The sequence below is a fragment of the Vibrio artabrorum genome (assembly GCF_024347295.1).
GTDB classification, from domain to species: domain Bacteria; phylum Pseudomonadota; class Gammaproteobacteria; order Enterobacterales; family Vibrionaceae; genus Vibrio; species Vibrio artabrorum.
The window spans coordinates 171,961-287,303 of record NZ_AP025458.1; the positions used below are offsets into that span (position 1 = coordinate 171,961).

Sequence of the window (115,343 nt, forward strand, 5' to 3'; positions counted from 1 at the left end):
TGTAATACCGAAATGTTCTTTCCAACGCTGACCAAAACGTGGTTTTCCGGGCTTGTTCTTATAAAGCCCATACAGAAGCAGCGGTGAGGCTAGTGACAATATAAGAGTGTATATAAGTCGTATAAGCATAAGAACAGTGACACCAGAAGGTAAAATCAGTATTGAGAAGAGTATTTTCTTCAATCTCGAAAGTAAAGAGCGTTATAATTAAATACTTAGTTGTACTTTCAAACGGAAATGGTGAATTTTATCTCATCGCTTATGCAAACCGATCAACCTTATCGTTTCTTGCTCTATGTCGAGCAAAATTACTCATTTGCTATTCTTCGCCCATTTTATAACTACGCGAGGCAACTTGGTCATGACGTTAAATGGTTGCTAGTCGGTGAGGATGCTTCGGAACATCTTTTATTAGAGCAAGAGCAGCGTGTTTCTTTGACTGAAGCTGTCGCCTATAATCCTTCTGCTGTTTTAGTTCCTGGTGATCGCGTTCCTGCTTTTATCCCAGGTTTGAAGGTGCAAGTATTTCACGGTTTGAATGAAAGCAAACGAGGGAACTTATACCCTGAGCGTGGTCTATTTGATTTGTATTGCACAGAAGGCCATGAAAGAACGAACTCATTGGAACTGCTCGCTAAGCAGCGCGGCTATTTTCAAGTTAAAGAGACCGGATGGTTGAAGCTGGATAGCTTGTTTAATTACCAAGCGAGTAAGAAGCTTTTTGAAAGACCTCAAATTCTATTCGCTTCCACTTTTTCGCCAAGCTTATCGTGTGCTGAATTGGTTTATGAAGAGCTTAAGCGCCTAAGCCAACTGAGCCAGTGGCAATGGTTAGTGACATTGCACCCTAAAATGAAGCAAGAGACACGAGCAAAATATCAGGCGTTAGAATGCGATAATCTTCTGTTCTTTGACAATGATCGAGTGATTGAAATGCAGCACCGAGCTGATGTGATGGTGTGTGATAACTCTTCGATATTTCAGGAGTTTTTGTTGCTTAATAAGCCGGTTGTCACGGTTAATAATCGAGATCCTCAAGCAAGCTTTATTAATATAACTCAAGCTGAGCTGTTAGAATCAGCAATTAGGCAAGCGATGCTACCGGATGAAGACAGAGATAACGCTATCGCTAATTACGGCCCGTCAATAACACCATATTTGGATGGGCAATCCTCAGCGAGAGTTCTGAGCGCTATTAGCGATGTATTAGAAAGTGGTTGGCAAGATAATAAGCCAAAAAATTGGATTCGTAACTTTAAAATCCGTAAATCATTAAACTATTGGAAATTCTAGGGCTGAATAATGAGAAAACATACCCTGTCTGTCATTGTTATTACCAAGAATGAAGAAGACCGAATTGAAACTTGCCTTAAATCTGTCGTTGATATTGCTGATGAGCTGATTGTTTTAGACAGTGGCTCAACGGACACAACCGTTGAAATATGCCAAAAATACACAGATAACGTAACTATCACCGATTGGCCTGGCTTTGGTAAGCAAAAGCAGAGAGCGCTAGATAAAGCGACATGTGATTGGGTGTTATCAATCGATGCTGATGAAGCGTTAGATGAAGAGATGAGTGATGCCCTTGTTGAACTATTAAAACAAGATCAAATCAAACACACTGCGTATAAACTTCCTTGGGGCGTAACTCTCTATGGAACGACACTTAAGTACGGACGCAGTGCACGTGCAGTACTCAGACTGTTTAAGAGAGAAGGCTCGCGATATACATTGGACGAGGTTCACGAGACGGTGGTTCCTGATAAAGGGTCTACAGGTGTATTGAAAGGTTATTTGCTTCATTACACCCATCGTGACTATGGTCACGGCCTAGATAAAGCTGCGCAGTACGCTTGGCTTGGCTCGCAAAAGTATCATCGCAAAGGCAAGAAGTCACACGGCTTATTCTTGGCTTTATTACGTGCTATATGGACGTTCTTCCTTGTGTATATCATTCGCCGTGGCTTTATGGATGGCAGTGTCGGCTTCATTATGGCGATGACTTACGCTCAAGTGAATTTCAATAAATACGTCGGTTTGTGGATTCTTGAAAACCGCTCAGATGACCGTTTAAAAGACCAAGCTAATAGGAACCGATAGATGAAGATTTTAGTTTGTGCATCTTACTTACATGCATGGAATAGTGTGCGTCCAGAAGCTGCGATTTTTATCGAGCTAGCTCGTCAAGGTCACCAAGTGACGATTATGACTCAGGGCGAATCTGAGCATGTCTCAAAGTTAGAAGAGTGTGGTATTCGAGTTGTTGATGGTTATCCAAAGCGTAAAATTTGTTTTGATACCATTAAAAAGATTCGTCACGAGCTGAAAACGTATGACTACGACATCTGCTATGCTTTTAATTCTAAGACGATACCTAATGCGGCGTTCGCGTGTATTGGTTTCAAGGTTAAATTGGTCGTTTATCGAGGCACGACTGGCGGGTTATATCGACATGATCCGAGTGCTTATTTAACCCAGCTCCACCCTCGCGTAGATGGCATAGTCTGTGTTTCTGAAGCGGTTCGACAAGATGTAGTGAGGCGCGTTTGGAAGAACAAAGATAACGTGGTCACCATATACAAAGGGCATGAATTGGATTGGTATAAAGTGCCACCAACCGAGCGTTCTGAGTTTGGTTTGAATGAAGATGATGTCGTCGCGATTACAGCCGCGCATGTAAGACCAAGCAAGGGCATCTCTGTTTTACTTGAGGCGACCAAATACATTACTGCACCGAACTTCCATTTGATCTTAGCGGGCAGCGGCTACGAGCCTCATTTTGATGAGATGAAAGCAAGTCCTATGAGTGAGCGAATTCACTACATTGGCCATCGTACTGATATTCCTTCGATCATGTGTATGGCAGACTTTCAAGTTCAACCATCGATCAGCGGAGAAGGGTTACCACGTACGATTGTTGAAGCCATGGCAAACGGCACAACATCAGTCGTTACGACTACCGGTGGAGCCCCTGAACTCGTTGTAGATGGCGAGACGGGGTATATTGTCCCTGCTGGTGACGCCAAGGCGTTAGGGGAGGCGATGGACAAGCTCGCACAAGACAAGGCCAAGTGCACAACCATGAGTGAAGCGGCTAAGAAGCGCCTAGATGAAAGCTTCAGTTCACGAGTGACAGTGAAGAAGCATCTAGAATTTTTTGAGAAGTTACTTAATCAATAAATATAGAGTGAAGAGGGCTATTTAGCCCTCTTTGTTTATAAAAAACTCGGCAAGCTCAAAATCTAATTGTTGGTCAATATCAAAAGAGACTCGATTTTCCATCACGTAGGCAAAGGATTCCTCCGTGTATTTAATTTCACCATACTCCATAAGCTTTCGAGCATCGAAGATGTAAATAGCGCCATTGAATCTAAAAAAATCACCGCAATCTTGAGAGCGCTTTAATGCTTCTGGGCGAATAAAGTCTCCCATAGCACCATCGTCTGGAAGCGTGTTAGCCCAAAGCGGCGGGTGCTCACAGGGGGTGACGGAAACAACAGAGAAGGCCTGTTTTTCAATGAACAAATCCAATGCTTCATCGATATGTTGAGCCGTTCGTAAAGGCGATGTTGGTTGAAGCAGTACAATGATATCTACGTCACTTCCAAATTTTTCTAACGTGTAAGTTAAAACGCTTTCTGTTGTCGCGGTATCGGATGCTAAGTGGTCTGGTCTTAGTTCTGGAACATCGACACCAAATAGGGAGGAGACGTCCGCTATCTCCTGATCATCAGTGCTAACGAAGATTTGGTCGATATATTTACTGTTTTTAGCCGCATCAATTGACCACCCAATTAATGGTTTTCCAGCTAAAGGTAGTATGTTCTTTCTTGGTAGTCGCTTACTGCCACCACGGGCAGGGATAATCGCTAATACTTTTTTAGTGTCAATCATTAGAACATCTCTAAGCTATGAATATCAGCCTGCGCTCGATTGAAATCGTCCATACGTCCAATATCTAACCAATACTCATGGATTGGAAACATCAATACATTGTTGCGTTCATTCATGTGTTGCTCTAACAGCGTAGGCATATCTATGCGGTGATTTTTTGGCACAGAATCAATGACTTGAGGTGAAACCACATAAATACCAGCATTCACGAAAAAACGTTGTATTGGTTTTTCGACCATACTCGTTATTTTGTTTCCTTCGCCATTGATTACACCATAAGGGATCTGGTAGTCATATTCACGGACGCACATTGTTGCGTCAGCGTTATGATCTATATGAAATTCCAATAATCGCTGAAAATCTACTTTTGTTAGAACATCGCCATTAATCATGATGAGAGGCAAACCTTCAGGGAGGTCATCAGGTAATAAGCCTAATGCACCTCCTGTTCCTAGCGGCTCATTTTCATGAATATAGGTGATGTTAATGCCTAAATCACTACCATCGCCAAAATGGTTTTGAATTTGCTCTGGCATATAATGCGTAGAGATATAAAAGTTAACGAAACCCGCTTTAGTAAAGCTTCGTATCACCGTTTCAAGAATTGGTTTATCACCGATCTTTAGCATTGGTTTGGGGCAGCTATCTGTCAGAGGTTTCAAACGGGTACCAAAACCTCCAGCCATAATAAAGACTGGATTTTGATATTTGGGTTTGCTGAGGGCTCCTTGTAATGTCTCTAACCCTACAACTTGCCCGTCATTTATCAATGGAATAGAGAGGATTCCCTTTGATTCCATTAAATCAATTAGTTCGTCTCTTTTTGTTCCCACATTAGCAACGGTTGGGCTAGTGTTCATAACCATTGCAATAGGGTCAGTTAGAGATAGCTTATTTAATAGCCCTCTCCGGATATCACCATCCGTAACTATTCCAACTAAATGGTTGCTTTTGTCTATGACCAACGCAACTCGTAAAGCTTCTTTATTTATAATATCCAAAGCTTCTAAAATGGTTGAAGAAGGTTCTAATAAGACATTTTTCCACTCATGGCTCATAGACCATCACCTTTATATTTAACATATCTACAGAATTTCACAGGGTTTGTTTCTTGTGTAAATAACCGATCACAATATTTTTTTCGAGTAACAGGTAGAGCTCTCTAGCACTGCTTTCTATAGCAGATCTGAAGTGTTGTTCTAGATTTTCCCGCTTAGGAGCTTCCCCAAAACCTGACCAATATATGTTCCGGAGTTCACTCTTTAGTCGTAAAAAATCGTCAAAGTGTTCATTATTGGCAAGTTTCAATTCTAAGTTCATTTTTTTCATGTGTCTAACTTCTTGATCAAACCACATATCCGCTTGATGTCTTTCGCCGTATAGCGACTATCTAACGGTAATGACAGAATAGTGTCACACAATAAACTAGGCGCTTGCCTTATTTTTGGCCAATGAACCGCTAAAAAGATAGAATGCCCCATCAATGCTTTTCGAACTCTATCGCGATTCACTAATGATAATGGTAAGAAAGATGGGAAGTTGGTATTAATATCTATGAACAGCTCTGAGTCGAGTGCTGCTTTAGCAACTCTCAAGTTCTCAACACGAATCTTCTGCTCATTTCGGTAATTTAGGGAAAACTGACAAGCTAAGAATACACTTCTATCTTCTGGCTCATATACTCCAGAACATTCATCAAGTAAGTCCTCCGCATTAGAAAAAAGTGATAGGTAATCACTCTCTTTCCCTACTGAAGCATTGAGGTATTGAGATTTAGCCGATTTTGCTTTGTACTTAAGAGTGGAAAAGTTAGGTAGTCGTTCTTTGCATAGTGCTGCTAGTGGTGTATTCGACACTAACTGACTAAAGTCCGCTACCGCTGTAATTTTTCTTAAACTATTGAAGTAACACCATGGCACTTCAGCAAGAATTTTAGGCGCTTCAGTGCCAAATACGTCATCGATAATGAGTGGTGTATCCGCTCTCTCAATGAGTTTGTTGAAGGCGTGACTCTCGTGGCCGAAATATTTCACGAGATATATGGCACTGATACTTCTTAGTTCGTTGGGAAGTTCAAATTCAAAGTCTTCTCGAACCTGATAAAAATGCACCTCAATATCAAACTCAAGTAATACATCCACAACTATCTGGCACACGAAGTCTGGAACAAGAACCTTCTTTCGTTGAAGAGACATAGAGCGAATCACCCACCTTAATGATGAACGTCCACTATTGGTTACCCCATAGAAAAGACCTTCATTCTCAAGTTCTTGTTCTCCGCCGACCATTTTAGTATCAGTACTTAACATCATGAAACTGCTTTGTTTTCAAACTACTTAGTTCAACAGTTTTAAGGGTTTGTACCACTTTTTCAGAGCTGTTACCACATCCGTAAGGGTTTATTATATGCTTTAAATCAGCCTTAAATTCCGGAGTATAAATTTCAGCCAATGCCGAGGTTAGATCTGCCTTGTTGGCACTTACATCGATAGTGCTGTTAGCCCGAACACGCCCTTTTTGACGATTACCAATATTAATTGTTGCAAGTTTAAACGATGGTGCTTCCACAATTCCACTCGAAGAATTTCCAACTACAGCATCCATATACTGTAACGCTGACAAGTAACGAAGTTGTCCTAAAGAGGTAAATGCAATCGTTTTTTCAGTATTTTCTGCGACATATTCATCTATCAACTTATTTATCAATCGACCACCGACGTCAGCATTCGCCTTAGTGAAGATGATTAACGTATGTTCCAAAGTGTCTAATGCACTAAGGATCTCTCTAAAATCTCTTTCGACTTCTGCGATCTCTTGTGTCGTTTCAGGATGATAAGTGAAAAGTAAATTCCGCTCTTTTAATTTACAAGATATGGAATTTTCAAACTCATCTTTCGACATCAGCTGCATGCGAAGTAAGTTATCAAGGCCGACTTCCCCAACGGTGAATACACGTTCTGGCTGTTCACCCATCTGAATAACTCGCGTGGAATACTCATCCATAGCAGTAAAGTGTAGTTGGGATAACTTAGTAATGGCATGACGAATTAACTCATCGATTGCACCTTCTGTAAGCTCGCCACCACTCAAATGCGCCACTGGAATACGAGCAATATTTGCCGCGGAAACGATAGGGAGCAATTCATAACGATCTCCTAATACGACAACAATATCAGGCTTTAACTCATCAAACGCCTCTGAAAAGCTGATTTGCGCAAGACCCATACTCTTACTCACTCCAACCGGAGTATCCGAGGAAAGCAGGATTTCTACTGTCTTATTCACGACAAATCCATCATTAAGAATTTGTTGATTCGTTAAACCAAACTCTGGAGATAAATGGCTGCCTGTTGATATAACTTGAAGCTCAAGTGCTGAATCATTTTGAATGTCTTCCAGTAGAGACTTTAACAATCCGTATTCCGCTCTGGTCGCCGTGACTACACATATCTTGCGCATCAGATCAGCTCTCCAACTTGGTAATCTTTCTTCGCGATTGAATTAACGACTTCATCCCATCGTGTTGGAGAAATGCCGTTGCCGGGGCGCTTGATTTCTAGCATATCGGCTGAGATAACTTGTCCTGCTGATATCACCTTGCCTGCAATAATGCTTTTTCTGACAATATCTCGGTTCGCTTTTTCCGTTTTGGTTGGTACTTTCCAACCGGATCCCATGGCTTTTTCTATGTTGCGAATCGCGGTTACCATATCCGACAGTTCATGAGGCTCTAGACTAGCTTTGTGGTCTGGGCCTTCCATTTTGTTATCTAGAGTAAAATGTTTTTCGATAACTTTTGCTCCAATCGCCACTGCGGCAATGGGAGTTTCAATACCTAACGTATGATCTGAGTATCCAATGGTAACGCCAGGGAACGCTTTCTGAATCGTTAACATTGCTGTTAGGTTTACATCTTCTGGTGATGTCGGATAATCGGTAGTAGCGTGAAGCACGGTAATCTCTTCAAGCGATAAACCAGCTTCAGCAAGTGTGCTAATCGCATGCTCTACTTCATATAAGTAACCCATTCCTGTAGAGAGAATTACGGGTTTTTTAAAACTAGCAATATGACGTAGGAAAGGTGTATTCGTTAATTCCCCGGAGCCAATTTTGAAAATGTCTTGTAGATCATCAAGGAACGTTGCACTCTGTTCTTCATCAGGCGTTGACATAAAAGTGATCGTTTTCGCGTCACAGTATGCTTTTAACTCGGCAAAATCATCGTAGCTCAACTCAAGACGTTTCAGCATTTCAAATTGAGTTTCTTCTCGTTGAGTATTCTCCACTTGATACTCAGCCATTTGAGCATCTTCAGTGACGAGTAACTCCGTTTTCCAAGTTTGGAACTTTACGGCATCAACTCCAGCCTCTACTGCCGCGTCAATCAGTTTCTTAGCTAAATCAATGTCACCATTATGGTTAACACCTGCTTCTGCGATAATAAAAGTTTTGTTTGTCATAGTTACCTCTAAGCTCGGTATAACTGGAATAGTTTCGGAATAGTAGAATCTTTGCTTTGGTCAATCCACATTTGATTCAACATCTGGCGTTTTTCGGGTAAAAAATCCAGTCCCGCAATATAAAATGGCATCGTTAAAGGAGAGAATTTGGACTTAAACTTGAACAAACTGTCATCTGGAGAAGATGTTCGACCTCCACCTAGCATCATGTAACGACAGCCGTGGCGTTTAGCATGCTCAAAAGCGGCATCAAGTAGCAAATAATTGCCATTTTCCTTAGCGATGTCCTGATTATTAGCAGACAAGTGGTAGTGCGCGAGTTCTTTCCCGAACATGAAAAAGCCAACTGAAGCGTATGTACTTTCTTTCTTTGTGGCGAGTAAAGATACACCATCTAAAGCATTCAAATCATGGAAGTAGTTTTCTTGGAAGTAAAAAAAGTCACTGGCTGAATTTTTCTTCATTGTTTCGTAGTACATCTCAATAAAATCAGAGAGTTGTACTGATGTTGTATCGACAGATAAGTTTTTCTCAGCTCTCCTAACGATGTTTCTTGTTGTTTTTGAATATAATTTTCGTCGCTCTTCGGTATTCTTTGCTAGGTCAACAATCACGACTTGGCGCTCAGGAAAATGCATGTCAAATAACGATGCCAATGCACCTACAGCATTAAAAGGGTGAAAACGAATGAACTCGCACACAATGTTTTGAGCTTTGCAATGCTCTCTGTATGCACTAAATGCACGCTGTAAAAACAGCGTGTCTGAAGAGTTAGAAATTGGACCTCCGTAACCGTAAGGTGTTTCTAAGTCATACAACTCTTCAGTTATATTCTGGCCTGCGATACTTTGGATTCGACGTTTTAAAGCACTAAACCGAACATAAGAGCTATCTTCGCTATACTGAAATTCAAAATGCTCACCGTCACCTTCATAAAGCGCAGAGTATTCTCGCTGATAGTATATGTCTGACGGCAAATCTGTAATGGTCATATTCAGCATCATTCAGCTCTAAGAATTGGAGTACTAGGTAAGTTAACCAAATGCGCTTCAATAAACTCAGATTGAGTCAGATCGCCACGCATGGCATTTTCAAACATTGGTAAACGATGCATTAACTTCCAAATTGGGCGAGTCATGACACCGGCAGCATTTGTTTCTTTTAGTATATGTTCACGCAGTCCAGCATCCGGACAAATAATGGCATTTAACCAGTAGTTGGATTTTGCGTATTTTGGTTCAACAACAAACTTAACGTCACTCCCTTCAAATAAACGGCTATATTGATTGGCAAGTGAGCGCTTCTGTACAAGATATTGCTCAATCACTTCCATCTGGGCGCAACCAAGCGCAGCATTGAGATTTGGCATGCGGTAGTTAAAACCGGGTTCATCATGGAAAAACTCATAAGGATGCGGCACTTTCGCTGTGGTAGTGACATGCTTGGTCCTGGCTCCTATTTCCTGAGTTTTACATAGAACCATACCGCCACCGCCAGTGGTAATGATTTTGTTACCATTGAAGCTGACTGCACCCACATCACCAATTGTACCTGTGTGCTTACCTTTATAGAAAGACCCTAGGCTTTCTGCAGCATCTTCTACTAGAACAAGATTCCATTTCAGGCAAACGGCAACCAACTCATCAAGCTCGACAGGATGACCAAAGGTATGCATAGGCACGACGGCTTTAATTCGCTTGCCCGTTTTTTTGTGAACACATCCACTTTCGGTGACTTCAGCGTGCTCATTTAAGAATGTGTCCACAGCTTTAGGGCAAAGCCCTAGACTTACGGAAGAGACATCCACAAAAATCGGCTCAGCCCCCATATGATAAAGGGCGTTACAGGTTGCTACGAAAGTCAGAGCTTGAGTTATAACAAGATCTCCGCGTTGAACATCTGCCATGTACAAAGCGGCGTGTAATGCCGCAGTACCATTGACGGTCGCTACCGCTTTAGCCGCCCCTGTATACGCTTCAATTTTTCGCTCAAAGTCATCAACAAATTTGCCAACGCTAGAAACAAAGGTACTTTCAATCGTTTCCATTACGTAGGATTTTTCGTTACCACTAAACGTTGGTGCATGTAACGGAATGAATTCGTCAGTTTTATAGGTATCTCGAACAAATTCAATAATCGATGTCGCTCTCATTACGTACTCCGCTTACATCTTACTATCGAGGTATTTACCGGTTTCTTTGTGCCCAAAATCAGGGAGCATGGTAAAGAAGAGTTCTACAATTTGTTTCTTGTCCCAAGCTCCCAAACTCTTCATCTCTGAAATTCGGTGTTCAAATAAAGCAAGTAGCTCTTGCTCATAAAGAGGGGCGTTTTTAATGATTCCAAGATTTTTAAATCGAGACATGTCCAACTCTTCTTTATCTGTGAAAAATTCTTCAAAATCTTTCTCGCCCGTTGTATCACTTGCTGTGAACAGGCATGGCCACTTCCCTTGTTCTGGAAGAGTATGAGCCAATTGTCGAGCTTCTTCTTCTGTTTCACAAAGGTGAGGCTCATAGCCAAGTTGCTCTAAGTATTTCACAGCAATATCAGCAAACGAAATAAGGTGCAGAGCTTCACTCAGTTTAGGGAAGAAAATGTCACGGTTTTCACCAAAGATACAGGACATTAGACATAGCTCACCTGACTCTTGAGGTGTCACGAAGTAACGCTTGATATCGTTGGGAGCCACGATAGGTTGGCGTTTTTGAATGCGCTGGTTGAACCCATGCAATAGTGAGCCGTCCGAAAATGCAACATTGGCAAAGCGTGCTGTTGATATGGCCATTTGCTCGCTTTTACGCATTAGAAACATTTCCATGATACGCTTCGATGCGCCCATCATATTGACTGGGTTTGCTGCTTTGTCAGTAGAAACGCAGAAGTACTTTTTTGCGCCAGCATCAATCGACTGTTGGATGGTTTTATCTGTATTAAAGACATTCACATCGATCATTCGCATCAATGTATAGGGATCTTTTTCACTTCGAACGTGCTTAAGTGCAGATAAGTTCAGTACATAATCGAATTGACCATCTGCTTTAATGAACGCATCGTACTCTAGAGAACCAATATCTAAAGCAAATGTTTGGAAGTCGCCATCAATGTAACCAAATGAGCTACGGATATCACGAACTAGCTCAACCATGTTGTTTTCACTAATATCAACAACATGCAGCTTCTTGGGGTTACGTTTGAAGATTTCTTTGGTTACAGCTTGTCCGATTGAGCCTGCTCCACCTAAAACAAGAAAGCGAGATTTTGATATTATGTCCGCTAGTTCATATTGGTGCTGTTTTATATCAGACTTGAACAGCATCTCAGTACGACCGATAAGTGATAAGGCATTAGTCATAGAGTTACTCTTTATGTTGAATGGAACTGGATAAGTAATTTAAGTAATTGTACTAAAATTATAATTTAATTTTTTGTAAAATTTGCTTAATCCTGAGATCTAACTCTGCAGGGTTTTGCTCAAAGCTTGCGATGCTTTTGATTGCGTCGGCTATTTCTTCTTGCTTCAATATTTGAAAAACGTCACAGTACTCCTCCAGCCCCATACCAACTGATGAAAATAATGACACAATCCCCATCTTCTTATTCGATAGCATTAGGAATAGTTCAACAGGAAGTTTTGGTGGTAATTGTTCAACGTCTTCAAAGAATTTGTTATAATCGTCTTTTGGTTCTGAAGGGTGTAGTTTTAAAACAACATTATAGCCAGCATTTATGGCCTGCATATAAATGCCTTGATAGACTTTTTTAACAAAGTTTACATCTTTGAATCGTAGAGTATTTTCTTTAGATGTCGGCTGAGTAGCTATAATTATAGTGCCTTTATTATGATTATAACTATCGACTTGGAATAGCTTTGAAAGTACCTCAATTGCATACCCTGATTTTGGTAAAGTAAGTTTCTTTACTTTATTTTTCACTTTCGATAGTGATTTTTCGGGAGAAAGAAGGTGGATTTCTAGACACTCCCTCCTTTCTCCCATTATCATCGTCTTTGAAGGGTAGTTCTTAAGTGTTCTAATTATTTTCTTTATTGGACTCTGAATGGGGATTTCAATGTAGTTCCTCATCCCATCTTCAATCATTTTATAGGTTGGAACCAGTAATCTAAATAGTCTAGACATCTTATTGTCGTCATTGAAAACAAATAGTTCATAACAACCCGTGTCAGGTATTATGTTTTTTTTGTAATTGTTAATGTAGTTGGTTAAAGTTCTCTTCAAAAAATCAGGAATACGAAAGCCAACTATGGACGATTTTAATATGAAATTTCCAATGAATTTTTTTTGTTTTATTTCTGATGTTAAATCATATCGACTAGCTAATGTGATTTTTATTTTACTTGGTAGTTTATGTGTGTTTATAAGTTCTGGAGGGATGTTCTGGTAGTCATTAAATAATACGATGGTTGATTTTTTATCTGATTTAATGGCATGAAAGACACTTAGCATGACATGCCTTACTGTAGAGCAAATATACAGATTTGAAATGTTATTATCCATGATTTACTCCGCTAGGCTACGTGTTGATTTGTATGTATGAGAGCATTCTAACTGTATAAATATCATTGTTTTTTCATGCTAAATTTGAATTTTAAATTATGTATATGACGTCGAATACTTTCGTTTAAATTAAACCACTCACGCTTACATTTCTTGAACAAGTTTCTTGTCGTAGTTCGTTTCTCATATCCGATATCAGACTCAAACTTAGGATCGTTTGTTAAGCAAGGAGTTGCAGTTCCGTAGCATTCTACATCGTTTATCCAGAATCGATCCATATAAATATCGACGGCCATATACCATTCATTTGAGTTATTAAGTAGTTTTTTTGCGCCCGAGGGTGTTAGAAAATAGCCTGTAGCACTCATGTGACCTTTAGTGAACTTATGTATTCTGGTTGAACTACACTCAAATATAGAATAAGAACGATACTTTCGACGTTTGTTTTTAAATAAACGAATGCATTCTATATGGTTAGGTAACTCTGGGATGTCCTGTATAAAATTAATAAATGTCTCTTTAAATATAAGAGCGTCATCTTCGATTATGATTATTGGTTGGTTGAGTTCAACACACTTTTCCCATAATAAAAAATGGCTTGCATAGCAGCCTAGTTGTCCTGCACTTAGTGTCTTTGCTCGGTATGTTTGGCTCAAATCATCATTATAACGTTTCAGTAGCGGATGAGGTGGTGACATTCGACCATCTATCGCCGAAAAAAACTCAAAAGAAAGAGATAATTCATCGAGTTGATGACTGATATTTTTTCTTCTTTCTACCGAAGACTCTAAATTAATAACGAAAATTTTAGTCATTAGTATCTCTCTTACATCTTGAGCAAATAGGGACTAGAAATAATAAATATAACATCAGGGGTTGAGGATGATTAAAAGGCACATCAGTTAACCCAGCAATAAAGAATAGGCAAACCAAACCAATTGTGATATATCTATCGAGCTGTGGTAGGTGCTTGAATATCATTAGTGGGTAAAGCAGTATGCTGATAATTAATATTAGGCCTATAACTCCAGACTTAACCATTTTATCCAAAAATTGATTGTGGTAATGACGTGAAGCAAACTTGAAAATTACGCCAGAAATTTCGCCATCCTCTAATTTTTCTTTTAATACTTTTACCTGCTTATCCCCATGACCTAGTAGTGGTTTTTGTTTTATTAATTCAGGGGCTACCTGCCATAGTTGTAACCTAATCCCAACGGAGGTGCTATAATTTCCGGATTGAATCTTTTTGACTTCATAGATGGTCTGGTTATATCTCGCATTTATTTTATCTTTAAATAAGAAAGCGCCAGTAGACGTTAAAATGGCTGTGAATAAAAATGAAAATAATATATATTTTCTCGAAGGCGGGTTTTTAATACATTTAGTAATGATTATAAAAAAGATACTTAAAGTGAACGCCAACCAAATCCCTCTAGTTTCACTTAGGATTATAGGTGGTAATGATAGTGAAAAAGCTGTCAAAGGAAGTGCTTTCTCCTTTAAGGGTGAATTATCTAGCAATAAAGAGAATGCGATTATGGATATCAATGCGCACGCGGTTGAGTAGGGTATCGGGTTTATATAACCAGCATAGCGTCCTGTACCTATATAAAAGTTGAAATAGACGCTATTGGCGCAGATTGCCAAACTACCTATTAAAACTACCCATTGAATTACTTTTTGAGTAAGCATTTGGTATGGAAAAGCTATAAGAAAAAGAGTAACTCCAATCAGTGTTCTTAGTTCTCGAGAACTGGAACCATGATAATAATAGCTAAACGCAGTATATATACATAAAGCGCTAATTAACCATACAAATGGGCTCTGTATGTTATTTAATATAGTTTCTTTTTTTAATGCTAATAGACTAACGATGATACTAATCAAAAACAGTGGGATCATTTTTTTATCGCCACTGTCTAAAATTAACATGCCTGTCACCGCAAAAAAGTAAGGCAGTAGCAGTAACGCGGTATAGAGACGATTTTTTTTATTAATATTCATATGGTTCAAAGTAATGCTAGTTGCTATAAGGATTAAGATTGCTTTCAGGACGAGTCTTAAGCAATCTTAAGATCCACATGTATTGCTCTGGGTTTTTGCTCACATAGTTTTCAATACATTGATTCATCATGCGTGCATCTTGCTCTTCACTGTCTGTTGGGAATGGTAGAGCAGGGTAGAAGTCCAGAGTGTATTGACCAGTACAGCTATCGTATTGAGCAAACAGCGGGACAATTTTAGCCTTGCTCAGCTTAGAGAGTCGACCGAGACCTGAAATAGTTGCTTTTTGAGTTGCAAAAAAATCAACGAAGACACTGTGCTCACGACCAAGATCTTCATCCGGAAGGTAATAACCAAGGTAGCCATCACGTACTGACTTGATGAAAGGCTTGATGCCCCCACTACGGTCATAAACTCGGCCACCGTACTGTACGCGTTGCCTGTGCATCAACCAGTCGCTGAGTTTGTTTTTTTGTGCTTTCGCCATCGCAGAGACCGGAAGGTTACGTGATGCTAATAATACGGCTGGAATATCAATGGCCCACGTGTGCGGAACCAACAAAATTACATTCTCGCCACTGTCCGTGATATCGGTTAGGTTGCTTAAGCCATTTATTGATGTGTTATTTTCTAGCCAGCCTTTACTCTTTAGTGTCAGTGCAGCAAAGCTCATCAAAAACGATATAGAAGTAACATACGATTTATAAAGGAGCTCTTCACGCTGCTCTATAGACTGTTCAGGGAAGCACATCTCAAGGTTCACTCGAGCTCGGCGGTTTGCCTTATTTTTGATTTTGACTGCTTGCCTCGCCATAAACTTAGCGAACACTAAACGAATACTATTAGGCAAGAAGCAGACTAAAGACGATAACAGAATCGCGATCCAGGTACCCCAGTATTTAGGCGCTAGAAATCCCCATTCAAACTCAGGATTGTAAGCTTTTGGATCAAAATCATTACGTTGTGTGGTCATTCATTCACTACATTTTTTAAATCAGAGAGTTAACGTTATACCGGTTACTCGGGGAATGATTATACGGATTAGATTGTCCAATAATACGCCCTAAAAGTAGGGAATAATATCCGTTTTAATCTGAAATATACCGTTATGCGTTTGCGATCTTCATGTACTCAGCAACGCCTTCTGCTACGCTTTTAAACGCAATATCGCAGCCTGTATTGCGAAGCTTGGTTAAGTCAGCTTGAGTGAATTCTTGGTAAGCACCTTTTAAATGTTCAGGGAAAGGAATGGTTTCGATTTCACCTTTACCATGGTGCTTGATGACTGCTTTTGCGACTTCTTCAAAAGACTCAGCGTTACCTGTACCTAAGTTGAAGATGCCAGATACCCCATTCTCTAAGAACCACAAGTTTACCGCCGCGACATCACCAACATACACAAAATCACGCTTAAAGGTTTCGCTACCTGCGAATAGCTTTGGATTTTCACCGGCATTCATTTGGTTGTTTAGGTGGAAGGCTACAGAAGCCATGCTGCCTTTGTGTTGCTCGCGCGGACCATAAACATTGAAATAACGAAGCCCTACGATTTGCGACAGCGTTTCGTTGTGTGCAGCGGCGTCAGCAGTTAAGCGACGAACATAGTTATCAAATTGTTGTTTTGAATAACCGTAGACATTCAATGCACCTTCGTATTCTCTTTCTTCGATGAAAGTCTCGGTTTCACCGTAAGTAGCAGCAGAAGAGGCATACAAGAAAGGAATTTCACGCTCAACACAGTAATGAAGTAGCTCTTTTGAGTACTCATAGTTATTGAGCATCATATATTTGCCATCCCACTCAGTGGTAGCAGAGCATGCACCTTCATGGAAAACAGCTTCAATATGACCAAAATCATCACCGGCCATTACTTGAGTTAGAAAGTCATCACGATCCATGTAATCCGTAATGTCGAGGTCGACAAGGTTCTTAAATTTCTTACCATCTTTTAAGTTGTCGACGACTAGAATATCGTTGTGGCCCGCTTCATTGAGCGCCTTAACAATATTGCTGCCAATCATGCCAGCACCACCAGTTACGATAATCATAATTTTCTAACTCTTTTGAATACAAAACTGTCACGAGTATAGCAAGGAATGGATAAGGCGGGCTAGTGGAATAATTCCCCAACCAGAGTATGATACAGCAAGCTAAGTTATAAATTATGTTGAGTTAATGACTCAAAACTATAGGTATTATCATGAAAATTGCAATCGCCGGTACGGGGTATGTGGGTCTATCAAACGCAATGCTGTTAGCACAACATCATGAAGTCGTCGCGGTAGATATTATCGATGACAAAGTGACAATGCTAAATAATAAACAGTCGCCGATTGCAGACAATGAGATTGAGCACTTTCTATCACATAAGACGCTGAACTTCAGAGCGACAACGGATAAAGCGGCTTACAAAGATGCTGACTTTGTCATCATAGCGACACCCACCGATTATGATCCCAAAAACAATTATTTTGATACCAGCTCTGTAGAATCAGTCATTAAAGACGTTATGGATATCAATCCGGATGCGGTGATGGTTATTAAATCAACGGTACCTGTTGGCTATACTGAGCGCGTTAAGCAAGATTTGAATTGTGAAAATATTATGTTCTCACCAGAGTTTTTACGCGAAGGCAAAGCCCTGTACGATAATCTGCACCCATCACGCATTATTGTTGGGGAATGTTCTGAGCGAGCTAAAGTGTTTGCGAATCTGCTGGTCGAAGGCGCTGAAAAAGAGAATATTGATGTACTGTTTACCAACGCTACAGAAGCGGAAGCAGTAAAGCTGTTCTCTAATACTTATTTAGCAATGCGCGTCTCTTATTTCAATGAGCTGGACTCTTACGCGGAAGCGCATGGTTTGGATTCACGTCAGATCATCGAAGGGGTGGGCTTAGACCCACGTATTGGCAATCATTACAACAACCCTTCATTTGGTTATGGTGGTTACTGTTTACCCAAAGATACCAAGCAGCTATTAGCTAACTATCAAGATGTGCCGAACAACATTGTCGGTGCGATTGTTGATGCGAACCGAACCCGTAAAGATTTTATTGCGGATTCAATTATCAAACGTTCGCCTAAAATCGTTGGTATCTATCGATTGATCATGAAAGCTGGCTCTGACAATTTCCGAGCATCATCGATTCAAGGCATCATGAAGCGTTTGAAAGCCAAAGGTATTGAAGTGGTCGTATTCGAACCAGTGTTAAAAGAAGAGCATTTCTTTAACTCGAAGGTTTATTCTGACCTCGAAGAGTTCAAAGCCGTATCGGATGTGATTGTATCTAACCGAATGGTGGATGAAATATCAGACGTTGCAGATAAGGTTTACACGCGAGATCTGTTTGGCAGTGATTGATTGCAGCAACGATCGATTGCAAGCTGAATGTTAGCGCTTGATAATTCGACCCGATGTTAACAGCTCGATCTATTCGTTTAGTGGCGATATACTGAACCACTAAACGGATAGGGATATTAATGACCAATGAAAACACGTGACAAGATTGTTTACGCAGCTCTAGATCTTTTTAATGAGCACGGCGAGCGTAGTATTACAACCAATCATATTGCAGAGTATATCGAGATCAGCCCAGGTAACCTCTACTACCACTTCCGCAACAAACAAGAAATTGTCCGTGATATTTTCACTCTCTATTCAACCGAGTTACTTGAAAGGTTTGCACCCATTCAGGGGCAGCAAGAAAGCCTCACGCTATTAAAACACTACTTAGATTCTATCTTCACGCTGATGTGGAAGTACCGATTCTTTTATGCGAACTTGCCCGAAATATTGTCTCGTGATGCGCAGCTCCACCTTGATTACATGGCGGTACAAGAAAAGCTGCAAACGAATTTAGTGGATATCATGAGAGCCTTCGTTGAATTGAGCTTGCTCAAAGCAACAGATACAGAAATGAAGTCGATGGTCACTTCTCTTCACTTGATCGCATCGGGTTGGTTGGCTTATCAATCTGCGATGTCTCCAAAAGCTCAAATTACCGAGCAAGTCGTCCATAAAGGAATGCTGCAGATGATCGCGACCGTTAAGCCGATTGCGACGGCGCAAGGTTTTGAGCAACTGACACTGTTGGAAGATGGTGTCAGGGCGTTGAATAGCTAAATCCAGATGTGGGTAATGAACTATTTGCCACGTCATTCCCTACCGCGAGGGACGAGCGTAATAGGGAATCCCTGGTGATCCTCGAGGCTTGCAATATCATAGCGAGATTCCAGATATTTCGTTCCTCAATTCTGGAATGACGAAGTCTGAGAAATGCGAATACAGATATTCTCAATGACTTGCTTTGCTCTTCTTATCTCGATTACTCGCATCCCGTATCTGCTCTTTATCTAACTAACCAACTTTTTGGGTTTTGAGCTCGGCTATTTCTGCGAATCTCAAAGTACAGTGATGGGCGAGTTTGTCCACCGGTATCGCCTGCAAGGGCAATAGCTTCGCCCGCTTTCACTTTGTCGCCCTCCTTTTTCAGAAGTGCTTGGTTAAATCCGTAGAGCGTCATATCACCTTTACCATGATCAAGCAGCACCACTAAACCATAGCCACGTAAATACTCGGCAAAAACGACAGTACCGGAATAGACCGATTTTACCTGTTGACCGTATTGCGCGCTGATCACGATACCTTTCCAATTAATCTGGCCCGTTTGACGTGAACCGTAGCTATGCAAAACTCGGCCTTTGATTGGCCAAGGTAATTTTCCTTTACGTTTGGCTAAACCGTCCATAAGTACAGCGTTGCGTCTCTCGCGCGCGGCTTTTTCTGCTTTGGCTATTTCCGCTTTTAGGCGAGTTTCATTACGTTGAAGCTCGGCCAAATAATTTTTGTCGCCGGAGATGTTCTTTTTAATACTCCCCACGGTTTTCTTACGCTGTGTTTGAGTTTGAGTGAGTTTATCGCGCTTGGTGGTTTGCTGTTTTAACAGCGTCACGATTTGCTCCTGCTCAAGTTGGCGCTGCTTATGGCTTTCTTCTAATTCTGATTGTGTTTGTTCAATCGTTTTTATGGTGGCGGAGCGAGCTTTAGCAAGGTGTTGATAGTAATGACTGATGCGATCGTCTTCTACTCCAGTATTAAGAATATGAGAAGCTGCTTTAGCTCGGCTTGTCATGTAGTAAGTTTGAATCAGCTGCTTTAACTTGTCGGTATGGTTTTTTTTCTGAAGCGTAAGGGCTTTAATCTTGGTGTTTAAGTTAGCAATATTGACATTAGCGGTATTGAGCTGCTTTTTACTGTCTCGGATTGCCTTTTCGAGCGAAGCAATGGATAACTCTTGTTGCTTGAGGTTTGCTTGCAAGCGGTCGAGTTTTTTTTGCTGTGAAGAGAGGTTTTTTTGTTGACGAGATATTTCACTCGAAACACCTTTTAATTCACCATGGGGAGCAGCAAGTGACGAAGTCGATAAAATAACCGTGCATAGGCTAGTTAATAGCAAAAGAGTCCTGCTAATGGCTCGAATTTTTTTCATCATTATCGTCATTTAGTTTATGTTCATCAGTTGTCGATTTTTTATATTCCGGTAGCTCGAATCTTATGTCGGCTCTTAAATACCGTCACCATCAATAAAATTCTGTGAGCGACCATTGAACCCCTGATCCATATCTAGTGAAGGTTTATCCGTCTTCGGTTTACCGACAATTTTTGCTGGTACCCCGGCGACGGTCGTGTGCGGTGGCACCGCTTGTAGAACCACAGAACATGAGCCAATCTTAGCGCCTTCACCGACTTCTATGTTGCCGAGTATTTTCGCACCGGCACCGATCATGACACCTTCACGAATCTTAGGGTGACGATCGCCTCCCTCTTTGCCAGTACCACCAAGAGTCACGTCTTGAAGAATCGACACATCATTTTCGACGATGGCCGTTTCACCAATCACAATACCGGTAGCGTGGTCGAGCATGATCGCTTTACCGATACGCGCAGCCGGGTGAATATCCACTTGGCAAGCCACCGATATCTGGTTTTGTAGGTAAGTAGCAAGGGCGATACGGCCTTGCTTCCATAGCCAGTTAGCCACTCGATAACCTTGCAGAGCGTGGTAGCCTTTCAAATAAAGCAGAGGCATCGAGTACATCTCGACCGCAGGATCTCGAGTCACCGTCGCGCAAATATCACAAGCAGCAGCATCAATAATCGACGGATCCTGCTTAAATGCTTGCTCTACCACTTCACGCACCGCCATTGCTGGCATGGACGCTGTCTTTAACTTATTTGCCAGAATATAACTGAGCGCTGCGCCTAAACTTTCATGGTTGATGATGGTGGCATGATAAAAACTCGCAAGCATAGGCTCTTGCTCCGACTGCTGTCGAGCTTCCTTCACAATGCATTGCCAAACTTTTAGTTGTTCACAGTGTTTCATTTTACCATCCATTCTAAATTACCAACCCCAGATACGAGCCTAGAAGGCTCCAGATACTCTGTTCCTCAATTCTGGAATGACGAGCATTGTATTTGTGTTATCTTTCAGACTTCTTATCTCGAGCAAGCAGGTCTTGCGCCGCTAAGTGGGCATCTTTTCCTTGATACAACACTTGATAAATTTGTTCAACAATCGGCATCTCAACACCCATGCGCTCAGACAGTAACCAAACTTCTTTGGTGTTGCGATAACCTTCGACCACTTGACCAATTTCTTCTTGTGCAGTGTCGACGTCTTTACCTGAGCCTAACGCCAAGCCAAAACGGCGGTTACGTGATTGGTTATCGGTACAGGTTAGCACTAGGTCACCCAATCCTGCCATACCCATAAAGGTTTCAGGTTGTGCGCCAAGCGCAGCCCCCAATCGACTCATTTCAGCTAAGCCTCGAGTGATGAGTGCGGTACGTGCATTAGCACCAAAGCCAATACCATCCGACATGCCTGCGCCGATAGCGATGACATTTTTGACTGCGCCACCAAGTTGCATACCAATGAAATCTGAGTTGGCGTATACGCGGAACGTTTTGTCACAGTGAATTTTTTCTTGAAGCTCTTCTAGGAAAGCCTTATCAGGTGAAGCGACAGAGATAGCTGTTGGCATACCCATCGCTAACTCTTTAGCGAAAGTAGGACCAGATAAAACCGCCAGTGAGTAGCCATCACCAAGCACATCATGTGCGACATCTTTAAGCAGTCGGCCTGTTTCTGGCTCTAAGCCTTTCGTTGCCCAACAGATGCGAGAGTCTGTTGTTAAGTGAGGCTTTAGGCTATTTAAAACGAGACCAAACACGTGGCTCGGGACGACAACAAGAAGATCACGACTAGCGGTTACCGCTTTCTCAAGGTCTGTTTCGATGATTAGGCTTTCTGGAAAATCGATATTGGGCAGAAACTCATTGTTCGCGCGCTCAGATTCAAGGCGAGCCATATGAACAGGGTCATGGCCCCAAAGAACAACATTGGCACCGTTACGCGCTAGAGATATCGCTAAGGATGTTCCGTAAGAACCAGCACCAATGACAGCCATTGTGATGTGTTTGCCGTAAGCGCTGTCTTTACCGTAAGCGACTGTCGCGCGAGTTGTTTCTGTCATGCTTCCACCTAAGAATAATGAGGGAAATCAAAGAGTGCTTGAGACATTTTCTAATCGGATAAGAAAATACTCTTTATCAAAATACAGTGTAAATAAAAAATGCACATCGCAGAAGCTGCGATATGCATTTAAAACTAACTATTTAACAAAAACTAGCTATCCAATAAAAGTCGAGCTTCTTTAAAAATAAGCTATTTAGCATTCATCAGAGTCAAGTTCTGCCTTACAACTAAGCCTGTTCGCCTTCAGCTTGTTGAGCTTGGTTTTGTAGGTAGTTCATGAACAAAGCATCAAAGTTTACAGGCGCTAGGTTCAGTTGTGGGAACGTACCTTTAACCACTAGGCTAGAAATCGTTTCACGAGCGTATGGGAACAGGATGTTCGGGCAGAATGCCCCTAGGCAATGAGCGAGCTGACCCGCTTCCATTTCGCTTGCAGAGAAGATACCGCCTTGTTGAACTTCACAAAGGAATGCTGTGTCTTCTGCATTCTTAACGGTAACCGTTAGACGTAGGATTACTTCGTAAACGCCTTCGCCAAGTTCACGGCTTTGAGTGTCTAGGTCCAGTTTTACATCTGGGTTCCACTCTTTTTGAAACATGTCTGGAGAGTTTGGCGCTTCGAAAGAGACGTCTTTTAGGAAGATACGTTGGATTGCGAAGTTTTGTTGTGCGTCTTGTTGTGCTGCTTCAGCCATTTTCTTGTCCTTAAAAATTTATAATTAGGTTTTGTTCGTCATATAGCCGAACAAAACCTTAAAGTCATATTCGTGTAATTAGGTCAGCTTACTGCTTGTCGTTAATGGTTTATTACCTTTAACTACTTCTTGCCTTTAACCAAAGGTAAGTTAGCTTCGCTCCAAGCCACTAAGCCACTTTTCAGTACGCTTACGTTTTCGAAACCTGCTTTAACCAGCAAGTTCGCGCTTTCTTGAGCGGTTTGACCTGTCTTGCATACTACGATGATTGGGTCTGCTTTGTGGCTTTCAAGGCTACCAAAGCTATTTGCTTTGATGTCTGACGGCAAAATGTGAACTGCGTCCGTAATATGGCCCTTTTTGAACTCATCCTTAGTACGAATATCAACCACAACGCCGTTCTCACGGTTAATGAGTTGTGTGGTTTGCGCAGCTGTGATCTCTTTGTAGGCTGCGTTTGATGTCTTGATAATGTTCGCAATGATGGCAACAACCAAGCCGATCCATACGATGGCTAAAATCATATTATCTTGAACAAATGGAACTAACTCTTGCATATCTTGAACTCTTATACGTTATAGGGCGAAAAATTATAGGATAGGAGTATAGCGAGAAAGGGTAGCAGAATACAGAGGAAGGCGTTGCGGAACTCGGCGTTATCTCTCTTTCTTTCATCCTATGACAATTGCTTCGCCTATCAGTAAGTTGGTGCTCTTAAAATTGGCCGACAATGCAGATGCGCGCAGCGTGTATTTTCCTTCTCTATATTGCTTGGCGCAATATGGACCGTTAATGAACTCGAAAAACAAGGGGTTGTAAAACGGATAAAGCGCGTTGATGATATATATCAGCTGCGCCTACCTCAAGTTAGATGTACAGCAAGAAGGGCATGGTATGCAAGCATGGTTGTACATCAACCCGTTCGAAGCGCGTATTAAGGCTCTAGTTCAATCCGAATCGTCGAGTTCGGATTCTAACCTGTGACCGTGTGATTATTTACAGACTAGCGCGAATTGAAGGGCGCATTGGCGAATTATTGGCTTTGCTGGTTAATCATTGCTCACAAAGGCTAATGCGCATTGAAGGCGGTAAACAACAATCAGAGTTTTGTCTCGCTGTACCGCAAAGGCAATATTTTCATTGATATAGAAAATGTTGCCATTGCAGCGCAGTACAAGAAAACCGCTACTACATAGGATCCCAGTACCTGCAAGACGTACGATACTGCTGGCGGTTAAATGCGTGATAACTAACTAGGCCGGGTAATATTGTTACTAGTTAATACGCCCTTGTTTTGCTAGAATTAATGCTAATTAGAACCGTGTGAAAAAACATAAAAAGTGATTTCACCTTGCCTTTAGGAGCCAAACCTAAGGGCGGTAGCGTACCCAAATGCGAATGGATGACAAGCCTAAAGGTTGAAAAATCCGATTTGGCGGCCTATTGGGGCGGTTTTAAGAAAGTAAGCAAAATCTAGGTTTTATAAGGGATGGGCGAAAGTCGACCGTCTCAAAATGGATGAAAAGTGTCTCAGTGCGTTTTTATTACTGAGGTCAAAAGTCACAAAAAATCACTTCTTTAATTTCACCTGTCGGTTGGAAACTTCATAAATGACTAAGAAAAAAATCCTTACGGTTTTCGGCACACGTCCAGAAGCCATCAAAATGGCACCTCTTGTTCATGCTTTAGCGGCCGATGAGCGCTTTGAAGCAAAGTGCTGTGTTACCGCTCAACACCGTGAAATGCTTGACCAAGTTTTAGAGTTGTTTGAAATCACGCCAGACTATGATTTGAACTTAATGAAAGTCGGTCAAACGCTCAACGAAGTCACCACGCGTATTTTGTTAGAGCTTAAACCAGTGCTAGAAGATTTTAAACCTGATGTGGTTTTAGTGCACGGTGATACAGCCACAACCTTCGCTGCAAGCCTAGCGGCTTACTATGAGCAAATCGCAGTCGGTCATGTTGAAGCTGGCCTGCGTACGGGCAACATTTACTCGCCTTGGCCAGAAGAAGGTAACCGTCGTCTAACGGGCGCGTTGACCAAATATCACTTTGCACCAACGCCAACATCAAAAGAAAACTTGCTTAAAGAGAACTTTAATCCAGAAGATATTTCAGTAACGGGTAATACCGTCATTGATGCCTTGCTGATGGTCAAAGACAAAATTGATTCAGATAAAGATTTGAATGAAACGCTTTCTGCACAGTTCCCGTTTTTAGATGAAAACAAAAAGCTAATTTTGGTTACCGGTCATCGCCGTGAAAGTTTTGGTGGTGGGTTTGAACGTATTTGTGAGTCGCTTGCTATTACGGCAAAAACTCATCCAGAGACGCAAATTTTGTATCCGATGCACCTTAACCCAAATGTACGTGAGCCCGTTAACCGTATTCTTGCTGGCATTGATAACATTCATCTTGTTGAGCCTCAGCAATACTTACCATTTATCTACTTAATGAGCCGCGCGCACATCATTTTAACCGACTCGGGTGGCATTCAAGAAGAGGCGCCTTCATTAGGGAAACCTGTATTGGTGATGCGAGATACGACCGAGCGACCAGAAGCGGTTGAAGCCGGTACAGTTAAGTTAGTTGGAACGGATATAAATACGATTACAGCGAGCTTGCATACTCTATTAACAGATAATACTGCATATCAAGCAATGAGTTTTGCGCATAACCCCTACGGGGATGGACAAGCTTGTAAGCGTATCTTGAATGAATTATTAAAATTGGATAAATAACAGAAATATCAATATTAACAGGGCTAGCGATAGCAACTTTTCAGCTTAACTAGGCGCAGTAGGGAAAAATCATCAACGTGCCCATGTTTAAAGGCCAGGGTTCCCGCATGTTATTTTCGCAGTGTTTCTCAAATTTTCGGAGTGAAATTTCAAAAATAGGTTGAATGTGGTGATCTTATACTGTTTAGATAACCGAATGAGATTGAAAAGATGAATTCAAAGACCATTTTAACATATTGAGTGATAGTCGTCAGGAGCGAAAAATCACTTATGATTTCTTTGAAGTGATGTTTCAAGTGGTGACAGCCATGCTGTGCGGAATCAGGGCAAGATCATGAAACCCCCTTATGGAATAAGGGGTGAGGTGAAGTGATATTTTCATGAATTAGATACTGAAGTCACAATAATCTTAATACATCCAAGATCGATTTGATGATCAGATTTAGGTGTGATCATATACTGTCTTTTAGCAGCAGATATTTAGCCTAATGAATGGATTAAGCCTTTTTCAGTTATTCGAGACCCTCGCCAAGCTTGGAAAATAGAGCACACGCTAACCGACATTATCTTCTTAACAATTTTGCAACTCATGCGGGAACCCTGGTGTCCGGTCTATGAGTAATCACATAAATAAAGAGTATTATGATTTCAAGAAACATATATGAGTTTGTTGGCGGGGTTTTTATCGTCCTTTTACCATTTCAAGATGTATTCTTACAAAGTTCACCATTAGGATATTTAGGGGCAAACTTGTCTTTTATAATGACACCTTTCATGCTTTTAATTTACCTTTTCAATAGTATTAAAGAGAGAAAATTAGGGCAATATGAATTTTCCCTAGTTTTATTTTGGTTGTTGTTTTTTTCTTGTTTAAATTACCTTTTAATAATTATATATGACAATCAGGTAACAGGTATAACTGAAGGAATGAAATTATTCGTAATTTGCTTTTTTTCTTTATTTCCTATTGTGTACTTTTCACATCAAAAAATAGTAAATATAAATTATTTTATAATAGGCTCCTTATGTTTTGTTATTTTGGGAGTTATAATATCTGACTATTTATCCTTGGAGTTCGTAGGTATATTACATAAGCAAGAATATTGGACTTTGAGGCCTCGAGGGTTTTCTACTGAAAGTTCTTTATTAGGAGCTACAGCCGGAATTATTATAACTTTGTACTTTTCTACGGTTACGTCTAGGAGTAAGCATTTTTTTACGATAATTATATTTTTTGCTGTTTTTATTTCTGGTTCAAAGGGAGCTATTTTTTCGATATTCTTATCATATGGATTACTTGAACTTCGAAGAATGAAACTAAATATAAATACTTTATTCGTTATCATATTAAGTGCTCTTTTTTTTGTTTTAATTGTTACACAAGCTATAAGCGCATTAATGGTTGATATTGAAAAATACACAAGTTTTTCGACTAGAACTAGTTTAGGCATAGCTTCCATAAATGCAGCAATTAACAATCCATTTGGTTTAGGTTTTTGGGGGTATTATAGCCAAGGAAAAATTTATATATTGCAGGCATTAGAATTTACAAAAAGTAATACTAGAGAAATTGAAACAATAGTAAGAACAGGTGTAAATTATAGCTTTAAAACTGGGCTAGCAGATGCCCTAGTCATCGGCGGCATCCCTATTGTTTTTTATTTTTTATACAAAATAAAAAATATGTTTACGTTATGTGATAATTACTACTTAAAATTATCCATACTATTTTCTACTATATCCCTTTCTACATATGTTTCTTTCGTTGGATTGTATGTAATTACACTACCTTTCATTTTTGCGTTACAAAAAATAAAGTTTGGTGACAATCAGTAGTGTTGAGTTTTATTTTCCAAGGAGCATAAATGAAGTCCTTTTTTAAGAAAAAATTACATAAGATTTATAATAAAACAAAGTACATAAATCTATACAAGTTTATGTATACATCTCTTCAAGAACACCCTGAAGAAATTAATTGCGAAAAATTTTTGGTCATATCCCCTCATCCAGATGATGAAACGATTGGTTGTGGAGGGTTGCTAACCAAATTTCATACATTTGGTAGTGTGATTAGTGTAACAAGTGGTGACTACGGAATTCCCAATGAGGATGCGACAAATACTATAAAAATACGGGAAAAAGAACTAGATAACGCACTTAACTTCCTAGATGTTAGTTATAATATTAAGTTACGAGTAGAAGATGGTAGTTTAAAGAATATATCCGGATACTTAGACAATATTAACTTTGACAACATGAAACTAATATTTATCCCAAGTGTTTTCGAGCACCATCCTGACCATAAAGCAATTGCATGGGAAATAGTCCGTTTAATAAGTAAAGGAAAGCTATCAAAAAAAATAAAAATTTTGATGTATGAAGTTTGGACTCCTCTTCCTAGTTTTAATAAGTTTATCGATATAACTAAAGAGATTGAAATGAAGTTAGAAGCACTTCAACTATTTGAATCACAAGTATCAATAGTCCCTTATCATAAAAAAGTAAAGCTGCTTAATGAATTTCGAGGTCTTGAGGTTGGTTGCGAATCAGCTGAGGTGTATCTTGAAATATCGTATAGTGAACTTAGAGATATTCTCAATGCAAAATAATGATCTTGAACTATTAGTATTCGATAATCCCATTAAAGCTACAGCTAGGTGTAGGAAGAAGAAAATAGTAAAAACAGAAAGCGGAAAAATTATAGTTGAAAAGGCTGAGAATAATACTCAGCTTTTTTATTTAGAAAGAAACTGTGTTTTTGAAAGAAAATTTGCTGCATTAGAATTTATTGAAATCAATACATATAACTCTATCGAAAAAATTAAAAAAAATAAATATGTGACTTACAAATTTTTTGAGAATATAGAGGAAGTGAAATTTGAACAAGCTAGGTTTTATGCGGACAGACTTGCTAGTATTACTAAAAGCGAGTTAAACAAAGAATATTCACTCGAATGTTTGCTAAGCTCTTGGCCGGATAGATATAGAAATATAATTAAACTAACGGATGAATATCAGAAATATAAAGAAGAATTATATTTAGGTAATTATAAAAAATGTGTTCTAGAGCATGGAGATTTTACTAAAAATAATATAGTAAAATTCAATGGTACTATTTATTTAATTGATTTCGAGTTCTCTAGGGAACATCAACCCAATGGATTTGACTTACTGGATCTGTATCGAACGTATGGGAAAAAAGGTGAAATCAATATTGATAACTACAAACTGAACTCATTAAAGTATGATCTTGTAACAAGAGCTAACACTATAGTTGATAGTGATGAAAGTATTATTAGTGTTGGTGTGTTCTCCAGCGATTTAAAATATGCGTGGGAGAAACTAATTCCGTCATCTCTAGAAAAAGTATCTTACAATGGAACATTCACTTGGTGCAGTAAGTGGATTAAATATTTTGGAAATGAATATCAACCCAATATTGTGTTGAGTTTTAAGAATGGTAATCTCCTATCTATAACTCCATTGTATGTATATAAAAACAATCTGAGAGTAATAGGAACATATCCAGATCTTTATGATCAATGTTCTTTTATCTACTCTGATGAAAAATGCTTTAAAGATGCAATTGAATATATCTATAGCCTAAATTTTTCAATAGAAATAAAACACACAAATACATCGCTTAAAAGTTATGCAATCATTTATTCATTTTTGTATAGTAGTAATATTACATATAAATCTTTTATTTCTGATGTGATTCCTTTAATTAATAAAAGCACTTTTAAATTAAAGAAGAAACAAAGAGATGATAAGAAGAGAAATATAAATAACCTTAAGTTAAGAGAAAATCTGGACTCTAAATTTGAGTATCAAGATATAAGTGATAATGTTATAGAAGAATTAGTTGAATTACATAAATCACGTTGGAATGGAGGTCCTTTTGATGATATACCGAAACTAAAGCAATTCTTAATTGACATCTCAAAAAGTGATTTATCAATAATATCAACGCTTTACTTCGGTAGTAAAAAAACAGCGATACATTTTGCTTACGTAAATACTGACGGCTCGATAACATCTGCGATACCATCGTATTCTACGCATTATTCAAGTTACTCTCCAGGAAAAATCTTAATCCAATCTTTAATTGAAAAAAGTATAGAAGACGAGGTTTCTATTGATTTTGGTAGAGGTGCAGAAGTATATAAATCTTGGTTTGCTAATGATAGTCAAACTTTAGCAAATATAAATATATACCAATGCAATTCATTACAAAAAATAAGAGAGAAATTTAATTTTAAAATGGAGATTATAATTGAAAAACTGTATGCAAATTTACGTACCATTATTAGGTAATATTATCATTACAATTAATGATAAAAATCTATATGAGTTTTCTAAGAGACAGTTTTATGCTTACTTAAAAAGTGAAGAATATACTGATAATGAAGGTAATGATATTAGTTTTTCTTTTAATTTAGACTCCAAGTATAAACAATACTTTTTATCAGAAGAAGATATAAGCTTCTCTAAGAATTCTAATTATAAGGATAACGTTTTTACAATTGTAAAAAAATACAGAGCAAAAAATAAGAAGTTCCAATTTTATTTTGATAAAGATAAATACATTTGTAATGTAAATGTAAGTTCGGTCAAAGCTTTTGAGTATGTTAAATTTAGAGCCAAAGGGTATTCTTATCTCCATAATAGGTTTTATGAAGAAGTATTAAGTCCTATTATTGCAACTTATTCTATCCATAGTGATTTCTTTTTGACTCATTCAGCTCTTATTACGAAAGACAATCGAAATATTATGCTGTATGGATTAGATGGTGTAGGGAAAAGTACGATTGTAGAACATTTGGTTGAACTTGGATGGAACGTTGAAGCTGACAATTTAGTCTTGTTCAATGGAGAAATGGGTATAGGACTTAACTTACCTATTAGAGTTTCCCGAAATTGTTCAGTCTCCAAAAATATGCATGTTATTTTCATGGATGAAAAAATCAAAGAGTTAGGTACTATAAAAGCAAACAACGAACAACAGATAGTCACTGAAATGTATCAGTTGGTAATGTCTGATAAAATAATTAACCGAAAAATCAACAATTGCTGTTTAGATGTTCTAATTATTTCTAATGGAGCTCCAGAGGTTAATATGATGAACTCTTTTATATCTGATTTTCGACTTTTTTCAGGTTCTAGTTCTAGTTCTAAAATAAACCATAATATAAAACAACATCTTCTGTGTAATATTAAAAATAATATAGAAGTAACGATGAAGGAGCTTGTAAAGTAATGAAGTATTTTTTGAATGAAAAATTAATCCCTGATGATGGAAGCAAAAAAGTACTGAGTGATTTGGAACGAAAAGTTAAAAAGGAAAATATAGAGATAAGTGTTTTTCCAGATATTCACTATAAGAAAGGATCGAGTGTTACAAATGGTTTATTGACTAAGAGTAAAAATAGAATATTAACCTCTATGCTCGGCGTTACTAATTGTGGATTTACTTTTGGAAAAATCGAATCAAGTGAATTGGACGATCAAGCGATCTTAAGCATGTCCAAAAGTTATTCTAAAAAACTTGAAAGTTATTCAAAGAAAATAAAATTTTCTAAGGAAGATATTTCGAACATGTTTGTCGAATATGCTTTAAAGGAATTAGATAAAGACCCTAGTTTAAAGGATGTTTTTGGTTTGCAAACTAAAGAGGATATTGAAATTGAGTTCAATAGGTTGATCCCTAAAAAAATAATAAAAGCAGCTCAAGTTAGTCTTGGTACTTTAGGAGGCGGTAACCACTTTTTTGAAATTCAGAAAGCTCAAGAAGTCTACCAAAAAGATTCGCGTTTGAATACTGGAGATTATGTTTATATTCTTCACTCGGACTCGATAGCTGTTGGGAATTTAATCCAAATATATTATTCAAATTTAAATGAGTTATGGTACTTAAAGGGTCTTAAAAGGCTTATATCGCTTTCTGTCTATAGAATGAGACAATTGAGTTACTTCGGGTTTAAAACAAAAACATTGTTCTCAGACTTTAAAAATACTACTAAGTTGATTTATGGGAAAGATCCCCATCGCTGTATTTCTTCTGAATCTATTGTCGGACAAAACTTACTCAAGTCCTATTTTTTTGCCTCTATATTTGGTGAAATGAATCGAGATATGATTGTCTCTGAGTTTTTTAACTCTGCACGATCTTCAAATGGTAAAATATCTGACCTTAGATTTGGAAGTCATAGCCATGATTCTATTTCGGTAGAAATTTACGATGGTCAAAGTTTTATTGTGCAACGTAATGGTGTGCAGCACCTAAAAGATTCCAGCCTGTTTGCTTTACCCGGCGCGTTAGGTACCGAGTCTTATATTATGGCTAACCCTCATAATTATTCAGCTTACAGATCTTCTAACCATGGCGTTGGTAGAATAATGGATAAACATGTAGCAAAAGGTGCATTTAGTGAGAGCGCTACGATTGAAAAGTTGAATAGAACAGGTATCAAGATTTTTAAAGTGGGTAGTGGTAGTATTTCTGAGCAAGATCCTGATGCTTTTAAGGATGTTGAGCAGGTTGTTAAAGAGATGGAGCATCAAAGCTTGGGTAATAGGTTTGCAAGACTATTTCCAATATGTTCATTAAAGGGTTAGCAAAGTGAACAAAAGTTTTTTTGTGTCTTTTGGAGTTGTTACATTAACGTTAGTAATAGAGAAGCTTACTGGGTTAATCTTTACACCTTTCCTTTCCAAAGTTCTCGATAAATCGGAATTTGGTCAACTCGCAACCGCTTACACATTGGCTTCCTTCGTATTATTATTTGTTATTAATGGGCAGAACAGCGCTCTTTTTAGAGAGTTGAGTTTATGGAATAAATCATTTAAGTTTGATTACTTAGAATTTAAAGTTTACAAACTTTGTTTTTTGTCATTGTTTATAGTTAATACATTAGCTTTTGCTAACTATTTTTTGTCTTATTCGAGTGAGTATTTGAACGTCGATGAGCTTATATTGTTAACAGCAATTGTGAGTGTTACTTTTGGGTTCCTATACCAGATTAAAACTTCGTTGTGGGTAATTGAAGGCAAGCATCTTAAAATTATGCTTATCGCTTGTTTTAGATTTCTGTTAATTATGTCCTCATTTTTTTTGATATATAATTTTAACGATGCTTTATTTGCAAGGCAAATAAGTGAAATATTATTTAATGTGTTTTTTGTTACTTGTGTAATATATTCATTTTATAGAAAAAAGATATATAGAAATCCGTCATTAAATAAAAGTGAGTTAAACGAGATAACTAAAGGTTGCTTTTCATATGGATGGGTAATTCAATTTAGCCAAATTGGGTTTTGGGTTATCTCATCAAGTGATAGATTGATAATTAGCGCATATTTAGGCGCTGGCGAAGTTGCCGACTATACTATAATGATGTATCTGTTAGTATTTAGTTTCGTAATAGGAAGCTTTAATACTGTGCTCTCTTCTCACTATAATAAATGTTTCTTGCAAGGACTCGATTATGACAAGCTCATTTTATTGTCAATCACTCTTGGCGCGGTATTGTATCTGCCATTTCGGTATATTATAGATTTAAACAGTCTTCGACTGGTAACACTCTATAGCTCTTTAGAGTATAAAGATGTTTCAAAAAATATAGTGCTAGTTGTGGATGTGTTATTTTTATACTTCCTTTACATATGTGTTTCAAGAGGCCTTCATGCAAGTAAATCGTCCTCTAAGATTCTTTACTTGACAATTGTTGGTGCACTTTTTAACTTTTTGATAAACATCTTTTTCGTTGAACAGTATGGTTATATTATAGGCGCATACTCATCTATGATTAGCTATGTATTAATGATTTTCGGTGCATTACTATTTAACTATAAATTAGGTATTGATCAAAGGCTTTCATTATCAGCCTGCTTAATATCTCTATTTATGTTCGGCTTATCCAACTTGATATGAAAGCTTATAATAAAATTTAAGTTTGCATACATTATTTGACGATTATGAAAAAAATTACATTTGTTTGTGCTCGTTTCCACCCTGATGTAGGAGGGGTGGAAAAGCATGTTTTAGAGTTATCAAGACAATTCACTTTAGATGGTTATAAGGTTACTGTAATAACTGTTACTAAAAATGAAAATGCTAGAAGAAATGAAAACTATGAAGGGATTAATATTATAAGAATTCTAGCTGGAAGAGATGGCATTATCAATCGATTGTATGTAAATTTTGAATTTTTGCGTTTAATTAAAGTTATAATTAAATCCGATTACGTTCATTTTCATGATTACTTTACAATCTGGGGATGGAATTTGCTATCTGTTCTTATGGCAAAGGCTATTTTTAAAAAGAAAATATATGTTACCTTCCATGGTTGGGAAGGAACTTTCCCACCTAGAAAAAGCGTTATTTTCAAAAGAAAAATTATTAATGAATTTTGTGATGGTTCTATTTCTATCGGACATTTTATAGAAAAATGGTATAGTACGACCTCTGATGTTGTCTCTTATGGAGCAACGAGCTTTACCTGTCTAGAGCATAAAAAAAAATCATATCCATTAGAAAAAAACGATGTAATAAAACTGTTATTTATCGGTAGGTTAGAGCCTGATACGGGTATTAGAGAGTATTTGGAGCAAATTTCCAATATTAGAGATACTAATGTTATAGTGGATATTTGTGGTGACGGTTCTTTACGTGATGAAGTGTTAGAATTTATTAGCAAGTCCGGAAAAAAACGAGTAATTAATTATCATGGTTTTGTTAAAGATATCGAAAGTTATATAGATAACTGTGATTTTGTTTTAACATCTGGATACCTAGGAATTCTTGAAAGCTTTGCTAGGAAAAAGTTAGTAATATCAGTGTATGACAATGAGCTAAAGCATGATTATCTCAGAATGATTCCAAATTCTCAGTCCATGCTATATATTTGTAATGCTAAGAAAACTCTTAATAATGCTTTGTTTTTAAATCAATTGGAAAAACAAAAAATGATAGAAACAGCATATGAGTTCTCATCGAATCATTCTTGGGATTCAATGCGGAAAAATTATTTAGAACTTTGGGAGAGGTAGTTTGTTTTCTTTAATCTGTACTGTTTATAATGAGCAGGAAAATATTGAGTCTTTCTTAGATAGTTACTTAAATCAGAGTTTAAAAGCTGACGAATTTATTATAGTGGATGGTGGGTCTACTGATGATACGGTAAAAATTTTAGAGAGATTTAGTAATACCTATGCTAAATTAAATATTAGAATAATTGTAGACTCTCTCTGTAACAAAAAACATTCTTCTGCTCCAATATCTCGAGGTAGAAATGTTGCTATAAAAAATACCAGGCATGAAATCATAGTTACTACTGACGCTGGTTGTACGCTAGACCCTTTTTGGTTTGAGACTTTAATAAAGCCTTATCTGGAAAAGGAATCGAACATACTGTGTACTGGCGGTGTTTATGAATCAATAACAACGACAGACTTTTCCGTTTGGTATTCAAGAAATTTCATGCCGAAAGAAGAGGACTTTAAACTTAGCAGTTTTCTTCCTTCTTCACGAAACTTTTCGTTTAGAAAAGAACTCTGGGAAAAGGTCGATGGCTATCCATTAGGTTCTTTCGCTGGTGAAGATACAAAGTTTGTTCTTGATATTCTTAAGTTAGGAGTAGATATCAAAATGACAGATGCCTTGGTCCTATGGGAATGTCCCCGTGATATTGAAGAGGCGCGAGTAAAGCATTTCAACTATGCACTTGGTGACGGTTTTCATAAACAGTATTACGGCAAGTATTTTTTTTCCACTTTAAAGTTACCGTTGATATATATTCTAAGTATGTTTTGTAAAGGATATCGTGTAAAAAGAAAGCTGTCCTCTAAAATTGTTTTGGGGTTCTGGTGCGGCGTTTTTGAGAGGATTAACCGATGATTAAGGTTAAGTTATTTTCTGATTATCCATATTCTGTCGCTTTTGGTGGTAAAGAGGTGCAGTCTATTCAGTATCTTAACTCTCTTTCAAGTTCCATCGACGTTTCATTTTTAGACTATTACAAAAAGGACGATTTGAAAGAAGTTGATATATTACATTTGTTCGGACATTCTTCCTCATATTTAAACTTAATAAAGCATGTAAAAAGTAAATATCCAAAGATCAAAATAGTAGTTAGCCCTACTTTTTTTACAGAAAAGTGTTTTTCATATCGTATTGCTTCCCTTATTGGTAAAAAGCTCCCATTTTCTAACCTATTCAGAGACTTAAATAAAATAAGTTCTTTGGCTGACAAGGTGATCGTAAATTCAGAGCCTGAAAAAAAACAATTTTGCTCATATTTCTCAGGAAATGCCGATATAGTTAAAGTTTTGTTTAACGGAGTAGAGGATGAGTTTTTATCCAAGGAAAACGTTGATGTAAATTACAAAGATTTCATTCAATCTCTCGATAAGTTTATACTGGCAGTCGGTTTTTTTGATGAAAGGAAAAATACTAATAATCTAATAAAATCTTTTTTAAAATCTCAAGCAAGTTTGGACTCAAAATTAGTATTAGTTGGAGAACCAAGGTTTGCTGAGCTTGCTAACAAAACTGAGTTTGACGAACTTGTAGCTACGCACAAAGATAAAGTGATTCTTACAGGATTGCTTGATAGAAAGTCTTCACTACTGTCATGGCTTTACCGACACTCGGAGTTTCACATCCTTCCAAGTAAACTTGAAACGCCAGGGATTTCTAACATTGAAGCTTTAATGTATGGGAAGAATATAATTGTCGGTGATTGCGGACCTGTACGTTCATACTTTGCTAATATGGCGACTTACTGCGATTCCAATAGCGTAGAGTCTATCACTTCATCAATAGACAAGTTACTCCATAAGAAAGAGCATTCTGATGAAGTATTAAAAAAATACGCGAAGGATAACTTTTCCATGAACTCAATATCAAGAGAATTACTACGCGTTTACTTACAATTAGCTCGAGGTTTTAATGAATAATAAAAAAAAAGCACTTTTTATTACAGACGAAGACTTAAGCTTGAATACTGGAGGGGTTATTTATGTTCGACAAGTAATTCATGCTCTCTCCGACTGTTTTTACAATGTTAAAGTGTTTTCTGTTAATTCTGAATATCAAGAATATTCTATTAAAAGAACTCTTGTGAGAGATATAACTTCTCGTTTAATTTTCCATCCATCAGTCAGTGTCTTCTCTGTTTTTAAAGTTTTACGCTGTTTGTCTGATGTTAATGAGGTATATTTTCATTCGGGTAAGCATTGGTTTCTATTGTTGCTAATTAATTTATTTTATAAAAATATAAAAGTAACCTGTATTTCTGATAATATAGAATTTGATCTCTTTTCTATTAATGAACGTTCTTCATTTGCTCGTCGTGCCGTTAATCTTGTTGAAAAGGGCATTAGGTTTGTCTCTGAATCATTATCTTATCGATTGTCAGATAAAGTAACTTTTATAACAAATGATGATTTTGGACGAGCTTGTGAAATTTACAGGTTAAATCGAGAAAGAAATATACTCCCAATCTCTGTCCCTTTAAGAAATAACCTATTCTCAAAAAAAACTTTTGAAACAGGATTGTTTACGGGCTCTTTTGCCTTTAAACCGAATTATGAAGCTTTATCTATCTTACTTAAACAGTATTTAAATCTGAAAAAGTTTGGTGTCAAAGTGATAGTGTCTGGATATAAATTGAGTGATGTGGTTTCTAAAAATCAAATGAAAGAATATGCAGATGTATTCATCTTTGTTTGTTCTCCAGATAAAGAAAAAATGAATGAAATTTTTCAGGATTCAGATTTTTTTATATCCCCCGTTATATCTGGTAGCGGAATGAAAACTAAGGTTGCAGAGAGCTTAAGTTACGGCCTTCCTGTTTTGGGAACTACGCATAGCTTTATAGGGTATAGTAAGGCTCTCGAAACCAATAGTAGATGGTTGCGTTTTTTAGGGGACGGCTGTGAGAATCTAGTAGAAGAAATTGTTTATTTTAGAAATAATAATTATACATTTAAAGATTTTAAGGAATTAAGGGAAATCCAAGAAAATGAATATTCTTTTAATTCTATTAAAGATAACTTAGTAGGTGGTTTATAGTGAAAGTCCTTCAATTGGCGAAGTATTTCCCTCCTTTTTATGGTGGCATTGAAACTATTACATATGATCTTTATAAACATACGAACGAGTCAATGGAAAATATTGATATGGATGTCATTTATTGTAAGAAAGATATTGACAATGGTAGTGTTTTTTCAAGTTTGGGCGGAAGTTTATTTTCTAGTAACATTCTATTCACTATTTTGTCTACTCCTTTTTCAAAAGAATATTTGGAACACTGGATTGAAGTAAGAAACGACTACGATATAGTTCATGTTCATTTTCCAAATCCGATGGCTGCGTTTTGTTTGTTTTTTTTTCCAACTAAAGCAAAGGTAATTATTCATTGGCATAGTGATATATTCAAACAAAAAATTGCAAAAAAATTTTATAACGTTATTCAGAGTTCGGTACTAAAAAAATCTGACATGGTCGTTGCCACATCTCAAAAATATTTGGATAGCTCTCTTGATTTAAAAGGTTTCTATTCAAAATGCGGTGTTATACCCATTGGAGTTAAACGTTTACCACCTCTTCCGAAAGATGTTATTCATAAATATAGATTGGAAAACGATTTTGACGGTAAAAAAATAATATTTTCTCTTGGTAGGTTAACTTATTACAAGGGTTTTGATTTTCTCATTGAAGCCGCTCGATACTTGCCAGATGATTATTTGATCTTAATTGGCGGTGAAGGTGAGCTTAAGCAAAGCTTGATTGATAAGATTGAATCTGTTGGTGTTTCTAATAGAGTAAAGCTTCTTGGGAGACTAACGGATGAAGAGCTTAATGTATACTTCAACATATCTGACGTTTTTTGTTTGCCTTCAGTACATCGCTCTGAGGCCTTCGGCTTGGTTCAAGCAGAAGCAATGAGTCTCGGGAAACCCGTAGTTTCAACTGATATTGTTGGTTCTGGTGTTAGTTGGGTTAATAAACATGGATACTCTGGCATTGTTGTTCCACCTCAAAATTCACAACTCCTTGCTAAAGGTTTCTTAGACATTTTCGACAATTACAACATGTTTTCATTTGAAGCGAAAAAGCGTTATGAAAACCATTTTACGGTTGATAAAATGCTTTCTTCCTTTGAAGCACTATATTTTGAGTTAAAAAACAATGAATAATTCAATTCTTCCTATTATTATGGCCGGCGGATCTGGGTCGCGTCTATGGCCTATGTCTCGTACTCAACATCCTAAGCAGTTTCTACCACTCATAAATAATACCTCCATGTTACAAGATACAATCAGTCGTTTAGAAGGGTTAACTCATCTTCCTGTATCTTTAATATGTAATGAGGAGCATCGTTTTTTAGCTGCAGAGCAACTGCGCTCTCATAGCTTTGAACATTCAGGTATTATTTTGGAGCCATTTGGAAGAAATACCGCTCCGGCAGTAGCTTTGGCTGCATTTAGAGCCATCGAAGGAGATCAAGACCCTGTACTTCTAGTTTTGGCTGCAGACCATCTTATCAAACATGACAACATCTTTCGCGCAACGGTAGATAAGGCAATCCCTTTAGCTGAAGCAGGTAAGCTTGTCACATTTGGTATTGTTCCCTCTAACCCGGAAACAGGTTATGGTTACATCCGTAGGGGTAACAAATTACCTGGGCATGATGCGTATTCGGTTGACGCGTTTGTAGAGAAGCCTGAGCTATCTGTTGCAAAACAGTATCTAAACGATGGTTGTTACTACTGGAATAGTGGAATGTTTATGTTCAAGGCTTCTCGTTATTTGGAGGAGCTTGAGAAGTTTCGTCCAGATATCCTAGATGCAGTAAAGAGCGCATATTCAGGTGCCTATAACGATCTAGACTTTATTCGTCTTGATGAAGAAGCATTTAAGAAGTGTCCCGATGAGTCCATTGATTATGCAGTTATGGAAAGAACAAGTGATGCTATTGTATGTCCCTTGGATGCAGGATGGAGTGATGTTGGTGCTTGGTCATCTTTGTGGGAAGTTAGTGAACAAGATGAGCAACGCAATGTGATTCGTGGAGATGTATTGGTTGACGACTCACAACGTTGCTATATTAATTCTTCCAGCCGACTAGTTGCGGCAGTAGGTGTTAAGGATTTAGTTATTGTTGATACCAAAGATGCTGTATTAGTAGCTCATCGAGATAAAGTGCAAGATGTTAAGAACATTGTATCTAATTTAAAAGCTGAAGGTCGCACTGAGTTCCAACATCATCGTGATGTGTATCGCCCTTGGGGAATGCATGATCATGTTGCGGATGGAGAGCGTTATCATGTTAAGAAAGTAGTTGTAAAGCCAGGAGGTAAGACAGCGACTCAGATTCATCATCACCGAGCTGAACACTGGGTTGTGGTATCAGGGACAGCAAGGGTATATAACGGGAATGATCATTATTTAGTTATCGAGAACGAGTCTACGTTTATTCCTGTTGGAGCGCCTCATTCATTTGAAAATCCAGGAGTTGTTCCTCTTGAATTGATAGAGGTTCGTACAGGTTCATATTTACAAGAAGATGATGTTGTTAGAGTGGACGAAGGTGGTGAGGGGTACTGATATGGCTGACTTAGTATGTGTAAGTTCAAAAGTAATAAAGGACTCCGGTATTCAATTTGGTACCAGTGGTGCGCGTGGTTTAGTTGAACAGTTTACATCAGATGTTTGTGTTGCCTTCGCTTATGCTTTTATTGAGGTAATAAAAAAAGAGTTTGATTTTGACTCTGTAGCAGTAGCTATAGATAATCGACCAAGTAGTCCTGAGATGGCAGGCCATATAATTAACGCTATTAAATCAATGGGCTATGGTGATATTTATTATGGTGTAGTGCCGACGCCTGCTCTTGCTTATACTGCAATGCAGGATAACATTCCATGTATTATGATCACAGGTAGTCATATTCCTTTTGATCGCAATGGTATTAAGTTTTACCGCCCAGATGGTGAAATTACTAAATCCGACGAAAAAGCTATTTTGAATGCAGAAGTTGAATTTTCCCCAGTGGTTGAACTGCCAGAGTTGGAAACAAGCGCATTTGCTGCCCAAGAATATACTCAACGCTATACGTCTTTATTTGAGGCAAACATGTTGTTAGGTAAGCGCATTGGCATTTATGAGCACTCCAGTGCGGGCCGTGATATTTACGCCGGCTTGTTTAAGTCACTGGGCGCAGAGGTGACTTCTCTTGAACGCACCAATGAATTTGTACCAATCGATACTGAAGCTGTCGCAGAGGTGGATAAGGCTAAAGCAAGAGTATGGTCAAAAGAGCATAACCTCGATTTCATCTTCTCTACAGATGGTGATGGTGACCGTCCACTCGTCGCTGATGAGAATGGTGAGTGGCTACGTGGTGATATTTTAGGGTTGTTGTGCGCTCAAGAGATGGGTATTGACGCTTTGGCAATTCCAGTGAGTTGCAATACGATTATTGAACAATCGAGCGCATTTAAAATGGTATCCAAAACCCAAATTGGTTCGCCGTATGTGATTGCTGAATTTGAGGCTTTGTCTGACAACTTTACTCGTATTGCTGGCTTTGAAGCGAACGGTGGTTTCTTGTTAGGCAGTGATGTTGAAGTCAACGGTCAAATATTAAAAGCATTGCCCACACGTGATGCCGTATTGCCAGCACTGATGCTGTTATCAGCGGCTAAAACTACTTCGATAGCAAAGTTGGTGAACGATTTACCACCGAGATTCAGTCACAGTGACCGTATTCAAAGTTTTGCGACAGAAAAAAGTGTCGCTATTTTGGCTTACGGCACACGTGCTCCCCAATCATTGTTAAGTAATTTGGGTTTTGATGAAACTATTGAAAAAGTAGATACCACCGATGGCCTAAGAATGACGTTATCCAGTGGCGTTATCGTACACCTTCGCCCTTCTGGTAATGCACCAGAGCTTCGCTGTTATGCGGAAGCTGATTCATTGGAAGAGGCGAGTGCGGTGGTTGAATCTGTACTTAGTAAAGTGCAAGACATAACGATTCCAGCTCAATAGAACGAATATCGATACGGTTTCTACCTTTATGATTTATAAACTGAACAACGTCATACAAAACTACGCTTGGGGCAGTTACACCTCACTGAGTTCATTGTTTGGGTTTGAGAACCTGAACAATGAACCTCAAGCCGAGTTATGGATGGGGGCACATCCCAATGGGTGCTCAAAGCTCGCTGAGCTAGATATTACGCTAGCTGAATACATTAAAGAAAATAGTAAGAGCGTATTGGGTGACTATACGGCTAACCGTTATGGGCAACTGCCTTACCTGTTTAAGGTGTTGGCTGCACGTACCCCTTTATCCATCCAAGTACATCCTAATAAGCGCAATTCTGAAATCGGTTTTGAACGAGAGAACGCTCAGGGTATTGCGTTATCTGCAGGTAACCGTAACTACAAAGACTTGAATCACAAGCCTGAGTTGGTGTATGCCGTTACCGTCTATAAGGCGATGAATGGCTTTAGACCTATTATGGATATTATTGCTTTGTTTGATGAGGTGAACATTGAAGTACTGAGCGATGATGTGGCAGCATTAAAACAAGCACCAGACTCACAAGGTTTAAAGGCATTATTTACCAACGTGCTTACCTTAGCAGATGATAAAAAAGACGCTGTACTAGAACAGTTAAGCCGTCATTACGATAGGACTGATTTATCGACAAATGCATTACAAGCGCTAGAGTACAGCCAAAATTTTGCCAATCAGTACCCTGGGGATAATGGGGTCTTAGCGCCTTTACTGCTAAATATTGTCGAGTTACAACCGGGTGAGGCAATGTTCTTACACGCCGAAACGCCCCACGCCTATGTGCAGGGCACTGCGCTAGAAATCATGGCGAGTTCAGACAATGTATTAAGAGCAGGATTGACGCCTAAGCATATCGATGTAGAGCAGTTGATAGAGAATACAGTTTTCGCTTCCATGGAACCGGAACAGCTTAGACTTAAGCCAATTAATCGAGAAGGTTATATTCACTTCCCTATACCGGTTGATGATTTTGGGTTCGACATTTTCAATGTTACTCAGGAGCCGCAAACCATCTTTACGCGCAGTGCAGAAATATTAATGTGCATCGCCGGAGATGCGACGGTTGAGAGCGATACTCAATCGATTCATTTAAATAAAGGTGAGTCTCTCTTTGTGTCTTGTGATAGTCCTCAGTACCAATTAAAAGGTACGGGACAAATAGCACGTGTATACAACTAGGCTTTATCAATGTTATAGGGATGTATTGTGCTTTTAGGACTGGATATTGGCGGAACAAAAATTGAAGGCGTTATTGTATCTCGTAATAGCAATGAGATTCTTCATCGAATTAGAAAACCGACGTTAAAGAATACCTATCACGATTTTTTTCAATCGGTTGCATCTGTAGTCGATGAATTAATGAGCTTGGAAGATGTTGAGTCTATTGGTATTGGGTGCCCAGGGTCCATCAATAAAGTTACTGGGCTAGTTCAAAGAGCAAATATTCTCTGTTTAAACGGAAAGGATTTTTTATCGGACCTAAAGTTAAGCTATCCAACGGTGCCTATTGCGCTAACTAATGATGCAAACTGTCTAGCGATTTCTGAATTTGAAACTGGAGCTGCTCAATTTGCAAAGAACTCTTGCTTGGCCGTTATTTTAGGGACTGGCTGTGGAGGCGGAATTATCATCAATGGCTGCATTGTTGATGGGCAACATGGCTTAGGAGGGGAAATCGGTCACAATCCGTTGCCGCACTTTTCTGAGTTTAAAGATGGAGCGAATACGAAATGTTATTGCGGTGCAAGTAACTGCAATGAACTTTTTGTGTCTGGCTCAGGGTTTGAGAGAACTTGGGCACTTAAACATCACCCTTTGAGCGCGGTTAAAATTTTCCAAAAAGCTGAGCTAGGTGATAAGACGTGTATCGAACACATCGATTTATACTGTGACCAATTAGCACGTCTATTAGCCTCAATAGTTAATATTATTGATCCAGAGGTCATCGTACTCGGAGGTGGCATGTCTAACCAAGATTTAGTCTATCGATTAGTACAGAAAAAAATGACTCAATATACCTTTAGTAAGTCAGTAACGACGCCTGTTGTCAAAGCGAAGCATGGCGATTCTAGCGGAGTACTAGGTGCTGTTTTTTTACCGTTATTAAAATAAGCATTGGAAAGAACTAAAAAAGCGTAGCTCCCAATATTAGTCCTCGAAAGGGAACTGTCTCACCCCATTGGGGCGTGATCCTTGTGATCCTTTTTTCTTCATTAATACAGTAGCCTAAAAAAAACTGTCTCAGGGCTGAGCCGCTTTTGAGACAGTTTTTGTGCCGGATATTATCCCCAATAGGTTGAAAACCAGGAACGATTGGGGGAAGATTTTACGGGATATGCTCATTGCTAAATGAGACAGCAGCCTAAGAAGCTAAAGGCTCATATCAAATTTATTTGTGGGTGAGCTTGGTTGTGAAACTCTCTTACCCATGCTACTCATTGTTTCTCTCACATAGTTCCAATACTCAGGTAGTTGCGCCGTTGGTACGTTAGATGAGTTAGAAACCTTTGCCTCTCATACCAACCGGTCATGGGTGAATAACAAAGCTAAAGTGGCGAACTACTTTCGTTAGCGCTCACATTTTGTTATTTGCACAACTTCAACGCTCTATGTACAATAAACATACTGTTTATAATTACAGTCTCTTCTAATGAAGTGTGGCACGGGAGCGCAATCAATGACCTATCTCACAGACAAGTATCTTAACCCTTTTACCGACTTTGGTTTTAAAAAACTATTTGGTACAGAGGCGAATAAAACCATCTTGATGGACTTCTTAAACACTTTACTTGAAGGTGAAGAGTCGACAATTGTTGACTTAACGTTTATTTCGAACGAGCAGTTAGGCAAGCAGATTATTGATCGTCGAGCGATATTTGATATCTACTGTGAGAATGAAAAAAGGGGAAAAATTCATTGTTGAGCTGCAAAAATCAAAACAGAATTTTTTTAAAGATCGTAGTGTCTTCTACTCCTCTTTTCCTATCCAAGAGCAAGCTCAAAAGGGCAACTGGAACTTTGAACTGAAAGCGATTTACACCATCGCGATCCTAGACTTTGTGTTTGAAGAAGACAAAGCAGAGCAAGATAAGTACTTCTACAAGGTGAAGCTTTCAGATGTAGAGACTCATAAGGTCTTCTACGACAAATTGACGTATATTTACCTTGAAATGCCAAAGTTTACTAAGCAACTTGATGAGTTAGAGAGTCACTTCGAGCGTTGGATGTATGTATTCAAAAACCTAGACTCGCTTGAGAGTTATCCAGAATCTTTGTCTGAGGGGGTTTTTAAGTCGCTATTTGAAGAAGCTGAATTAGCCCAACTACCACCAGAGAGACAAAGGGAATATGAAAATAGCCTAAAGTATTATCGAGACTTAAATAACGTGATTGATACTGCTTTTGATGATGGTAAGGCCGAAGGGCATGCGGAAGGACATGCTGAGGGGCTTGCTCAAGGTAAGTTAGATATTGCCCGTAATTTGCTAGATATTCTGGACAATGAAACAATTGTGTTAAAAACTGGCTTAACAGAGTCTCAGGTTGATCAACTTAGGCAATAAAAGACAGTATCCCTTCGAAGCAAAAAATAAAGGACATGAACGATTGGGGGAAGGTTTTACGGGGTATACTCATTGCTAAATGAGACAGCAACCTAAGATAAAGCTAAAGGCTCATATCAAATTTATTTGTGGGTGAGCTTGGTTGTGAAACTCTCTTACCCATGTTACTGATTGTTTCTCTCACATAGTCCCAATACTCAGGTACATCAAGCGTTTTTGCTTGCAATGTTTGAGGTACAAATCGACTCATCTCGCTGTTGAAGTCAGCCTTAACTACATCATTTTCAGTTAGGTTTTTCATTTGCCTGCCCAGCGCAATCAAAAAGTCATCACGTTCTTTGTCACGGGCCTCTAGTTTGTTGTTGATTAACTGGTTATTGACCTCAATGCCTCTTTGATTTAGCCACACAATATCCCACACATCACGGGGCTTAATTCGCCTTGCCCTGTATGCTAAAGCAATGAATTTATCAGCTAAAATTTCGTCCATTGTTTGGCAACGGATCAGCATACCTTCTGTTGGTGTGTCGATTCCGTAATGATTTATAGGCACTCGATTTGTCAAATCGAAAGAGGGTAAAGCACAAACATCAATGTGCATTTTCTGTCTGGGCAGATCAGCACGGTTTGGTTCTTTCTCGATGCTGATTTTCCACGATGATGTATTCCCTTGCTTGTCTGGGCTAGGTTTATTGACGTATACAGGTATTTCATATTTCTTTTGCAAAAAGCTCTGTATTTCATCCTCAAGCCCATCAAACATCGATGGCTTAAAATCATGACCACCATTAAAGTCTAAGTCTTCAGATAACCGAGAACTGTTGTAGCAAAGGCGTAGTGAGGTACCGCCAATGAAGGTGAGTCTTTGTAGTGCCCCGTGTTCTGTCATGACATGCAAAATATCATGATGAAGTATCTCTTTTTCGATCACTTCAACAACGGGTGCTAACTCAGGGTTACGTTTTAGAATTTCGTCTATTTTTTGTTTTAGCATAGTAGAGAGCCCAGTTAGTGATTTATCATTTGTAGGTTTCGTTTACAGCTTTTTAAATCGGCTAATGCTCGATGAGGCATAGCTCGATACATTTTCACCTCTTCGTCGAAGAATAGGTCATTTTCAAGCTGTGATACTTTGTGCTTAGTATGTGTAAACTCAACCACTCCGTAGCGAGTTTTAAATGTCCCACTTCGCCCCCGAGTCATTAGAGTCAGGCGATCCATAATGATTTGAGATATCTCTCCAGTACGTGATAATTCACTCTCTAAACTTATATAATTTAGGTAGCCAGGCCTTAATTTACGGGCGACTTCATATATTGCAGTTCGGGGATTTGGAGGGGTGATTGTGCTTTCAAAAAGACCATTAGCGATTCGATTAATGGTGCCTTTTTTAACACAGTCGTACAGAAATTTGTTAAAACGGGGTGTTTGTTCGACATTGAGAAGGTAGGCAAGTTCAGCCTTACTGAATACGCCTTTGCCAAATTTACTTGATTCAGCCATAGCTGAAATTAGTTTTTCTACCTTAGCCACTGGTCTACACTAAGTTACTTAATAAGTAACTTAGTGTAGACCATTTTGTGAGTAAAAGAAACGGTGGCATCCATCAGAAAAAATACAGGACATGTATTTGGCGATACAGGGCAGGGCAAGATTACGAAGCCCCTTGGCCTGCAAGGACTTGCGAAAGGTAGCTGTTGTTACGGTTCGCTTTTTTCTGCTTTCTTTTTATCCCTGCTTTGAAGCTGGTTTCTTCCGTCAGCAGGTTTAAAGCAATATGCCTTATCACAGCTAAGTTCTCACCAGCTTGCTCTCGGCGTATCCGACATTCATCTTCTTTAAAACCTACGTCTAATCGCCAGTGCATCTGATTTTCGATGCTCCAATGTGCTCGCGTGCTCTCTAGTAAAGCTTTAGCCGTCAGTTTTGCTGAGCTTATGTAGTGCTTGATTTGGATTCTTTCTGCTGGCTTATCACCTTCTTGACGAATTGAAACGACCATACCAATGGTGGAGAGTCCCACCCAATCAAGCGCTATATCGCCTAAGAAATCTGTATTGTGAACAACCATACTCAAACGCGTTTCTGTACGACCATGTCCTTTCTCTTGAGTGACGTATTTATCACCTTCAAAACTATTAAGCATACTAGAATTAAACACTTGGCTAATCGCTTGCTCCAATCGTTTTTGATTACCTTTTACCGCTAAGAGGTAATCTGCATCTTGCCCTGACAGCCTATTGCCTTACTTACTGTTAAGCTAGTTAAGCTAGTTAAGCTACAGTAAACCAAATCGCTTCAAATCTAGCCGTCCAAAATACTGAACCCATGTATTTGACACTCAGGGGCGTTTTGCCGTTTAGAAAGCGTTTTAACATAAAATCAGACTCTTGCTGAAAATTGATAGTTGCACTATTATTTGTACATTGAATTGTACTACTTGGAGTTTAACATGAGTCGTATTCACTTTGATCAAGATATTCAGCCTTTGTCTGAATTTCGCGCTGGCGTAACGTCATTTATCAAGCAAATCAACGAGACTCGTAGACCACTTGTTATCACTCAACGTGGTAAAGGTGTCGCTGTGGTTCTAGACGTTGCCGAATATGAAGCAATGCAAGAGAAAATTGAGTTACTAGAAGAAATACGAACAGCGGAAGCCCAGGTAGCTTCTGACTTAGGCGTTTCTAACGAAGATGCACGAGCTCAAGTTCTAGGGCGTATTAAGCGATGAAAGTAATTTGGTCACCTTTGGCGCAAGAAAAGCTAGGTGACACCGCTGAATTTATCGCTTTGGACAACCCTGTTGCTGCTGAAAATTGGGTGAATGAAATCTTTGATAAAACGGAACTTTTAAGCAGTATGCCTGAAATGGGGCGTACGGTGTCTGAGTTACCCCATACAAACTATCGTGAAATCATATTTGGGCATTACCGCATCATATATAGTCTAAGTCACGAAATCAGAGTTCTTACTGTGAGAAACTGTCGTCAAACACTCACGGAAAGTGACGTGTGAAAATTGAAAAATACGGGACACCCATGTTATCGGTATTCCCGTGTTATCAGGAGCGCTAGTCTTACCACTGCCAAGGCAGTTGCCTGTACTGATATCGGTTGAGCTGAAACGACACCGGTTTCTTGATGGTCGTATAGCTGTAACACTGCCTGTTATGCGGCTTATCGATAATGACGATCTTCTCTCCATAACAAATATCACTGCGTGGATCTTGGCAATGTTCATATAAAGCAAAAGATAACGCTTGGCACCATTGAAGGTGTTTTTCCCACACTATTGACCTATCCAAATGCCCATCTGTTTGTTTAAGTGCGTAATAGTACTTCGCTAAAGTCAGCCCAGGGGACTGAGCGTGTAATCGAACATCGTGAAACATAACCATGCCTGAGGTCATCATACTGTCGGCGTACTTATCGAGTACCGATTGCAACGTTGGATCTTCCATAAAACGCTCATAACATTGCTTGGCTATCGCTTCTAAACGGTGTTGTTCGCTCAATGAACTTAACGCCATTTCTTGTTTGTTGCCGATGAGTGTATAAACCGAAGGCAGTTCAGAGCCTAATGCAAAGGCGCACAGTTGATCATTATCGGTTAGGTTTTGATGGAAGTATTGAGCGCGGTTAAAGGTCAGTATCATCATGCCGCGCCTCCTAACATCATGTCGTTAAACGCGTTCCCGTCTTGTCTGGAAGCATTGGCGACATAAGGGGCGTACACCTCAAACAGCAATTTGGTGTCGCTGTGCCCGAGTTTGTGTGAGATATAGATCGGATTCTCATGCGCGGCAATGTGCAGTACCGCAGCCGTATGGCGCGTCTCGTAGGCGCGGCGAGGTTTAAGACCGGCCTTTTTCAATGTGGGGTGCCATATCTTTCGGCTAACGTAATGGGTATCAAGTCCACGCCCACCTTTTGAGGCAAACACAAATGGGCTGCACTCATCTCTCTTTTCCCACTGACGTGTTAACGCCGCGAACAAGGTGTCGCACATCTGCAAATCACGACGTGACTTCGGCGTCTTTACATCACAAATCTCTCCATTCACATAATTTTGTCTCACGCGAATCAAGCGATGGTCAAAATCAATGTGCTCCCAATACAGGCCATGCACTCACAGCTTCGCATGCCCGTCCAAAATCGCAGTAAAAAATAATCATGCCATTGCTCATCACAGCATTCTAAGAAAGTGCGCACTTCCTCCATGGTCAGCGGTTTCGAATCCGCCTTTTCTTCTTTCAGGGATTTGTAGCGTCGAAATGGGTAATCAAAGTGATGCTCTTCGGCGGCGAGGCTCAGAATGGCAATCAGTGGCCATAAAATGTTATTGATACGCTTGTTGGTGAGTTGTCGCTCGCCATTGGCCTTACGAGCTTCTTGCAGGGTCTGACGAAAAAACTCCACTTGAGAGAGCGACACTTCAGAGACTAAGGTATTACCAAAGTGCGGAATGAGGTAGTGCTCAAGGGTGTTCTTTACCACGCCTTTATAACTGGCTTTCCAATTGCCTTTTTGACGCTCATACCACTGAATCGCAAAGTCATTGAAAAAAGGATACAGGTGGTCGGGGTACTTCTCGCGCTGTAAGCGTTCAAACAAGGCCACTTTTTTACTGTGTGGAAAGTAATCACGGTATTGAAAGGTGCCAAGGTCAATCTCGGCGTTCATTTGTTTGAGCGTGGCTTGAGCAAGCCTGACATTTTTTGGGGTGGCCATTTGCTGGGTGCCTTCGCGAAAGCGTTGGCCGTACAAATGAAGATCGAACTGAATGCGCCCGTTAGGACGGATGCGAAGATGAGCCATAGCGGCCTCCATTGATCTCAGATCTTAAATAGATCTGTCCCTGACCAATGGAATTCGCTAGAATCGAGCCATCGGCTGGGTCTGCTTAAACGTGTCGCAGCCGGTACGGGGTAGGGAGGTTGCCGCCTTCCTATCCCAACTGCATATTGTGTGTGGCGGTGTGACGCAAGGTCATCATTTGCCAACGCATTTCATAGTCTCTTTCGAATCCTAAAACGTGTATTCACGTTCATTTCTCAGATTGCCTATAAAACGTTCACTATTGACTTTAGTTGCTTACTGGATCGATGTCCAGTTCTTTTGGTGGTTTTTTCATCAAAAATGACGGTTCATTGGTGCGCCGCTGATCTGTCATCAAACCCAAACATGTCAGTCTTTTCCCTGCGCGATGTCTGAGTACTTACTGACTATCATTAATGGCATTACACGTCATCAAATCCAAACAGATCGTTTTGTTTTGGCTTCTTACTTAAGAGTTGTGAGAACTCGATGAGCCGTTTTAGCTCAGGCAAGAGTTGCAAAGCACGCTCCAAAGGCACACTGTAATAAGGGTGCTTCCCATCTTCGTCATTATGAAACCCTAATTTGAGTTCACCTTGCGCGTTGCGCAGCACCGTCATCTTGACTTGATCAGCCGATGTGATGTCTTTGATGCGTACATTTGATAAGGCGTTGAGATTGACGCTATACAGTTGCTCTTGTGAAGTGATGATACTCTTGGTCGTGAGTGGCATTACTGCGCCAACTTTGGGTGTTAAGCTCGCGAAATACATACTCTCAGGGCTGAGGTAAAGTAAGGCTTGGTTGGTTTTTTTGATCTCTTCGATTTTTTGAAAATTGTCCCTTTCGGCTTTAAATTCAAGAATATCAATCACCACTTTGGCTTCTAACTCAAAATGTTGCTGCTGTCTTTCTCGGTAGGCGCGTAATGGCGCCAGGGAGTGGCAATACACCTGCTCTCCATCGCTAAACATCGCTTGCTCATCATCGATATAGACAGACAAGGTCTCGCTTTGTGTTGTTTGCGCGATCGATTCCAGTGAGAGCTTGGCCTCCGGAGTCAGGGCCATATCGATGTCGATGTTCATACCCTTAGGGAGCGCGAAAGGAATGATGTCGTTGTCTCGCTCTATTTGAACGCGGTTGCTGTCTTTGTTGACCTCAAACACTGAGAAAGGGGTGCAGGTATTGGCCAGTTGACATATCGCCAGCGCTTGCTTGGTCTCAATAATTTGCTTGGGGTGCGTCATGACGCTATCAAAGAAGGCCAGATGATGTTCACAAGCGGGCTGCGCGAGGGCGTAGCGAAAGGAGTTCAGTTCGGTTCGCCCTTCCAGCACGACGCCGTCTTGTTGGTTGTCATGACGGAGCTGCAATGAAATCGTTTCTTTTTGGACGATATGATTGGTTTGGCACAGCCATAGGTTGGCAAAAGCGGTGGCGCTAAACGAGAAAGCAGCGTTGTCCAATGTGCAATCCGACGCTCTGTCCAACGTGGTCATGATGAGCTTCTCCGTCGCGCCGCCAATGAGGTGAAGCGATTTATCAGTGACAATGAAGGTGACAAAGGGGGGCTCGCTGCCTTTTTTGATGCCGCTAACCAGCTCGGTAATGCGTGCGTGTACTTCTGGTTGAAAATTCAATGTGTTCATAATGTGTGTCCTTTTTGCTGTGAGGCGTTAAGTATCATGGTGTTCCACCATGTTTGAAATTGCTCTAGAAGAAGTGGATCGGTGACTTCTAACTTCAACGCTATCTTGAGTTGAGTGCGACCGGTGGGGATGGTGATTTTATTCGCGGTGTCTTTTGCTGTGAGTAAAGCCGCCTGTATAAAGTCCCATTTATTACTGTCGAGACGTTTTCGATTTTGATGCAGCGTGATATGACAATGGTATTTGAGCGGTGATTGCTTGAGGGTGTGGAGCGCTTTTTCCACCTTTTGGTTGCATGGGCTAAGAAAGTACAATTGCTTGCCGTTGTTCATTCCCTCGTCATCGCTTTGCAACGGTTTTTCTTCGAGGTGTAGCTCGCCAAGGGGACGTAGGGCGGTTCGTGCGGCTTTATTCCATTCAATGCCTTGGTATTGCCCAAAGACGCGCCATGCGTCACTCACCATAGAAAAAGCCAAAGGCGTTTCTTTTAAGCGTTTGATTTGTTCTCGAGTTTCCCACTGAAAACGATAAGGGCGGGTTTGGGTTACACTTGAGACGCCTTTTGTCCAAAGTCCAATCCACTCGTTGTCGTTTGACTCCGCCTTTTGAAGCCGTTCTTGATCACCACTTGGTTTGCGCTTGCTGCCCAAACGTTGGCTCAGAGCCTCCGTCAGCTGTGCATGAGTAAAGCTCGGCAGGTGGCGCTGCTTTTCAGAGGGTGAAAGCTGGGCGTATTGAGGGCTGAGTCTCATCAGAAGACGAGTGATATCATTGGAACCTGGTTTCATTCCCCAGAGGTATCTCAGCTCGGCATGTGTGTATTCTCGCTGTTGAGGGAGAAAGGCAGGCGCGACCCATTCCATACCATGCAGGTAATGCAGCCGGGTTGTCGCATAGTGTTGATGGCCCAGCATTCGACCGATTTCATCAAACAGCAGCATATTGTTTAACTCTGAAAATGAACGCCCTTGCAACCAGTATTGAAATCGCTGCTCTACAACGGATGTTGAGAAGAGAGACGCGGTGACGGGTTGATGCGTTGGATGCCAAGCCTTTGGCGCCGCACCGTTAGCAAGGCAAAGTGCTTGTTGATAGAGCAGCTTGGCGCCGCTGTGGCGAAGGTGATGAAAACGCGCTTTTTTACCGTGTAATTGTTTGAGTACTTTCGTGATAGGCAAAAGGTAGTGGCGCGCTCGTAAATGGATGGACTCGCCTTCAAAGCCAATGAATGGCTCGCTAGGAGGGCGGTTGGCTTTAAACGCCAGTAACAACCGTATTAATTTGGCGCCGATTTCGGGCATCACAACCTGAACCGTGCGCGCGTCTCCGCTTTTTGTTTTGCCTTCCTCGGTATTGGTAATGTAGATCGCAAATAACTGACCTTTTCGTGGGTGCATCGAATATCTTGAAGGCGCAGGCGCAGGCGCAAGAGTTCCCCGCGTCGAAGGGCGCCGTAATAACTCAATAACGCGCTGACACTCGCAAATAACGCCTGCATCGGAGACAGGCTGTGCGTTAATAACTGAGTGACCAGGTGGTGCACCTCTTCAGCGCTAAGAGAAAGGGCATTAATTTTTAGGCTTTGGGTCGGTTTGATGAAGGTCGAGAGATCTAAGTGCTCAGTGATGGATTGCTGAGTAAGAAAACGGAAAAATTGATACAGAGTCCATTTTTCCATTGTCTCGTCTTGGATGAGGCGGTATCGGTCTTTGGCCCATTGTTGCAGGGCTTCTCTGTCATTGGCGATCGAGAGAGGGAGTGGGGTCGTCGACAGTTCATTTTTAAAACTGGTGTAGCGCAGCAAGGTGGCGGGGCTGAGGGTGTTTTTTTTCACGCCGCCAAATTGCTTCAGCTCTTGCACATAATCAAACAATAAGCGGGGCAACAGGTTGTCGGCTTGCCACTCGGGCTGAGTGGGCGCAGCTTGTTGGGGCGTATTGAGCGACTTGATGAGCATGGCGTGAGGCCAGCGATGAAACGGAGTCTCTTGGTTCGCATCTTTGGGTTTTATCTTTGCAAACGATGGCGGCTGATAAATATCTTGCGCTTTGGCTACGCGCGATGAGGCCGCCTCTTGTGGTAACGCACTTACATGGCGCATGGGATCAGAGAAATCTTTTAATATTTCAGGGGGGATGGCGAAGTCTCATCAGCCATAATCAGTTTAGATGCTTTGACCGCTTCATGAATTTGAGTATGAGTATCGGCTAAGTATTCAGTGACTCGTCCTTGCGCCGCTGATATTGCACCTGTTGAGAAGTTAAGCTGGAAGACGTCTTTCAACATAGATTGTATTTTACCTATGCTTTGGTGGTGCTGCGTCGCTTGGATTGCGATAAAGCTATGTAGATTTGGCCCCATTTGAACATCGGGCACATACTCTGGAAGCTCCGCTTGATGCTTATCACCACACCATGAGCTCTCGCCTTTAAAGATTTGATGTTCAACAAGCGTGTATGAGATATCTGGCAAGTCAAAGATTTGGTGTCGTTTATAAGGTTTTCGATTTGGAATAACACACCCACCGCAGTGGCATATCTTATTTGGTAAGTATTGCTCAACCGAGGCACTGTCTTCAACAGGGTGAAGCAGTCGGCGGTGGCCTTTATGACCTGGTTGAGCTCCTTGCTTTTTTCCAGATTTCTTCCGATTCGGCGAAGTATTCTTAGCTTTATTATGCAGGGGTTGTTGAGATGATGGCACAGAAGAGTTTCGACTATTTTGATTGAGTCGGTCTTCAAGCTCTGCCAGATTATCCCATAAAAAGTGGATGATGTATTTCGCCTCTTCAGGCGAATCGAAATCTGGCGATGGAGGTAATGTTTTCTTATTCATACCCCCCAGATTGTCACCACAAAAAGATCACTCAAGTTGGATGTGGGATCAAGTTAACTCAGTCACATAAATTCGCTGTCAATAGCTTGCGGGTGAAGAGTTACAACCTATGTACCGTTAAGCTGTCCGCATTACACCTGCATCAGACTTAGATCCAAGCAAGTAGAGGCCTCATTTAATACTAAAACGAGAGGTTCGATACAACACCTGGCCATTGATGCGACTGGCCTTAAAGTTTATGGCGAAGGTGAATGGAAAGTCAAAAAATACGGGGCGGATGGTAAGCGTAGAGCCTGGCGAAAGCTTCATATTGCACTCGATATAAGCACTTATGAGATCATTGCCGCCGAGCTAAGTTTATCAACGGTTACAGATGGAGAAGTACTCCCGAACTTACTGAAACAAACACGCCGAAGTATCCTTTAGGTGTCTGGTGATGACGCTTACGACACGAGAGCGCGTCACGCTGCTATTAAAATTAAGAGAGCCATTGCGCTTATTCCCCCAAAGAGAAGGGGGTGCCTCCTAGGAGCGTGGTCACCCTCGAAACCTCGCCGTGGGTTGCCAAAAGTTATACGGCTCAAATAAGTATTGGAAAGAGTGGTATGGATACACATACGTTTACTCTCAGAAATAGCGATGTATCGAGTTAAACCGTTGAACAAGCTTACTGGGATAGGTATGCCTGAAACTTGTTGTATTGGCTAAGGAATACACGAAACGAGGTAGCTCTATCTCTAAATTTAATTACGCAACAAAGCCAACCATATCCACTAGTTGCTAATATGTTCATACATCAGACTTATTTTGGTTTGCTTCTAAATTTGGTGATTTAGGGCATACTTTCCTGATATAGGAAGTGATTTTCCAGATGTTACTTAATATCGCAAGATAAATTGCAAAGCAGATGATAAAAGCATAGAACATGACATACTCTGGAATGTTCAGCATTTCAGCTGAAATACCTATTGCAGCATAGAGAGTTGCAATACTACAAATAACGATAAGCGTTTGTGTTGAGCTCAGTCCCATGCGCTGGAATATGTGATGTAGATGCTCACGATCGGGTTTAAAAGGAGAGTCGCCTCTTCTTACTCGGCGAACCATAATCGCCGCCATATCCATTAGGGGTACTGCTATTAGCCATAGTGCGGTCACTGGACGTAGTGGTGGTGCGCTTCCATTTTGGCTAGAAAGCAGTAGTAACCAGATCACTGTGAAGCCAATTAACATGCTCCCCGCATCTCCCATAAATACTTTTCTTTTTCGGCCAAATGCACCGAGGTTGAGTAAGATATATGGGATAATGGTAACGACTAAGACTAGACAAATGTAAGCTAAATTCGATTGGCCATCAAAGTTAAGCATAATGCCGAGCCCACCAAAAGTAACGATAGATAGCCCGCCCAATAGCCCATCAATCCCATCGACCATGTTGAATGCGTTAATGGCTCCTACCACAGCCAGTATGGTCACAAGGTAACCAAACCAACCCAAGGTAATTACATCACCGCTTCCCAATACATCCCCTATAGTGTTGAGCTCAATACCGCCGATAACCATCATAATTATCGATAGCCCTGCTTGTACTGCAAACCTCAGTTTAAAGCTAACGTCATATTTATCATCTAAAACTCCGATACCAACAAGTATTAGGACACATGCCGCATAGAGCTCTGTATTCGGTAAAATATTTGGGTTGTTGAATAAGAAATAGACTATAGAGATACAAATCGATACTCCTCCAACTAATGGGATTGCTCCATGGTGAAGTTTACGAGCATTCGGCTTATCGACTAACCCTATTTTTTTTGCGAATTTACGCATAGTAAAAGTAGTCGCAAGAGAAAAGAAAAATAGGAAAGAGAGATCAAGTAATGAAATGAGCACGATTCAGCCTAATAATGTATTTTTCGTTATTTTAGTGTATTTAGCTTCTAGTTGAAAGGGGGGGAAGGACGAGAGAAAGAACGAGAGCTCTCTATTACTCGTCCTGAATTTGAATTGTTTACCACTACCATTTCATGAGGATATTATCGTATTAGCGAAGGTTCAAATGACATTTTTTTTCACATCCGATCCTTCTACCTGCGCCCTTTCTTGATCTTCCACTACAGTTTTGACTGTAAACTGTAGTAAAATTACGCTAATTTGTTTTTATACCGATTTATTTTGAATTGAACGAGGTCAGTCCTATGTCAGCTAAGAAGCCAATGGCTCTAGTGATCCTTGACGGTTACGGTTACCGTCAAGACAACCAAGACAACGCTATCGCGAACGCTAACACACCCGTATTAGACGGTCTTATTGCTAACCAACCTAACACGCTAATCTCGGCTTCTGGCTTAGATGTAGGCCTACCTGATGGCCAAATGGGTAACTCTGAAGTGGGTCACACCAACATCGGTGCGGGTCGCGTGGTATACCAAGATCTTACTCGTATTACTAAGTCGATTTCAGACGGCGAGTTCGGTCAAACTGAAACGCTAGTAAACGCTATCGATAAAGCGGTTAAAGCTGAGAAAGCGGTTCACATCATGGGTCTTATGTCTCCAGGTGGCGTTCACTCTCATGAAGATCACATCTACGCGGCTGTTGAAATGGCTGCTGAGCGTGGCGCAGAGAAAATCTACCTACATGCATTCCTAGACGGTCGTGATACGCCGCCACGTAGCGCAGAAAACACACTAGCACGCTTCCAAGCGTTGTTCGCTAAGCTAGGTAAAGGCCGTGTTGCTTCGCTGATTGGTCGTTACTACGCAATGGACCGTGATAACAACTGGGATCGCGTTCAAGAATCTTACGACCTGTTGACTCAAGCAAAAGCAGAGTTCACATTCGAGACAGCTGTTGCTGGCCTAGAAGCGGCTTACGCTCGTGACGAAAACGATGAGTTCGTAAAAGCGACTGAAATTAAAGCGGAAGGCGAAGAGTCTGCCGCTATCGTTGATGGCGATGCGGTTATCTTCATGAACTACCGCGCCGACCGTGCTCGCGAAATCACACGTGCATTCGTGCCTGATTTCGACGGCTTTGCACGTAACGTATTCCCAGCGATCGATTTCGTGATGCTGACTCAATACGCAGCCGACATCCCACTGCTATGTGCATTCCCACCGGCTTCTCTAGAGAACACCTACGGCGAATGGCTATCGAAAGAAGGCAAAACGCAGCTACGTATCTCTGAAACAGAGAAATACGCGCACGTGACGTTCTTCTTCAACGGCGGAAAAGAAGACGAGTTTGAAGGCGAAGAGCGTCAGCTTGTTGCTTCTCCAAAAGTCGCAACGTATGACTTACAGCCAGAAATGAGCGCGCCAGAGCTCACTGAAAAGCTAGTAGCAGCGATCAAAGGCGGCCAATACGACGCTATCGTTTGTAACTTCCCTAACTGTGACATGGTTGGCCACACTGGCGTTTACGATGCAGCGGTTAAAGCGGTAGAGTCGCTAGACGAATGTCTTGGTAAAGTGGTTGAAGCAATCAAAGAAGCTGACGGCCAACTGCTAATCACAGCGGACCACGGTAACGCGGAAATGATGGTAAACCCAGAAACGGGCGGCATCCACACAGCGCACACTAACCTACCAGTGCCACTTATCTACGTGGGCAACAAAGACGTTGAGTTCAAAGAGGGCGGTAAACTGTCTGACCTAGCACCAACGATGCTTGCTCTAACTGGTATGGAAATCCCGGCTGAAATGTCAGGTGATGTTTTAGTTAAATAGTTTTTAACTTTCATCGAATACTAGAACGGCTGCGCGTGAGTGTAGCCGTTTTTTTGTATCTGGAATCTCATGCCACGTATTACTTGTCATATTCGGTGTTCAAGATAAAGAGAGATTCCCTATCACGCTCGTACCTCGCTGTAGGGAATGACGTAATGATAAGAAGGGGCAGATTCGGGATTCGAGTTATATGCTTTTCGTATCGCGCATCCCGTTTACTCTCATCTCGCTTTTAGAATCGAACGCTCAAAATCCAATAACCACTCTTTGCGGCTCATGCCGCCGGTGTAGCCGGTTAATGTGCCATTTGCGCCGATGACTCGATGGCAGGGTACAACGATACTAAATGGGTTCTTGCCGTTCGCACCACCCACTGCTCTTACGGCTTTTGGGGTGTCCATTCTCTTTGCTTGCTCACCATAACTGATGGTTTCGCCATAAGGAATGGTCGTTAAAGTTGCCCATGCTTTGCGTTGAAAGTCAGTGCCTGCTCTTTGCAGTGGTAAATCAAAGTGTTTCCGCTCACCAGCAAAGTATTCGTCTAATTGACGAGAAACCTTAAGGCATAGCTCATCAGGGTTTTCTATAAGTTCTAACTCGGTATTTATATGGTCAATTTCAATCACAGCATTGCCATTGCTTATGATGATCATTTTGCCAATTGGAGCGTCATAGAGCAGCTTGTATGTGGTTTCTTCCATGTCATATCCCTTGTTTTTGTCTCTCAAGCGCTTCGTATATCGGTCATTTATTCTGAATGCTTGGTGTTGTGATAGCTTTAATACAATTTACGTTTAGAAATAAGATTAGTTTTATTGAAATGGCTAGTGCATTCTCACCAGTTATTTTTTGTGGCATTATTCCCTAAATAATGTTCCCCAGGGTATTGTTTATGATTTATCCATTTACTTGATGGTGAGTATTATCTATGATGAAAAATCAGTTGTTTAAGCTGAACAGCTGATTAAGGGTGTAAAACTTACCCTCTACATATAAACGTTTATATTAATGGAAATCATTATGAAAAAGATGGCTCTAGCAGCTGCGTTAGCAGTTAGCTTCTCAGGTGCTGCATTTGCAGCGGAAACGACAGCAGCGGCAGGTACAGGTTCAGGTACAGCAGCAGGCGCTGGCGCATCAGCTGCAGCAACTGGCACGGCAACCACAGTGGCTGTCGCGACAGCAGCTGTAGTGGCAGCAACTGCTGTCGCTGTTGCTTCTAACGATAGCGGTGCAACGACAACAACAACGACTCGATAATCTTTAGTCGGTGTTTAAAACCATTTTATGTGAAAGCATAAAGTGGTTTTTTTATATCAGATTTTTATCTTAGATATTAGCAACCAAATTGCTAGGAAGTAGAATTCGTCATGCTTAAACCTCTAATCATATTCCTTGGTCTTTTTCTTGCTGGTTGTTCTCAGCAGTTTCAAGATGTAAATTCCACTTTTGATGAAGCCTTTTTTAGAAGTTCCGATGTTGAGTTGTCCAAAGAATACATTCAAACTTTACCTTATTCGAGTATTTATGCGGAAGTGAATGAGCAAGGTAAGATTTTTATGGTCTTGGCGTACGTTGGTAAAAATTCGCAAACGGGTGCAGAGCAATTGAAGTGGATGTCTTCTGATAAAGCAATGATCGTCACTGAAAATGGACGTATCGTACAAACTCTATTACTTCCTTACGACAATCTTTCAGGTTTGGCATTTCAACCGTTAAATTCGCTCTCGTCTGCAAGCTACTCATCACCAGACTTTGCTTCTGTGTTTGATGTGTCAGCTAATCCTGGAGCTCAAAAGTGGCAAGCGGTGTACGACTGGCAACCCAATTATCGATTAGGCTATAAAGCGAACATCACCCGAACATACGTGGGAAATGAGACGGTTGAAACGCCGTTAGCGACTATCGATACCAAGAAGTTCCAAGAAAAAATTAACTTCCCAATGCTAGAGAAAGAGATGACCAACGAATATTGGGTCGACAATAACGGTAAAGTAGTCAAAACCATACAGTATTTAGGCCCTGATATGACAAGACTAGAGTTAACCGTGCTTAAGAATTATCAAAGCAATGAATGAACAAGAATGATGAATTGTATGAGTCACATATCTAAAATGATGGAGAGTCGGTTGCCGGCAGTGAGAGTTCTGTTTATGATGAGCGCACTGTTTTCTCTATGCACAGTAAGCTACGCTTCTGCAGCTTCTAATCCTAATATTACCTCTGTTGATGAACTTGACAGTTCCTCTTCAGTTAAAACAACAATCGAGCTACCCCTTCAAGGTATAGCGCTTGAGTATAAAGCTAACGTCCGACTGCTTCAGGTATTAGACGACGTTAACGCGAATGTTAATGGCAGTCTTGGTTACTTCCCTCTTTCCGCTCAACTGTTTGATAAAACCAATACTGAAACTATCGAAGCCAAAAAACGTAATGTTCTGAATCAGCTTGAAGCTTTCGCGGTAGAAGAGCCGGAAGCAACCTTTGTTCGCCAACAGTTAGCCGCCTTTAAATACCTTAATCGAGTTTTTATTGATTTAGATCGTAATGCTGTTATCTCACAATCAGACAAGAATCCATTACTTGTTCCAAGTTCGAATCTAAGAAAAACGTCGGCCAGTCAAACTCAAGTGTTTTCTCTATACCTACCACAACGACCCACATCTATTCAGTTGATGGGAGTAATGAAAGATTCAGTAAGATTGCATGTGATTGAACATGGAACGTTGAATGATTATCTCGATGCATTACCAAGTGGTTTTGTTGGAGAGTCTGCCGATAAAAGCGTGGCATATGTTGTTCAGCCAGATGGCGTGGTACAAACCATCCCATATGCTTACTGGAACGAACAGCCAGTTTACTTAGCGCCAGGTGCCATCGTGTTTATGGCGTTTTACTCTTTGCCATCAGAATACTCAACGTTGAACCAAGATATCGTTGATTTGTTACGTCATAAGGTTGGCCTGTAATGCTGAAGCAGAAATCATTCCCTCTATCGGCAGTGTGTACCTCGGTTATCTGCGCCTTGTTAATGACCAGTAGTGCTTCTGTTTTTGCAGACACGGTTCGTGGTGAAACGCTTGATGCAAAAACGGTCGTTGATTCTTCTTCGATTCGAGCGGAGAAATCATCATTCAACGATAGCGAATACAGAACATCGCAAATGAACTTTGGTGGGGTTGGCTTAATGCAAATGCCAACAGGTCGAATGGCACCAGAAGGTGAGTTTAATTTTAGCGCTTCGTTTAATAACGAATACCATTTTTATAATGTAAGCCTACAGGTGATGCCTTGGCTTGAAACCACCATTCGTTATACACAAGTACAAGATCTCCTTTATAGCGGTGGGGGGAATCAAAATTGCTCTCAAAACTCATTCAGTGGTTGTACTAAATACACAGATAAAGGTATTGACTTTAAACTGCGTTTAATCGAAGAGGGGTACTACTTACCGGAAGTGTCGGTAGGTGTGCGTGACTTTGGTGGTACCGGCCTGTTTGATGGCGAATTTGTCGCGGCAACTAAGCGCTTTGGTCCCGTTGATTTTACCCTGGGCATGGCATGGGGATACATGGGCACCAGTGGCAACTTTACCAACCCTCTGTGTAAAGCCAGTGATAAGTATTGTAAACGCCCGTCTGATTATAAAGGCAATGGCGGCAGTGTCGATTTTGAGCGTTGGTTTAAAGGTGATACAGCAATTTATGGTGGCTTTGAATATCAAACCCCTTATAAGCCATTAACCCTGAAGCTTGAATACGATGGTAATGATTATTCTCAAGATTACCCCGTAGTGCGTGGTAGTGTCGACATGACACAACACACGCCTTGGAACGTTGGCGCTGTGTATCACTTTGCCGATTGGGGGGAAGCTAAAGTGAGCTATGAGCGAGGTGATACTTTAACCCTTGGTTTTGATTTCTCGACCAATTTTAATGAAATGTATTCTGTGTGGCGAGATACTGAAACAGCAGAATTGCGCCCAAGCGGTGTCGAAACGGTTGATGATATTAACATGGCAGCCCTTGCTAAAGAGCTTGAAACGATCGCTGGCTATGAACAAGCGCAAATCTTGATTGACGATAACAGTATTGTGGTAAAGGGTAGTCAGGTTAAGTACCGAGACAGAGATATCGCCCTTGAACGCGGTGCGACCGTGATTGCGAATGCGGTACCGAGTTACATCGATACCTATAAAATCATCGAAAACGATAAATCGATGGAACTCACCGAGACAACGGTAGATGCTCAAGCATTCAAAGCGGCGGCTAACAATCATTACCTTAATGCTCAAACCAGTGACGCAACAAACACTCACGAACCAGAGCGTAAGAAATCCGTGATTTATCTCGATGGGCGTGAGCGATTCGATGTGTCGATTTCACCAAACCTAGCTCAGTCGTTTGGTTCGGCCGAAAACTTCTACTTGTACAGTTTGGGCTTATACACCAAAGCTTCATTTTGGGCGTTAAACAATGTCGAACTGTCGGGCTCTCTTTACGTCAACTTAGTTGATAACTACGATAAGTTTAATTACGAAATCCCATCTGACGGCACAGACCAAACGCCAAGAGTAAGAACCTTGTTCCGCTCTTACGTTGACGAGCCAGTTCGCTTAGATCGCTTACAATTGACTTGGTTTGAAGACTATGGCAGCGGTGTCTACACCCAAGCTTATGGTGGTTACCTCGAGAGCATGTTTGCGGGCGTGGGTGGCGAAATCCTTTATCGACCATTCAACCAAAACTGGGCAATTGGTGCAGACATGACCGCCATTAGCCAGCGAGATCCAGAAAGCTGGTTTGGCACGTTTGATCAAGAGATCCAAGTCAACCCGAGCGACAGTAGCCGAACGTATAAAGTGGTCGATAAAGGTACGACTGGCTTTATTACCGGTTACTACATACCACAATGGGATTTCTTGAGCAATACACTACTTAAAGTCGGTGTGGGTAAATTCCTTGCGGGTGATATCGGTACTCGTATCGATTTCTCTAAGCAGTTCAAGAGTGGTGTGATAGCTGGCGCATTTGTCAGTTTAACCGACATGACAACAGAAGAGTACGGTGAAGGCAGTTATACCAAAGGTTTCTATGTATCAATTCCGTTTGATTTGATCACTGTAAAACCAAGCTCAAGCCGTGCTGGCTTTACTTGGTTACCGATCACGCGTGACGGCGGCCAAGTGCTGAACAAGCAATACAACTTGTTCGACCAAACCGACGCTCGCTCACCTTGGTTCCAAAGACCAAGCAGCGTGAAATAGAATGAAAATCAGATTCGAGCAACGAGTAACGGGATGCGAAGTACAGGGAAAGAGCCGTATCTTGCTACTTGCATCTGCTCCTAAACCATTCAGCAGGTTGAAAAATAATCACAGTTTGTGGATAATGCCTACGAATGAAACTAACCATATACAAGCAAAATTTTTGCTACGTTTTGGGTTTTGGATGAAACACGCCTATTCATATTTTATATTGATAGAAATAAATTAACTACGCGGTATGGTATCGTGGAATATCAGTGGGCGGTAGCGTTCCTATCTTTGATATTAGGATGGAAGCGAGATCACGGTAATAGATCTCCTTAACTCTCTTAAATACTGCATAGCTGATAAGATTATTTGTTCAAACTTCTTTGGGTGTCCTTTGGGATATCACGACACATTCCGTTTCTATGACTTGGTTAACATGAAGACTAATAAATATCGTCTCCTTTTGGCGCTACTTCCAGCACTGCTTACAGGGTGCGCGACTCCAGGAACTCACCTTTCTACTGGCAACAAGAATGTGATTCAGCCTTCAGGGGAACAGCAAGAATCTGATATTTCTGATGTGGTCAATCTTTACCCACTCACGGCTCAGTCTGTATCTAGCTATCGAAATGAAACTTTATCGGTTGCACAAGCAAACCCGGAACTTGATGTTGATATTGCCAAATATGAATATCAAGTGGGTGTTGGTGATATCTTGAATATTACCATTTGGGATCACCCTGAGTTGACGATACCGGCAGGCTCTTACCGTAGTAGCACAGAAGCGGGTAACTGGGTTCATGCCGATGGTACTATCTTCTATCCGTACATTGGTACCGTCGAAGTAGCCGGAAAAACTGTTCGCGAAGTGCGTACTGATATTGAAAATCGTTTAGCTAAATACATCGAAAGCCCTCAAGTTGATGTTAACGTAGCGGCTTTCCGCTCTAAGAAAGTCTATATTACGGGTGAAGTCTCTAAACCTGGCCAGCAGCCAATCACTAATATCCCATTAACATTACTGGATGCCGTGAACCGTTCGGGTGGTTTATCTGAAGATGCTGATTGGCGTCATGTTTCAGTAACCCGTAATGGCGTGGAAGAAAACCTTTCGCTTTATGGTTTAATGCAACGTGGTGACCTAACGCAAAACCGCTTACTGCAAGCGGGTGATATTGTTCACGTGCCTCGTAACGATAACCAGAAAGTCTTCGTGATGGGTGAAGTGAAAGAACCTAAGGTATTGAAGATTGATCGCGTAGGAATGAGCCTGACAGAAGCATTGAGTAATGTTGGTGGTATCAATGAGCTCACTGCCGATGCAACGGGTGTGTTTGTAATCCGAACTTCAGATGATAAATCAGAACGGATGGCGGACATCTACCAACTGAATATCGAAGATGCTTCAGCCTTGGTGATTGGCACCGAGTTTGATTTAAAGCCTTACGACATTGTTTATGTAACGGCAGCGCCAATCAGTCGCTGGAACCGTGTTATTGGCCAGTTGCTTCCAACCATCAATGGATTTAACAATCTAACAGAAGGTATGTTGCGCGTTCGTAATTGGTAACAAGCCCAGTTTGATAATCAGGTTGCATGTTTGCGTGCAACCTGATTTTTCATATTTATAATGGTGCCAGGTTTATAAATACGCTCGGTTTACGAAACAACTAACGTTATTAAGTGAATTATGTTTAATAAAATTTTGGTGGTGTGCGTCGGTAATATTTGCCGCTCACCGACTGGAGAACGTGTTCTTCAAAAATTGCTTCCCAATAAAGAAGTGGCCTCCGCAGGTATTGCTGCCGAAAAAAGTCGTTTAATTGGTAAACCCGCAGATGAAACGGCGACGTTGATTGCCTCTGAAAATGGTGTCGATGTTGAAAATCATCAGTCTCAACAAGTCACACCGCAGCTTTGTGCTCAGTATGATTTAATATTGGTGATGGAAAAGGGCCATTTAGAAGCGCTTACTCAAATATCACCGGAAGCGCGTGGTAAAACTATGCTATTTGGTCAGTGGATTGGTCAGAAAGACATTCCCGATCCGTATCGTCAAAGCCGTGAAGCATTTGAGCATGCTTATAAGTTGATTGACGAAAGTGCACAAGCTTGGGCGAAAAAACTGTAATTTAGTTTTGATATACTGTCGCTAAGTTATGCACTGCACATCGATAGAATTACTTAAGGGTAAAGGGGCGTAAGTCGTACGTTATTTACCTTCAAATATTAGTTTAGGAAGTCGCAATCTGATGACAACACAACCATATCAGCAATCACACACAGATAACTCTGATGAGATAGATTTAGGAATACTGCTTGGCATTCTGCTGGACGCTAAATGGTTAATCATACTGACCACATTCGCTTTTGCTGTGTTTGGTATTGCGTTTGCTCTGCTTTCAACACCAATATACAAAGCCGATGCATTGATTCAGATTGAAGAGAAGAGCTCTGGTGGCATTTCATCGATGGTTGGTGACATGGGCGAGTTGTTCTCTCAAGAATCTTCTGCGACGACGGAAATTGAGATCATCAAATCTCGTATGATCTTGGGTGAAACGGTTGATAAGTTTAACCTCACTACTGTGATATCGCCTAATTATGTACCTATTGTTGGTAAAGGTTTTGCTCGCTTAACTGGCGATATCAACCACATCACAGTGAATCGCTTTACCTTGCCAAGCCATGCAAGCGGTTATAGGCACACGATTCAAATTCTTGATGCTGAAAAAGGCACTTATCAGCTCGTGCGTGACGATGAACGCGTTATCTTGAAGGGGAAAGTGGGTGAACTCGCGGCAGCCGACGGCTACAGCTTGTTTGTTGCTGGCTTTGAATCATATAATGGCTTTGAATTTACCATTGGCAAACGCAGCCGATTAGAAGCCATTGAATGGTTAAAATCTTCTTTGTCTCTATCTGAGCAAGGTAGGCAAACAGGCATTTTGAATTTAAGCTTTGAAGGTGAAAACAAACAGCAGATCTCTGAAATCCTTAATCACATTAGCCGGATCTATTTCTTACAAAACGTGAAGCGTAACTCAGCAGAAGCTGAGAAGAGCCTCTCTTTCTTAAATAGTCATCTTCCGAGTATTAAAGCTGAGTTAACCGGCTATGAAGACGTACTAAACAATTACCGCCAAAAGAATGAATCGATCGATTTGGGCTTAGAAGCACAATCTACCCTAAAGACAATGGTAGAGCTTGAAGCGCAGTTGAATGAATTGACGTTTAAAGAGAGTGATATCAGCCAGCGTTTTACTAAAGATCACCCAGCGTATAAATCACTGATTGATAAACGCAAAACGTTATTGGATGAGCGAGAACGCCTAAACAAGCAAGTACAGAAGCTGCCAAAAACACAACGTGAAGTACTGCGTATGAAACGTGATGTTGAAGTAAGCCAACAAATATACATCCAGTTATTAAACAAGGTTCAAGAGCTCAGCATTATCAAAGCCAGTACGGTCGGTAACGTTCGTATCTTAGATGATGCCCAAGTGTATGCTGGCGCCGTTAGACCTAAGAAGCCGCTAATTGTTGTATTGGCGACACTATTGGGGGGCATGTTAAGTGTGGCGTTTGTGTTAGTGAAAGCGGCGTTCCACCGCGGTGTGGAAAGCCCAGATCAAATTGAACAAATTGGCCTTCCTGTTTATGCAGCGGTACCTAAATCTGATTTACAAATTAAGCTAACTAATCGCTTTAAATCGAAGAAACAGAAGACTAAGGATACTCAAGCACTGCTTGCCGAATCTAACCCTGCGGACCTTTCGGTTGAAGCGCTGCGTGGCCTGCGTACCAGCTTGCATTTTGCGATGCTGGAAGCGAAAAATAACATCCTGATGATTTCAGGCCCTGCGCCGGGCATTGGTAAATCATTCATCTCGACCAACTTTGCCGCAGTAGCCGCTAAAACAGGTCAAAAAGTGCTGTTGATTGATGCCGATATGCGTAAAGGTTACCTACAGCAAAGTTTCGGTGTGAACTGGGACAACGGTCTTTCGGATCTGTTAAGTAGCAAGGCAGAATTCGCTCAGTCAGTGAAGTCGACCCCAGTTGAAAACCTAGAAATCATTACCCGCGGCCAAGTACCACCAAACCCATCTGAGCTGCTGATGCACCCGCGCTTTGCAGAGTTAATGGAATGGTCATCAAAAGAGTATGACCTGGTGATTATCGATACCCCACCAATACTGGCGGTAACCGACCCAAGCATTGTTGGTGCCTTCGCTGGCACCACATTAATGGTGGCGCGTTACGGCCAAAACACCGTAAAAGAGATCGACGTTGCTCGTAATCGTTTCGAACAATCGGGTATCGAAGTGAAAGGAGTTATCTTCAACGCCATCGAGAAAAAAGCATCAAGCTCGTATGGCTACGGTTACTATAACTACGCGTATTCTAGTGATAAAAAATAGAGTTTAAGATCCGGTACGGGGTGTGGTGACATATCAAGTTATTCCAAACTTGAATGCCAAAAATTTCTGGAAGCTGTTCCTAGCTACTCATATTGTTTTAGCCCTCACGCGAAGTGCAAAGCAATACCCTGAAACACCGCCGACAATGTTCCCCAAGGCTAAGCCTATAAATAGTCCTTCGACGCCATTGATTTGGCTGCCTATCCACGCAAAGGGCAAGGCAAAGACAAACAAACGCATAAAGCTCCATTGAAAGGCTTTCAGTGGTTGATGCATGGCATTCATCCCACTGATCAGCATCATCACAATACCTTGGAACCCATAGCTAAACGGAACGACTAATAGGTAATGCCACAAAATGCCTCGTACGGATTCTTCTTGAGAAAACAGGGCGGACAAAGGAGTGCTTAGCGGCACCATCATTAAGAAAATCAAACCTTGGAACAGCACGGCAAAACGCATACTGAGAAACAGTGCCTTAAAGCTGCGTTGAGGGTTGTTGGCACCAAAGTTTTGCGCCATAAAAGGGGTAAGAGCCGAAGTCAGAGACATTAGCACAATGATAAGAATGGATTCAATCCGCTGGGCAGCGCCATAAGCGGCCACGGCTTCGGTCCCTTGTTTGGCAAGCATCATCATAATAATAGCCCCCGCCAATGGATTAAGGGCATTTGAGAGTGCCGCAGGGGTGCCGATAGTCAGTATTTGGTGCCAGTCGCCAAGGATGCTTTTGACATTGGGTAAAGCCAGAAGTTTCTCTCGTTTAATCAAGATATACAGCGAACAGCACAGAGCACCAAACCAACTAAACCCACTGGCAATTGCAGCACCTTGAATCCCTAATTCAGGGAATGGGCCATATCCAAAAATGAGCAGAGGGTCGAGAATGCCGTTGATTAGCCCTGCCAGCATCATAATTTTAGCGGGTGTTTTGGTATCGCCACTGGCGCGAATGGCACTGTTGCCTGCCATTGGGATGACCAATAAAGGAATGGTGGCATACCAGAGCAGCATGTAGTCTGAAATCAGAGGCAGTAAATCAGACTCTGCCCCCAATAAAGTAAACAAAGGTTCGAGCGAGACAATGCCAATGGCGGAAGCGCAACAGACCAGAAGTATCGCGAGTAATAATCCATGGCAGGTAAATCTTGCCGCATTATGGGCACAACCTTGTCCTAACAGGCGACCAATGCACGTAGAAAGTCCGATCCCAATGCCCATAGTAATACAGTTGATAGCGAAGGTGATGGGGAAGGTAAAACTCACCGCCGCAAGCGCTTGGGTACCAAGCAATGAGATAAAGAAGGTATCGACAAGGTTGAACATCAAGATCGCCACCATACCGAATATGGTCGGTATGGACATAGTACGCAGTGTACTCTCAATGGGGGCCGTTAATAGCCCGTGCTTATCTTGCATGTAAAACGCCGATTGAACTAGAATGTGGTTAGGATACCGTGAATTGTGAGTAGTCTGAAGATTGCTTTCATAAAGTTTACAAGTCACACAATACTAACAGCATACGGTGTGATAGCATTCTGCCGTTATTAATTTATGTTTTGAGAGATTTAAAGTGAAACCGCAGAGCCAACCACAACCGTACACCCCAGAAAATCCGCCTATGTATAGCTCAAATGATGAAATTGATCTGCGAGAACTTTTTAAAGCATTGTGGGACGGTAAACTCATAATTATTTTGGTGACCGCTTTATTCGCAGCGAGTAGTGTTGGTTACGCGCTGTCAGCTCAAGAGTGGTGGTCTTCCAGTGCTAAAATCACAGCGCCACAACCTCAGAACTTCGCAGTGTTTCAGCAGCAAGTGAAGCAGTTTCAACCTGTTTTTAATACTTATCAAGAAGACGGGACGGTCCTTGTCAACCAAGAGCTAGATCACTTGATTGCTCCTGAAGTGATGTTTCAAGACTTTGTGAGTGCTTTTGATTCAACGAATAGTAAGAGGGATTTCTTCGATAGTAATAGTGAGTTCCAAAAGCTTAAAAACTCTAGTGTTGTTGGTTCGGATATGACTGCTGATGTTAGAGCTTTATATGCTCAATGGTTTAGTCGAATTTCTGCTTCTAAAGTTGATAAAAAGGATAGTAACACACCATATACTCTTAATTTTCAAACAATGACTAAGGAAAGCAGCTTCAATTGGTTAACGGCTTATATATCGGCAATTGAGGCAAAGGTTCATCAAGATACGTTCAATAATTTGCGAGTTATGGTTGATAGTAAACGCAACGAATTGATGCAACAAAAGAAAATTTTAGAAATTCAGGCAAGACATCAGTTATTAAATGAAACTGAGCGATCCCAATATGCGATGCGTATTGCACAAGCTGCTGGTATAGATAAACCTATTTATACGGGGAATCACAAGGAACTATTTGGTATTGACTTAGGATCAAGAGGCTTACAGGAGAAAGTTAAAACGTTAAAATCAATTGAAAATTTAACTGTGATTGAGCCTCGCCTTCAACAAATAAATGCAAAATTAGAGATGTTGAATAGCCTTAAAATTGATCGTACTGTTGAATTTCAACCGTTTCGTTATCTAAGCGATGTGGAGCAACCTATCAATCGAGATAAACCTAAACGCGCTTTGATTGTCGTTCTTGGCACATTGTTAGGTGGCATGTTGGGTGTTGCCATTGTCTTGATACGCTTTGCGTTTAGAAAAGAAGATTAAGTTTCAAGCGGCCAGTGTTACTCACTGGCCGTTTTCCTTTTTATACCCTTTGTTGTTTGAGTTTCCTCACAATTTTCCCCTTTCTCCCCTTGGGATCTTTCACATCGCCCCAACATATTGTTTGACCCACACTGATCGTGGCAACTATCAAAATTTAAATTATCAGGAGATAAGACCGATGAATATCCGTCCTCTACATGACCGAGTTATCGTTGAGCGCCAAGAAGTTGAATCTAAATCTGCTGGTGGCATCGTTTTAACGGGTTCTGCCGCAGAAAAATCGACTCGCGGTATCATTCTAGCTGTTGGCAAAGGCCGCATTCTAGAAAACGGTTCAGTGCAACCGTTGGACGTAAAAGTTGGTGATACCGTTATCTTTGCAGAAGGTTACGGCACGAAAACTGAAAAAATTGACGGCAAAGAAGTTCTGATCATGTCTGAAAACGACATCATGGCGATCGTTGAGTAATCTACACTCCGACCATAGTCAGATAGCTTTCACTTTTGATAGAACCTAAACGTCATTCCCTACAGCGAGGTAAGAGCGAGATAGGGAATCTGAAACAGATAATGATGAAGATGAAAGCCAACAACAAACAAGAATTTAAAGGAAATAAAGATGGCTGCTAAAGACGTTAAATTTGGTAATGACGCACGTATTAAAATGCTAGAAGGTGTAAACGTTCTGGCTGACGCAGTAAAAGTAACACTCGGCCCTAAAGGCCGTAACGTTGTTCTAGACAAATCATTTGGCGCACCGACGATCACTAAAGATGGTGTTTCAGTTGCACGTGAAATCGAACTGGAAGACAAGTTCCAAAACATGGGCGCGCAAATGGTGAAAGAAGTGGCTTCGCAAGCGAATGACGCGGCGGGCGACGGTACAACGACAGCAACAGTTCTTGCTCAAGCCATTATCACTGAAGGCCTGAAAGCGGTAGCAGCTGGCATGAACCCAATGGATCTTAAGCGCGGCATCGACAAAGCGGTTATCGCAGCGGTTGAAGAGTTAAAAGGCCTTTCTGTGCCATGTGCAGACACCAAAGCTATCGCGCAAGTCGGTACTATCTCTGCAAACTCTGATGCGACAGTCGGTAACATCATTGCTGAAGCGATGGAAAAAGTAGGTCGTGATGGCGTTATCACCGTTGAAGAAGGTCAGGCTCTGCAAGACGAGCTAGACGTAGTAGAAGGTATGCAGTTCGACCGCGGTTACCTATCTCCTTACTTCATCAACAACCAAGAAGCAGGTTCTGTTGATCTAGAAAGCCCGTTTATCCTTCTTATCGACAAGAAAGTGTCGAACATCCGTGAACTTCTTCCGACTCTAGAAGCGGTTGCTAAGGCATCTCGTCCACTTCTAATCATCGCTGAAGATGTCGAAGGCGAAGCACTAGCAACTCTTGTTGTGAACAACATGCGTGGCATCGTCAAAGTGGCGGCGGTTAAAGCGCCTGGTTTCGGTGACCGTCGTAAAGCCATGCTGCAAGATATCGCTATCCTAACGGGCGGTACGGTGATCTCTGAAGAGATCGGCCTAGACCTTGAGAAAGTAACGCTAGAAGACCTAGGTCAAGCTAAGCGTATTACTATCACTAAAGAAAACTCAACCATCATCGATGGTGCGGGTGAAGAGACAATGATCCAAGGTCGTGTTGCTCAAATCCGTCAACAAATCGAAGATGCAACGTCTGACTACGACAAAGAGAAGCTTCAAGAGCGCGTAGCGAAACTAGCTGGCGGTGTTGCCGTTATCAAAGTGGGCGCTGCGACTGAAGTTGAAATGAAAGAGAAGAAAGACCGCGTTGAAGATGCACTTCACGCCACTCGCGCTGCAGTTGAGGAAGGTGTGGTTGCTGGTGGTGGCGTTGCCCTTATCCGTGCAGCCTCTAAAGTTGCAGGCCTTGAAGGCGACAACGAAGAGCAAAACGTAGGTATCCGTGTTGCACTACGCGCAATGGAAGCACCGATTCGTCAAATCACTAAGAACGCAGGTGATGAAGAATCAGTGGTTGCGAACAATGTTCGAGCTGGCGAAGGTAACTACGGTTACAACGCGGCTACTGGTGAATACGGCGACATGATTGCTATGGGTATCCTGGATCCAACTAAGGTAACTCGTTCTGCACTTCAGTTCGCTGCATCCGTTGCGGGTCTTATGATCACGACAGAAGCGATGATCACAGACAAGCCTCAAGATGCGTCTGCTGCAATGCCTGATATGGGTGGCATGGGCGGTATGGGTGGTATGGGCGGTATGATGTAAAAATCACCCCTTTTCTTGTAACAGAGAAAACCCTACATAAGCTTTAGAAAACGGAGACTTTGGTCTCCGTTTTTTGTTTTAGGGAAATAAGGTGTCTAGACACTTTGTCCCTCTGTTCTGAAATGGCAGACGTGCTTTGTTTGAGTGGTTTCACATCACGTCATAGCTTAGTGCGAGGCATGAGCGTGATGGAGAATTTGGGTTGTTTCGTCAAAGGGCAAATGTTGATGGCTACTCTTACCTCTCTTTGTGTCTCTCTCTTTATATTGCTCTTTCTGATTTAGCGGCTTATATTAAATAGAACGGTTATGACATCAATTTAACATGACTAACTGTTTGATATGGATAATAAGTACTTGAGTGAAATGGATTAATCAAGTTAACAATAGTCAGTGGAGACTTCCCAATGAAAAAACTACTTTCAGTACTCGCTGTTTCTGCAGCGGTAATGGCCCCAGCGGCATTTGCTTCTTCACCAGTGATGTTTTCAACGATCAATGGTTTTAATGCGCCGAATGCCGACTCGGTTGGCGGTGTGCGCGTCGCCTTGCTTCACGGTCAAGTAAACGAAGTTAAAGGTGTTGATCTTGCTATCGTTGGTATGTCAGAGACGCAAAACACGACAGGTGTCAACCTTGGTATTTTTGGAGCGCATAAAGTAAACCAAAATATGACCGGGGCTTCTTTGGGTATCTTTAACTGGAACCCTGGAAAAACGACTGGTGTCAACTTGGGTGCGGTGAACGTTACTCATGATGTGAAAGGTGCGAACGTGAGTTTCGTCAACTACTCAGAAGGCAATACTATGGTTGATGTGGGGGCTGCGAACTTGTCAAAAGTGTCCACAGTTCAAGTTGGTTTCTTCAATAAAACCAACAAAATCGAAGGTGTGCAAGTTGGTCTGATCAACTGTGCTGATAACGGTTTCTTCCCATGCTTCCCAATCGTAAACTTCGCTAAATAGACTTCTGTCGCGCGAGTCGTTTTACTATTGATGAATGATATGTTCCTTAACGCCTAAACTTTCACGTTTAGGCGTTATTGTCTTCAGGGTTTCATGCGACTTTTTCTTTTCCATTTTTGATGGACGCCACGACGTAGGCTTTGGAAGCTGTTTTCAATTTTGTCGACCCCAAGTAATATCACGAGGGCCAGTAGTGTGATGATTACTGACTGAGATAGATGTCCTAACGCAATCATCATTCCTAAGGCGGCTAATACCCAAATAATGGCCGCTGACGTGACACCATGAATCTTTCCATCTAATGTCATCATGACACCGGCACCAAGAAAACCAACCCCGGTAATAATCTGCCCAAGCACGCGAGCTTGGTCGAGCGTATTCGGAGATAGGCTAATCGCCATGGTGAGAAAGAAATAGGTACCACTGATGATCAGGATTGATGTCCTGATCCCTACAGGTTTACCACGAGTTTGTCTTTCGATTCCAATCAACGATCCACACAGCATACATACTGCAAGGCCAGCCCAACTAAAAGGGGCAAGGTTGAGAGTTTGTTCTATAAATTGTGACATATTACCCCGCCGAAGCATTTAGAATAGAGCTGAGTATGCTAATAATAGACCAGACGATCGAACAAAAAATTTTTGTCGTGAAGGTCTATTTTACAACCGGTTGGAGTGGCAGTTATCTTTTGTCGATGGTTAAAGTCTGCCCGCTATTCAATGTTTAGATCGAGTGGTGTTTTGCTGCTACGTCCACCGATCTCGCGGGTCAATTTAGGTACTAGGTAGCCAGAAACTTCAGAGATTAAGCCTCTGAAGTGATGCTTTGCTTCTTCATCCGAAATATAGAAGTGCGCCGCCCCCTGAACTTTATCAAGCACATGCATATAGTAAGGTAATATACCGGCATCGAATAGTTTCTCACTCAATTTTTTCAATGCGTTAGCGTTGTCATTGACCCCTTTTAACATCACGCCTTGATTGAGGAGGGTAGTGCCACTTTGCTTCAACTTAAAGAAGGCTTGCTTAAGCTCTAGGTTGATTTCATTGGCATGATTAATATGGCTTACCATCACCACATTGAGGCGAGTTCTGGTGAATATCTGGCACAGTTCATCCGTTACTCGAGCGGGGATTACTACCGGTAAACGACTATGGATACGAACGGTTTGCACATGCGGAACCTGTTCAATGGCATTGATAAGCCACTCAAGTTCGTTGTCTTTTGCCATGAGTGGATCGCCACCCGACAAGATGACTTCGTTGATCTCTGGGTGAGCTGCAACATAGTCGAGGCTCGCTTGCCACACTGGCTTAGAGCCTTTGTTGTCTTGGTAAGGGAAATGACGACGGAAGCAATAGCGACAGTTTACGGCGCAACCTCCTTTGACAATCATCAGTGCTCGGTTTTTGTATTTATGCAGCAGCCCCGGAATGGCATTGTCTTGCTCTTCCAATGGATCAGCCGAATAGCCCTGATGAACCTCAAACTCTTCACTGAGTGGTAAAATCTGGCGCAATAAAGGGTCGTGTGGATTGCCTTTTTCCATTCGCTCAACGAAGCTAAGAGGTACCCGAAGTGCAAATAACTCACGGGCAGCGAAGCCAGCTTGCCATGGTGTTGGGTCGATTTCTAATGCCTCAAGCAGTTTTGTCGGGTCAGAGATCGCATTCGATAGTTGTTTGAGCCAGTTTTGCTCAACAGATTCGACTTTTCGGGTTATGATATGCGGCATTGAAATTAACTCAAAGATGTGGAAGATAAAATCATGGCGTCAGTAAGCACCAATGAATTCAAAGGCGGTTTAAAGTTCATGTTAGATAATGAGCCTTGCGCAATTATCGACAATGAATACGTTAAGCCAGGTAAAGGCCAAGCGTTTAACCGTGTAAAACTTCGTAAACTGCTGTCAGGCAAAGTGTTAGAGAAAACATTCAAATCAGGCGAAAGCTTTGAGCTTGCCGATGTTGTTGACGTTGATCTAGCCTACCTATACAACGATGGCGAATTCTACCACTTCATGAACAACGAAACATTTGAGCAAATTGCAGCAGACGTAAAAGCCGTCGCAGATTCAGCAAAATGGTTAGTTGAAAATGACGTTTGTACTCTAACGTTGTGGAATGATAACCCTATCACTGTAACTCCGCCAAACTTTGTTGAGATCGAAGTTACTGAAACCGATCCTGGCCTGAAGGGTGATACTCAAGGTACTGGTGGTAAACCAGCTACTCTTGCAACTGGCGCGGTCGTTCGCGTACCGCTATTCATCGCTATCGGTGAAGTGGTTAAAGTGGATACGCGTACTGGCGAATACGTTGGTCGTGTGAAGTAATTTACTTCAAGTTTCTGAAAAAGGTCGCTTAGGCGGCCTTTTTTGTATCCGGAGATCGTGGAAAAGGTGATAGAGCAGTTATCAGTCAATCACACGCGGATGGGTAAAGGACAAAAAAGCAGAACAAGATTATCCTGTTCTGCTTGAAGTATTATCGCTTTTACACTCTTCAAGACTCGATTGCTCGAATCCCAAACCGGCTATTAAATCATAAAGATGAAGATAACAGACAAGGCGCTGATAAGGCCTGCAAAGAAGTAGCAAATCACTTTACCAGCAACACCGACATGGAATTTCAGGTCATGCATACCGTGGTGAAGACGGTGCATTGCATGCCACATTGGTAGAGCGAGTGTACCGATAATGAATAGCGCACCGATAACGCTAGTGGCAAATTCAGAGACACGTTCGTAGCTCATTGCGTCAGCATCAATGATGCCCATTGGTACGAGAATACCCAGTACGAGAATCGTGATTGGTGTAATCATCGCGAACCAAGTACCGCCAGCGCCGAATAGGCCCCACCAGATTGGTTCATCTGAGCGTTGAGGGCTGTGGTTAACAGGTTTCACTTTGTAATTTGTGTTCATAACGAAAGCTCCTTACACCACAATAAGAACGATTAGAGAGATAAAAGCCACCGCGGCCCACTGGGTCAGAACGATGATCTTCTTATCGACCAATTTGCCTTTAAGACGGATTGGCATCACTTGAGGCATCATACTGAAGAAGGTTTGAGCGTGCATTAAGCTGCCGAGCAGTGCCACGATATTAATAGCGACAACGATAGGGTTAGCCATAAAGCTCAACCAGCCAGCCCAAGCTTCAGGGCCTTTCACGAGTGCGCCTAAGCCAAAGGTTAGGAACAGAGTGAATAGAATCAAAGGCAGTACTGTCGCTTCACGTAGCATGTAGAAGCGGTAGAACGGGTGGTTGCTCCACCACGTTCTCTTCATCTCACGAACATAAGGCTTACGATTGCTCATCTTATGCCTCCTCTGCATTTTTGATTTGAGAGCCGTCTGGTTTGAACATCGAGATAACGAAGTCCATTGAAGACTCAACTTTGCCTTGGTTTACTGCAGCCGCTGGGTCGACTTTCTTCGGACAAACTTCTGAACAGTAACCAACGAACGTACAGCCCCAAGCGCCGTTTTCACCGTTGATAAGCTTCATACGTTCAGCTTTACCGTTGTCACGGCTATCTAGGTTGTAACGGTGAGCCAGAGTCAGGGCCGCAGGGCCGATGAACTCAGGGTTTAGACCAAACTGAGGACAGGCCGCGTAACAAAGACCGCAGTTGATGCAGCCAGCGAATTGTTTGTATTTCGCCATTTGCTCTGGAGTCTGAATGTTGGTGCCATCTTCAGGTTTACGGTCGTTACCAATGATGTAGGGCTTGATGGCTTCGAGACGCTCGATGAACGGTGTCATGTCGACAATCAAATCTTTTTCGATTGGGAAGTTAGCCAGAGGCTCAATTTTGAAGCCATCCGGGTAGTCTCGTAAGAAACTCTTACATGCCAGTTTTGGCACGCCATCAACCATGATGCCACAAGAACCACAAATCGCCATACGACAAGACCAACGGTAAGACAGGTCTTTATCTAGGTTATCTTTGATGTAACCGATCGCATCAAGTACCGACATGGTTTCATCAAACGGAACTTCAAAGGTTTGAAAATGAGGTTCTGCATCATGCTCTGGGTCATAACGCAGGATCTCAATTTTTTGGATACGATTCACTGACATTATGCTTGCTCCTCTTCGCTCTTCTCATCTTTCTTAGCGCTTGCTTCTGCAGCTTCTTCAGCGGCAGCGGCTTTCTCTGCGGCTTCACCGTACAAACGCGCTTTTGGTTGAGATTTCGTGATCTTAACGTCGCTGTAGTCGATGGTTGGTGCGGCATCTTCGTTGTAGAACGATAGAGAGTGTTTCAGGAAGTTTATGTCATCACGTTCTGTGCAGTTGTCGTCTAGACGTTGGTGTGCACCGCGAGACTCTTTACGAAGGATCGCTGAGTGAACCATCGCTTCTGCAACTTCAAGGCCGTAGCCGACTTCGATAGCATAAAGTAGGTCGGTGTTGAACACTTTACCTTTGTCTTTGATGCTGATCTTCTTGTAACGGGCTTTTAACTCAGTGATTTTGTCGATGGTTTCTTGCATCAAGTCTTCTTGACGGTAGATACCACAACCCGCTTCCATGGTGTGACCCATTTCAGTGCGGATATCAGCCCAGTTCTCATCGCCTTCTTGGTTTAGTAGACCTGCGATGCGATCTTCAACCGCTTTCACTTGCTTAGCGATAGATTCTTCATTCCAGCCTTTGAATTCAGCGGCACGTTTCACAGCATGTTCGCCGGCCACGCGACCAAATACCACAAACTCAGCCAGAGAGTTCGACCCTAGGCGGTTTGCACCGTGTAGACCAACAGACGCACATTCACCAACGGCGAATAGGCCTTTAATTCGAGTCTCACAAGTGCCGTTAGTTTCAATACCACCCATGGTGTAGTGAACGGTTGGACGAATAGGAATTGGCTCTTTTGCTGGGTCTACGTTAACGTACGCTTTTGCCAGCTCACAGATAAACGGTAGACGCTCTTGCAGGTACTCTTCACCAAGGTGGCGAAGGTCAAGGTGTACGACATCACCAAGCGGGTGCTTGATGGTGTTGCCTTTCTGCTGCTCGTGCCAGAATGCTTGAGAAACTTTGTCACGTGGACCCAGTTCCATGTATTTGTTTTTCGGCTCGCCCACTGGTGTTTCAGGACCCATGCCGTAATCTTGTAGGTAACGGTAGCCGTTTTTATTGACGATGATACCGCCTTCACCACGACAACCTTCTGTCATCAAGATACCAGTGCCCGGTAGACCGGTGGGGTGGTATTGAACGAATTCCATGTCACGCAGTGGCACACCGTGGCGATAAGCCATTGCCATACCGTCGCCAGTGACGATGCCGCCGTTGGTATTACAGTGGTAAACACGACCTGCGCCACCGGTTGCTAATACAACAGATTTCGCTTTGATGGTAACAAGCTCACCTTCAGACATATGAATCGCGATAAGGCCTTGTACTTCACCATCTTCAACGATCAAATCCACCACAAAGTACTCATCAAATCGTTTGATTTGGTCGTACTTTATCGAAGTCTGGAACAGAGTATGAAGCATGTGGAAGCCAGTTTTATCCGCTGCGAACCACGTTCTTTCTACTTTCATACCGCCGAATCGACGTACGTTTACTTCACCGTTTTCTTTACGACTCCATGGGCAACCCCATTGTTCCATTTGGATCATTTCGCGAGTCGAGTTTTCAACAAAGTATTCAACAACATCCTGTTCACATAGCCAGTCGCCACCGCCAACCGTATCGTTGAAGTGGTTATCTAAGCTATCTTCGTCTTTAATTACTGCTGCTGAACCGCCCTCTGCCGCTACCGTATGTGAACGCATTGGGTAAACTTTAGAAATCAGGGCTACTTCCAATTCAGGATTAGCTTCAGCCGCAGCGATAGCTGTACGAAGACCAGCGCCGCCTGCGCCGATGACTGCGATATCTGTGGTAATTGTCTTCACAGTTATTCTCCAGTGTGATGCGGAGTATTCCGCTTGATATTTAAAAAGCTTATTGATACCAATCGTCGTAAATAACGGGTCATCCTAGCTGGTTAAAACACTCGATAACATCGTTAGAAATTTTGATTGTAGAATCACTACTTATCGAAAATTTCCGCCTTGGTCTCAAGCGTTTTTCCTACGCTATTTATGAACACTTACTTATTGTGATGGGTATTAGAGTACTTAAACAGCATCAACTGTTTATCCCCCCTAAGCCTTAAGTGGTAAGTTCAGTGTACGAGAGGAGGGTATTTGAAAAGTTGATGTATTTGGGTTTTTAGGTGGGTAATGCATGTGAGGTCATAGAAATTATAGGTTATGTGACTGCAATCACGGCAATGAGTGGTTGATAACGACTCTCCCTAAAAGAGGCGTGTTTACGGCTTGTTGAGTATGATTTTTGTTATCAATGTAGCTAGAGATTAAATGCATTGTAGCACGTTATTTTGTCGCTTAATGAAAGCAGCGTGCTGTTTGATAAGATAAAGATAGATGCTTACAAAAGAGGCGAAAAGTGGTAATTTTCTTTACCTAGAATTCAGTGATATGGAACTTAATAATGCACGCCACATGGCAACCTGCCGCAACCATCAATCAGTTAAAGCAACGTGCTGATATCCTTGGTCAAATCCGTCTTTTTTTCGCAAAACGCGACGTGATGGAAGTGGATACGCCAGCAATGAGTCACGCGACGGTGACGGATGTGCATCTACATACCTTTAAAACGGAATTTGTCGGGCCAGGCTATGCGCAAGGTCAACCGCTGTTCTTTATGACAAGTCCTGAATTTCACATGAAACGTCTATTAGCGGCGGGCAGTGGCTGTATTTATCAAATTTGTAAATCTTTCCGCAATGAAGAGAATGGCCGTTATCACAACCCTGAGTTCACTATGTTGGAGTGGTATCGTGTCGGCTTTGATCATCATGACCTCATGGATGAAATGGACCTGTTGCTGCAGCAGGTACTTAAATCAGGCAAAGCACAACGAATGACATATCAACAAGCCTTTATTGATGTGTTGGGTGTATGTCCACTGGAAGATTCGATGGCTACGCTAAAGCAAGCCGCAGCAAAACTTGGGCTCAGCGACATTGCTGACCCAGAACAAGACCGCGACACCTTGCTACAACTGCTGTTTAGTATTGGGGTGGAAGCTAAGATAGGGCAACAAGTGCCTGCGTTTGTTTATGATTTTCCGGCTTCACAAGCGGCACTAGCCAAGATTAACCCGAATGATTCGCGAGTGGCTGACCGCTTTGAGGTGTACTTTAAAGGCATCGAACTGGCAAACGGCTTCCATGAGCTAGATAAACCACAAGAGCAATTACAGCGTTTTGAAGATGACAATGCCAAACGTATTGAGATGGGCTTATCGCCTCAACCGATTGACCATCACTTGATTGAGGCATTAAAAGCGGGCTTACCAGACTGTGCGGGTGTTGCGTTAGGTATCGACCGTCTGATCATGCTGGCGTTAGGTTATGACCACATCGATGAGGTGACAGCTTTCCCGTTCCCACGCTCTTAGCTCTCTATTCAGTTAGTCCTACTTACTGTTTGGCTAACTGACCAGAATCCCAGTGCCAACGATGGCAACAATGGCACCTATCCAAGCGTAGGCATTTGGTCTCTGCTTGGTGTACAACCAAAGTATTGGTAACAACATGATGGGGGTGGTGGACGACAGTAGCGCGACCATACCGACATTGCCTTCTTGCAGTGCATACAAGATCAGCGTCATTCCTACCGCCATCGCTAGAAATCCATTAACTGCTGTAATCGTAAATATTTGACCATTCATCGGATTGAGCGCGCGTGACAGCTTAGCTCCGGTTAAACGAAAGGCTGAGTGAGCCACAAAGGCGGCGATCATTCGAATGGCTGAAGCCGCGACGGGGTCCATGCTGGTTTGCATCACTGGTTTGGCAATAATGCCACCCAATGCTTGGCATATCGCGGCTGTTATTCCGAGGGCAACGCCAATCCATACTGTGCCTTTAATGGTTTCGAGTTGGTTGTTCGCTTGTCCACGACGACCAAAGAATATCGCCGTTAATACACCACTAAACACTAAAGCTGAGCCAATAAGCTCCACCGATGTCATGCTTTCGCTAAACAGGAAATAGCCGAGAATCGCTGAGAATACAGCGTGGCATGAGAACAGCAAACCGGCTTGTCGTGGGCCCATTCGGTTCAAACAGGCAAATAGGGCGGTATCACCAATAAAGATACCAATCAGGCCTGAAAGCATCATCGGTGTGATAAGGCCAGCTTCGACACTTGACCAACCGCCGGTAAACCAAGCCATGCTTGATAAGATGACAGCAGTACAACCCATCCGCCAACGACTGTAAGCGAAAGAGCCCAAGTGTTGAGCAGGCTTTACCGACATTAGGCTCGCAATGGCCCAAAGAAAGGCCGCTGCGAGAGCCAACCATTCGAATCCCATGTAATAACATCCTTGTGTCTGGGATAAGTTAGCTCATCAATATGCATCAAACCGAACTGAGAACAAAGCGATTATTAACAAAACAACCAACAATGTTTACCGTTCGGCTTAACTTGATGTGATTGCGTTTGCTTTACACTTTAAAGCGTTCCACATCTTGGCGCATTGATTCAGCTGCGCCACTCATTTCATTTGAGCTGTTTCGGCTGCTTTCTGCTTGTTGTGCCAGATCGTCTGAAGCATCTTTGATTCCTTGAGTATTGCGACTGATGTCTTCGCTTACCGCGCGTTGCTCTTCTGCAGCACTTGCTATCTGCAGTGCCATATCATTGATTTCAGTGATCGCTTGGGTGATCTTAGTCAGGCTGTCATGAGCTTGCTCTGCGAAGCCTACGCTGTTCTCTGCCAACTGAGTGCTGGTGGTCATGCTGTCAACGGCGTGTCCTGTGTTCTTTTGTAGCGTATCAATCATTACGCGGATTTCTTCCGTCGAACCGTGAGTTCTTTGGCTGAGCACGCGTACTTCATCGGCTACAACAGCAAAGCCTCGACCTTGCTCACCCGCTCGAGCTGCTTCAATCGCTGCATTCAATGCCAACAGGTTGGTTTGCTCGGCGATACCTTGAATCGTTGATAAAATCTGATTAATGCTTTGAGCATTGCTCTCTAATTCACGGATAACATTGGCCGCGTCTTCAACTTGCTTGGCAAGGCCAGTAATCGCATCACGGTTTTGTTGAATAACCTCTTGTCCTTCACTGCAAGCGGTAGCCGACGCCTGAGAAGCCGATGCGGTTAATTCGGCATGACTTGCGACCTCAGCGGCTGTGGCTGACATTTCATGAATTGCAGTCGCAATTTGGTTGATATCATTTTGTTGATTCTCAACGCTAATCGAAGATTGAGTCGCCAATTGATTGGCTTTTTCTGCATGATTATTTAAATCATGGCTATGATCGATGACCCCTTTGAGCATGCTCTGCATTTGGCTTAAGAACTGATTGACTAGCTCAGCCAGTTTGCCAATTTCATCCATACGCTTGATATCAATACGTTGGGTGAGATCGCCTCTGCCTTGAGCAAGCTGTGTTAGTGCTTGAGACAATGTTTGCAATGGGTGCAGCAGGCGGTTGATGACCATTGTGCTCGCGATTGAAATGACAATGTACAAAATGAAAGAAATGAGAGTGATGAATTGAATCGCATCGGAGACCGTGGAAAAGGCCATTTTCTTATCGATAACAATACCGAGTGACCAATCGGTATTTGGCACGTTAGCAATGTAGACCAGTTTGTCCCCTTGACCAGGCCAAGCTAAAGTTGTGATCGTTTGATTGTTGATCAATTGTGATACTTTGCTCGTTGTTAACTCTGGATTCAGACTGGTCAATGGTTTTTGGCTTAACTCTTCATCACTGTACGCCACAATGTTGTTGTTACCATCCACTAAGAACGCAAAACCATCGTTATCGAGTTTTACGTTCAGTACGGTGTCAATGACGCTGTTTACGGTTAAGTCTGCTGCGAGGACGCCTTGCTTTTCACCATTGAATGCTTTAGCAAAACTAATGACAATGCTGCCGTCAAAGTCTTGATAAGGTTCGGTAATGATGAGACCGGAGGCTGCGCTTGCATCTTTATACCATGGGCGAGTGCGTGGATCATAGTCTGCTGGCCAATCTTCACTTTTATCGCCATAAGCGATAGTGCCGTCACTGAATCCGGCGTAAACCGACAGGAATTGCCCGGCTTGTTTAGTGAGTAATAACTCGCGGTCAGAGTTGCTATTGCTTGATACGGTCGATTCATTGGCTACCATCATATCGCTGCGGATTGAGAGCCAATCGGCAATATAATTGGTGGTACTCATACTCATGTTTTTCATTTCTTGGTTGATCGCAGTTTCCGTCTCTTTGTTGAGTTGGTTTACTGATATCCAAGCTTGAGCGCCACTCACCACTGCGATAATCACCGCAATAGCAACCTGAATTTTAAACTTAATGGTATGTCTCAAGGTCTATTTCTCCCTTGTAGGTGTTGTTGAAGAACGATAGTGTTTAAGACCCAATTAAGGGAGTTATAGCAAAATCACTTAACGTAGATTAGGTGATGATAAACAGCGCAATATATACCATGACCAATCCAATAATGCCTAAGATTATCCCCATCTTCGCCATGTCTTTACTTTCGATAAGCCCAGTTGAGTAGGCCAGCGAGTTAGGTGGGGTGGAGACTGGAAGAATCATCCCAAGTGATGCGGAGAAGGCAACAACCACGAGCAAGCCTTGTAAACCACCAATGGCGACCAAGCTTTCCATCGAGGCACCAATAGCGGCAGCAATAGGCATCAATAAGTTGGCTGTGGCGGTGTTCGACATGAAGTTCGCCATTAACCAACATACAATCGATAGGGTCAGCACCACAGCTGTCGGTGATAGTGACTCATAATCAATCGCGTGAGCCAATGCCGCGGCGAGCCCGGTTTTATCTAAGCCAATACCAATCGCAATCCCCCCGGCGACTAACCAAAGCACATCCCAGTTGATTAACTTGAGTTCTTCTTTGCCCATGATGCCAGTCAGTGTGAACACCGCCAGAGGAATGACAGAGACCACATAGGTGTTCATACCGTGCAGTTTAGTGGTCATCCACAATAAGATTGTCGCAGTAAAGGTGACGTAAACGACAATCGCACGCCAGCTCTTTTTAAACTGGCCATCGAGCTTGAGTACCATATTTTTTTGCTTGGAAGGAAAGAGTTTTTGCAGAAGGAACCAAGCAATAGTGAGTTGGATAATCACAAAAGGTAAGCCCATCATCATCCAGCTAAGGAAGTCGATGCTGTTTTCACCTGTGAGATACTGGAGTGCAATTGCATTGGGCGGCGTGCCAATTGGCGTAGCGATACCACCGGTATTCGCTGCAATTGGAATGCACAATACCAATGCTTTAATCCCCATATCTCCTTTGGGGGCTGACGCGACGATTGGGCCTAGCAGTGCGAGCATCATGACGGTGGTTGCGGTATTCGACATGAACATTGAAAATACGGCAGTGATCAACATTAACCCCAACATGATGAAGCGAGGCTCGGTACCAAATGGCTTGAGCAGTACCCGGGCTAAGTTATTGTCTAGCTCGTACTTAGATGCGGAGATCGCAAGGGCAAAGCCACCCATGAAGAGTATGATGATCGGTGATGAAAATGCGCCAAAAATGTCAGTGTATTTAATTAACTCACCAAGATCATGTCCCGGGGGGGGATTTCTGAATAAGTGTAAGCCTTTGTCGGAGATCATCACTAATTCGAGTGCGATGATCAAAATAGAAGTGGCAAACACCGGAACAGGTTCAAGTACCCACAGTAGCGCTGCCAACAGGAATATCGCCAGCAAGCGGTGTTGAATCAAGGTGAGGTCATCTATGGGGATCGAATCGATAGGCATGAATAACACGCCCAAGGGAATCGCAAAACAAATCAACAGCTTGATCAAAACACCAACGTTAAGCTTAGGCATGATACAAAGACCCTATGAATAAAATATCTTCAAATAGAGTAAGTTATCTGGCTTTTTGGTACTTGGAGGCGGGTTGTAAAATCGAAAAGTTGTTTAAGGTTTCAACGACTGTTTTGTTTTTGGTCAATCTTTCTTCTGGGGAATTCTGATCTTGTTATGACCAGTATTGGCAGTAATGACAAAGGCGCATGATTGATTCGCAATCATGCGCCTTTAACATTTCTATGAGTCACCCCAGACGATTAAGCTTCGTCAGTGTTCTCTAGTGTCGCTTCTTGACTCGTTTGAGCTGTTGTTGCTGCAACATGTGCGTACGGGGTGCCAAGAACGGTTTTCTCACCATTAATCATAGTGTCATCAAACTTGATCGCACCTTTAGCAAACAGGTTGATAACGGTTGAACCAAGCTTAAAGCGACCCATCTCTTCGCCTTTCTCTAAGTTTATGGCGGTATCACCTTGTGCAGGGTAATCCCATTTATAAACAGAGTTACCACGAGGAGGCGTAATCGTGCCTGCCCACACTTGCTCGATGCTACCAACAATCGTTGCACCAACCAGCACTTGTGCCATTGGGCCAAACTCCGTATCGAAGATACAAACCACACGTTCGTTACGTGCAAACAAGTTTGGAACATTCTCTGCCGTTAGTGGGTTCACCGAGAAAAGGTCGCCCGGAACGTAGATCATTTGGCGCAGTGTTCCATCGCATGGCATGTGTACGCGGTGGTAATCACTTGGCGATAAGTAAAGCGTTGCGAATTCACCGTCTTTAAACTCTTCAGCAAGGCTAGCATCACCCCCCAGTAGTTCACGCGCTGAGTAGTTGTGGCCTTTCGCTTGAATCAGTTGGCCGTCAGTAATGGGACCAAATTGGCTAACGCGAGCATCGGCAGGGTGAACGATGACAGAGTCACCTTCAGCGATAGGGCGCATGCCATCTTTTAATTCACGAACGAAGAATTCATTGAATGTTTTAAAGTGTTTTGGATCGCTATGCAGAGCCTCATCCATGTTCACTTTATATTGTTTGATGAACCAGTTGATGATCGCTGTCGTTAAACCTCCCGCTTTAGCAGACGCGAGCTTACCGACTAAACGTGTCAGGCCATGTTGTGGGATCCAATACTGCAATCCAACTTTAATCTTATCCATTGTATTAATTTTCCGATGCTGTTTGTTTTTGATGCCAATTACTTTCGATGTTAATTGCTTTCGACGTTAATTACTTTCGATACAAAGTGCTTTCAATGAAAACGAGTTAATGACGGTTTAGGGCGCGAGATGTTACTTAAAATCGCGGCAATTGTCAGTAATCACAGGAATCGTTAGTAAATGCACACGTTTATTCACAATAATGTGATTAGAGATCCGCTTTCTTACTGCGTGAGTACTGACGGTTATCTTTGTTGTCAGCCATTGTTTCAATAATTCGATGGTAGCTAGCAAAACGTAAGCGACTAACTTTTCCCTCTTCTACGGCTTGACGCAATATACAGCCGGGGTCGTCATTGTGCTTGCAGTCGCGGAACTTACAACCACCTAGGTAGGGCTTGAACTCAATGAAAGCATCCGTGATTTCATCCGCTTCTAAGTGCCATAGGCCGAATTCACGCACTCCGGGAGAGTCGATGAGGTCGCCTCCTGAAGGGAAGTGGTATAAACGCGCCGCTGTGGTGGTATGTTGGCCCAGTCCAGAGTTTTCAGAAACCGCACCTTCTTCAATATCCAGTGTTGGCATCAGCGCATTTACTAGGCTTGATTTACCCACCCCAGATTGACCTACAAAAATGTTGATGCGATCTTTGAGTTCAGCTTCGAGCTCTTTGATGCCATATCCCGATTCTTTACTTACGAACATCACTTTGTAGCCGATTTTCTCATACACTTTCAGCGTTTCGCGGTATTGAGCAATCTGCTCATCAGTCAGTAGATCGACCTTGTTCAGTACCACAAGAGGCGCAATGTTGACCGTTTCAGAAGCGATCAAATAGCGGTCGATAATATTAAGTGATAGCTCTGGTAGCACCGCCGATACAATAACCATTTGGTCGACATTGGCTGCAACCGGTTTAAGGCCGTCGTAATAATCGGGGCGAGTCAGCATTGAAGTTCTTGGTTCAACCGCTTCTACCACGCCTGAAATTCCAGCCATCGACTCTAAGCCTGCACGCCAAGTCACTCGGTCACCAGAAACTAAAGTCTCGATACTACGGCGCAAGTTACAACGATGAACTTCGTTAGTTTCAAGATCTTCGATATCAGCATGTTGACCAAAGCGCGTAATCACGAGCCCGCTTTTGGTGCCACCAAGCATGTTCTCATCCCATTGGATAGAATCTTCTTTCTTGAGTCGCTTGTTCTGGTTGCTACGTACGCGACGTACTTGACCTTTAGTTAACTTCTTTTTTTTAGCCACAATATTTCACTTAACACATCTAACTTGATGATTGGGGACTCAAACAAGGTGTCGCTGATGCCACATGATTTCGTGGCCCTAAAGCTAGTTTGAGTATAGTTATTTGGGTATAGTACCTCTTTTACACATAAACAAATAGGCGACGCCTTATGTCCTTTAGCGATCAGAACCTTATTTGGGTTGATCTAGAGATGACAGGACTTGATCCTGAAACTCATAAAATCATTGAAATTGCGACTATCGTTACGGATAGTGAGCTCAACATCCTGGCTGAAGGACCTGTTTTGGCTATTCACCAACCCCAGAGTGAATTGGACAAGATGGACGATTGGTGCACCACGACGCACACTGGCAGCGGTCTAGTGAAGCGAATTCAAGAAAGCACGGTTTCAGAACAAGATGCCATCCAACAAACGATTGAGTTTCTTGAACAATGGGTACCTAAAGGTAAGTCACCGATTTGTGGTAACAGCATTGGTCAAGATCGCCGTTTCCTATACAAGCATATGCCAGAGTTGGAAGAGTACTTCCACTACCGTTATATTGATGTAAGCACTCTCAAAGAACTGACTCGCCGCTGGAAACCTGAGATTTTAGAGGGTTTTTCAAAGTCGGGAAGCCACCTTGCATTAGATGATATACGTGAGTCGATCGCTGAGTTGCAGTACTACCGAAAAACGATTATTAACATCTGATCGGATCAAACAATCACGTTTATCTAACTTTTCAGGGACATAAGTGTTAAATTTTTTGTAAATCTGTGTGCTTTTACAGCAGTTGAGTAAAAAGTTACGTGATTTTGCATTTAAGGGCTTGCATCACAAAAAAATGCTCTTATAATTCGCAGCCCTGAACGGTGAAAGACGTTTTCAGATTGCGATACTAGCTCAGTTGGTAGAGCGCAACCTTGCCAAGGTTGAGGTCATCGGTTCGAACCCGATGTATCGCTCCAGTTTGATTCTTTTAGGAAGTCAATTCCTAGAGGAGCCTCTTGGAGGCAAGAGTCATTGACTTAAACAATGCATCCGGACGCGGGATGGAGCAGTTTGGTAGCTCGTCGGGCTCATAACCCGAAGGTCGTTGGTTCAAATCCGGCTCCCGCAACCACATTACAGTTAAGCGCTATCTGTTGCCCAAGGCGGTAAGAGCAGCGAGTAACTTATGCGATACTAGCTCAGTTGGTAGAGCGCAACCTTGCCAAGGTTGAGGTCATCGGTTCGAACCCGATGTATCGCTCCAGTTTGATTCTTTTAGGAAGTCAATTCCTAGAGGGCGCCTCTTAGAGGCAAGAGTCATTGACTTAAACAATGCATCCGGACGCGGGATGGAGCAGTTTGGTAGCTCGTCGGGCTCATAACCCGAAGGTCGTTGGTTCAAATCCGGCTCCCGCAACCACATTACAGTTAAGCGCTATCTGTTGCCCAAGGCGGTAAGAGCAGCGAGTAACTTATGCGATACTAGCTCAGTTGGTAGAGCGCAACCTTGCCAAGGTTGAGGTCATCGGTTCGAACCCGATGTATCGCTCCAGTTTGATTCTTTTAGGAAGTCAATTCCTAGAGGGCGCCTCTTAGAGGCAAGAGTCATTGACTTAAACAATGCATCCGGACGCGGGATGGAGCAGTTTGGTAGCTCGTCGGGCTCATAACCCGAAGGTCGTTGGTTCAAATCCGGCTCCCGCAACCACATTACAGTTAAGCGCTATCTGTTGCCCAAGGCGGTAAGAGCAGCGAGTAACTTATGCGATACTAGCTCAGTTGGTAGAGCGCAACCTTGCCAAGGTTGAGGTCATCGGTTCGAACCCGATGTATCGCTCCAGTTTGATTCTTTTAGGAAGTCAATTCCTAGAGGGCGCCTCTTAGAGGCAAGAGTCATTGACTTAAACAATGCATCCGGACGCGGGATGGAGCAGTTTGGTAGCTCGTCGGGCTCATAACCCGAAGGTCGTTGGTTCAAATCCGGCTCCCGCAACCACATTACAGTTAAGCGCTATCTGTTGCCCAAGGCGGTAAGAGCAGCGAGTAACTTATGCGATACTAGCTCAGTTGGTAGAGCGCAACCTTGCCAAGGTTGAGGTCATCGGTTCGAACCCGATGTATCGCTCCAGTTTGATTCTTTTAGGAAGTCAATTCCTAGAGGGCGCCTCTTAGAGGCAAGAGTCATTGACTTAAACAATGCATCCGGACGCGGGATGGAGCAGTTTGGTAGCTCGTCGGGCTCATAACCCGAAGGTCGTTGGTTCAAATCCGGCTCCCGCAACCACATTACAGTTAAGCGCTATCTGTTGCCCAAGGCAGTAAGAGCAGCGCGTGACTTATGCGATACTAGCTCAGTTGGTAGAGCGCAACCTTGCCAAGGTTGAGGTCATCGGTTCGAACCCGATGTATCGCTCCAATTTGATTCTTTTAGGAAGTCAATTCCTAGAGGGCGCCTCTTAGAGGCAGAGTCATTGACTTAAACAATGCATCCGGACGCGGGATGGAGCAGTTTGGTAGCTCGTCGGGCTCATAACCCGAAGGTCGTTGGTTCAAATCCGGCTCCCGCAACCACATTACAGTTAAGCGCTATCTGTTGCCCAAGGCGGTAAGAGCTGCCCAAGGCAGTAAGAGCAGCGAGTAACTTATGCGATACTAGCTCAGTTGGTAGAGCGCAACCTTGCCAAGGTTGAGGTCATCGGTTCGAACCCGATGTATCGCTCCAGTTTGATTCTTTTAGGAAGTCAATTCCTAGAGGGCGCCTCATAGAGGCAGAGTCATTGACTTAAACAATGCATCCGGACGCGGGATGGAGCAGTTTGGTAGCTCGTCGGGCTCATAACCCGAAGGTCGTTGGTTCAAATCCGGCTCCCGCAACCACATTACAGTTAAGCGCTATCTGTTGCCCAAGGCGGTAAGAGCTGCCTAAGGCAGTAAGAGCAGCGCGTGACTTATGCGATACTAGCTCAGTTGGTAGAGCGCAACCTTGCCAAGGTTGAGGTCATCGGTTCGAACCCGATGTATCGCTCCAGCTTTCTTCTAAAAAAAAGCGATGATAATCCTTTAAACCACCGTGTTTTTCTTTAGATCACAGAGTTTAAAGGCGACCTAAGGGTCATGCTCTTTCTTTAATGCTGCGAAGCATAATCTCCCCCAAAAGCAAATAATCCGCCATTATGGTGGGTGTTCTTTTGTCTTAGTTTTTCTTAGCAACTCGAATGCTAGTAAACATCAGGTCTCTGAAGCAGATACTTGAGGTTTTTCATATCTATAAACAGACTTATCCACAAAACTAAGGGTGTGGATAACTTGGTTGATAAAGTAATTTCATGCTTAATCCTTCCCCCTTCTTTAAAAGATCTTTCTTATTTTCAATATATTAGCGCGATCGGTGTATTTGTAACTCATTGTTTTTCATGAGTTTGATGGGCGGTCTTGAATTTGGTGAAAGATCGTTAACTCATTGTTTTTTGATCTTAATCATTTATCGTTACTGTGTTTAACTTTGTATGGGTGTCGTAGGTTTGTGACAGAACAGAATTTTTTCCACATTGTTAAAATTGAGAACAAGGTCAAACATTGTTTTAAAATTGTGTGCAACGTGTTGCCTTTAAGCTTAGGGGCATGATATCTGCGAATGAGGTAAACCTTGATATATAAAGGGCTAGGCGTCTCTTGGAAGCCCTTTTTCAACAATGCGTATCAATCTGTGCTTTTTGGTGAGTATTTTGCTGCTCTTCTTTTGCACACCGTTATTTTCTTGCACGCCACTCGCGTTGGGTAACTGCTTGAGTTGCTTTTTCAATGCCCACTCAATATGGACATCCAACAGTTCATTTTGGCCTTGATGAGATTCAAGTGCTTCAACAATGCGGTGTTGGAATGGTGCATTGCCCATTGCAACAAAGATATTGCGTAACCATTGGGTGTGGCCAATGCGTCTTATTGCTGAGCCTTCCATTTTCTTAAGAAAGGTGGCTTCGTCCCAACCTGAAAGGGTAACAAGATCGGCCTCTTGGAAGTCATCTCTACGGTGAAAATCTTTTTGCTCTGTGAGTTCGGCATGGCGGTTCCACGGGCAAACTAACTGGCAGTCATCACAACCATAAATACGGTTGCCAATGGCGTCTCTGTACTCTTCAGGGATAATCCCATCAAATTCAATGGTTAAATATGAGATGCATTTGCGCGCATCCACGATGCCATTGTCAAGAATTGCGCCGGTTGGACAAGAAGTGATACAGGCTGTGCATTTTCCACATTCATCAACACTGGGTTCATCGACAGGAAGGGGGATGTTCACGAGCAGCTCTGCTAGGAAGAACCAGGATCCAGCATCTTTATCGAGAATCAACGAGTGCTTACCTGTCCAACCCAGTCCTGCTTTTTGAGCGAGCGGTCTTTCTAAAATAGGCGCGGAATCGACGAAAGGACGTGAGTCAAAACCTTCAACCTCTGTTTCGATTCTTTGCCCTAACTTTTTTAACTGATTACGTAACAATTTGTGGTAATCGCGGCCTAAAGAATATCGGCTGATATAGCCTTGAGAGGTATCACTTAGGTTAGAGGCAAACTGAGCTTCTGGTGGTAGATAGTTCATTCGAGCGCTGATCACTCGAATTGTGCCTGGGTGAAGTTCAGCTGGACGCGCACGCATCATTCCATGTCGAGCCATCCAATCCATTTCACCGTGATTGCCAGCATCTAGCCATGCTTGCAGGGGACCTTCGTGTTCAGCTAAGTCAACATCACAGATGCCCACTTTTTGAAAGCCTAGCTCTTTTCCCCAGATTTTAATTTTTTCAGCAAGATGGTCTAGATTCATGGCTTAATTCTTATTTTCTCTGTTTTACAATTAGAGATAAGGCTAATTAACATTAGGTTCGGCAAAAATGGGGGCGGATCTTAACGGATCTTAGTGATATTGACCAGAACAGACGTGTTTTGAGTAGTATTTTTCATAGAACTTACACTTGAGTGCTTGTCTCCCAAAAGCATCACGGTTTACTATTCCTATTCTTTTGATTTTTATATAGTCAACGATCGATTTTTAGAGAACGTATTCATGAGCATGAAACAATTTACTTTGAAAGATGAACAAGCAACGATTCAATTGGGAACGAAGCTTTCTCATCTTTGCTCACAGCAGACGACTATTTATCTGCATGGTGATCTTGGCGCAGGTAAAACGACGTTCAGTCGAGGCTTTGTAAAAGCACTGGGTCATCAAGGAAACGTAAAGAGCCCAACGTATACTCTAGTTGAACCTTATCAACTTGCTGATTGGCAGGTGTATCATTTTGATCTTTATCGTTTGGCTGATCCAGAAGAGTTAGAGTTTATGGGGATTCGAGATTACTTTACTCCAGATGCCATCTGCTTGGTTGAATGGCCTGAGAAAGGGTATGGAATGCTACCAGAAGCAGATTTGGATATCGATATTCGCTATCAAGACGATCACCGTGTTGTTTCTTTAACCGCTAACAATGAATATGGACAGCATTTGCTGAGTCAGTTGGAGTTATGTTGATTTCTAAACGCCTTTTTTCAGTAGTAGCTACGACGGTTACTGTTTTCTCTTTATTGTTTTCTTCATTGGTTTCTGCGAATTCATTGCAAGGTTTGAGGGTTTGGCCTTCTCCAGAAGATACGCGTGTGGTTATCGACCTAAAATCAGAAGCGGACTTTAGCTATTTCACCCTGAGTAGCCCGAGTCGTTTAGTGGTCGATTTAAAAAATACCAATCTTGCGACTAAATTGCCTGTCGTGGTAACGGATAGTCCTATTCTGTCGAAAGTTCGTAAAAGTTCGCCACCAGACAAGAGTACTTACCGATTAGTGTTTGAGTTGAAGAAATCCTCTAAAGCCGATTTGTTTAAACTAAGCCCAACCCCCGGTGGTCAATACGGACATCGCTTGGTGATTGATTTTCCACACGGAGCGATAAGTAAGGGCGCGTCAGCTTCGACACCGAGTAAACCAACGGTGAGTAAAAGCATTAATCAAGTTAAGCGCCAACGAGAGGTTCTGATTATTGTCGACCCTGGTCATGGTGGTGAAGACCCAGGTTCGATTGGCCCATCGCGTAAATATGAAAAAAATGCCACTCTGAGTATTGCTCGTAAGCTGGCTGCACAGTTGAATGCTGTTCCTGGAATCAAGACACGTTTAACGCGCAATGGCGACTACTATGTGAACCTTAATCGACGTGTTGCGATTGCGCGTGAGAACCAAGCTCACTTGTTGATCTCTATTCACGCTGATGCTTTTACGACACCGAGACCACAAGGCGGCTCAGTCTTTGTGTTGAATACGCGACGTGCTAATACGGAAATTTCGCGCTGGATTGAACACAAAGAGAGACAGTCTGAATTGTTGGGCGGCAGTGGGACGGCTTTCACTGGCAATATTGATGATAAGAACGTTAACCAAACGCTGCTTGATCTACAGTTTAGCCATTCTCAAAAAGAAGGGTATAAGTTGGCCACCGACATTCTGTCTGAGATGGGTAAGGTTGCAAAGCTGCATAACAGCAAGCCGATTAACACCAGCTTAGCGGTATTACGTTCACCACAAATCCCATCAGTCTTGATTGAAACTGGTTTTATATCGAATCCGACCGAAGAGAAGCTCCTTTTCCAACGTTCGCACCAAGATAAATTGGCGCATGCTATAACGAAAGCAGTCGTTAAGTATTTAAAGGCTAATCCACCTGAAGGGATTATCTTGTCGAACGTAACGTCATCAACGGCTAGCGTGAGTCAACATAAAGTGTCTCGTGGTGAGTCTTTATCAGTGATTGCAAGTAAATATGGCACGTCGACACAGGCGTTGATGACATTCAACAACCTGAAATCGAGCAGCCTAGCCGTTGGTCAAGTGTTAAAGATTCCAAGTCGTTCTCAAGGTTCTTCCACGCCAAGCCGTGCAGTAAAAACGGAGACGATAACCCACACGGTTAAACCTGGAGAATACTTAGGCAAGGTCGCCGCTCGCTATAAAGTCTCGGTGGCGGATATTAAACGTGAAAATCGCTTAACCTCAGAAACACTCAAGGTCGGGCAAAAGTTACGTATTACGGTTGCAGTGAAAGATGTTCCTCTACGCAAACACAAAGTTGCAAGAGGTGATTATCTTGGCAAGATAGCCTCTAAGTATGGCGTGAGCGTTGACAATATCCGCAAAGCGAATAATTTACGATCAGATAGTTTAGCGGTGGGTCAGGTGCTGATTATTCCGCACAAATAGTCTAAGCAACACCTAACGACTCCACGCGAGCGAAAAGAAAGTAAAGTGTTTCCATCAATGGCAGTGAGGTAGCTATACATATGACGATCAAAATACTGCCAGCTCGGTTAGCCAACCAAATAGCCGCAGGTGAAGTGGTAGAAAGACCCGCTTCTGTTGTCAAAGAGTTGGTTGAGAACAGTTTGGATTCAGGGGCGACACGTATCGATATTGATATTGAGAAAGGTGGCGCCAAGATGATCCGGGTTCGTGACAACGGCAAGGGCATCGTCAAAGATGAGCTTGCCTTAGCCCTGAGCCGTCATGCTACCTCTAAAATACATACGCTTGATGACCTTGAGGCGATCGTCAGCCTTGGTTTCCGTGGCGAAGCGCTGGCGAGTATCAGCTCAGTCGCGCGCTTGACCATGACGTCTCGACCTGCGACTCAAGAACAAGCTTGGGCGGCGCACAGTGAAGGCCGTGATATGCAGGTAAAATTACAGCCTGCGGCGCATCCTATTGGCACCTCGGTCGAGGTTTTGGATCTGTTCTTCAATACGCCAGCAAGACGTAAGTTTTTGCGAACGGAAAAAACCGAGTTTACGCACATTGATGAGCTGCTTAAACGTATTGCGCTAAGCCGCTTTGATGTCACGATCAATCTTCGCCATAACGGTAAAATGATTCGTCAGTACCGTGCGGCCAAAACCGATGTTCAAGCCGAGAAACGTATTGCTGCGGTGTGTGGTCATGCTTTTGTTCGTCATATGCTTAAGATTGAGCTAGTGCATCAAGGGCTCAAGCTTCATGGTTGGATCACAACACCCGAAGGAGCAAGACAGCAAAGCGATCTGCAATACTGCTATGTCAATGGTCGTATGATGCGTGACAAACTGATTAATCACGCGATTCGCCAAAGCTATGAAACCAGCCTGCGTCCAGACCAATTCGCAACGTATGTGTTGTTCATCGAGCTGGACCCGCATCAAGTCGATGTGAATGTTCACCCCGCCAAACACGAAGTACGTTTTCATCAAGCACGCCTTGTGCATGATTTTATTTATCAAGCATTGAGTGATGGTCTGGCACAAAGCAAGCAAATCGATGCTGCTCCACTAAACCAGTCTGCATTTCACCCATCTTCAGATGTTGAGCATTATCAGCAAGAGGGGGGCGTTTCTGACTCTAATGATGCGACGAATCTTTCCGAGCAAGAAGACAGGTTACCTTGCAACTCAGATCAAAGCGTTGTTTCAGAGAGCGTTCGACATGCGATTGAGCAAACGCCGGCCTACCCAAGAAAAGCTGAATCTGAACAAGCTTATGATAAGCCTCAAGCTCGCATTAACGATGGGGGGCAACGCTATACTTCCTCTGCTAACCGAGGTTCGTCTGAGCGTGAAACCCATTTTAGTGCCTCTCCCCGTCAAGAGTGGATAGAGTCTCGCCCACCCCCGAAAAAAGCAAAAGAGTCGCAGCAGCACCATGCTGATCCAGCACCCTCTAAGCGTGAAGTGAAAGCCTACAAAGAGCTTTTGAAAACACCAGATTTTGATGGGCAAACGCGGTTAGAGGGGGCACAGAGAAACAGCGAATCTCAGCACGCTAACGTGATAGTGAATGAGTCTCTCGATATTGAGCCCGTCGATACTCAATCCATCAACAAACCAAGAGTTCCGATCACTGATTTAGGCAAAGCCGTTGCGATTGTGGAACGTCAGTACCTGGTGATGGGTAATAAGAATGGCTGTGTGCTGGTTTCCTTGGCTAAGGCCGAGTTATTGCGTGTTGTTGGTCAGCTTGATACTCGCGGTGGTGCGTTAAAAAGCCAACCGCTATTAGTACCTTTATCGATTAAGCTTGGTCGTGAACTTGTTGAGGTGGCGAAGGCACTGAGCTCAACATTGGCGTTGCTGGGGATTGAGCTTAAAGTTCGAAACAGTGAGGCGTTGATGGTGATGGGCGTGCCTTCTCCTTTGAGACAGCAAAATTTACAAATTTTGATCCCAGATCTGTTATCGTACGCGGCTTCAATAAATGCTCAAAGTAGCGTGAAGTTGGCTAACAACATGTTGCCATCGTTGGTCAACTGGATAGGGATTCAAACCGCACAAGTAAAAAGCGACTACACTTTATCTGAAGCGGTTCAACTCGTTGGGGAACTTGAACAACTTTGGCATGGTCTACTTCCATTAGATGATCCCGAGTTTGTTAATCCTATCGACTTCTCAGCGACTATTTCAGCATTTATGAGTTAGTTGATGAGTAAACTGAGCTTGTTTACGGCTGTGGCTGTTGATGATTTCACTTTTTGCGATGGCACTCCTTTGTAACTGAAGGTATCGCGATACAAAGCCCTTTGCTATAAAGCGCTATTACAGAGAAACAAATACTAAATATCATGACTGAAAAATTACCTTTAGCGTTGTTTTTAATGGGCCCGACGGCATCAGGAAAAACAGATTTAGCTATCCGCTTACGTCAGAAATACCCGGTAGAGATCATCAGTGTTGATTCGGCATTGATCTATAAAGACATGGATATTGGCACCGCTAAACCTGATGCGGAAGAGCTTAAGCTCGCCCCCCATCGTTTGATTGATATTCTGGATCCAAGTGAAGCATATTCTGCGGCAGATTTTCGTCGCGATGCGATCAATGAAATGAATAAAATTGTAGCGGAAGGCAAAATTCCGCTACTTGTTGGCGGCACCATGTTGTATTACAAGGCATTGTTGGAAGGTTTATCGCCACTACCCGCCGCCGATCATGAGATTCGTAAGCAGATTGAAGCGGAATCGATCGAACAAGGTTGGCACGCTCTGCATGATCAATTAAGAGAGATAGATCCCGTATCCGCTGAAAGAATACACCCAAATGATCCACAAAGGCTTTCAAGGGCATTGGAAGTTTATAGAATTTCGGGTAAAACATTAACAGAGCTAACTCAAACGAAAGGCGATAGCCTGCCATTTCGTGTTAAACAATTTGCTATAGCTCCCAAGGAAAGGGCTGAACTCCATCGTCGCATTGAGTTGCGTTTCGATAAGATGATAGAAGCGGGATTTGAAGAGGAAATGAAGGCGTTGTACGCCAGAGAAGATCTTCACCCCGAACTGCCATCGATTCGATGCGTTGGTTATCGGCAGATGTGGGACTATTTAGACGGTAATTGCACTTTAGATGAAGCGGTTTTTCGTGGTGTCTGTGCAACCCGTCAGTTGGCCAAGCGACAAATTACCTGGTTGCGCAGCTGGAATGATTTAACTTGGTTAGATAGCGAAAACATTGAACACGCGCTAGAAACTCTTTCAGATGCAATAGCATCTGATGAGCATAGCTGTGTATAATGTGATCGCTTTTGCGTGAATATACTCTGGCAAGGATCCGTTATTGAGGCTTTTAAGAAATCACAGCCTTTCAATAACAACGGAGTTTTTTTATTCATTTAGCTCAGATGCAAAGGCCGCACCTTTTTGTGCACCACTAGCTAAATAATTACAACAAAATACAAATAAGGAAAATAAAATGGCTAAGGGGCAATCGCTACAAGACCCATTCCTAAATGCACTCCGCCGTGAGCGTATTCCAGTCTCTATCTATCTTGTCAACGGCATTAAGCTACAAGGTCAGATCGAGTCTTTCGATCAATTCGTGATCTTATTGAAAAATACGGTAAACCAAATGGTTTACAAGCATGCGATCTCTACCGTGGTTCCTGCTCGTGCAGTGAGTCACCACAGCGGTGAGCAACGTGCGGCTTCTGATCGTCCAGAGAAGACTGAAGATTAATCGTTTAATTGATACAGCTTACGCTGTAATAAGGAGTGGGTTGCTTGTTTGACCGTTATGAAGCAGGTGAGCGAGCCGTACTTGTTCATATCAACTTCACGCAAGAGGGAGAATGGGAAGACCTAAGCGAATGTGAAATGCTGGTCTCCTCTGCCGGGGTAGAAACGCTACAAGTCATTACAGGTAGCCGACAATCCCCGCTCCCTAAATACTACGTTGGAGAGGGTAAAGCCCTAGAAATCGCTCAAGCCGTTCAGTTGACCGGGGCTGAAATTGTGATTTTTAACCATTCTCTCTCTCCTGCCCAAGAGCGAAATCTGGAACAGTTGTGCAAATGTCGTGTGATTGATCGCACGGGCTTAATCTTAGATATCTTTGCACAGCGTGCACGAACTCACGAAGGTAAGTTACAAGTTGAGCTTGCTCAGCTTCGTCATATTTCTACCCGATTGATTCGTGGTTGGACTCACCTCGAAAGGCAAAAAGGGGGTATTGGTCTTCGTGGTCCAGGTGAAACTCAACTGGAAACCGATCGACGCTTGTTGCGTGACCGTATAAAAGCAATATTACGTCGTTTGGCGAAAGTGGCTAAACAGCGTGAACAAGGACGACGTGCTCGTCATCGAGCTGAAATCCCAACGATTTCTTTGGTTGGTTATACCAACGCAGGAAAATCAACACTTTTCAATCGCATCACCAGTGCCGGTGTTTATGCGGCAGACCAACTGTTTGCCACTCTAGACCCAACACTGCGCAAGATTGATTTGGCAGATGTCGGGCCGGCAATTCTCGCAGACACCGTCGGTTTTATCCGTCATCTACCACACGATTTAGTTGCGGCATTCAAGGCAACGTTACAAGAGACGCAGGAAGCTGACATTTTGTTACATGTTGTTGATGCCAGTGATGACCGCTTTCGTGAGAACATTCAGGCGGTTCATGAAGTATTAGAAGAAATCGATGCTCATGAAGTGCCGACCCTTGTAGTCATGAATAAAATTGACTGCATGGAAGATCAAAAACCTCGAATTGAAAGAGACGAAGAGGGCGCACCTCGCGCTGTTTGGGTTTCAGCAATGGAAGGAGAAGGTATTGAACTGCTGTTTGAAGCTTTAACTGAGCGTTTAGCGAGTCAGATGGTTCAATTCCGGTTGTGCATTCCCCATCAACATCAGGGCCGAATTCGTAGTTTATTCTTTGAGATGAAATGTATTCAACAGGAAGAGTATGATGAAAATGGTAACTTGTTGATAGATATCCGAATGCAACAAATAGATTGGTCTAAACTTGAAAAAAGAGAAGGGGCGCTCTTAGGTGACTTTATCGTTACCAAAGAGACTGCTACAGTATAACGTCATATCAAATGATGGAGCTTTCTAATGGCGTGGAATGAGCCTGGAAATAACAACAACGGCGATAATAACGGCCGCGATAACGACCCTTGGGGTAAGAACAATAATCGCGGCGGCCGAGATCAAGGACCGCCAGATTTAGACGAGGTGTTTAGTAAACTGAGTCAAAAATTAGGTGGCAAGTTTGGTAAAAAAGGTGGTAACGGTAACGGGGCCTCGAGTGGTGGCGGTGCGATTGGCTTTGGTGTCATTGCCGTTATTGCGATTGCTATCTGGTTCTTCTCTGGTTTCTATACCGTTGGCGAAGCAGAAAGAGCGGTCGTACTTCGACTGGGTCAATTCGACCGTATCGAAGAGCCGGGTCTTAACTGGCGCCCTCGCTTCATTGATGAAATCAAAGACGAACAGCTCGTAAACGTTCAAGCGATTCGTTCTCTACGTGCGTCAGGCACCATGCTGACCAAAGACGAAAACGTTGTGACTGTTGAAATGGGTGTTCAATACCGTATTTCTGACCCATACAAGTACTTGTATCGTGTGACGAATGCGGACGACAGTTTACGTCAAGCGACAGACTCTGCGCTTCGTGCGGTTATTGGTGATTCACTAATGGATAGTATCCTAACCAGTGGTCGTCAACAGATTCGCCAAAGCACTCAAAAAACACTCAACCGTATTATCGATAGCTACGATATGGGCATTCTTATTGTTGATGTGAACTTCCAGTCAGCACGTCCACCTGAGCAAGTGAAAGATGCATTTGATGATGCTATTGCTGCTCGTGAGGATGAAGAACGTTTCGAACGTGAAGCTGAAGCATACCGAAATGATATTCTTCCAAAGGCAACAGGTCGTGCTGAACGTTTGAAGAAAGAAGCGGTGGGTTATTCTGAGCGCATAGTTAACGGTGCTTTAGGTCAAGTGGCTCAGTTCGAGAAACTGCTGCCTGAATACCAAGCAGCGCCTGAAGTAACACGTAACCGTATGTACCTAGATACAATGGAAAAAGTGTACTCAAGCACATCGAAAGTTCTGATTGATTCTGAATCAAGTGGTAATTTGTTGTACTTACCAATTGATAAGCTAGGCGCTCAAGGTGGAGCTCAGTCGGGTAACCGCCCAGCAAAAGTGCCGTCGACTTACGATAAAATTGAACTAGAAACTCAAGCCGATCCAAAGTCTAGCACTCAAACTCGTTCAGATAGTTCACGTCAAGGGAGATACTAGTAATGCGTAAGTTAATGATCCCTGTATTGGTTGTTGTGTTGGCTTTAATGTTAATGTCAGTGTTTGTGATTCATGAAGGCGAGCGCGGTATCGTGATTCGTTTTGGCCGTGTATTGAAAGATAGCAATGAGATCTCTCGTATCCATGAGCCTGGTTTGCATTTTAAGCTGCCACTGTTTGACCGAGTGAAAACTCTGGACGCTCGTATCCAAACAATGGACGGCCGTTCTGACCGCTTTGTAACGTCTGAGAAAAAAGACGTTATCATCGATTCTTACGTTAAATGGCGTATCAAAGACTTCGGTCAATATTACTTAGCAACCGGTGGTGGTAACTCTCTGACGGCTCAGGCGCTTCTTGAGCGCAAAGTCACGGATGTATTACGTTCTGAAATCGGTTCTCGTGAAATCAAGCAGATCGTTTCTGGTCCACGTAATAAAGATGTATTACCGGAAGCTGACGATGCTGACGTAGTGACAACTGAAGCGGCTAAAGAAGCGTTAGAAGTTGATGGTCAGCGCGATAAGATCATGGAAAACGTCTTGTCTGATACTCGTGAGAGTGCATTGAAAGATCTGGGTGTTGAAGTGGTTGACTTCCGTATGAAGAAAATCAACCTTCCAGACAACATCAGTGACTCAATCTACAAGCGTATGCGTGCAGAGCGTGAGTCGGTTGCTCGTAAACACCGTTCTCAAGGTCGTGAAAAAGCGGAAATCATCCGCGCTCAAGCTGAGCTAGAAGTGGCAACAGTTCTTGCTGAAGCTGACCGTACTGCTCGAGTGACTCGTGGTGATGCTGATGCAAAAGCGGCGAAGATCTACTCTGATGCTTTCAGTAAAGATCCTGAGTTCTACAGTTTCATGCGTTCGCTGCAAGCTTATGAAACATCATTTAGCGATAAGAGCGACATTCTGGTATTGGATCCGAAGACAGACTTCTTCCAATACATGAACCAAGCAAATGGTGCTCCAGCAAAATAAGTGGATTCGTTAATCTATTAACGAAGTACATAGAAATCAAAAGGCTCCTATTACGGGAGCCTTTTTGTTTTTATTCTTTTGCAGGTTGCATCTTCGAGGGAAATCGAACGGCAGAGTCGTACTTTAAGAAAACCTAGTGATAAGTCATAAAAGCGATAACTGCTCCAGCGACAACAAGACAACCTCCAATACGGCGCAGTTGAGTGTCTGGCTGTTGACTGAGCTGTGCGACCATATTTCTCCAGCCGTTTGGCGCAAGTAAGGGACCGAGCCCTTCAACGATAAGAACGAGGCCAATGGCAAGCCAAATTGAATGAGACATAATGCTGCCTTTTGTTTATAAAAGTATAATGATATCAGTATCTTTATATATCTGCCCTTAGTTATCGCTGGTTTATTTTTGAACAGATTTAACCGTAATGAACAAAAAATGACTGCAAGAAATGTGATTCGGTGCTAGAATCCATTTTTAACTAGCAACAGAAATTGGAAAGATGGGAAATAACGTAGTTGTTCTGGGCACCCAATGGGGTGACGAAGGGAAAGGTAAAATCGTTGACCTTTTAACTGAAGATGCAAAATACGTGGTTCGCTACCAAGGCGGTCACAATGCAGGTCATACACTTGTAATTGGCGGTGAAAAAACCGTTCTTCACTTAATTCCATCAGGTATCCTACGCGATAACGTTAAATGTGTTATCGGTAACGGTGTAGTATTATCGCCTGACGCACTTCTTAAAGAAATGAAACCTCTTGAAGATCGCGGTATTCCAGTACGTGAACGTCTTTTCATCTCTGAAGCTTGTCCTCTAATTCTTCCGTACCACATTGCAATCGACAACGCGCGTGAAGTCGCTCGTGGCGCTAAAGCTATCGGTACAACGGGTCGTGGTATCGGTCCAGCTTACGAAGATAAAGTTGCTCGTCGCGGTCTACGTGTTGGCGACCTTTTCGATAAAGAAGCCTTTGCTGAGAAGCTAAAAGTCGTGATGGAGTTCCACAACTTCCAACTAGAGCACTTCTATAAAGCTGAAACAGTAAGCTACGAAGAAGTACTTGAGCAAGCGATGGGCTACGCAGACATGTTAACTGCGATGGTTATCGACGTAACAGACGAACTAGACGCAGCACGCAAGCGCGGCGACAAAATCATGTTCGAAGGTGCTCAAGGTACGCTACTTGATATCGACCACGGTACTTACCCATACGTAACGTCTTCTAATACAACGGCTGGTGGTGTTGCTGCTGGTTCGGGTTTCGGTCCTCGTCACATCGGCTATATCCTTGGTATCACTAAGGCTTACTGTACTCGTGTTGGTTCAGGTCCATTCCCAACTGAGCTATACGATGGCCTTGAGAAGCAAGATCCAGTCGGTAAGCACCTAGGTGAAGTTGGCCACGAATTTGGCGCAACAACCGGTCGTCTACGTCGTACTGGTTGGTTCGATGCTGTCGCTATGCGCCGCGCAATCCAAATCAACTCTCTATCTGGTATCTGTCTAACTAAATTAGACGTTCTAGATGGCCTAGAAGAACTAAAAATCTGTACTGGTTACAAGATGAAAGACGGTTCTATTCTAGAGGTTTCTCCAATGGCTGCTGAGTCGTTCGAAGAAGCAACACCAATCTACGAAACAATGCCAGGTTGGAGTGAAAATACATTTGGTGCTAAGACCATTGATGGGCTTCCAAAAGCCGCTCTTGACTACATCAAGCGTATTGAAGATCTGACAGGTGTTCCAATTGATATTATATCAACGGGCCCTGATCGTAATGAAACGATCATCAAGGTTCACCCATACGGCGTGTAATGCTTGTTTGAATTGATTATCACATGGCACTAATAGTGCGTTGTGAGTCAATAGTTTCTAAAAGCCGACTTTATTAAGTCGGCTTTTTAGTACCTGAAATTTAACCGCACAGCACTGAGTGGTGAACTTTTATGCGTGATTAGGCAGAAAATTGCCGGTGTGTGGCAACTTTTGTCTAAAGCCATCAAGGTTATTGCCGATACAGATATCATGGAAAGTGAAGTTCACCCTATTTTGTTACGTGCAGATACTGCCGTTACCTCAATAGATAACTTTAGTGACAGATAACAGAGTGCAGGTATGAAGCTACAAATTGTGGCAGCTTCATTGATAATGGCGCTGATCTCACCCTTGAGTCATGCAAATTTGACTGATGTGGGAGACCCCGTTCCAATATATACAGAAGCTGAGCTGATTAAGTTAATTGAAAATAATCAACACCTTGAACGTGTAAAAGCTGATCAATGTCAGCTAGTAGAAGATATTGTTGCGCGTGCAACACGTATTAATTTGCCTTCTTATGAGTTTTTATACGGAGACATGTTGGCGTGGGGCGTGTGTGTGCCACAAGATGTAGAGCTAGGCCTTTACTACATGGAGAGTGCCGCACATCAAGGTTTACCCGCGGCACTAGAGCAGTTAGGGCGTTATTACTCTCGTGGTACCTTGGTTCAGCAAGACAAAGAGCGCGCGATTCCTTATCTACGTGAGGCGGCTGCTATGGGGAATCTGAATGCCAGTATCCACTTAGCGGAACTTTTGCTGCATGATTATGGTAGCCCATTGGATTATGAAGATGCCTATCGCTGGTTGTATAACTCAGTAACGGCGGATCAAAGACAGCATAAACGCATCGCTATGCTTAGAAGCGGTTTAGAGCAGAGAATGCCAGACAATATTATTGCGCGAGCAAAACGCCGAGACGTATTCTGGTAATCGCCATCTCTATCTAGGGACAGTCAATGCTGAATAGACTTGATGATCAACACCTGCACTCGTAAATCATCAATCTCAATGCAGAGAAAAATAGAAAGGCCTCGTTGGTGAGTATCAACGAGGCCTTTTTGATCTGAACGAATATAATTATTCGAACAAAGTAGAATTTTCTGATAAGTCGTTATTGAACAACTTCACCAGACTTAATGACCGTTTCACGAACAATGTTAGTAAAATCGAGCGCTTCTTGACGAATCTTGTTTTCATCGACGGTTAACATGTTGCGGTCTTGCATGATGAGCTTACCGTCAACAATCGTATGGCGAACATTACCCGAGTTAGCCGAGTAGACTAATGCTGAGTATGGGTTATATATTGGAATCATATTGGGAGCTTTAGTATCGATCACGATGATATCGGCGAGCTTACCCGTCTCAAGAGAGCCGATCTTATCTTCCATGTGCAGTGCTTTTGCCGCGCCCATGGTTGCCATATCGATCACTTTGATTGGAGGCATTGCTGCTCGATCTTTGTTGACTAACTTATGAACCTTAGCCACTTGGTTGAACTCATCGATGGTGCTCAGCGTGTTGCCCGACATTGGTCCATCGGTCCCTAAACCAATACGTACATTTTCGTCATACATCTTAAGTGCTGGTGATACGCCTTTTGCTGACTTGATGTTGGCACTCATGTTATGAGCAACGCCCATATCTGATTTCTTCACCAGTTCGATATCATGATCATCCACTAGGATCATGTGTGCACCAATAAGGTTCTTATTCAGTGCACCGATGCTATCCATGTACTGAACAGGAGATAACCCTCCTGAACGCTCGGCGATTTTCTCTTTTTCACGGTGTGATTCGGCGAGGTGAATCATGACCGGAACATCTAAATCTAAAGACAGTTTAGAGATTTTTTGCAGAACCTCTGTGGTATTCGTGTAAGGTGCATGTGGAGCAAAAGCGGGTGTGATGCGCGGGTGATCTTTGTATTCATCAATGAAGTTCAACGCGTATTTGATGCCTTCTTCTGCGTTCGCAGCATCGGCGACTGGGAACTTAATCACCGTTTCGCCGAGGATGGCACGCATGCCGATTTTATCGACGGTTTTCGCGACTTCATCTTCAAAGTAGTACATATCGGCGTAAGTCGTCACACCGCCTTTCACCATTTCGACGTTCCCTAGGTTAGCACCAATGCGCACCATGTCTCGGGACACCAGTTTTTTCTCTAATGGGAAGATGTAGCGGTGAAGGCGATCGGGCACATCATCGGCCAACGAACGGAAAACCGTCATTGATACGTGAGTATGAGTATTAATGAGACCGGGCATCACGATATCGCCATCCACATCTAACACTTGCTTTGCTTGGTACTGTTTCTCTAATGAAGCGTCACCCACGGCAATAATTTTATTGTCTTTCACGACAACCGTTCCGTGCTCATAAACCGTTTTGTCTTGGTTCATAGTAAGAACCATCGCATCGGTAATCATTAAGTCCGCTTTTTCCATTGCAGAACTCGCAAAAGGAAAGAGAGTGAGGCTTGCTATGGCTGAAGCCATAAGGGTACGTTTTAGTTTCATATCAATACTCAGAACAGGAGTGGATAAATTGCGTGGATAATAGTGTATTTCACTCATGGCGCAAACGTTTGTTTTGCCATTTTTTTAAAATCATAATGATCAACGTGGTGAGAAAATAAGTTTCACTGAGTCAGCATAGCCATCAATCTGAGGTTATTTTGGGCTTTTCCAAAGCATATCTGTAGCTTACCTCTAGCATCAGATATACTAGGGGTATATACCTTCCTTGCTTAAGCAGGCCCGCCTATGTCAAAAAACACACCGATGCCAGAAAATACGACAACCACTGTTGATCCTTTTGCTGACCGAGAGTCGAAAAACTACGAAAACCCAGTCCCAAGCCGAGAGTTCATTATTTCGTTTCTAACAGAGGCGAATATTCCGATGAACCGCAACGATCTATTCGAAGCTTTGGGTTTGACTGGAGAGGATCAATATGAAGGGCTACGCCGCCGTTTACGTGCAATGGAGCGTGATGGGCAGCTTATCTTTACCCGTCGTCAGTGCTACGCATTGCCTGAGAAGATGGAGCTGATCAAAGGCTATGTAATTGGTCATAAAGACGGTCATGGCTGGGTACGCCCAGACGGCAGTGTCGGTAAAGACAACGACATCGTGCTGCCGCACCATCAGATGAAAACCATCATGCACGGTGATTACGTATTGGTTCAGCCGACTGACAACAGTAAGCGTGGTCGTCGTGAGGGGCGCTTGGTTCGTGTGCTTGAAGAGCGCACAACACCACTTGTTGGTCGCTTCTTCTTAGAGTACGGCCATTCTTATGTTGTGGCTGATGATTCGCGTATCAGTCATGATATTCAGATCCCAACAGAGCATAAAGGCGGTGCTCGAATGGGTAATGTGGTTGTGGTTGAAATTACGGATCGCGGTGGTCGCTCTCGAAACATGATGGGTAAAGTCACCGAAGTGCTTGGTGAAAACATGGCGCCGGGTATGGAAACGCAGATCGCGATCCGTACTCACCAGATCCCACAAGAGTGGCCTGAAGCGGTAGATAAGCAAATCGAAAACCTCGGTGAGGATGTTCCTGAAGAAGCAAAAGAAGGACGTGTTGATCTGCGTAAGCTGCCATTGGTTACCATTGATGGTGAAGATGCGCGTGACTTCGATGATGCGGTTTACTGTGAAGCGAAGAAAGGCGGCGGCTGGCGTCTATGGGTGGCGATTGCTGACGTAAGTTACTACGTTCGCCCAGATACGGCGCTAGACAAAGAAGCGATTAACCGAGGTAACTCGGTATACTTCCCATCACAAGTCGTGCCAATGCTGCCAGAAGTACTTTCTAACGGCCTATGTTCGTTGAACCCTCAAGTCGACCGTTTATGTATGGTGTGTGAGATGACTATCTCAGACAAAGGTAAGCTGTCGGGTTACAAGCACTACGAAGCAGTAATGAACTCTCATGCTCGTCTTACTTATAACAAAGTAGGCGCGATCTTAGATGGCAATGAAGAACTTCGTGAGCGTTACGAGCCAGAAGTACCGCATCTTGAAGAACTGCACAAAATGTACAAAGTTCTTAAGAAAACGCGTGATGAGCGTGGCGCGATTGAGTTTGAAACGGTAGAAACCAAATTTATCTTCAATGCGGATCGTAAGATTGACCGTATTGAACCGGTCATCCGTAACGATGCACACAAGATCATCGAAGAGTGTATGATTTTGGCGAACATCGCATCGGCATCTTACGTCGAGAAAGCGAAAGAGCCTGCTCTGTACCGTGTTCACGAAACTCCGGGCGAAGAGCGCTTAATGGGCTTCAAGAGCTTCTTAAGTGAATTAGGTTTAACGCTGGAAGGTGGTCTGTCGCCATCACCAGTAGACTATGCACAATTGATGCAACAGATTAACGAACGTGAAGACCGTGAATTAATCCAAACCATGCTACTTCGCTCAATGAAGCAAGCAGTCTACAACGCGGATAACGCGGGTCACTTTGGCTTAGCCCTTAAACGCTATGCTCACTTTACCTCGCCGATTCGTCGTTACCCTGACTTGCTACTGCACCGTGCGATTAAGTACCTCATTGCGAAAGAAGGTGGCCGTAACAGCGAACGTTGGACGCCAACCGGTGGTTACCACTACACTTTCGATGATATGGACTTCTACGGCGAGCAGTGTTCAATGACTGAGCGTCGTGCTGATGACGCAACGCGTGAAGTCAACGACTGGTTGAAGTGTGAATACATGCAAGACCATGTTGGCGAAGTGATGGATGGCGTGATTGCCAACGTGACTGGCTTCGGCTTCTTTGTTCGTCTCACTGAGCTGCACATTGATGGCTTGGTACATATCTCAGCGCTAGCGAATGATTACTACCAATTTGATGCTGTTGGTCAGCGTCTAGTAGGTGAAAGCTCTGGTAATGTCTACCGCTTGGGGGATTCAGTTAAAGTGAAGGTTTCGGCGGTTAATTTAGAAACTCGCCAAATTGACTTTGACTTAGAAGACACCGATCGTCAGCCGCGAGGTAAAGGTAAAACAGCCAAAAAGCGTGCAGCCGAAGCGATGAAAAAAGCCAAAAGTAAGAAGCGCTCCGCGGTTAAAAGTCATCAACCGGGCGTTGCGGCTAAGCCTTTAGTCGAGCCGACTAAGCGACCAGATGGAAGCAGCGAAAGCTCGGCTAAAAAGAAAAAGCCCGCGAATAAAACCGGTGCAGCGAAAGCTCGCGCCAAGAAAAAACGCTCGGCAAGCCGGAAACCAAAGGCTGATAAGTCTTAAGACTGATAGATCTTAAGGTTAATAAGGCGCTTGGCTAATCTGGTTTAGTGCCTAACTAATTTTATGCGAGAGTATCAGGCGCAAGACGCATGCTCTCGAAATGAACAACACAGAGAGGGATGCATCGGCATTGATGTCATTCTTCTCTGGGCAATAAGAGTAAGTTGAGACAATGAGTAACGAATTTATTTACGGTATTCACGCGGTGAAAGCCGTACTAGAAAAAGATCCAGCACGTTTTATCGAAGCGTATGTACTGAAAGGTCGTCAAGACGATCGTCTTCTACCATTATTGAATCAATTGCAGCAATTTGGTGTGTCGATTCAACAAATGGGCCGTAAGCCGCTGGATGAAAAAGCACAAGGTGCCAATCATCAAGGTATTATCGCTAAAGTGAAGCCTGCGAAGCAGCTTAACGAAACGCATCTCGACGATATATTAGCGCAACACGAACAGCCTTTGCTGTTGGTTCTAGACGGCGTAACAGACCCTCACAACCTAGGTGCTTGCCTACGCAACGCAGATGCCGCAGGTGTGGCTGCGGTTATCGTACCGAAAGACCGCTCTTCGCCGTTAACCGCAACGGTCAGTAAGGTCGCGTGTGGTGCTGCTGAAACGGTTCCTCTTGTACGTGTAACCAACCTAGCTCGCACAATGCGTGCACTGCAAGAGCAGGGCGTATGGTTTGTGGGTACGGCAGGTGAAGCCACCCATGATATCTACCAAGCGAAGCTAACCGGTCCTCTGGCGATTGTGATGGGGGCTGAAGGTGACGGTATGCGTCGTCTAACGCGTGAGACTTGTGATGACCTGATCAAGATCCCAATGGCTGGTAGTGTGTCAAGCTTGAATGTTTCTGTAGCATCAGGTATTTGCTTATTCGAAGCCGTAAGACAGCGTTTAGCTTAATTTCGTTAGGCTCAGAAATATTAACGCTTGCTTCTGAATGATTCGACTTAGTCACGTTTCGTTTCGTGATGCTGTCTACACAAGATGTTGAAGAGATGTAAGTTATTGAATCTATTAACGCTCACAGCATGCTGGTGGGCGTTTCTTTTTGGGCAGCTTTAGTAAAACGTGTTGGTTTATTAGATGGCTAGATGGCGGCAGGAAAACTGTTTCATTATTAGCCAAATACCACTTGCCAATACCGGGTTCTTTCTATAATATTTGCCGTCCTTAAAACTCGGTCATTTTTCTTTAGTTCCTTGCTTCCCTTGGACGACCGAGCCTTTCGTGGAAGCTAATAATCCGTAAGGAGCAACCAAATGCGTCATTATGAAATCGTATTCATGGTTCACCCTGATCAAAGCGAGCAAGTTGCTGGCATGATCGAGCGTTACACTGGTTCAATCACTGAAGCTGGTGGTACTATCCACCGTCTAGAAGACTGGGGCCGCCGTCAAATGGCTTACCCAATCAACAAACTTCACAAAGCTCACTACGTTCTTATGAACGTTGAAGCTGGCCAAGAAGTGATGGACGAGCTAGAAACTGCTTTCCGTTTTAACGATGCAGTTCTACGTAACATGATCATGCGCACTAAAGGCGCGGTGACTGAGCAATCTATCATGCTTAAGCAAAAAGAAGAGCGTGCAGAGCGTGCTCCTCGTCGTGATGACCGTGAAGAACGTGCACCACGTCGTGAAGAAGAAGCTAAGCCAGAAGCTGCTGCTGAGTAATTCTTTTTTGGCCGTTAGGTCATTAAATATTATTCAACTCGTTTAGGTATTTTCACTACAAGCATTTGCTTACGCTTATTTTTAAGCCAGTGTGAATACCGCATTATTAAATTTAGATCAGGAGATAGCCCATGGCTCGTTTCTTCCGTCGTCGTAAATTCTGCCGTTTTACTGCAGAAGGCGTACAAGAGATTGACTACAAAGACGTAGCAACTCTAAAAAACTACATCACTGAAGCTGGTAAAATTGTACCTAGCCGTATCACTGGTACAAGTGCTAAATACCAACGTCAGCTAGCTCGCGCTATCAAGCGTTCTCGTTACCTAGCACTACTGCCGTACACTGATAAACATCAGTAATCGGTAATAGTTAACAATAGTTTAAGAGGACTAAGATAATGCAAGTTATTCTACTTGATAAGATCGGTAACCTAGGTGGCCTTGGCGACCAAGTAAACGTTAAATCTGGTTACGCTCGTAACTTCCTTATCCCACAGGGTAAAGCAGTTATGGCAACTAAAGACAACGTTGCTATGTTCGAAACTCGTCGTGCTGAATTAGAAGCTAAAGTTGCTGAGCAACTAGCGGCTGCTGAAGCTCGTGCAGAGAGCGTTAACACTCTAGAAGGCGTTACAATCGCTTCTAAAGCTGGTGACGAAGGTAAACTATTCGGTTCTATCGGTACTCGTGACATCGCTGACGCTATTACAGCGGCAGGTGTTGCAGTAGCTAAGAGCGAAGTACGCCTACCTGAAGGCGCTCTACGTAACATCGGCGAATTCGAAGTAAGCATCCAACTTCACTCTGAAGTTTTTGCTACTGCGAAAATCGCTATCGTTGCAGCTGAGTAATTTCAGTACTAAGACGAATTCTTTCTTTTGAAAGTTTTAAACACCAGCTTCGGCTGGTGTTTTTTTATGTCTAAAAAGTTGGAAAAATAAGCAAGCATTGAAAACCCACATAGGCTCTAAACTCAGATTGACGGTCACGCTGTCATTAGAATTGGAAGAGTAGATTAACAGACAGCACGGAGTCTTGTTTGCTTAATCCGTTCGGCACTTTGTCATGGTATAGACGCGAGTGAGCAATCTTTAGCGCAATGTTTTCAGTAATATCGTTGATCGCTTCTAACTCGGTATCAAGCTTTCGATTGCTATGACCAGAGACTAATGTCATCTCCACTTTGAACTGCAAGTTCTTCAACACATGCCATGATGCATTCATATTGCCCCGAAAAATCGCTTCTTCAACAATCTCAGGAAAAATAATGTCATCGTCGTCTATCTCATCGAGGTTGGGGACTTGATAGCGAAAACCTGGCCCCAGTTCGACTTCCAACACAAATTTATCGGTATTAGAAAACTGATAACCCAACCCACTCGAAACGGTATAATCCTTAAAGTAGGCGCTATAACGTGACTCGACACCTTTGAAGCTGCCGTAGAGATAGGTTTTTGGGCTTAACTTATAGTCACTCTGAGCGGAGTAGGTTGATTGCCTTTTGTCTTCTTCACCATCTTTATAGAGATTGTAGTATTTCCATTCAGCGCTGGTTCTGTGACGACCCGTCGTATATTCACCATTTAGACGCGCATTCAGTGAGCGAGAGTCTGAATTACCCGTATGCGACTGATATCCAAATTCGATTTCAGTCTTTAGCGGGTTGGGCAATTCAATATCTGCCGGTGCGCTCGCCATCTCTTTGTTTTCAGAGGTGGAGGCAACGACAGTAGGCTCAACTTCGACGGGGGGTAATGTTATAGAGTCGAGGATGGCATCAACAGAGGCTTTAGCATCTTCAGCTAACGCCAAAGGAGAGCTAAGGAGACCAATGCTCAGAGCCAATAACTTGGACACGCGTACCTCGATTATACAGTGAATGAATGGGTGAATCGTAATGCTACCCTTGGTGATTTCCGTCAGCAATAAGTAAATTATTCCTGAAGAATAAAACAAACGCTTAGGATCGGATTACAAATGGATGTTCTTGAGTATAATGAACGATCATTATTAGTTATTGAGTGTAGTCATAGTGGATACCAAAAGTCAGAAATCAGCCAACGCTCAGGTGGATGCCATCAAGGTCCCGCCACATTCATTAGAAGCTGAGCAATCTGTTATTGGCGGTTTGTTATTGGATAACGAACGCTGGGATACAGTTGCCGAAAAGGTCGTGGCCAAAGACTTTTATAGTCGTCCTCACCGTCTGATCTTTGAAGCGGCAAAAGACATCCTTGAAGACAGCTCTCCTCTGGATCTCATTACACTCTCTGAGCATTTAGAGTTGCGAGAGCAATTAGAGGAAGTCGGTGGCTTTGCCTACCTTGCCGATCTCGCGAAAAACACACCCAGTGCGGCCAACATCAATGCGTATGCAGATATCGTGGCACAGCGTGCACTTGTGCGCAGCCTGATTGGAGTGGCGAATGAAATAGCAGATTCAGGTTACGATCCTCAAGGTCGTACATCGGAAGAGTTGGTTGACTTGGCTGAAAGTAAAGTTTTCGCGATTGCCGAAGGCCGAGCGAGTGAAAATGAAGGGCCACAAAACGTTGATAGCATTCTAGAGAAGACGCTAGAACGTATCGAGATTCTGTACAAAACCCCACAAGATGGTGTGACCGGTGTTGATACTGGCTTTAATGATCTCAACAAGAAGACAGCAGGCCTACAGGGTTCTGACTTAATCATTGTTGCTGCGCGTCCATCGATGGGTAAAACCACGTTTGCGATGAACTTGTGTGAAAATGCGGCGATGAAACAAGACAAGCCTGTGTTGATTTTCTCGCTAGAGATGCCAGCCGAACAGTTGATGATGCGTATGTTGGCCTCACTTTCTCGCGTAGACCAAACCAAGATTCGTACCGGTCAGTTAGACGATGAAGATTGGGCTCGTATCTCATCGAGTATGGGTATTCTGATGGATAAGAAGAATATGTATATCGATGACAGCTCGGGCTTAACACCAACAGAGGTGCGCTCGCGTGCTCGACGTATCGCTCGTGAGCATGATGGTCTCTCGATGATCATGATAGATTACCTTCAGTTAATGCGTGTCCCTTCGCTATCGGATAACCGTACTCTAGAAATTGCGGAAATTTCGCGCTCGCTCAAAGCACTCGCAAAAGAACTGAACGTTCCGGTTGTGGCACTTTCTCAGCTTAACCGTTCCCTAGAGCAACGTGCTGATAAGCGCCCAGTCAACTCGGATTTGCGTGAATCAGGTTCGATTGAGCAAGATGCCGATTTGATCATGTTCATCTATCGCGATGAGGTTTATAACCCAGACAGTTCACTAAAAGGCATCGCTGAGATTATCCTTGGTAAGCAACGTAACGGTCCTATTGGTTCGGTTCGTTTGACATTCCAAGGGCAACACTCCCGATTTGATAATTATGCAGGTCCTGCATTTGATGATGAGTAATCGTTCATGACTTACATGAAAGCGGCAACGGCGAGCATTGACTTAAACGCGCTCGAACATAACCTGAACCAGATAAAGTTGAAGGCTCCTCAGTGC

The 115,343-nt window shown here is 42.6% G+C and carries 104 protein-coding genes, 15 tRNA genes and 5 pseudogenes (2 of these 124 only partly in view); 77 read left to right on the top strand and 47 right to left on the bottom strand.

Annotation, left to right across the window (positions count from 1 at the left end):
* Positions 1–129, bottom strand: partial view of a lipid IV(A) 3-deoxy-D-manno-octulosonic acid transferase gene (waaA, locus tag OCU36_RS00795; RefSeq protein WP_261838622.1) — the 5' end (the start) only. The gene continues 1,134 nt to the left of window position 1, outside the view; 129 of the gene's 1,263 nt are visible here — the first part of the coding sequence; its start codon is at positions 127–129; the stop codon falls past the left edge of the window.
* 132 nt (positions 130–261) lie between these two features.
* Between waaA and OCU36_RS00800 the strand changes: the two genes are divergently transcribed.
* Genes OCU36_RS00800 through OCU36_RS00810 form a run of 3 tightly spaced genes read left to right on the top strand, consistent with a single transcriptional unit; the run spans position 262 to position 3,183 of the window.
* Positions 262–1,293: a UDP-N-acetylglucosamine 2-epimerase gene (locus tag OCU36_RS00800; protein ID WP_261838623.1), complete on the top strand. Its 1,032-nt coding sequence runs from the start codon at positions 262–264 to the stop codon at positions 1,291–1,293.
* Positions 1,294–1,302: 9 nt separating this feature from the next.
* Complete coding sequence (locus tag OCU36_RS00805; RefSeq protein ID WP_261838624.1) at positions 1,303–2,103, top strand: glycosyltransferase family 2 protein; 801 nt, start codon at positions 1,303–1,305, stop codon at positions 2,101–2,103.
* Positions 2,104–3,183, top strand: coding sequence for a glycosyltransferase family 4 protein (locus OCU36_RS00810; RefSeq protein WP_261838625.1), 1,080 nt, complete (start codon positions 2,104–2,106; stop codon positions 3,181–3,183).
* A gap of 21 nt (positions 3,184–3,204) precedes the next feature.
* Here the strand turns inward: OCU36_RS00810 and OCU36_RS00815 are convergent, their stop codons facing one another.
* The 14 genes from OCU36_RS00815 to rfaD all read right to left on the bottom strand — a co-directional run bounded on the left by OCU36_RS00815 (position 3,205) and on the right by rfaD (position 16,929).
* The gene (locus OCU36_RS00815; RefSeq protein WP_261838626.1) at positions 3,205–3,897 is read right to left on the bottom strand and encodes an acylneuraminate cytidylyltransferase family protein; all 693 of its coding nucleotides are present in this window, start codon (positions 3,895–3,897) and stop codon (positions 3,205–3,207) included.
* Entirely contained in the window at positions 3,897–4,955 is a 1,059-nt protein-coding gene (locus OCU36_RS00820; RefSeq protein WP_261838627.1) for a nucleotidyltransferase family protein, read from the bottom strand. Before OCU36_RS00820 ends, OCU36_RS00815 begins: the two co-directional genes overlap by 1 nt.
* A gap of 37 nt (positions 4,956–4,992) precedes the next feature.
* Positions 4,993–5,226, bottom strand: coding sequence for a hypothetical protein (locus OCU36_RS00825; protein ID WP_261838628.1), 234 nt, complete (start codon positions 5,224–5,226; stop codon positions 4,993–4,995).
* Positions 5,223–6,209, bottom strand: a complete 987-nt coding sequence (locus tag OCU36_RS00830) for a pyridoxal phosphate-dependent transferase (RefSeq protein ID WP_261838629.1) — start codon at positions 6,207–6,209, stop codon at positions 5,223–5,225. Before OCU36_RS00830 ends, OCU36_RS00825 begins: the two co-directional genes overlap by 4 nt.
* Complete coding sequence (gene neuC / locus OCU36_RS00835) at positions 6,193–7,356, bottom strand: UDP-N-acetylglucosamine 2-epimerase (protein WP_261838630.1); 1,164 nt, start codon at positions 7,354–7,356, stop codon at positions 6,193–6,195. Before neuC ends, OCU36_RS00830 begins: the two co-directional genes overlap by 17 nt.
* Complete coding sequence (gene neuB / locus OCU36_RS00840) at positions 7,356–8,357, bottom strand: N-acetylneuraminate synthase (protein ID WP_261838631.1); 1,002 nt, start codon at positions 8,355–8,357, stop codon at positions 7,356–7,358. The genes neuC and neuB overlap by 1 nt, the downstream gene beginning before the upstream one ends.
* An 8-nt stretch (positions 8,358–8,365) precedes the next feature.
* Positions 8,366–9,358 (bottom strand): GNAT family N-acetyltransferase, encoded by a 993-nt coding sequence (locus OCU36_RS00845; RefSeq protein ID WP_261839665.1) that lies wholly within the window; start codon positions 9,356–9,358, stop codon positions 8,366–8,368.
* The gene (locus OCU36_RS00850; protein WP_261838632.1) at positions 9,358–10,509 is read right to left on the bottom strand and encodes a LegC family aminotransferase; all 1,152 of its coding nucleotides are present in this window, start codon (positions 10,507–10,509) and stop codon (positions 9,358–9,360) included. The genes OCU36_RS00845 and OCU36_RS00850 overlap by 1 nt, the downstream gene beginning before the upstream one ends.
* A 12-nt stretch (positions 10,510–10,521) precedes the next feature.
* Positions 10,522–11,712, bottom strand: a complete 1,191-nt coding sequence (locus tag OCU36_RS00855; RefSeq protein WP_261838633.1) for a UDP-N-acetylglucosamine 4,6-dehydratase — start codon at positions 11,710–11,712, stop codon at positions 10,522–10,524.
* Between the two features lie 58 nt (positions 11,713–11,770).
* Positions 11,771–12,874: a glycosyltransferase family 52 gene (locus OCU36_RS00860; protein WP_261838634.1), complete on the bottom strand. Its 1,104-nt coding sequence runs from the start codon at positions 12,872–12,874 to the stop codon at positions 11,771–11,773.
* Positions 12,875–12,936: 62 nt separating this feature from the next.
* Positions 12,937–13,689, bottom strand: coding sequence for a glycosyltransferase family 25 protein (locus OCU36_RS00865; RefSeq protein ID WP_261838635.1), 753 nt, complete (start codon positions 13,687–13,689; stop codon positions 12,937–12,939).
* Entirely contained in the window at positions 13,682–14,881 is a 1,200-nt protein-coding gene (locus OCU36_RS00870) for an O-antigen ligase family protein (protein ID WP_261838636.1), read from the bottom strand. Before OCU36_RS00870 ends, OCU36_RS00865 begins: the two co-directional genes overlap by 8 nt.
* Before the next feature lie 16 nt (positions 14,882–14,897).
* On the bottom strand, positions 14,898–15,854 hold the full coding sequence (lpxM, locus tag OCU36_RS00875) for a lauroyl-Kdo(2)-lipid IV(A) myristoyltransferase (RefSeq protein ID WP_261838637.1): 957 nt from the start codon (positions 15,852–15,854) through the stop codon (positions 14,898–14,900).
* Positions 15,855–15,987: 133 nt separating this feature from the next.
* Positions 15,988–16,929: an ADP-glyceromanno-heptose 6-epimerase gene (gene rfaD, locus OCU36_RS00880; RefSeq protein ID WP_261838638.1), complete on the bottom strand. Its 942-nt coding sequence runs from the start codon at positions 16,927–16,929 to the stop codon at positions 15,988–15,990.
* Between the two features lie 152 nt (positions 16,930–17,081).
* Between rfaD and OCU36_RS00885 the strand changes: the two genes are divergently transcribed.
* Together OCU36_RS00885 and OCU36_RS00890 are read left to right on the top strand one after the other, a co-directional pair.
* Positions 17,082–18,245, top strand: a complete 1,164-nt coding sequence (locus tag OCU36_RS00885; RefSeq protein WP_261838639.1) for a nucleotide sugar dehydrogenase — start codon at positions 17,082–17,084, stop codon at positions 18,243–18,245.
* A gap of 126 nt (positions 18,246–18,371) precedes the next feature.
* The gene (locus tag OCU36_RS00890; protein WP_261838640.1) at positions 18,372–19,007 is read left to right on the top strand and encodes a TetR/AcrR family transcriptional regulator; all 636 of its coding nucleotides are present in this window, start codon (positions 18,372–18,374) and stop codon (positions 19,005–19,007) included.
* 226 nt (positions 19,008–19,233) lie between these two features.
* Here OCU36_RS00890 and OCU36_RS00895 read toward each other — a convergent pair whose 3' ends face one another.
* From OCU36_RS00895 to OCU36_RS00915, 5 genes are all read right to left on the bottom strand, one after another.
* Positions 19,234–20,385, bottom strand: coding sequence for a murein hydrolase activator EnvC family protein (locus OCU36_RS00895; protein WP_261838641.1), 1,152 nt, complete (start codon positions 20,383–20,385; stop codon positions 19,234–19,236).
* Between the two features lie 63 nt (positions 20,386–20,448).
* Positions 20,449–21,270: a serine O-acetyltransferase gene (gene cysE, locus OCU36_RS00900; protein WP_261839666.1), complete on the bottom strand. Its 822-nt coding sequence runs from the start codon at positions 21,268–21,270 to the stop codon at positions 20,449–20,451.
* A 97-nt stretch (positions 21,271–21,367) separates the two neighbouring features.
* Positions 21,368–22,423 carry an NAD(P)H-dependent glycerol-3-phosphate dehydrogenase gene (gene gpsA / locus OCU36_RS00905; protein WP_261838642.1) on the bottom strand — a complete coding sequence of 352 codons (1,056 nt, stop codon included), beginning with the start codon at positions 22,421–22,423 and terminating at the stop codon, positions 21,368–21,370.
* A 229-nt stretch (positions 22,424–22,652) separates the two neighbouring features.
* Entirely contained in the window at positions 22,653–23,120 is a 468-nt protein-coding gene (gene secB, locus OCU36_RS00910; RefSeq protein WP_009847959.1) for a protein-export chaperone SecB, read from the bottom strand.
* Between the two features lie 122 nt (positions 23,121–23,242).
* Entirely contained in the window at positions 23,243–23,677 is a 435-nt protein-coding gene (locus OCU36_RS00915) for a rhodanese-like domain-containing protein (RefSeq protein ID WP_261838643.1), read from the bottom strand.
* 121 nt (positions 23,678–23,798) lie between these two features.
* Between OCU36_RS00915 and OCU36_RS00920 the strand changes: the two are divergent.
* The 21 genes and pseudogenes from OCU36_RS00920 to OCU36_RS01020 form a co-directional block, all read left to right on the top strand.
* A pseudogene (locus OCU36_RS00920) lies at positions 23,799–23,983 on the top strand (helix-turn-helix domain-containing protein); the annotation flags it as partial.
* Positions 23,958–24,104 (top strand): hypothetical protein, encoded by a 147-nt coding sequence (locus OCU36_RS00925; RefSeq protein WP_261839746.1) that lies wholly within the window; start codon positions 23,958–23,960, stop codon positions 24,102–24,104. The pseudogene OCU36_RS00920 and the gene OCU36_RS00925, both read left to right, overlap by 26 nt.
* A pseudogene (locus OCU36_RS00930) lies at positions 24,091–24,366 on the top strand (hypothetical protein). Before OCU36_RS00925 ends, OCU36_RS00930 begins: the two are co-directional and overlap by 14 nt.
* 364 nt (positions 24,367–24,730) lie before the next feature.
* Entirely contained in the window at positions 24,731–25,864 is a 1,134-nt protein-coding gene (wecB, locus tag OCU36_RS00935; RefSeq protein WP_261838644.1) for a non-hydrolyzing UDP-N-acetylglucosamine 2-epimerase, read from the top strand.
* Positions 25,865–26,506: 642 nt separating this feature from the next.
* Entirely contained in the window at positions 26,507–27,700 is a 1,194-nt protein-coding gene (locus OCU36_RS00940) for a hypothetical protein (RefSeq protein WP_261838645.1), read from the top strand.
* 29 nt (positions 27,701–27,729) lie between these two features.
* Complete coding sequence (locus tag OCU36_RS00945) at positions 27,730–28,473, top strand: PIG-L deacetylase family protein (RefSeq protein ID WP_261838646.1); 744 nt, start codon at positions 27,730–27,732, stop codon at positions 28,471–28,473.
* The gene (locus tag OCU36_RS00950) at positions 28,463–30,181 is read left to right on the top strand and encodes a GNAT family N-acetyltransferase (RefSeq protein WP_261838647.1); all 1,719 of its coding nucleotides are present in this window, start codon (positions 28,463–28,465) and stop codon (positions 30,179–30,181) included. Before OCU36_RS00945 ends, OCU36_RS00950 begins: the two co-directional genes overlap by 11 nt.
* Entirely contained in the window at positions 30,153–31,124 is a 972-nt protein-coding gene (locus OCU36_RS00955; RefSeq protein WP_261838648.1) for a hypothetical protein, read from the top strand. Before OCU36_RS00950 ends, OCU36_RS00955 begins: the two co-directional genes overlap by 29 nt.
* Complete coding sequence (locus OCU36_RS00960; protein ID WP_261838649.1) at positions 31,124–32,482, top strand: RtcB family protein; 1,359 nt, start codon at positions 31,124–31,126, stop codon at positions 32,480–32,482. The genes OCU36_RS00955 and OCU36_RS00960 overlap by 1 nt, the downstream gene beginning before the upstream one ends.
* Before the next feature lie 4 nt (positions 32,483–32,486).
* Entirely contained in the window at positions 32,487–33,797 is a 1,311-nt protein-coding gene (locus OCU36_RS00965; protein WP_261838650.1) for a lipopolysaccharide biosynthesis protein, read from the top strand.
* Positions 33,798–33,841: 44 nt separating this feature from the next.
* Entirely contained in the window at positions 33,842–34,915 is a 1,074-nt protein-coding gene (locus OCU36_RS00970) for a glycosyltransferase family 4 protein (protein ID WP_261838651.1), read from the top strand.
* A gap of 1 nt (position 34,916) precedes the next feature.
* On the top strand, positions 34,917–35,762 hold the full coding sequence (locus OCU36_RS00975) for a glycosyltransferase (protein ID WP_261838652.1): 846 nt from the start codon (positions 34,917–34,919) through the stop codon (positions 35,760–35,762).
* Positions 35,759–36,823, top strand: a complete 1,065-nt coding sequence (locus OCU36_RS00980) for a glycosyltransferase family 4 protein (protein ID WP_261838653.1) — start codon at positions 35,759–35,761, stop codon at positions 36,821–36,823. The genes OCU36_RS00975 and OCU36_RS00980 overlap by 4 nt, the downstream gene beginning before the upstream one ends.
* Complete coding sequence (locus OCU36_RS00985) at positions 36,816–37,940, top strand: glycosyltransferase (RefSeq protein WP_261838654.1); 1,125 nt, start codon at positions 36,816–36,818, stop codon at positions 37,938–37,940. The genes OCU36_RS00980 and OCU36_RS00985 overlap by 8 nt, the downstream gene beginning before the upstream one ends.
* Positions 37,940–39,067 carry a glycosyltransferase gene (locus tag OCU36_RS00990; RefSeq protein WP_261838655.1) on the top strand — a complete coding sequence of 376 codons (1,128 nt, stop codon included), beginning with the start codon at positions 37,940–37,942 and terminating at the stop codon, positions 39,065–39,067. Before OCU36_RS00985 ends, OCU36_RS00990 begins: the two co-directional genes overlap by 1 nt.
* A complete protein-coding gene (locus OCU36_RS00995; protein ID WP_261838656.1) occupies positions 39,060–40,478 on the top strand; it encodes a mannose-1-phosphate guanylyltransferase/mannose-6-phosphate isomerase in 1,419 nt (472 codons plus the stop codon). Before OCU36_RS00990 ends, OCU36_RS00995 begins: the two co-directional genes overlap by 8 nt.
* Position 40,479: 1 nt before the next feature.
* On the top strand, positions 40,480–41,922 hold the full coding sequence (locus OCU36_RS01000) for a phosphomannomutase (RefSeq protein WP_261838657.1): 1,443 nt from the start codon (positions 40,480–40,482) through the stop codon (positions 41,920–41,922).
* Between the two features lie 28 nt (positions 41,923–41,950).
* The gene (gene manA, locus OCU36_RS01005; RefSeq protein ID WP_261838658.1) at positions 41,951–43,135 is read left to right on the top strand and encodes a mannose-6-phosphate isomerase, class I; all 1,185 of its coding nucleotides are present in this window, start codon (positions 41,951–41,953) and stop codon (positions 43,133–43,135) included.
* Positions 43,136–43,162: 27 nt separating this feature from the next.
* Positions 43,163–44,068 carry an ROK family protein gene (locus OCU36_RS01010; RefSeq protein WP_261838659.1) on the top strand — a complete coding sequence of 302 codons (906 nt, stop codon included), beginning with the start codon at positions 43,163–43,165 and terminating at the stop codon, positions 44,066–44,068.
* A 565-nt stretch (positions 44,069–44,633) separates the two neighbouring features.
* Positions 44,634–44,879, top strand: coding sequence for an Rpn family recombination-promoting nuclease/putative transposase (locus OCU36_RS01015; RefSeq protein WP_261838660.1), 246 nt, complete (start codon positions 44,634–44,636; stop codon positions 44,877–44,879).
* A complete protein-coding gene (locus OCU36_RS01020; RefSeq protein ID WP_261838661.1) occupies positions 44,851–45,519 on the top strand; it encodes an Rpn family recombination-promoting nuclease/putative transposase in 669 nt (222 codons plus the stop codon). The genes OCU36_RS01015 and OCU36_RS01020 overlap by 29 nt, the downstream gene beginning before the upstream one ends.
* 103 nt (positions 45,520–45,622) lie before the next feature.
* On the opposite strand, the gene OCU36_RS01025 is transcribed toward OCU36_RS01020, so the two are convergent.
* The 3 genes and pseudogenes from OCU36_RS01025 to OCU36_RS01035 all read right to left on the bottom strand — a co-directional run.
* On the bottom strand, positions 45,623–46,513 hold the full coding sequence (locus tag OCU36_RS01025) for a nucleotidyl transferase AbiEii/AbiGii toxin family protein (RefSeq protein WP_261838662.1): 891 nt from the start codon (positions 46,511–46,513) through the stop codon (positions 45,623–45,625).
* A 14-nt stretch (positions 46,514–46,527) separates the two neighbouring features.
* The gene (gene abiEi / locus OCU36_RS01030) at positions 46,528–47,052 is read right to left on the bottom strand and encodes a type IV toxin-antitoxin system AbiEi family antitoxin (RefSeq protein WP_261838663.1); all 525 of its coding nucleotides are present in this window, start codon (positions 47,050–47,052) and stop codon (positions 46,528–46,530) included.
* 121 nt (positions 47,053–47,173) lie between these two features.
* Positions 47,174–47,749: pseudogene (locus tag OCU36_RS01035) on the bottom strand (ISAs1 family transposase); the annotation flags it as partial.
* Between the two features lie 222 nt (positions 47,750–47,971).
* Between OCU36_RS01035 and OCU36_RS01040 the strand changes: the two are divergent.
* Both OCU36_RS01040 and OCU36_RS01045 read left to right on the top strand, forming a co-directional pair.
* The gene (locus OCU36_RS01040) at positions 47,972–48,253 is read left to right on the top strand and encodes a type II toxin-antitoxin system Phd/YefM family antitoxin (protein WP_261838664.1); all 282 of its coding nucleotides are present in this window, start codon (positions 47,972–47,974) and stop codon (positions 48,251–48,253) included.
* On the top strand, positions 48,250–48,537 hold the full coding sequence (locus tag OCU36_RS01045; protein ID WP_261838665.1) for a type II toxin-antitoxin system RelE/ParE family toxin: 288 nt from the start codon (positions 48,250–48,252) through the stop codon (positions 48,535–48,537). The genes OCU36_RS01040 and OCU36_RS01045 overlap by 4 nt, the downstream gene beginning before the upstream one ends.
* 61 nt (positions 48,538–48,598) lie before the next feature.
* Here the strand turns inward: OCU36_RS01045 and OCU36_RS01050 are convergent, their stop codons facing one another.
* The 6 genes and pseudogenes from OCU36_RS01050 to OCU36_RS01075 form a co-directional block, all read right to left on the bottom strand.
* On the bottom strand, positions 48,599–49,180 hold the full coding sequence (locus OCU36_RS01050) for a hypothetical protein (RefSeq protein ID WP_261838666.1): 582 nt from the start codon (positions 49,178–49,180) through the stop codon (positions 48,599–48,601).
* A pseudogene (locus OCU36_RS01055) lies at positions 49,177–50,339 on the bottom strand (tyrosine-type recombinase/integrase). Before OCU36_RS01055 ends, OCU36_RS01050 begins: the two are co-directional and overlap by 4 nt.
* A 422-nt stretch (positions 50,340–50,761) precedes the next feature.
* The gene (locus OCU36_RS01060) at positions 50,762–51,991 is read right to left on the bottom strand and encodes a hypothetical protein (protein ID WP_261838667.1); all 1,230 of its coding nucleotides are present in this window, start codon (positions 51,989–51,991) and stop codon (positions 50,762–50,764) included.
* Positions 51,988–53,388 carry a hypothetical protein gene (locus OCU36_RS01065; RefSeq protein WP_261838668.1) on the bottom strand — a complete coding sequence of 467 codons (1,401 nt, stop codon included), beginning with the start codon at positions 53,386–53,388 and terminating at the stop codon, positions 51,988–51,990. The genes OCU36_RS01060 and OCU36_RS01065 overlap by 4 nt, the downstream gene beginning before the upstream one ends.
* Positions 53,292–54,092, bottom strand: coding sequence for a hypothetical protein (locus tag OCU36_RS01070; protein ID WP_261838669.1), 801 nt, complete (start codon positions 54,090–54,092; stop codon positions 53,292–53,294). Before OCU36_RS01070 ends, OCU36_RS01065 begins: the two co-directional genes overlap by 97 nt.
* Positions 54,093–54,109: 17 nt before the next feature.
* Positions 54,110–54,826, bottom strand: coding sequence for a DUF6444 domain-containing protein (locus tag OCU36_RS01075; RefSeq protein WP_261838670.1), 717 nt, complete (start codon positions 54,824–54,826; stop codon positions 54,110–54,112).
* A gap of 111 nt (positions 54,827–54,937) precedes the next feature.
* Between OCU36_RS01075 and OCU36_RS01080 the strand changes: the two are divergent.
* A pseudogene (locus tag OCU36_RS01080) lies at positions 54,938–55,534 on the top strand (IS5 family transposase); the annotation flags it as partial.
* Between the two features lie 81 nt (positions 55,535–55,615).
* Here OCU36_RS01080 and wecA read toward each other — a convergent pair.
* Positions 55,616–56,716: a UDP-N-acetylglucosamine--undecaprenyl-phosphate N-acetylglucosaminephosphotransferase gene (gene wecA, locus OCU36_RS01085; protein WP_261838671.1), complete on the bottom strand. Its 1,101-nt coding sequence runs from the start codon at positions 56,714–56,716 to the stop codon at positions 55,616–55,618.
* Between the two features lie 305 nt (positions 56,717–57,021).
* Between wecA and gpmM the strand changes: the two genes are divergently transcribed.
* Positions 57,022–58,554, top strand: coding sequence for a 2,3-bisphosphoglycerate-independent phosphoglycerate mutase (gene gpmM / locus OCU36_RS01090; protein ID WP_261838672.1), 1,533 nt, complete (start codon positions 57,022–57,024; stop codon positions 58,552–58,554).
* 221 nt (positions 58,555–58,775) lie between these two features.
* Here the strand turns inward: gpmM and OCU36_RS01095 are convergent, their stop codons facing one another.
* Complete coding sequence (locus OCU36_RS01095; protein WP_261838673.1) at positions 58,776–59,255, bottom strand: methylated-DNA--[protein]-cysteine S-methyltransferase; 480 nt, start codon at positions 59,253–59,255, stop codon at positions 58,776–58,778.
* A gap of 319 nt (positions 59,256–59,574) precedes the next feature.
* On the opposite strand from OCU36_RS01095, the gene OCU36_RS01100 reads away from it, so the two are divergent.
* The 7 genes from OCU36_RS01100 to OCU36_RS01130 all read left to right on the top strand — a co-directional run bounded on the left by OCU36_RS01100 (position 59,575) and on the right by OCU36_RS01130 (position 68,232).
* Positions 59,575–59,814: a hypothetical protein gene (locus OCU36_RS01100; RefSeq protein WP_261838674.1), complete on the top strand. Its 240-nt coding sequence runs from the start codon at positions 59,575–59,577 to the stop codon at positions 59,812–59,814.
* Between the two features lie 110 nt (positions 59,815–59,924).
* The gene (locus OCU36_RS01105; RefSeq protein ID WP_261838675.1) at positions 59,925–60,632 is read left to right on the top strand and encodes a YjbF family lipoprotein; all 708 of its coding nucleotides are present in this window, start codon (positions 59,925–59,927) and stop codon (positions 60,630–60,632) included.
* A gap of 6 nt (positions 60,633–60,638) precedes the next feature.
* Positions 60,639–61,523 carry a capsule biosynthesis GfcC family protein gene (locus OCU36_RS01110; RefSeq protein WP_261838676.1) on the top strand — a complete coding sequence of 295 codons (885 nt, stop codon included), beginning with the start codon at positions 60,639–60,641 and terminating at the stop codon, positions 61,521–61,523.
* On the top strand, positions 61,523–63,820 hold the full coding sequence (locus tag OCU36_RS01115; protein ID WP_261838677.1) for a YjbH domain-containing protein: 2,298 nt from the start codon (positions 61,523–61,525) through the stop codon (positions 63,818–63,820). Before OCU36_RS01110 ends, OCU36_RS01115 begins: the two co-directional genes overlap by 1 nt.
* Before the next feature lie 424 nt (positions 63,821–64,244).
* Positions 64,245–65,378, top strand: a complete 1,134-nt coding sequence (locus OCU36_RS01120; protein ID WP_261838678.1) for a polysaccharide export protein — start codon at positions 64,245–64,247, stop codon at positions 65,376–65,378.
* Between the two features lie 120 nt (positions 65,379–65,498).
* Entirely contained in the window at positions 65,499–65,939 is a 441-nt protein-coding gene (locus OCU36_RS01125) for a low molecular weight protein-tyrosine-phosphatase (protein ID WP_261838679.1), read from the top strand.
* Positions 65,940–66,060: 121 nt separating this feature from the next.
* Positions 66,061–68,232, top strand: coding sequence for a polysaccharide biosynthesis tyrosine autokinase (locus tag OCU36_RS01130; protein ID WP_261838680.1), 2,172 nt, complete (start codon positions 66,061–66,063; stop codon positions 68,230–68,232).
* 87 nt (positions 68,233–68,319) lie between these two features.
* On the opposite strand, the gene OCU36_RS01135 is transcribed toward OCU36_RS01130, so the two are convergent.
* On the bottom strand, positions 68,320–69,651 hold the full coding sequence (locus OCU36_RS01135) for an MATE family efflux transporter (protein WP_261838681.1): 1,332 nt from the start codon (positions 69,649–69,651) through the stop codon (positions 68,320–68,322).
* A 154-nt stretch (positions 69,652–69,805) separates the two neighbouring features.
* Between OCU36_RS01135 and OCU36_RS01140 the strand changes: the two genes are divergently transcribed.
* The 4 genes from OCU36_RS01140 to OCU36_RS01155 all read left to right on the top strand — a co-directional run bounded on the left by OCU36_RS01140 (position 69,806) and on the right by OCU36_RS01155 (position 74,154).
* Positions 69,806–70,924 carry an LPS O-antigen chain length determinant protein WzzB gene (locus tag OCU36_RS01140; protein WP_261838682.1) on the top strand — a complete coding sequence of 373 codons (1,119 nt, stop codon included), beginning with the start codon at positions 69,806–69,808 and terminating at the stop codon, positions 70,922–70,924.
* A 178-nt stretch (positions 70,925–71,102) separates the two neighbouring features.
* A complete protein-coding gene (locus OCU36_RS01145; RefSeq protein WP_010433998.1) occupies positions 71,103–71,393 on the top strand; it encodes a co-chaperone GroES in 291 nt (96 codons plus the stop codon).
* A 150-nt stretch (positions 71,394–71,543) separates the two neighbouring features.
* The gene (gene groL, locus OCU36_RS01150) at positions 71,544–73,190 is read left to right on the top strand and encodes a chaperonin GroEL (protein ID WP_261838683.1); all 1,647 of its coding nucleotides are present in this window, start codon (positions 71,544–71,546) and stop codon (positions 73,188–73,190) included.
* A gap of 406 nt (positions 73,191–73,596) precedes the next feature.
* A complete protein-coding gene (locus OCU36_RS01155; RefSeq protein ID WP_261838684.1) occupies positions 73,597–74,154 on the top strand; it encodes a VC2662 family protein in 558 nt (185 codons plus the stop codon).
* Between the two features lie 83 nt (positions 74,155–74,237).
* On the opposite strand, the gene OCU36_RS01160 is transcribed toward OCU36_RS01155, so the two are convergent.
* A complete protein-coding gene (locus tag OCU36_RS01160) occupies positions 74,238–74,726 on the bottom strand; it encodes an MgtC/SapB family protein (RefSeq protein ID WP_261838685.1) in 489 nt (162 codons plus the stop codon).
* 143 nt (positions 74,727–74,869) lie between these two features.
* Complete coding sequence (gene epmB / locus OCU36_RS01165; protein ID WP_261838686.1) at positions 74,870–75,892, bottom strand: EF-P beta-lysylation protein EpmB; 1,023 nt, start codon at positions 75,890–75,892, stop codon at positions 74,870–74,872.
* Between the two features lie 33 nt (positions 75,893–75,925).
* Between epmB and efp the strand changes: the two genes are divergently transcribed.
* Positions 75,926–76,492: an elongation factor P gene (gene efp / locus OCU36_RS01170; RefSeq protein WP_261838687.1), complete on the top strand. Its 567-nt coding sequence runs from the start codon at positions 75,926–75,928 to the stop codon at positions 76,490–76,492.
* Between the two features lie 203 nt (positions 76,493–76,695).
* On the opposite strand, the gene frdD is transcribed toward efp, so the two are convergent.
* Genes frdD through frdA form a run of 4 tightly spaced genes read right to left on the bottom strand, consistent with a single transcriptional unit; the run spans position 76,696 to position 80,076 of the window.
* Positions 76,696–77,082 (bottom strand): fumarate reductase subunit FrdD, encoded by a 387-nt coding sequence (gene frdD / locus OCU36_RS01175; RefSeq protein WP_261838688.1) that lies wholly within the window; start codon positions 77,080–77,082, stop codon positions 76,696–76,698.
* Between the two features lie 12 nt (positions 77,083–77,094).
* Positions 77,095–77,478, bottom strand: coding sequence for a fumarate reductase subunit FrdC (gene frdC, locus OCU36_RS01180; RefSeq protein WP_261838689.1), 384 nt, complete (start codon positions 77,476–77,478; stop codon positions 77,095–77,097).
* A gap of 1 nt (position 77,479) precedes the next feature.
* Positions 77,480–78,244, bottom strand: coding sequence for a succinate dehydrogenase/fumarate reductase iron-sulfur subunit (locus OCU36_RS01185; RefSeq protein ID WP_261838690.1), 765 nt, complete (start codon positions 78,242–78,244; stop codon positions 77,480–77,482).
* Positions 78,244–80,076, bottom strand: a complete 1,833-nt coding sequence (gene frdA, locus OCU36_RS01190) for a fumarate reductase (quinol) flavoprotein subunit (protein WP_261838691.1) — start codon at positions 80,074–80,076, stop codon at positions 78,244–78,246. Before frdA ends, OCU36_RS01185 begins: the two co-directional genes overlap by 1 nt.
* A 601-nt stretch (positions 80,077–80,677) precedes the next feature.
* On the opposite strand from frdA, the gene epmA reads away from it, so the two are divergent.
* Positions 80,678–81,649, top strand: coding sequence for an elongation factor P--(R)-beta-lysine ligase (gene epmA, locus OCU36_RS01195; protein WP_261838692.1), 972 nt, complete (start codon positions 80,678–80,680; stop codon positions 81,647–81,649).
* A 33-nt stretch (positions 81,650–81,682) separates the two neighbouring features.
* On the opposite strand, the gene OCU36_RS01200 is transcribed toward epmA, so the two are convergent.
* The 5 genes from OCU36_RS01200 to rsgA form a co-directional block, all read right to left on the bottom strand.
* Positions 81,683–82,570, bottom strand: a complete 888-nt coding sequence (locus tag OCU36_RS01200; RefSeq protein WP_261838693.1) for a DMT family transporter — start codon at positions 82,568–82,570, stop codon at positions 81,683–81,685.
* Positions 82,571–82,703: 133 nt separating this feature from the next.
* Positions 82,704–84,584, bottom strand: a complete 1,881-nt coding sequence (locus OCU36_RS01205) for a methyl-accepting chemotaxis protein (RefSeq protein WP_261838694.1) — start codon at positions 84,582–84,584, stop codon at positions 82,704–82,706.
* A gap of 88 nt (positions 84,585–84,672) precedes the next feature.
* Positions 84,673–86,088, bottom strand: a complete 1,416-nt coding sequence (locus OCU36_RS01210; RefSeq protein ID WP_261838695.1) for an SLC13 family permease — start codon at positions 86,086–86,088, stop codon at positions 84,673–84,675.
* 242 nt (positions 86,089–86,330) lie between these two features.
* Entirely contained in the window at positions 86,331–87,242 is a 912-nt protein-coding gene (gene asd, locus OCU36_RS01215) for an archaetidylserine decarboxylase (RefSeq protein ID WP_261838696.1), read from the bottom strand.
* A 208-nt stretch (positions 87,243–87,450) separates the two neighbouring features.
* Positions 87,451–88,506, bottom strand: coding sequence for a small ribosomal subunit biogenesis GTPase RsgA (rsgA, locus tag OCU36_RS01220; RefSeq protein WP_261838697.1), 1,056 nt, complete (start codon positions 88,504–88,506; stop codon positions 87,451–87,453).
* A gap of 149 nt (positions 88,507–88,655) precedes the next feature.
* Here rsgA and orn point away from each other — a divergent pair, with 149 nt between their 5' ends.
* From orn to OCU36_RS01300, 16 genes are all read left to right on the top strand, one after another.
* Complete coding sequence (orn, locus tag OCU36_RS01225) at positions 88,656–89,201, top strand: oligoribonuclease (RefSeq protein WP_261838698.1); 546 nt, start codon at positions 88,656–88,658, stop codon at positions 89,199–89,201.
* Positions 89,202–89,382: 181 nt separating this feature from the next.
* A tRNA-Gly gene (locus OCU36_RS01230) sits at positions 89,383–89,458 on the top strand.
* Between the two features lie 78 nt (positions 89,459–89,536).
* Positions 89,537–89,613, top strand: a tRNA-Met gene (locus tag OCU36_RS01235).
* Positions 89,614–89,669: 56 nt separating this feature from the next.
* Positions 89,670–89,745 (top strand) — tRNA-Gly (locus OCU36_RS01240).
* 79 nt (positions 89,746–89,824) lie between these two features.
* Positions 89,825–89,901, top strand: a tRNA-Met gene (locus tag OCU36_RS01245).
* Positions 89,902–89,957: 56 nt separating this feature from the next.
* Positions 89,958–90,033 (top strand) — tRNA-Gly (locus OCU36_RS01250).
* Positions 90,034–90,112: 79 nt separating this feature from the next.
* Positions 90,113–90,189: transfer RNA gene (locus OCU36_RS01255), tRNA-Met, on the top strand.
* Between the two features lie 56 nt (positions 90,190–90,245).
* Positions 90,246–90,321 (top strand) — tRNA-Gly (locus tag OCU36_RS01260).
* A 79-nt stretch (positions 90,322–90,400) separates the two neighbouring features.
* Positions 90,401–90,477: transfer RNA gene (locus tag OCU36_RS01265), tRNA-Met, on the top strand.
* A 56-nt stretch (positions 90,478–90,533) separates the two neighbouring features.
* A tRNA-Gly gene (locus OCU36_RS01270) sits at positions 90,534–90,609 on the top strand.
* A 79-nt stretch (positions 90,610–90,688) separates the two neighbouring features.
* Positions 90,689–90,765, top strand: a tRNA-Met gene (locus OCU36_RS01275).
* 56 nt (positions 90,766–90,821) lie between these two features.
* Positions 90,822–90,897, top strand: a tRNA-Gly gene (locus tag OCU36_RS01280).
* A gap of 78 nt (positions 90,898–90,975) precedes the next feature.
* Positions 90,976–91,052 (top strand) — tRNA-Met (locus tag OCU36_RS01285).
* 75 nt (positions 91,053–91,127) lie between these two features.
* Positions 91,128–91,203: transfer RNA gene (locus OCU36_RS01290), tRNA-Gly, on the top strand.
* Between the two features lie 78 nt (positions 91,204–91,281).
* Positions 91,282–91,358 (top strand) — tRNA-Met (locus OCU36_RS01295).
* A 75-nt stretch (positions 91,359–91,433) separates the two neighbouring features.
* Positions 91,434–91,509: transfer RNA gene (locus OCU36_RS01300), tRNA-Gly, on the top strand.
* Between the two features lie 633 nt (positions 91,510–92,142).
* Here the strand turns inward: OCU36_RS01300 and queG are convergent.
* On the bottom strand, positions 92,143–93,303 hold the full coding sequence (queG, locus tag OCU36_RS01305) for a tRNA epoxyqueuosine(34) reductase QueG (RefSeq protein WP_261838699.1): 1,161 nt from the start codon (positions 93,301–93,303) through the stop codon (positions 92,143–92,145).
* A gap of 240 nt (positions 93,304–93,543) precedes the next feature.
* Between queG and tsaE the strand changes: the two genes are divergently transcribed.
* The 8 genes from tsaE to hflC all read left to right on the top strand — a co-directional run bounded on the left by tsaE (position 93,544) and on the right by hflC (position 103,061).
* Positions 93,544–94,008 carry a tRNA (adenosine(37)-N6)-threonylcarbamoyltransferase complex ATPase subunit type 1 TsaE gene (tsaE, locus tag OCU36_RS01310; protein ID WP_261838700.1) on the top strand — a complete coding sequence of 155 codons (465 nt, stop codon included), beginning with the start codon at positions 93,544–93,546 and terminating at the stop codon, positions 94,006–94,008.
* Positions 94,002–95,726, top strand: coding sequence for an N-acetylmuramoyl-L-alanine amidase (locus tag OCU36_RS01315; protein ID WP_261838701.1), 1,725 nt, complete (start codon positions 94,002–94,004; stop codon positions 95,724–95,726). Before tsaE ends, OCU36_RS01315 begins: the two co-directional genes overlap by 7 nt.
* Positions 95,727–95,806: 80 nt before the next feature.
* A complete protein-coding gene (gene mutL, locus OCU36_RS01320; protein ID WP_261838702.1) occupies positions 95,807–97,966 on the top strand; it encodes a DNA mismatch repair endonuclease MutL in 2,160 nt (719 codons plus the stop codon).
* A 143-nt stretch (positions 97,967–98,109) separates the two neighbouring features.
* Positions 98,110–99,057 carry a tRNA (adenosine(37)-N6)-dimethylallyltransferase MiaA gene (gene miaA, locus OCU36_RS01325; RefSeq protein WP_261838703.1) on the top strand — a complete coding sequence of 316 codons (948 nt, stop codon included), beginning with the start codon at positions 98,110–98,112 and terminating at the stop codon, positions 99,055–99,057.
* Positions 99,058–99,235: 178 nt separating this feature from the next.
* Positions 99,236–99,499: an RNA chaperone Hfq gene (hfq, locus tag OCU36_RS01330; RefSeq protein WP_261838704.1), complete on the top strand. Its 264-nt coding sequence runs from the start codon at positions 99,236–99,238 to the stop codon at positions 99,497–99,499.
* Between the two features lie 44 nt (positions 99,500–99,543).
* Positions 99,544–100,851, top strand: a complete 1,308-nt coding sequence (gene hflX / locus OCU36_RS01335) for a ribosome rescue GTPase HflX (protein WP_261838705.1) — start codon at positions 99,544–99,546, stop codon at positions 100,849–100,851.
* A 27-nt stretch (positions 100,852–100,878) separates the two neighbouring features.
* Positions 100,879–102,078 carry an FtsH protease activity modulator HflK gene (hflK, locus tag OCU36_RS01340; protein ID WP_261838706.1) on the top strand — a complete coding sequence of 400 codons (1,200 nt, stop codon included), beginning with the start codon at positions 100,879–100,881 and terminating at the stop codon, positions 102,076–102,078.
* 2 nt (positions 102,079–102,080) lie between these two features.
* Complete coding sequence (hflC, locus tag OCU36_RS01345; RefSeq protein ID WP_261838707.1) at positions 102,081–103,061, top strand: protease modulator HflC; 981 nt, start codon at positions 102,081–102,083, stop codon at positions 103,059–103,061.
* Positions 103,062–103,194: 133 nt separating this feature from the next.
* Here the strand turns inward: hflC and OCU36_RS01350 are convergent, their stop codons facing one another.
* Entirely contained in the window at positions 103,195–103,383 is a 189-nt protein-coding gene (locus OCU36_RS01350; RefSeq protein ID WP_261838708.1) for a DUF2065 domain-containing protein, read from the bottom strand.
* A 172-nt stretch (positions 103,384–103,555) separates the two neighbouring features.
* On the opposite strand from OCU36_RS01350, the gene OCU36_RS01355 reads away from it, so the two are divergent.
* From OCU36_RS01355 to motX, 3 genes are all read left to right on the top strand, one after another.
* On the top strand, positions 103,556–104,872 hold the full coding sequence (locus OCU36_RS01355; protein ID WP_261838709.1) for an adenylosuccinate synthase: 1,317 nt from the start codon (positions 103,556–103,558) through the stop codon (positions 104,870–104,872).
* A gap of 135 nt (positions 104,873–105,007) precedes the next feature.
* Entirely contained in the window at positions 105,008–105,160 is a 153-nt protein-coding gene (locus OCU36_RS01360) for a hypothetical protein (protein WP_261838710.1), read from the top strand.
* Positions 105,161–105,172: 12 nt separating this feature from the next.
* Positions 105,173–105,808, top strand: a complete 636-nt coding sequence (gene motX, locus OCU36_RS01365) for a flagellar protein MotX (protein WP_261838711.1) — start codon at positions 105,173–105,175, stop codon at positions 105,806–105,808.
* A gap of 181 nt (positions 105,809–105,989) precedes the next feature.
* Here motX and OCU36_RS01370 read toward each other — a convergent pair whose 3' ends face one another.
* On the bottom strand, positions 105,990–107,399 hold the full coding sequence (locus OCU36_RS01370) for an amidohydrolase (RefSeq protein WP_261838712.1): 1,410 nt from the start codon (positions 107,397–107,399) through the stop codon (positions 105,990–105,992).
* A gap of 246 nt (positions 107,400–107,645) precedes the next feature.
* Here OCU36_RS01370 and rnr point away from each other — a divergent pair, with 246 nt between their 5' ends.
* The 5 genes from rnr to rplI all read left to right on the top strand — a co-directional run bounded on the left by rnr (position 107,646) and on the right by rplI (position 112,674).
* The gene (gene rnr, locus OCU36_RS01375) at positions 107,646–110,141 is read left to right on the top strand and encodes a ribonuclease R (protein ID WP_261838713.1); all 2,496 of its coding nucleotides are present in this window, start codon (positions 107,646–107,648) and stop codon (positions 110,139–110,141) included.
* Between the two features lie 172 nt (positions 110,142–110,313).
* A complete protein-coding gene (gene rlmB, locus OCU36_RS01380; RefSeq protein WP_261838714.1) occupies positions 110,314–111,051 on the top strand; it encodes a 23S rRNA (guanosine(2251)-2'-O)-methyltransferase RlmB in 738 nt (245 codons plus the stop codon).
* 359 nt (positions 111,052–111,410) lie between these two features.
* A complete protein-coding gene (rpsF, locus tag OCU36_RS01385) occupies positions 111,411–111,824 on the top strand; it encodes a 30S ribosomal protein S6 (RefSeq protein WP_004735855.1) in 414 nt (137 codons plus the stop codon).
* Positions 111,825–111,955: 131 nt separating this feature from the next.
* The gene (gene rpsR / locus OCU36_RS01390) at positions 111,956–112,183 is read left to right on the top strand and encodes a 30S ribosomal protein S18 (protein ID WP_000090472.1); all 228 of its coding nucleotides are present in this window, start codon (positions 111,956–111,958) and stop codon (positions 112,181–112,183) included.
* Between the two features lie 38 nt (positions 112,184–112,221).
* Positions 112,222–112,674, top strand: coding sequence for a 50S ribosomal protein L9 (gene rplI / locus OCU36_RS01395; RefSeq protein WP_010434182.1), 453 nt, complete (start codon positions 112,222–112,224; stop codon positions 112,672–112,674).
* Between the two features lie 145 nt (positions 112,675–112,819).
* Here the strand turns inward: rplI and OCU36_RS01400 are convergent, their stop codons facing one another.
* Positions 112,820–113,680, bottom strand: a complete 861-nt coding sequence (locus OCU36_RS01400; protein WP_372041217.1) for a DUF481 domain-containing protein — start codon at positions 113,678–113,680, stop codon at positions 112,820–112,822.
* Positions 113,681–113,855: 175 nt separating this feature from the next.
* Between OCU36_RS01400 and OCU36_RS01405 the strand changes: the two genes are divergently transcribed.
* Entirely contained in the window at positions 113,856–115,247 is a 1,392-nt protein-coding gene (locus OCU36_RS01405; protein WP_261838715.1) for a replicative DNA helicase, read from the top strand.
* Positions 115,248–115,253: 6 nt separating this feature from the next.
* On the top strand, positions 115,254–115,343 hold the start of the coding sequence (alr, locus tag OCU36_RS01410; protein WP_261838716.1) for an alanine racemase. Its footprint extends 996 nt past the window's final position; the window shows 90 of its 1,086 coding nt (coding positions 1–90); its start codon is at positions 115,254–115,256; the stop codon falls past the right edge of the window.

What these genes read in the sequence shown, in the direction of transcription:
- OCU36_RS00800 (WP_261838623.1), top strand. Translation starts at nt 262, where the DNA reads ATGCAAACCGATCAACCTTATCGTTTCTTGCTCTATGTCGAGCAAAAT.
- OCU36_RS00805 (WP_261838624.1), top strand. Translation starts at nt 1,303, where the DNA reads ATGAGAAAACATACCCTGTCTGTCATTGTTATTACCAAGAATGAAGAA.
- OCU36_RS00810 (WP_261838625.1), top strand. Translation starts at nt 2,104, where the DNA reads ATGAAGATTTTAGTTTGTGCATCTTACTTACATGCATGGAATAGTGTG.
- OCU36_RS00815 (WP_261838626.1), bottom strand. Translation starts at nt 3,897, where the DNA reads ATGATTGACACTAAAAAAGTATTAGCGATTATCCCTGCCCGTGGTGGC.
- OCU36_RS00820 (WP_261838627.1), bottom strand. Translation starts at nt 4,955, where the DNA reads ATGAGCCATGAGTGGAAAAATGTCTTATTAGAACCTTCTTCAACCATT.
- OCU36_RS00825 (WP_261838628.1), bottom strand. Translation starts at nt 5,226, where the DNA reads ATGAAAAAAATGAACTTAGAATTGAAACTTGCCAATAATGAACACTTT.
- OCU36_RS00830 (WP_261838629.1), bottom strand. Translation starts at nt 6,209, where the DNA reads ATGATGTTAAGTACTGATACTAAAATGGTCGGCGGAGAACAAGAACTT.
- neuC (WP_261838630.1), bottom strand. Translation starts at nt 7,356, where the DNA reads ATGCGCAAGATATGTGTAGTCACGGCGACCAGAGCGGAATACGGATTG.
- neuB (WP_261838631.1), bottom strand. Translation starts at nt 8,357, where the DNA reads ATGACAAACAAAACTTTTATTATCGCAGAAGCAGGTGTTAACCATAAT.
- OCU36_RS00845 (WP_261839665.1), bottom strand. Translation starts at nt 9,358, where the DNA reads ATGCTGAATATGACCATTACAGATTTGCCGTCAGACATATACTATCAG.
- OCU36_RS00850 (WP_261838632.1), bottom strand. Translation starts at nt 10,509, where the DNA reads ATGAGAGCGACATCGATTATTGAATTTGTTCGAGATACCTATAAAACT.
- OCU36_RS00855 (WP_261838633.1), bottom strand. Translation starts at nt 11,712, where the DNA reads ATGACTAATGCCTTATCACTTATCGGTCGTACTGAGATGCTGTTCAAG.
- OCU36_RS00860 (WP_261838634.1), bottom strand. Translation starts at nt 12,874, where the DNA reads ATGGATAATAACATTTCAAATCTGTATATTTGCTCTACAGTAAGGCAT.
- OCU36_RS00865 (WP_261838635.1), bottom strand. Translation starts at nt 13,689, where the DNA reads ATGACTAAAATTTTCGTTATTAATTTAGAGTCTTCGGTAGAAAGAAGA.
- OCU36_RS00870 (WP_261838636.1), bottom strand. Translation starts at nt 14,881, where the DNA reads ATGAATATTAATAAAAAAAATCGTCTCTATACCGCGTTACTGCTACTG.
- lpxM (WP_261838637.1), bottom strand. Translation starts at nt 15,854, where the DNA reads ATGACCACACAACGTAATGATTTTGATCCAAAAGCTTACAATCCTGAG.
- rfaD (WP_261838638.1), bottom strand. Translation starts at nt 16,929, where the DNA reads ATGATTATCGTAACTGGTGGTGCTGGCATGATTGGCAGCAATATTGTT.
- OCU36_RS00885 (WP_261838639.1), top strand. Translation starts at nt 17,082, where the DNA reads ATGAAAATTGCAATCGCCGGTACGGGGTATGTGGGTCTATCAAACGCA.
- OCU36_RS00890 (WP_261838640.1), top strand. Translation starts at nt 18,372, where the DNA reads ATGAAAACACGTGACAAGATTGTTTACGCAGCTCTAGATCTTTTTAAT.
- OCU36_RS00895 (WP_261838641.1), bottom strand. Translation starts at nt 20,385, where the DNA reads ATGACGATAATGATGAAAAAAATTCGAGCCATTAGCAGGACTCTTTTG.
- cysE (WP_261839666.1), bottom strand. Translation starts at nt 21,270, where the DNA reads ATGAAACACTGTGAACAACTAAAAGTTTGGCAATGCATTGTGAAGGAA.
- gpsA (WP_261838642.1), bottom strand. Translation starts at nt 22,423, where the DNA reads ATGACAGAAACAACTCGCGCGACAGTCGCTTACGGTAAAGACAGCGCT.
- secB (WP_009847959.1), bottom strand. Translation starts at nt 23,120, where the DNA reads ATGGCTGAAGCAGCACAACAAGACGCACAACAAAACTTCGCAATCCAA.
- OCU36_RS00915 (WP_261838643.1), bottom strand. Translation starts at nt 23,677, where the DNA reads ATGCAAGAGTTAGTTCCATTTGTTCAAGATAATATGATTTTAGCCATC.
- OCU36_RS00925 (WP_261839746.1), top strand. Translation starts at nt 23,958, where the DNA reads ATGATATATATCAGCTGCGCCTACCTCAAGTTAGATGTACAGCAAGAA.
- wecB (WP_261838644.1), top strand. Translation starts at nt 24,731, where the DNA reads ATGACTAAGAAAAAAATCCTTACGGTTTTCGGCACACGTCCAGAAGCC.
- OCU36_RS00940 (WP_261838645.1), top strand. Translation starts at nt 26,507, where the DNA reads ATGATTTCAAGAAACATATATGAGTTTGTTGGCGGGGTTTTTATCGTC.
- OCU36_RS00945 (WP_261838646.1), top strand. Translation starts at nt 27,730, where the DNA reads ATGAAGTCCTTTTTTAAGAAAAAATTACATAAGATTTATAATAAAACA.
- OCU36_RS00950 (WP_261838647.1), top strand. Translation starts at nt 28,463, where the DNA reads ATGCAAAATAATGATCTTGAACTATTAGTATTCGATAATCCCATTAAA.
- OCU36_RS00955 (WP_261838648.1), top strand. Translation starts at nt 30,153, where the DNA reads ATGCAAATTTACGTACCATTATTAGGTAATATTATCATTACAATTAAT.
- OCU36_RS00960 (WP_261838649.1), top strand. Translation starts at nt 31,124, where the DNA reads ATGAAGTATTTTTTGAATGAAAAATTAATCCCTGATGATGGAAGCAAA.
- OCU36_RS00970 (WP_261838651.1), top strand. Translation starts at nt 33,842, where the DNA reads ATGAAAAAAATTACATTTGTTTGTGCTCGTTTCCACCCTGATGTAGGA.
- OCU36_RS00980 (WP_261838653.1), top strand. Translation starts at nt 35,759, where the DNA reads ATGATTAAGGTTAAGTTATTTTCTGATTATCCATATTCTGTCGCTTTT.
- OCU36_RS00985 (WP_261838654.1), top strand. Translation starts at nt 36,816, where the DNA reads ATGAATAATAAAAAAAAAGCACTTTTTATTACAGACGAAGACTTAAGC.
- OCU36_RS00995 (WP_261838656.1), top strand. Translation starts at nt 39,060, where the DNA reads ATGAATAATTCAATTCTTCCTATTATTATGGCCGGCGGATCTGGGTCG.
- OCU36_RS01000 (WP_261838657.1), top strand. Translation starts at nt 40,480, where the DNA reads ATGGCTGACTTAGTATGTGTAAGTTCAAAAGTAATAAAGGACTCCGGT.
- manA (WP_261838658.1), top strand. Translation starts at nt 41,951, where the DNA reads ATGATTTATAAACTGAACAACGTCATACAAAACTACGCTTGGGGCAGT.
- OCU36_RS01015 (WP_261838660.1), top strand. Translation starts at nt 44,634, where the DNA reads ATGACCTATCTCACAGACAAGTATCTTAACCCTTTTACCGACTTTGGT.
- OCU36_RS01020 (WP_261838661.1), top strand. Translation starts at nt 44,851, where the DNA reads ATGAAAAAAGGGGAAAAATTCATTGTTGAGCTGCAAAAATCAAAACAG.
- OCU36_RS01025 (WP_261838662.1), bottom strand. Translation starts at nt 46,513, where the DNA reads ATGCTAAAACAAAAAATAGACGAAATTCTAAAACGTAACCCTGAGTTA.
- OCU36_RS01040 (WP_261838664.1), top strand. Translation starts at nt 47,972, where the DNA reads ATGAGTCGTATTCACTTTGATCAAGATATTCAGCCTTTGTCTGAATTT.
- OCU36_RS01045 (WP_261838665.1), top strand. Translation starts at nt 48,250, where the DNA reads ATGAAAGTAATTTGGTCACCTTTGGCGCAAGAAAAGCTAGGTGACACC.
- OCU36_RS01050 (WP_261838666.1), bottom strand. Translation starts at nt 49,180, where the DNA reads ATGATGATACTGACCTTTAACCGCGCTCAATACTTCCATCAAAACCTA.
- OCU36_RS01060 (WP_261838667.1), bottom strand. Translation starts at nt 51,991, where the DNA reads ATGAACACATTGAATTTTCAACCAGAAGTACACGCACGCATTACCGAG.
- OCU36_RS01065 (WP_261838668.1), bottom strand. Translation starts at nt 53,388, where the DNA reads ATGCACCCACGAAAAGGTCAGTTATTTGCGATCTACATTACCAATACC.
- OCU36_RS01070 (WP_261838669.1), bottom strand. Translation starts at nt 54,092, where the DNA reads ATGCGCCATGTAAGTGCGTTACCACAAGAGGCGGCCTCATCGCGCGTA.
- OCU36_RS01075 (WP_261838670.1), bottom strand. Translation starts at nt 54,826, where the DNA reads ATGAATAAGAAAACATTACCTCCATCGCCAGATTTCGATTCGCCTGAA.
- gpmM (WP_261838672.1), top strand. Translation starts at nt 57,022, where the DNA reads ATGTCAGCTAAGAAGCCAATGGCTCTAGTGATCCTTGACGGTTACGGT.
- OCU36_RS01095 (WP_261838673.1), bottom strand. Translation starts at nt 59,255, where the DNA reads ATGGAAGAAACCACATACAAGCTGCTCTATGACGCTCCAATTGGCAAA.
- OCU36_RS01100 (WP_261838674.1), top strand. Translation starts at nt 59,575, where the DNA reads ATGAAAAAGATGGCTCTAGCAGCTGCGTTAGCAGTTAGCTTCTCAGGT.
- OCU36_RS01105 (WP_261838675.1), top strand. Translation starts at nt 59,925, where the DNA reads ATGCTTAAACCTCTAATCATATTCCTTGGTCTTTTTCTTGCTGGTTGT.
- OCU36_RS01110 (WP_261838676.1), top strand. Translation starts at nt 60,639, where the DNA reads ATGATGAATTGTATGAGTCACATATCTAAAATGATGGAGAGTCGGTTG.
- OCU36_RS01115 (WP_261838677.1), top strand. Translation starts at nt 61,523, where the DNA reads ATGCTGAAGCAGAAATCATTCCCTCTATCGGCAGTGTGTACCTCGGTT.
- OCU36_RS01120 (WP_261838678.1), top strand. Translation starts at nt 64,245, where the DNA reads ATGAAGACTAATAAATATCGTCTCCTTTTGGCGCTACTTCCAGCACTG.
- OCU36_RS01125 (WP_261838679.1), top strand. Translation starts at nt 65,499, where the DNA reads ATGTTTAATAAAATTTTGGTGGTGTGCGTCGGTAATATTTGCCGCTCA.
- OCU36_RS01130 (WP_261838680.1), top strand. Translation starts at nt 66,061, where the DNA reads ATGACAACACAACCATATCAGCAATCACACACAGATAACTCTGATGAG.
- OCU36_RS01135 (WP_261838681.1), bottom strand. Translation starts at nt 69,651, where the DNA reads ATGCAAGATAAGCACGGGCTATTAACGGCCCCCATTGAGAGTACACTG.
- OCU36_RS01145 (WP_010433998.1), top strand. Translation starts at nt 71,103, where the DNA reads ATGAATATCCGTCCTCTACATGACCGAGTTATCGTTGAGCGCCAAGAA.
- groL (WP_261838683.1), top strand. Translation starts at nt 71,544, where the DNA reads ATGGCTGCTAAAGACGTTAAATTTGGTAATGACGCACGTATTAAAATG.
- OCU36_RS01155 (WP_261838684.1), top strand. Translation starts at nt 73,597, where the DNA reads ATGAAAAAACTACTTTCAGTACTCGCTGTTTCTGCAGCGGTAATGGCC.
- OCU36_RS01160 (WP_261838685.1), bottom strand. Translation starts at nt 74,726, where the DNA reads ATGTCACAATTTATAGAACAAACTCTCAACCTTGCCCCTTTTAGTTGG.
- epmB (WP_261838686.1), bottom strand. Translation starts at nt 75,892, where the DNA reads ATGCCGCATATCATAACCCGAAAAGTCGAATCTGTTGAGCAAAACTGG.
- efp (WP_261838687.1), top strand. Translation starts at nt 75,926, where the DNA reads ATGGCGTCAGTAAGCACCAATGAATTCAAAGGCGGTTTAAAGTTCATG.
- frdD (WP_261838688.1), bottom strand. Translation starts at nt 77,082, where the DNA reads ATGAACACAAATTACAAAGTGAAACCTGTTAACCACAGCCCTCAACGC.
- frdC (WP_261838689.1), bottom strand. Translation starts at nt 77,478, where the DNA reads ATGAGCAATCGTAAGCCTTATGTTCGTGAGATGAAGAGAACGTGGTGG.
- OCU36_RS01185 (WP_261838690.1), bottom strand. Translation starts at nt 78,244, where the DNA reads ATGTCAGTGAATCGTATCCAAAAAATTGAGATCCTGCGTTATGACCCA.
- epmA (WP_261838692.1), top strand. Translation starts at nt 80,678, where the DNA reads ATGCACGCCACATGGCAACCTGCCGCAACCATCAATCAGTTAAAGCAA.
- OCU36_RS01200 (WP_261838693.1), bottom strand. Translation starts at nt 82,570, where the DNA reads ATGGGATTCGAATGGTTGGCTCTCGCAGCGGCCTTTCTTTGGGCCATT.
- OCU36_RS01210 (WP_261838695.1), bottom strand. Translation starts at nt 86,088, where the DNA reads ATGCCTAAGCTTAACGTTGGTGTTTTGATCAAGCTGTTGATTTGTTTT.
- asd (WP_261838696.1), bottom strand. Translation starts at nt 87,242, where the DNA reads ATGGATAAGATTAAAGTTGGATTGCAGTATTGGATCCCACAACATGGC.
- orn (WP_261838698.1), top strand. Translation starts at nt 88,656, where the DNA reads ATGTCCTTTAGCGATCAGAACCTTATTTGGGTTGATCTAGAGATGACA.
- queG (WP_261838699.1), bottom strand. Translation starts at nt 93,303, where the DNA reads ATGAATCTAGACCATCTTGCTGAAAAAATTAAAATCTGGGGAAAAGAG.
- tsaE (WP_261838700.1), top strand. Translation starts at nt 93,544, where the DNA reads ATGAGCATGAAACAATTTACTTTGAAAGATGAACAAGCAACGATTCAA.
- OCU36_RS01315 (WP_261838701.1), top strand. Translation starts at nt 94,002, where the DNA reads ATGTTGATTTCTAAACGCCTTTTTTCAGTAGTAGCTACGACGGTTACT.
- mutL (WP_261838702.1), top strand. Translation starts at nt 95,807, where the DNA reads ATGACGATCAAAATACTGCCAGCTCGGTTAGCCAACCAAATAGCCGCA.
- miaA (WP_261838703.1), top strand. Translation starts at nt 98,110, where the DNA reads ATGACTGAAAAATTACCTTTAGCGTTGTTTTTAATGGGCCCGACGGCA.
- hfq (WP_261838704.1), top strand. Translation starts at nt 99,236, where the DNA reads ATGGCTAAGGGGCAATCGCTACAAGACCCATTCCTAAATGCACTCCGC.
- hflK (WP_261838706.1), top strand. Translation starts at nt 100,879, where the DNA reads ATGGCGTGGAATGAGCCTGGAAATAACAACAACGGCGATAATAACGGC.
- hflC (WP_261838707.1), top strand. Translation starts at nt 102,081, where the DNA reads ATGCGTAAGTTAATGATCCCTGTATTGGTTGTTGTGTTGGCTTTAATG.
- OCU36_RS01350 (WP_261838708.1), bottom strand. Translation starts at nt 103,383, where the DNA reads ATGTCTCATTCAATTTGGCTTGCCATTGGCCTCGTTCTTATCGTTGAA.
- OCU36_RS01355 (WP_261838709.1), top strand. Translation starts at nt 103,556, where the DNA reads ATGGGAAATAACGTAGTTGTTCTGGGCACCCAATGGGGTGACGAAGGG.
- motX (WP_261838711.1), top strand. Translation starts at nt 105,173, where the DNA reads ATGAAGCTACAAATTGTGGCAGCTTCATTGATAATGGCGCTGATCTCA.
- OCU36_RS01370 (WP_261838712.1), bottom strand. Translation starts at nt 107,399, where the DNA reads ATGAAACTAAAACGTACCCTTATGGCTTCAGCCATAGCAAGCCTCACT.
- rnr (WP_261838713.1), top strand. Translation starts at nt 107,646, where the DNA reads ATGTCAAAAAACACACCGATGCCAGAAAATACGACAACCACTGTTGAT.
- rlmB (WP_261838714.1), top strand. Translation starts at nt 110,314, where the DNA reads ATGAGTAACGAATTTATTTACGGTATTCACGCGGTGAAAGCCGTACTA.
- rpsF (WP_004735855.1), top strand. Translation starts at nt 111,411, where the DNA reads ATGCGTCATTATGAAATCGTATTCATGGTTCACCCTGATCAAAGCGAG.
- rpsR (WP_000090472.1), top strand. Translation starts at nt 111,956, where the DNA reads ATGGCTCGTTTCTTCCGTCGTCGTAAATTCTGCCGTTTTACTGCAGAA.
- rplI (WP_010434182.1), top strand. Translation starts at nt 112,222, where the DNA reads ATGCAAGTTATTCTACTTGATAAGATCGGTAACCTAGGTGGCCTTGGC.